Origin of the sequence: Pantoea sp. UYEF8, assembly GCF_040546285.1 — a bacterium.
Taxonomy (GTDB): Bacteria; Pseudomonadota; Gammaproteobacteria; order Enterobacterales; family Enterobacteriaceae; genus Pantoea; species Pantoea brenneri.
This window is the reverse complement of record NZ_JBEPNM010000003.1, coordinates 461,374-576,716: the sequence shown is the minus strand read 5'-3', so window position 1 is coordinate 576,716 and position 115,343 is coordinate 461,374. Positions and strand designations below refer to the sequence as shown.

Genomic DNA, 115,343 nt, shown 5'->3' with positions numbered 1-115,343 from the left:
GCGCCTAAATCGGCAAAGATTTTACGGGTCAGCTCAACGCTTTTTTCGCGCAGGCGCTGAACTTCTTCATCCAGATTAACGTGTTTATCATCCTGACGACCAATCGACGTCAGCGAATCAATCTTCGCTTCCAGTTCTGCGATCGGCTGTTCAAAATCCAGGTAATTAAGACTCATAATGTTCCTGTTTTAGTCAAACTCCAGTTCCACCTGCTCCGATCCAATCAACGAGCGCAGATCGTTAAGTAAACGATCGCTGGGCGAAATTCGCCACGCTGCACCAAAGCGCAGCTTCGCTCGCGCGTCGGCTCTCTGATAGTAGAGATGCACCGGAATAGTCCCTGAGCGATGGGGTTCCAGGGACTGACGGAGTCGGTTTAATAGCTGGTCATCAATTTGCCTGTCCGTCAGCGATATAGCAAGTCCGCGCGCGTATTTTTCGCGCGCTTCGTCGATGTCCATGACTTCCCGGGCGGTCATTTTAAGGCCGCCGCTGAAGTCATCAAAGCTGACCTGTCCGCTGACGATCAGGATACGGTCTTTCTCCAGCAACTGCTGGTATTTGTCTAACGCATCGGTAAATAACATCACCTCAAGACGGCCGGAACGGTCGTCCAGAGTACAGATACCAATTCGGTTGCCGCGTTTGGTCACCATTACGCGCGCAGCGATCACCAGACCAGCCGCGACGGTAATTTTACCGCGATCGGTAGGATGCATATCTTTCAGTCGCACCCCGCCGACGTAACGCTCAATTTCTTTCAGATACTGATTAATCGGGTGGCCGGTAAGATATAACCCCAGCGTTTCCCGCTCGCCATCCAGCTGAACCTGCTCTGGCCACGGCGTAACGCTGGCGTAGGATTTCTCTACCTGCTCCGGCTCATCGGCCAGCACGCCAAACATATCTGCCTGTCCAATCGCTTCCGCTTTGGCATGCTGATCGGCTGCTTTCAGCGCATCGCTGAGGGAACTCATCAGCGCGGCGCGGTGCGGTCCAAGGCGATCGAAGGCACCGGACATGATCAATTTTTCCATCACCCGGCGGTTAATCTTTTTGGTATCGGTGCGGGCACAGAGATCAAACAGTTCGCGGAAGTAGCCGCCTTCGTTACGGGCGTCGATGATCGCTTCGATGGGCCCTTCACCGACGCCTTTGATCGCGCCGATACCGTAGACGATTTCACCTGCCTCATTGACGTGGAACTGATACAGACCGGAGTTGATGTCCGGCGGCAGGACCTTCAGCCCCATGCGCCAGCATTCATCGACCAGACCCACCACCTTCTCGGTGTTGTCCATATCAGCCGTCATGACCGCAGCCATAAACTCGGCCGGATAGTGGGCTTTCAGCCACAGCGTCTGATAAGAGACCAGCGCATACGCGGCGGAGTGTGACTTGTTAAAGCCGTAGCCAGCAAATTTTTCTACCAGATCGAAGATCTTCATCGACAGTTCGCCGTCGATGCCCATTCTTTCCGCACCGTCACGGAATACCGACCGCTGCTTGGCCATCTCTTCCGGTTTCTTTTTACCCATTGCACGGCGCAGCATGTCCGCTCCGCCAAGGGTATAACCGGAGAGGACCTGGGCGATCTGCATCACCTGTTCCTGATAGAGAATGATGCCGTAGGTCGGTTCAAGCACCGGCTTCAGGCTCTCATGCTGCCACTGAATATCAGGATAAGAGATCGCTTCACGGCCATGTTTACGGTCGATGAAGTTATCCACCATGCCGGATTGCAACGGACCCGGACGGAACAGCGCCACCAGCGCGATCATATCTTCAAAGCAGTCAGGCTTCAGACGCTTAATCAGATCTTTCATGCCGCGCGATTCAAGCTGGAACACCGCAGTGGTTTCCGAGCGCTGCAGCATGTCGAAGCTTTTTTTATCGTCCAGCGGGATGGCGGCGATATCGATCGGCTCCAGTCCCTGCTTTTCCCGGCGCGGATTGATCATCTTCAGCGCCCAGTCGATGATGGTCAGAGTACGCAGGCCGAGGAAGTCAAACTTCACCAGCCCGGCATATTCCACATCATTCTTGTCGAACTGAGTCACCGGGAACTGGCCGTTTTCGTCGCAGTAAAGCGGGGCAAAATCGGTAATTTTGGTCGGCGCGATCACCACGCCACCAGCATGTTTACCGGCATTACGCGTGACGCCTTCCAGCTTACGCGCCATATCGATCAGCGCCTTAACCTCTTCGTCCGCGTCATACATGGCCGGCAGCTGCGGCTCAGCGATAAAGGCTTTTTCCAGCGTCATGCCGGGATCGGGCGGGATCAGTTTTGAAATACGGTCGACGAAACCGTAAGGGTGCCCCAGTACGCGGCCAACATCGCGGATTACCGCTTTCGCCGCCATGGTACCAAAGGTAATGATCTGCGAAACCGCCTCACGCCCGTACATATCCGCGACATGTTCAATCACCTGATCGCGCTTTTCCATACAGAAATCGACGTCGAAGTCGGGCATCGAAACACGTTCCGGGTTAAGGAAACGTTCGAACAGCAGGTCAAATTCCAGCGGGTCGATATCGGTAATTTTCAGCGCATAGGCCACCAGCGAGCCTGCACCGGAACCACGACCCGGTCCGACCGGCACGCCGTTATCCTTCGACCACTGGATAAACTCCATCACGATCAGGAAGTAGCCGGGGAAACCCATCTGGTTGATAACGTTGAGCTCAATCTCAAGACGTTCATCATATTCCGGGCGTTTCTCTGCACGTTCCGCTTCATCAGGGAACAGGAACGCCAGACGCTCTTCCAGCCCTTCACGCGATTTCACCACCAGATAATCTTCGGTGGTCATGTCACCAGTCGGGAATTGCGGCAGGAAGTACTCACCCAGCCGGACCGTGACGTTACAACGCTTAGCAATCTCTACGCTGTTTTCCAGCGCTTCCGGGATGTCCGAAAACAGCTCACACATCTCCGCTTCGCTGCGCATATATTGCTGAGGACTGTAGTTGCGCGGACGTTTTGGATCGTCCAGCGTGTAGCCATCATGAATCGCAACGCGAATTTCGTGAGCGTCGAAATCCTCTTCATTGATGAAGCAGACTTCGTTGGTGGCGACGACCGGCACACCTTCAGCGATCGCCAGTTCAACCGCCGCGTGCAGATAGCTCTCTTCATCCTGACGACCGGTGCGCACCAGTTCCAGGTAATACCGATCGGCAAAATGCTGCTGATAAAACGCCAGACACTGCGAAACCAATGCCGTATTGCCACGCAACAGGCTGCGACCGACATCGCCCCGACGTCCACCCGACAACAGGATTAATCCCTCATTTAGCTCCAGCAGCCAGTCACGATCGATGATCGGTCCGGCCACACCGTAGCCTCGCTGATAGGCGCGTGAAATCAATAGCGTCAGGTTCTGATAACCGGTGTTGTTGGCGGCCAGCACTGTCAGCTGGGTCAACTCATCCCCCATCAGCTCACTGGCGACGTTGAAGTCGGCACCAATGATCGGCTTGATCCCTGCGCTGTGCGCACCACCGTAAAACTTCACTAAACCACACAGGTTAGTGAAATCGGTAATCGCAATCGCGGGCATGCCAAGTGCAGCCGCCTTCTTGATCAGCGGCCCGGTTTTCGCCAGGCCATCAACCATCGAATAGTCGCTATGGACACGCAGATGTATAAAACGGGGTTCAGCCATATCAGTTTCCGGTTAAAACAGTGTCAGGCTATTAAAGCGTATGGGGCTGGCGGGCAGCCAGTACGTCAGCATCGATCAGCGCGTTGCGTACCGGAGCAAAACTGCGACGGTGGTGCGGCGTGGCACCATGCTGCGTCAATTTTTCCATGTGCAGCGCGGTAGGATAGCCTTTGTGTTGCGCAAAGCCATACTGCGGGAACAGCAGATCGAGTTCCGCCATTTCGCGATCACGCGTCACTTTGGCAATGATGGAGGCAGCGCTTATTTCCGCCACCAGACTATCCCCTTTGACCACCGCCTGCGACGGCATCGGCAGCGCCGGACAGCGGTTGCCATCAATCAGCACGTAGTCGGGTAGGATCGGCAAACCGGCGACCGCGCGCTGCATCGCCAGCATGGTGGCGTGCAGAATATTAAGCTGGTCAATCTCTTCCGGCTCTGCGCGGCCCAGGCTCCAGGCCAGCGCCTTCTCTTTGATTTCGTCATACAGCGCCAGACGGCGTTTTTCTGACAATTTTTTCGAATCCGCCAGGCCGATAATCGGTTTTGCCGGATCGAGGATCACCGCGGCAGTGACGACCGCGCCGACCAGTGGCCCGCGCCCTACTTCGTCTACGCCGGCAATCAGCCCGACGGCAGGATAGATAAAATCAGGCATTCACCAGCTCCAGTACCGCATCCGCCGCTTGTTCGTCGGCGTTCCAGCGGATCTGTTGATGTAATTCATGAAACGTCTGTAGCAGAGTGTCGCGCTCAGGTCCGGCGTGCAGCAGCGGATCTAACGCCGCCGCCAGCGCGTCCGGCTGGCATTCATCCTGCAGCAACTCGGTAACCAGTTCGCGCCCGGCCAGCAGGTTCGGCAGCGAAACGTACGGCGTTTTCACCAGCCGCTTCGCCAGCCAGAAAGTGGCGGGCTTCATCCGGTAACCCACTACCATTGGGCATTTTGCCAGCATGCATTCGAGTGCGGCAGTGCCTGACGCCAATAATGCGGCGTCGCTCGCAATCATCGCCTCACGCCCATGCCCATCTAACAGATGCATCGGCAGTTCCGGCGCCACCTCGGCTTTGATTTTCTCAAACTGCTCGCGGCGACGGGCGTTAACCAGTGGCACCACGATCTCCAGCGCCGGATAGTGGCGGCGCAACAATTGAGCGGTTTTCAGGAAATCAGCGCTGAGCATTTCCACTTCCGCACCACGGCTGCCGGGCAACAGCGCCAGACAGAGCGCATCATCGGCAATCGCCAGATGGCGGCGCGCAGCCAGCTTATCGGGATGCAGCGGCATCGCATCTGCCATGGTATGGCCGATAAAACGACAGGGAACGTTATAACGATCGTAAAAGGCTTTTTCAAACGGCAGAAACGCCAGCACCAGATCGGTGTTGCGGCCAATCTTAAACACGCGTTTTTGTCGCCATGCCCAGACTGACGGGCTGACGTAATGAATAGTGCGAATCCCCGCACGCTTGAGGTTGCCTTCCAGCGTGATATTAAAATCGGGCGCATCGATGCCGACAAACACATCGGGGCGCAGTTCGCTGAAGCGCTGAGTGAGATCGCGGCGAATCGTCAGCAGACGTCGCAGTCGGCCGAGCACTTCGACGATGCCCATCACCGCCAGTTCTTCCATCTCGTACCAGGCTTCACACCCTTCCGCCTGCATCAGCGGACCGGCTACGCCAACAAAGCGTGCCTCAGGATGGCGCGCTTTTAACGCACGGATCAGGCCTGCACCAAGAATATCGCCGGAGGTTTCTCCGGCGACCAGGGCAATCATTAAAGGACGCGCTGACATGGATTAACGAATTAATCCACGGGTTGAGCGGGCAAAGAAATCGTAGAAAGGCTGCACTTCGCTGTGCTGCTTCGCGATCGCTTCAATTTCAGGCTTCACTTCATCCAGCGTTCTGCCGCTGCGATAAAGCAATTTGTAGGCATTGCGGATCGCGTGCAGTGACTCTTTACTGAAGCCACGACGTTTCAGACCTTCAATATTGATCCCGAACGGCGTGGCGTGGTTGCCTTGGGCAATCACATAAGGTGGTACATCCTGCGCTACGCCAGAACAGCCGCCAACCATCACATGCGCGCCAATCGTGCACCATTGATGCACCGCCGTCATGCCGCCAATAATGGCGAAATCATCGACCGTGACGTGACCACCGAGGGTGGCGTTGTTGGCGAAGATACAGCGGTTGCCGATCACGCAGTCATGCGCAATGTGCGCATTCACCATCAGCAGATTATCGCTGCCAACCTGGGTGACATGGCCGCCCTGGATGGTGCCGCGATGAATCGTCACGCTTTCACGAATGCGGTTACGATCGCCGATTTCAACACGCGTCGGTTCACCGGCATATTTCAAATCCTGATTCACTTCACCAATTGAGGCGAACTGATAGATCTGGTTATCTTTGCCGATACGCGTATGGCCATTAATCACGACGTGTGATTTCAGGACCGTTCCTTCACCGATTTCAACGTTGGCCCCAACAAAGCAAAACGGACCAATGTGAACATTAGCGCCAATGATGGCACCTTCTTCGATGACAGAACTGGCATGGATAGTGGCGGTTGGATCAATCACGAATTATGCCTCCCGGCTACGGGCACACATCATGGTCGCTTCACAAACGATTTTGCCATCGACGGTCGCCACGCCTTTAAAGCGGGTCAGACCACGGCGGGTTTTCTCGAAAGTGACTTCCATGATCATTTGATCGCCCGGCACAACCGGACGCTTGAAGCGAGCATCGTCGATGCCGGCAAAGTAGTAGAGTTCGCCCGGCTCCAGTTTACCCACGCTTTTAAACGCCAGAATACCGGTGGCCTGCGCCATCGCTTCCAGGATCAGAACGCCAGGAAAAATCGGTTTACCAGGGAAGTGCCCCTGGAAAAACGGTTCATTAACAGAAACGTTCTTCACTGCGCGCAGGTATTTGTGCTCTTCAAATTCCAGCACGCGGTCTACCAGCAGAAACGGATAGCGGTGCGGCAGCAGCTCTAAAATCTCTTCAATTTTCAGAGTATGAGTTTCAGTAGTCAAAATACTCTTCCTGTCCTAAAAATCTGATGACATCAATAACACGGCCTGCACAGATCAACATGATCTTCCGCAGGCCGCAAATAGGTTCTGTGGCGCCTGGCTTCCCTGCTTAACACTTTTATTATGAAAGCCGGTCAGTTTTGGGATGGCGGTCAGTCGTCTTTACCGACCTTGCGCTCGATGGCTTTTAAGCGTTTGCTCATGTCATCGATGTTCATCACCAGCGCTGCAGTTTTGCGCCAGGTTTTGTTGGGTTGTAGCGGAATGCCTGACGAGTATACACCAGGCTCTGTGATCGGACGCATGACCATACCCATACCGGTCACGGTGACTTTGTCACAGATTTCCATATGTCCGTTAATGACGCTGGCACCGCCAATCATACAATAACGACCAATTTTTAAACTACCCGCCATGATCACACCGCCTGCAACCGCAGTATTGTCACCAATAACCACGTTGTGGGCGATCTGACATTGGTTGTCTATGATAACACCATTGCCGATCAGAGTGTTATCCAGCGCACCGCGATCAATGGTGGTACAGGCACCTATTTCCACGCGATCGCCGATAATCACTGCGCCTAACTGAGGGATTTTCACCCAGTTGCCGCGATCGTTGGCATAACCAAAGCCATCAGAACCAATAACGGTGCCGGACTGAATCAGACAATCCTGACCGATCTGAATCTCGTGATAAACAGAGACATTGGCCCACAGACGCGTGCCGCTGCCAATGCGGGTCTTTTTGCCGACAAAACATCCGGCGCCAATCACCACGTTATCGCCCAGTTCGACCTCTGCTTCAATCACCGCATTCGCACCGATGGCGACGTTTGCACCAAGTCGGGCGCTGGGATCAATCACGGCGCTGGGCGCAATATTTTGTGCCGGTTGGGGGGTGGTATCGAGTATTTGCGCCATACGCGCATACGTCAGGTAAGGGTTTTTCACCACCAACGCTGCGGTGTGGCACCACTCCAGATCCGCTTCCGTCAGCACCACGGCTGAGGCCTTAATCAGGGCGAGTTGCTCGCGGTAACGGCTGTTTGCAAGAAAAGTGATTTGGGCAGTTGTGGCGGATTGCATAGAAGCAATGCCGGAGATGACGATATCGCCATCTCCGTGCAATTCTGCATCCAACTGCTGGGCTAAATCAGCCAGTCGAATAGATGACATCAATTATTTAACCTGTTTCAGCACGTCAGCAGTGATGTCTTTTGCGTTTGACGCATAAGCCACCGCGTTCGCGTCGATCACGACGTCGTAACCATCGCTGTCAGCGACTTTCTTGACGGCATCCTGAATACGGCTCAGCAGCTTGTTACGCTCTTCCATCTGACGACGACGGTTATCCTGCTCGAAAGCCTGCGCTTTAGAGGAGAAAGCTTCGCGCTGTGACATGACGTCTTTTTCCATGCGGCTGCGTTCGCTGGCCTTCATGGTTGAACCGTCACGCTGCAGACGCTGCATTTTGGTTTGCAGATCGCGTTCCTGGCTCTGCAGTTCAGTCGCACGGCCTTTGAACTCATTTTCCAGCTGTTTAGCAACAGTCGCACGTTGCGGTAACTGTTGGAAAATGCTGGACACGTTTACCACTGCAATTTTGTCAGCAGCCTGAACACCAGCGGAAACCGCTAAAGCAAGACCCAGACCTGCGGCACACAACAACTTTTTCACTATAAACTCCTTACCATCAACGTTTGTGTCAGCGACACAGTGTTTGCCCCGGAACAGCCACATGAGCTGCCCGGTGGCAATACTTCAGCTATGCATCCATGCGCAGAACATTACCAGGTTTTACCGATGTTAAACTGGAACTGCTCTGACTTGTCTCCCTCGATTTTCTTGATCGGCTGGGCGTAAGAGAACACCAGTGGGCCGAGCGGCGACATCCACTGCAGCGCAACACCGCTTGATACACGGATGTTGTTTGGATCGCTGTAGTCAGGAATGCCGGCAGCACGCGTCTCCGCGGTATTTTCCCACTTGGTATCCCACACTGTACCGGCATCGACAAACACCGAGGTACGGACCGAGTTAGCATACTTCTCGCTCAGGAACGGCGTTGGCGTGATCAGCTCCAGGCTGGCGATCGCCATGGCGTTACCGCCCACCGCATCATCCGACTTACAGACACCGTTTGGATCGGCAATCCGGCAGTTGGACGAGTTGTTATTGTAGTACGCAGCCTTCGGACCAATGGTATTGGACTGGAAGCCACGCACGGTGCTGGAACCACCGGCATAGAAGTTCTCATAGAACGGCATCTCTTTGCCATCGAGACCATCGCCATAACCGACACGGCCACGGCCTAACAGCACCCAGGTACGATCCTGGTTAATCGGCACATATTGCTGTGTATCCAGCGTGGCCTTATAGAAGCTGTTATCCGAGCCCGGAATCGTCACCTTACCGTTCAGGTTGGTGCGGTTACCGGAGGTCGGGAAGAAGCCACGGTCGAGGGTGTTGTAAGTCCAGCCGTAGTTAAAGGTGAAGTCATCTGCTGAGAAATCGCCTTCGTCATTGAGCTGTTGCGGCTTGCCGACCGAATTAAGATAACGCCACATCGCAACCTGCGGCTGCATGTTTGACAGGTCATTGTGGACATAGCCCAGACCGACACGCAGAGTGTTGTTTTCGTTAATCGGGAAGCCAAGCGTACCGTCCAGACCATAACTTTTGTTGGTATAGTCAGAAAGGTCAGCGTTATCCGCTTTAAAGTCGTTATAGAACAGGCGACCACCCAGACTCACACCGTCAACGGTGAAGTACGGGTCAGTCAGCGAGAACTCGGCATAGGTCTGGTAATCGTTTTTGGTACCGCTGATGCCAACGGTATTACCGGTGCCCAGCCAGTTATCCTGCGTGACGCCGACCTGGAAGCTGACGCCACTTTCGGTGCCGTAGCCGACGCCGAAGTTAAAGGTCCCGGTGTTACGCTCTTTAACTTTGTAGACCACGTCCACCTGGTCAGGTGAGCCTGGTACACGCTGCGTATCGACATCAACCGTTTCGAAGTAGCCGGTACGGTTCAGACGTTCTTTGCCCTGCTCAACCAGATCGCTGCCCAGCCATGCCCCTTCCATCTGACGCATTTCGCGACGCAACACCGAATCTTTTGAGGTGTCGTTGCCTTCGAAACGGACATTACGGACGTAGTAGCGGTTGCCGGCATCGACGTTGATATGCAGTTTTACTGTCTTATCCGCATCGTTGATTTCCGGCTGGGTGACCACGCGCGGATAGGCGTAACCATAGCGCCCCAGCAGCTTCTTGATCTCATCTTCCATCTTCGTGACTTTCGCGCCATTATACAGCTCGCCCGCCGGAATCTTGGTCAGATGTTCAATTTCTGCTGAATGGCCTGCCATGCTGCCGTTGACGATCACGCCAGCGATTTTGTACTGATCGCCTTCGGTGATGTTAACGGTGATGTAGATGCCCTTCTTATCCGGCGTCAGGCTGACCTGCGTGGAATCGATGTTGAAGCGGGCATAACCGCGATCGAGATAGAAGCTGCGCAGGGTTTCAAGGTCGCCCGCCAGTTTCTGTTTCTGGTATTTACGATCGCCAACCACGTTCCACCACGGCACTTCATCGCGCAGCTGGAAACGGGAAATCAGTTCATCAGAACTGAAGGCTTTGTTGCCGACGATATTGATCTGCTGAATTTTGGCAGAGACACCTTCGGTGAACACCAGCTTCAGATCGACACGGTTACGCGGCAGCGGCGTAACGACCGCTTTCACGCTGGCAGTATATTTACCGACGCTGTAGTAGAAGTCCTCCAGTCCCTTCTCGATCGAAGAGATCATGGTACGGTCCAGCGCTTCGCCGACCCGTACGCCTGAGGCTTCCAGATTTTGTTTGAGCTGATCCTCTTTCACCGCTTTGTTACCGGTGAAGGTAATGCTGGCAATGGTAGGACGTTCTTTGACCTGGACAATCAGCGTTGTACCGTCTCGCAGGACCTGAACATCCTCAAAGTTGCCAGTAGCGAACAGCGAGCGAATGGTATTTCTGACATCATCGTCATTCACCGTATCGCCAACCCGTACTGGCATGCTCAGCAGAGCCGCGCCGACGGCGACTCGCTGCAGCCCTTCGAAATGAATATCCTTCACCACGAAATCGTCTGCACCGTAAACGGTGGCGCTGCTAAACAGCAGCGACGCTATGAGCAACTTTTTCATCGCCATCGTTATTATGCGTTTTCCTAACACATCCCTCGAATGTTCGCGTTCCCGCGATTACAGACGTGAGAAATCATTGAAAAGTGCAAGCCCCATTAACAGCACCAGTAAAATCGAACCGATGCGATAACTAAAGTCCTGAACTCGCTCGGACACCGGTCCACCCTTGATCTTTTCGATCGCCAGGAAGAGCAAGTGCCCACCATCTAAAACCGGCAGAGGGAACAGATTGATGATGCCCAGGTTGACGCTAATCAACGCCAGAAACATCAGGTAGTAAATCAATCCATACTCTGCTGACAATCCTGCACCCTGCGCAATCGAAATTGGCCCGCTCAGGTTGTTCAGCTTTACGTCACCGGTTATTAACTTGCCCAGCATAGAGACGGTGAGCTTCATCAGTTGCCAGGTTTTTACACTGGCCTCGCCGATAGCCGCAAACGCGCCATACTGTCTTACCGTTTTATACTCTTCTGGCAGAGGAACAATTCGTGGGATAACCCCCGCAAATCCTTCCGCTTTATTGCCAGGTTTCGCTTCCGGCGTCATCGTCAGCGCGATTGAGTCACCGCCACGATCCACCTCAAGCGCCATGCTTTTGCCCGGGTTATCCCGGACCTGGGCGACAAAAGCCTGCCACTGCGATAATGGCTGACCATCGACTTTAACGATCCTGTCGCCTGCTTGCAAACCGGCTTCACTGGCTGGCGAATTCGCCTGAACTTCGGCCAGCGTGGTTTCTATCTGCGGACCGCGCGGACGAATTCCCAATGCCACCACCGGATCCTGCTTATCAGGTTCAAACTGCCAGTGACGCAAATCCAGCTGCTTCTGTTGCGTGGCATCTTCGCCGAAACGCGCCACGGTTAAGGTGGCATTGCTGTCGCCGATTTTGCCGACCAGCGCCATACGCACAGCATCCCAGTCAGGCGTTTCGATACCATCGACAGCCTTAAGTTCCATGCCGGGCGTAATTTGCGCTTCTGCAGCCACCGAACCGTTTAAAATTTCGCCAATCACCGGACGTACGCCAGGTACGCCGTGAATAAACACAACCCAGTAAGCAAAGATGGCGAAGAGGAAGTTGGCGACAGGACCGGCCGCAATAATCGCGGCGCGCTGCCAGATAGCTTTGTTGTTGAACGCCTGATGACGCAACTCGGCCGGCACGCTCTCGACACGTTCGTCGAGCATTTTGACGTAGCCGCCGAGCGGGATCAGCGCGATAACAAATTCGGTACCGTGACGGTCGCGGCGTTGCCAGAGTGACTTACCGAAACCGATGGAGAAGCGCTCGACTTTGACGCCGCAGCGACGAGCGACCCAGAAGTGGCCGAACTCATGTACGGTAATCAACACGCCCAGCGCGACGATAAAGGCGACAAAACTCCAGAGAATACTCAACATCGTTGCCTGTCCTTAAAGGGTGCGGAACACCAGCAGCAATAAACAGGCAAACACCGGCACCGCCGCAGTCAGACTATCGATGCGATCCAGAATGCCGCCGTGACCGGGAATCAGATGACCGCTGTCTTTAATGCCCGCTTCACGTTTGAACATGCTCTCGGTCAGGTCGCCCAGCACCGAGGCCAGAGTGGCGATAATGGCGCAGATTACCAGCGTGCCTGCTGACACCGTCAGCGGGGCCAGCGAGGCGAACAGCAGCGCAATCAGCGCCGACGAGACCAGACCGCCGAGGAAACCTTCCCAGGTTTTGCCCGGTGAAACGCGCGGTGCCAGCTTGTGCTTGCCAAACATTTTGCCAAACATATACGCACCGGAATCCGCACCCCACACCAGCAACATCACGAACAGTAACCACCAGGCACCGGCGAAATGATCGGTGTCGTAATGATACTGACGCAGCGCCATCATGCCCCAGAAGAAGGGCACCAGCGTTAACACGCCAAACAGTAATCGTAGCGGACGCGAATGGCGCCAGAACGAGGCTGACGCCGGATAAGAGAGCACCAACAGCAGCGCAACGACCCACCACACCAGCGACGCCCAAAGCGATGTCGCGACCTGCGGCAGATGCACATCATGTTGATAGGGTGGCAGAGTGAACAACATCAGCGCCAGCAGCAGCCCACAGAGCACAGCCAGCCAGATGCGTTGTTGACGGGACGCCATGCCGGCCAGTTGCCCCCATTCCCAGGCAGCCAGCATGCAGATGACGATAGTTGTAATTGCAAAACCAACCGGCGGTAACCAGAACAGAGCAGCAATTACCAGCGGAATTAATATCAACGCGGTAATCAGACGAGACTTCAGCAAAGGTTACCCCCAGATTGCTCAGGCGCCGCCTGGTGCAGCGCCGCCAAAACGACGCTCCCGCAGAGAGAATGCATTCAGTGCACCTTCAAAAACGTGTTCATCGAAATCCGGCCAGAGCACATCGGTAAAATAGAATTCAGCATAGGCAATTTGCCACAGCAGGAAGTTGCTAATCCGATGCTCTCCCCCGGTCCTTATCACTAAATCCACTGGCGCCAGCTCCTGCATGCAGAGCTGCGACGTCAGGCTCTCTTCGGTAATCTGGTCAGGACGCAGTAAACCTTCCTGCACCTGTTCTGCCAGTTTTTTCACGCCTTCGATAATATCCCAACGGCCGCCATAATTAGCAGCGATGTTGAGCGTCAGGCCATCATTATTTTCAGTCAACGCCTCAGAACGGCGAATCCGCTCCTGAATACGCGGACTGAAGCGGCTGGTATCGCCAATGATGCGTAAACGGACATTGTGCTTGTGCAGGCTCTTCACTTCACTGTCGAGTGCCCAGACAAACAGCTCCATTAATGCGGTCACTTCCTGTGCCGGACGGCTCCAGTTTTCGCTACTGAAGGCGTACAGCGTCAGGGCCTCAAGTTTGTTACTGACGGCAAAGCTGACAGCGCGGCGTACCGATTTCACGCCCGCTTTATGACCGGAAATACGCAGTTTTCCCTGATTTTTGGCCCAGCGACCATTGCCGTCCATGATGATAGCGACGTGGCGCGGACCGGTTCCCTGCTGGTCATCAATGTTGTTGTGATTGTTAGACGACATAACGCGTACTCTATTCCTTTCATCAGAAATGCTGTGGTTTCTGAATACATTGCGCCCGTTCTAAATCCCGACACGTTGTGCCAGGCTACACCGAATCCGGTGACAGACCGTGAAACGCGAGCCAGCGACTATACCATTTTCACCTGAAGCGAACAAATGGCCTCATAATGATCGGCTTCACGACGTGAAGCGCGACAACATTTCTGTCGCCAGCGCGCGTGCAGTGCGATCGATTTCGAGGACAGCGTCCACCGAATCCGGTTCCGGACACGCCTGCGCCGCCAGCACAGCGCTGTTCAGCGCGGCGATGTCGGTAAAGCGAATCTGGTGATTCAGGAAAGCCGCAACGGCAACCTCGTTGGCAGCATTGAGCGTGGTGGTCGCCGCCTGCCCTGCTTCGCAAGCATCAATCGCCAGCTTCAGACAGGGATAGCGACCAAAATCGGGTTCTGCAAACGTCAGCGCCGACATGCGGGTGAAATCCAGCGGCGTTACGCCAGCGTGAATACGCGCCGGCCAGGCCATGCTGTGGGCAATCGGCGTACGCATATCAGGAGAACCCAATTGAGCCAGCACGCTGCCATCGCAGTATCGCACCATGGAGTGAATCACCGATTGTGGGTGCAGTATCACTTCCATCTGCGCTGCGCTGGCATTAAACAGCCAACGGGCTTCAATGTACTCAAGACCTTTATTCATCATGGTGGCCGAATCAACGGAGATTTTTCGTCCCATTGACCAGTTCGGATGTGCACAGGCCTGATCCGGCGACATGGCGCTGAGATCCGCTAAATCTGTGTCACGAAAAGGACCACCTGATCCCGTAAGGATAATCGACTCGATGCCGTTATCCCGCAGGTCAGCGTAACCTAACTGATGCTGGATGGTAGCCGGTAAACTCTGAAAAATGGCGTTATGCTCACTGTCGACCGGCAGTAAACGGGCATTATGATGACGCACCGCCTCCATAAACAAACGGCCGCAGGTGACAAGCGATTCTTTATTCGCCAGCAGCACGATTTTGCCAGCGCGGATCGCCGCCAGCGTCGGCAGCAAACCTGACGCGCCGACTATCGCCGCCATCACCTGATCAACCTCATCCAGCGCCGCCAGCTCGCAGGCTGCCTGAACGCCGGAGAGCACTTCAGTGTTTACCTTGAGTGCTCTCAGTCGCTCACGCAGGGCGGCGGCGGACGCATCATCGGCCATTGCGGCATAGCGCGGCTGGAAAGTGGCACACTGTTCGGCCATCAGCGCCACGTTGTGGCCGGCAACCAGCGCGGTGACCTGATAAAGCTCGGGGTTGGCGCGAACCACCGCCAGGGTACTGGTGCCGATTGACCCGGTTGAGCCCAGCAGAGTTAATCGCTTCATGATGCTATCCATGTGAAGTCAACAGACGTGCCCGCAGACACAATGTAAAACGCCGCCAGATGTCGCATTCATACGAATACCTCTCTGTACGGCGTTTTTTCCGGCAGTGATGGGATTAGAAATCCATCAGCTCCGTCTCTTTTTCTGACAGTGCAGCATCAACTTTCTTGATGTGTGCATCGGTCATTTTCTGAATTTCATCCTGCGCACGACGCTCGTCGTCTTCGCTGATCTCTTTATCTTTCAGCAGCGCTTTGATTTTATCGTTGGCATCGCGACGGACGTTACGTACCGACACGCGGCCCTGCTCGGCTTCGCCGCGCACGATTTTGATCAGATCTTTACGACGCTCTTCCGTCAGCGCAGGCAGCGGAACACGAATATCCGTACCGGCTGAACTTGGGTTCAGACCCAGATCGGACGTCATGATCGCCTTTTCGACTGCCGGACCGAGTGAGCGATCAAACACGTTGATTTTCAGCGTGCGTGAATCTTCCACGGTAACGGAAGCAAGCTGACGCAGTGGCGTTGGCGTGCCGTAATATTCGACGACGATGCCGTCGAGCAGCGAAGGTGAAGCACGACCGGTGCGCACTTTGCTGATGGTGGTTTTGAATGCTTCGACGCATTTATCCATGCGCGTATCAGCATCTTTTTTGATGTCGTTAATCACGTTGAAACCCTTGGATTCGGTTTGACCTGGCCAGTTCCGGCATAACCGGAAGCGGGATCGATAATCATCGATAATCCTGACTGGTGCGCGATGCGTTATCATCGCGCTGACAGAATATACCTTATTTTATCTCGCCTCGGGTATTAATGCGTAATCAGGGTGCCTTCTTTTTCACCCATGACTACACGACGCAGTGCGCCAGGCTTATTCATGTTGAACACGCGGATCGGCAGTTTGTGGTCACGCGCCAGGGTAAAGGCCGCGAGATCCATCACTTTCAGCTCCTGATCCAGCACTTCGGCGTAGGTCAGTTGTTCATACAGCGTCGCGTCCGGGGTTTTCACCGGATCGGCAGAATAGACGCCATCAACCTTGGTCGCTTTCAGTACCACGTCGGCTTCAATCTCAATGCCGCGCAGACAGGCAGCAGAGTCAGTGGTGAAGAACGGGTTACCGGTACCGGCGGAGAAAATCACCACGCGGTTATTGCGCAGCAGGCTAATCGCTTCCGCCCAGCTGTAGTTGTCACAGACGCCATTCAGTGGAATCGCCGACATCAGGCGCGCGTTCACATAGGCGCGGTGCAGTGCGTCACGCATTGCCAGACCGTTCATCACGGTTGCCAGCATCCCCATGTGGTCGCCCACTACGCGGTTCATTCCCGCCTGCGCCAGGCCTGCGCCACGGAACAGGTTCCCCCCGCCAATCACAACGCCAACCTGGATGCCCAATTCAACCAGTTCTTTTACCTCTTGTGCCATACGGTCAAGCACACTCGCGTCGATACCAAAACCTTCAGCGCCTTGCAGTGCTTCGCCGCTCAGTTTTAGCAGGATACGTTGATAAACAGGTTTTGCGTTGGTCGCCATGGTCAGTTCTTCCTGGAAGATAGGGTGATAAGGAGAAGTAAAATCTGATCGATCATCCGCTTACCGCAATGAAATTGCTATTGGGATGAAACTGAAAACGTGTCTGTTGCGGTTCACAGACAAAAAAGAACCGCCTTCTGGCGGTTCTTTCAGAGCATTAAGACTGTTTGGACATGGCTGCAACTTCTGCAGCAAAGTCAGACTCAACTTTCTCGATGCCTTCACCCACTTCGAAGCGGATGAAATTGATGACGTCAGCGCCCTGCTCTTTCAGCGCCTGGCCAACGGTTTTGCTTGGGTCGATAACGAAAGCCTGACCGGTCAGAGAGACTTCACCGGTGAATTTCTTCATACGGCCTTCAACCATCTTCTCGGCAATTTCTTTCGGCTTGCCAGACTGCATCGCGATGTCCAGCTGAACCTGGTACTCTTTCTCTACCACGTCTGCAGACACGTCTTCTGGCTTAACGAATTCAGGCTTGCTCGCCGCAACGTGCATCGCGATCTGTTTGATCAGATCTTCGCTTGCGCCGGTGGTTGAAACCAGAACGCCGATACGTGCGCCGTGCAGGTAGCTGCCCAGCTCTGCGCCTTCCAGGATAGCAACGCGACGGATGTTGATGTTCTCACCGATTTTAGCAACCAGCGCAACGCGCTCTTCTTCGAACTGCGCTTTCAGTACTTCAACGTCAGTGATGCGATCCGCTGCAGCTGCATCCAGAACTTTGTCTGCGAATGCCTGGAAACCACCATCTTTTGCGACGAAGTCAGTCTGGCAGTTCACTTCCAGAATCACACCGTAGTCACCAACGATTTTGGTTTTGATTACGCCATCAGCAGCAACGTTGCCTGCTTTTTTCGCTGCTTTGATTGCGCCAGACTTACGCATGTTCTCAATCGCCAGCTCAATGTCGCCGTTCGCTTCAGTCAGCGCTTTTTTGCAGTCCATCATGCCCGCGCCAGTACGTTCGCGCAGTTCTTTTACCAATGCAGCGGTAATGTCAGCCATTCCAGAATCCTCGGTTCGTGCCTGTGTACGTTTGCACCAGCAGACACTTATTTGCGGAAAATTTACTCTGTCCCGCCGTCCGGTTGGGGGCGTGACAGACTTAGATAAAATAAAGGGGCCAGTATAGGCCCCTTACAGATCACATCTGAATGCTAAGGGCTCTTATGCAGAGCAAACCTTATTAAGCGTTTTCTAAAGACGCTTCTTCAGCTTGCTCAGCCAGGTCCTGAGAGCGGCCTTCGCGAACGGTGGTCGCAACGGCAGTCAGGTACAGGTTTACAGCACGGATCGCATCGTCGTTACCTGGGATAACGAAATCAACGCCATCTGGATCTGAGTTGGTATCAACGATAGCAAATACCGGGATACCCAGGTTGTTTGCTTCTTTGATTGCGATGTGTTCGTGGTCAGCATCGACAACAAACAGTGCGTCTGGCAGACCGCCCATATCTTTGATACCGCCCAGGCTGTTTTCCAGCTTGGCCAGCTCACGCGCACGCATCAGCGCTTCTTTTTTGGTCAGTTTGTCGAAAGTACCATCCTGAGACTGAGTCTCCAGATCTTTCAGACGCTTGATTGACTGACGCACGGTTTTCCAGTTAGTCAGCATGCCACCCAACCAGCGGTGGTTTACGAAGAACTGGTCGCAGCTCAGTGCAGACTCTTTTACCGCTTCAGCAGCAGCGCGCTTAGTACCTACGATCAGGATCTTACCTTTACGGGAAGCGATCTTGTTCAGTTCAGCCAGAGCTTCGTTGAACATAGGGACAGTTTTTTCCAGGTTGATGATGTGAACCTTGTTACGGGCACCAAAGATGAATGGCTTCATTTTTGGGTTCCAGTAACGGGTCTGGTGACCGAAGTGAACACCAGCCTGGAGCATGTCGCGCATGGAAACAGTTGCCATGATAACCTCTAAAGTTTGATTGGGGTTGGGCCTCCATGTATCCCATACGACCGACCTTTTTCAAGGCACCCCGGCGTATGTGTCGATACATGTGTGTTTTATTACACATAATGAGAGTTATGCGTTTCCTGCTGACCGAAACGGCCATACAGAGAATCGTCGGCGCGCTTTATACCACAATCAGCCCAGTGACGCCAATAAATGATCGCTGACCACGGCCAGCGTGTTCTCTATTTGGCAGCCCATTTGCTGACTGCTAACATGACAGCACAGAGTTCATTATTGTCGAAAATTTCGACAAATGCGGATTAATTTAATGGCAATTTCAATTAAAACCCCTGAAGAAATCGAAAAAATGCGCGTCGCTGGCCGTCTGGCTGCCGAGGTGCTGGAGATGATCGAGCCACACGTTCAGCCGGGCGTGACTACCGGTGAATTGGATCGCATCTGCCATGACTACATCACGCAGCATCAGCAGGCGATTTCTGCCTGTCTGGGCTATCACGGCTTTCCGAAATCGGTCTGCATTTCGGTCAATGAAGTCGTTTGTCACGGTATTCCCAGCGATGACCGCCAGCTAAAAGACGGCGACATCATCAATATTGATGTCACCGTAATTAAAGATAGCTATCACGGCGATACCTCTAAGATGTTTATCGTCGGCAAGCCGACCATCCAGGGCGAACGTCTGTGCCGCGTCACTCAGGAGAGCCTCTATCTCTCATTGCGTCTGATCAAGCCCGGTATCCGCCTGCGTGAGCTGGGCCGGGCGATTCAGAAATATGTCGAAGCGAATGACTTCTCGGTGGTACGTGAGTATTGCGGCCACGGCATCGGCAAGGGCTTCCATGAAGAGCCACAGGTGCTGCATTATGATGCCGACGATGGCGGCGTGGTGCTGCAGGCGGGCATGACATTTACCGTGGAACCGATGGTGAATGCGGGCGATTACCGCATCCGCACCATGAAAGATGGCTGGACGGTAAAAACCAAAGATCGCAGCTTGTCCGCGCAGTATGAGCATACTATTGTGGTGACGGAAAACGGCTGTGAGATCTTAACCCTGCGCAAAGATGACACCCTGCCTGCGGTGCTGGTTGCTGAAGGGTAATTCCCCCACTACAGAATCAAGCCGGCGCTAAGCCGGTTTTTTTTTGGCTGAAGAAGAGAAGAGCTGCATGAGCGTGAGCCTGTCGGAAGAGGTACAAAACGGTCTGATCGATTCCCCGGCCGAATGGGATGACGATCAGCTCACCCGCGACATTCTGAAACAGCGGCTGGAGCAGTTTCAGCACCATCTGTCTGCCGCTTTCGACGCCGGTGAAGCCGTCGAGCCGCTGATTGATGCCCGCACGCTGTTTATCGATCGCCTGCTGCGTCGTCTGTGGCGCTTTTTCGGCTTTGATCAGATGAGCGCCATCGCGCTGGTGGCCGTTGGCGGCTATGGCCGTGCCGAGCTGCATCCGCTCTCAGACATAGACGTGCTGATCCTCAGCCGTCAGCCGCTGGATGAACAGGCTGCACAGCGCACCAGCGAACTGCTGACCCTGATGTGGGACCTGAAGCTGGAGGTTGGCCACAGCGTGCGCACGCTGGAGGAGTGTCTGCTGGAGGGCTTATCGGATCTGACGGTAGCCACCAATCTGATTGAATCGCGGATGCTGACCGGTGACGTGGCGCTGTTCCTTGAACTGCAGAAAAACGTCTTCAGCGACGGCTTCTGGCCTTCATCGTGCTTTTTCGCCGCCAAAATTGAAGAGCAGCAGGAGCGTCATAAGCGCTATCACGGTACCAGCTACAACCTTGAGCCAGACATCAAAAGCAGCCCCGGCGGCCTGCGCGATATTCATACCCTGCAATGGGTGGCGCGCCGCCACTTTGGCGCCACCACTCTGGATGAGATGGTCGGCTTCGGTTTCCTCACTGAAGTGGAGCGCAGCGAGCTGAATGAGTGTCAGGAATTTCTCTGGCGGATCCGTTTCGCATTGCATCTTTCGCTGCCCCGCTACGACAACCGTCTGCTGTTTGATCGCCAGCTCAGCGTGGCGCAACGTCTTAATTATCAGGGCGAAGGCAACGAGCCGGTCGAGCGGATGATGAAAGACTTTTACCGGGTGACGCGCCGGATTGGCGAGCTGAACCAGATGCTGCTGCAGCTGTTCGATGAAGCGATTCTGGCGTTGTCCACCAGCGAAAAACCCTGCCCGATCGACGATGACTTTCAGCTACGCGGCGACCTGATTGACCTGCGCGATGAAACGCTGTTTGAGCGTGAGCCGCAGGCAATTCTGCGCATGTTCTACGTCATGGTGCGTAACGACAGCATCAAAGGCATCTACTCCACCACCCTGCGCCATCTGCGTCATGCGCGCCGCCATCTGAAGCAGCCGCTGTGTCAGATTCCGGAAGCGCGCCGCACCTTTATGTCTATTCTGCGTCATCCTGGCGCCGTCAGCCGGGCGCTGGTGCCGATGCACCGTCACAGCGTGCTGTGGGCTTACACCCCGCTGTGGGGCCATATTGTCGGCCAGATGCAGTTTGATCTGTTCCACGCCTACACCGTTGATGAGCACACCATTCGCGTATTGCAGAAGCTGGAAAGCTTCGCCAGCGAAGCCACCCGCTCGCAGCATCCGCTGTGCGTTGAACTCTGGCCGCGCCTGCCGCAGCAGGAGCTGTTGCTGATGGCCGCGCTGCTGCACGATATCGCCAAAGGGCGCGGCGGCGATCACTCGATTCTCGGCGCACAGGACGCACTCGACTTCGCTGAAATGCACGGCCTGAACTCGCGTGAAACGCAGCTGGTTGCCTGGCTGGTGCGCCATCATCTGCTGATGTCGGTCACCGCGCAGCGCCGCGATATTCAGGACCCGACGGTGATCCAGCAGTTCGCCGAGGTGATGCAGAATGAAAATCGCCTGCGCTATCTGGTCTGCCTCACCGTAGCGGATATCTGCGCCACCAACGAAAGCCTGTGGAACAGCTGGAAGCAGAGCCTGTTGCGCGAACTGTTTTTCGCCACCGAGAAACAGCTGCGACGCGGCATGGAGAACAGCCCGGACCTGCGTGAGCGGGTGCGTCACCATCGTCTGCAGGCGCTGGCGCTATTGCGGATGGACAATATTGATGAAGAGCGGCTGCATCAGATCTGGAACCGCTGCCGCGCCGATTATTTCCTGCGGCATACGCCGAATCAGATCGCCTGGCATGCCCGCCATCTGATGGGCCACGATCTGAAAAAACCGCTGGTGCTGGTCAGCCCGCAGGCCACGCGCGGCGGCACTGAAATCTTTATCTGGAGTCCGGATCGGCCGCACCTGTTTGCCGCAGTGGCGGGCGAACTGGATCGCCGTAATCTCAGCGTGCACGATGCGCAAATCTTTACCAGCCGCGACGGCATGGCGATGGATACGTTTATCGTGCTGGAGCCCGACGGCAGCCCGCTGGCACCGGATCGCCATCCGATGATTATTCAGGCGCTGGAGCAGGCGATTACCCAGTCAGACTGGGTGCCGCCGCGAACCCGTCGTCCGTCGGCCAGGCTGAAGCACTTCAGCGTCGATACCGAAGTCAATTTTCTGCCAACCCATACCGATCGCCGCAGCTACCTCGAGCTGGTGGCCCTTGATCAGCCCGGCCTGCTGGCGCGAGTGGGCGAAGTGTTTGCCGATCTCGGCGTCTCGCTGCACGGCGCGCGCATCAGCACCATCGGTGAACGGGTCGAGGATTTGTTTATTCTCGCCAACAGTGAGCGTCAGGCGCTGGATGAAGAAATGCGTAAAGCGTTGCAACAACGGTTGACAGAAGCCCTTAATCCAAACGATAAAGTGTGACCAAAGTCGATTTGTGAACCTTAAACTTTTTACTCGTGTCGGGTGATTATCCGGCACTGCACATGACAGATCAGGAAAAAAATATGCAACAGTTACAGAGCGTTATTGAATCCGCCTTCGAACGTCGTGCTGATATCACCCCAGCCAGCGTTGACAGTGAAACCCGTGATGCCATCAACCAGGTTATCTCTCTGCTGGACAGCGGTGCACTGCGCGTTTCCGAAAAGATCGACGGTGAGTGGGTAACGCATCAGTGGCTGAAGAAAGCGGTACTGCTCTCTTTCCGCATCAACGACAACCAGGTGATGGAAGGTGCTGAAACCCGTTTTTATGACAAAGTGCCGATGAAATTTGCTGGCTGGGATGAAGCGCGTTTCAAAGAGGCCGGTTTCCGTGTGGTTCCGCCAGCGGCTGTGCGTCAGGGTGCCTATATCGCCCGCAACACGGTGCTGATGCCCTCTTACGTTAACATTGGCGCATTCGTGGATGAAGGCACCATGGTGGATACCTGGGCAACCGTTGGCTCCTGTGCGCAGATTGGTAAAAACGTTCACCTCTCCGGCGGCGTAGGCATCGGCGGCGTGCTGGAACCGCTGCAGGCCAACCCGACCATCATCGAAGATAACTGCTTCATTGGCGCACGCTCTGAAATCGTCGAAGGCGTGATTGTTGAAGAAGGCTCGGTGATCTCAATGGGCGTTTACATCGGTCAGAGCACCAAAATCTATGACCGTGAGACCGGCGAAGTGCATTACGGCCGCGTGCCAGCCGGTTCCGTAGTGGTCTCAGGTAACCTGCCGTCTAAAGATGGCAGCTACAGCCTCTACTGTGCGGTAATCGTGAAGAAAGTCGATGCGAAAACGCTCGGCAAAACAGGTATCAACGAACTGCTGCGCACCATCGACTGATTTAAGTGACGGGCTGGAAACCGGCCCGTCATCTTTTCTTTACACTTCCCCGCCAACATCCTGTTTTGCGCCGCGAATTAACTGGTGCGTTTATTTTTTATTCAGGTCATAATCCGCGCCAGTTAAATCCCGTCGCGCAATGTTCATCCTGCTTATTTATGTCTACAGTTGTCAGACGTCATGAACAAGACTGCGCGCTTCTCACCTTTTGATGGAAACAACGCTATGTATGACAATCTGAAAAGCTTAGGTATCAGTAATCCGGATGATATTGATCGTTACAGCCTGCGTCAGGAAGCCAATAACGATATTCTGAAGATCTACTTCCGCAAAGATAAAGGCGAGTTTTTCGCGAAAAGCGTGAAATTCAAATACCCGCGTCAGCGTAAAACAGTGGTGGCCGATCACGCTACCCAGGGCTACAAAGAAGTACAGGAAATCAGCCCGAATCTGCGTTACGTGATTGACGAGCTGGACCAGATTTGCCAGCGCGACCAGGTTGAAGTGGATCTGAAACGTAAAATTCTTGATGACCTGCGCCATCTGGAAAGCGTAGTGTCACACAAAATTACCGAAATCGAATCTGACCTCGAAAAACTGACCCGCAACGGTCGTTAATCGGCTGTCAGTGACGAAAAAGGCCAGCTCTGCTGGCCTTTTTTATGTCGGCGTTACCGCCCCGCTCATCCCTGCTCATCCAGCTGCAGCGCCACATAGAGCAGCAGCCGATCGTCAAAGTGCCCGAGATTCAGCCCGGTTAACTCCGAAATCCGGTTCAGCCGATACTCCAGCGTATTACGGTGAATAAACAGCGCACGCGCAGTCGCGATCGGCTGCACATTATGGGTGAACCAGGCGATCAGCGTTCGCCGCAGCAAACCGTTGTTATCCATACTCTTGAGTTTCGCCAGTGGCCGCGCCAGTTCATTGGCCTGCCAGCCGCCACGCAGACTGTCGAGCAGTACCGGCAGCACCAGATCCTGATAAAAATAGCTGCGCACCTCGGGCATACGCTGTTTGCCAACCATCATGGTGGTGCGGGCGGTACGATAGGAACGCGCAATACTGCCGGGGCCGGTGAAAAAGTTTCCCAGCGCAATCCGCATCCGCAGATGGCCGCTCTCTTTCATTCGCTGTAATAACTGCTCGACCCGCCGACGATGATCCTCCTGATCGTAACGGCCGTGCCCATTCAGGGCCGGCTTCAGCACCACCATTTCGGTCAGCGAAACAATGGCGATCAGGTTGTCGCGCTCCGGCGTGATCAGCAACGTTTGCAGCTGCTGCAACTCTGACATTGCGCTATCGACGCCCAGCTGGCCGCTATCGACCTCAACCACGGCCACCACGCGCGGCTGATTAAGATCGATGCCGAGCCGCTGCGCCCATTCGGTCAGCTGCGGCGACAGGGTATCGCTGCGAATCAGATTCAGCACCAGCTCTTCGCGCAGACGGCTGTCCTGCGCCAGCATATGCAGCAGTCGCGCCTGCTCCAGCATCATCTCCGCCGTCATACAGACCAGCTCACCATAATGCCGCAGCGCCAGCGGCTCACCGGTCAGGCCGATGACCCCGACAATATCGCCGTCTATCCGCAGCGGCAGATTAATGCCGGGCCGCACCCCGTGCAGATGTTTCGCCACCGCTTCATCAATGTCCACTACCCGCCCCTGAGAGAGCACCAGCAGCGCGCCTTCGTGCAATTCCCCAATGCGCTCGCGATCGCCGCTGCCAATAATCCGGCCGCGCGCATCCATCACGTTGACATTGCTGTCAATAATTTTCATGGTGCGCGCCACGATATCCTGCGCCAGCCGGGCATCAAGATGATAGGTAGCCATCCATTACTCCTGAAAAAGAGGGGGAGAGATAGAATACGCATGCAAGGCGGCCAGAACATTGTGCAACTGCACAGAGCCAGGTGGGCATTTAGTGAATTTGCGGTCAGCATCACACTCTGACCGGCACGAATTGAGGCAATAAAAAAGGCGGACCGAAGTCCGCCTGATAGCAATGCCTTGCCGCTTACTGCATCAGCAGGTAGATGCTGCTGTCGCCGCGCTTGACGTTCAGCGCCAGCACCGACGGTTTGGAATCAAGGATTTTACGCAGTTCGCCCAGGTTGGTCACCGGCTGCTGGTTCACGCCCTGAATCACGTCGCCTTTTTTCAGGCCGATACGAGCGGCAGCGCTGCCCGCTTTGACGTTATCCACGCGAACCCCTTTATCGCCAGCGTCGCTATTGCTGAGATCGGCCCCTTCAATGCCGGTGTAGATGGTGGCCGACTGGACTTTCGCCTGGCTGCTCTGCTGCAGCTGAACCGACACATCCAGCGGTTTGCCATCACGCAGCAGACCCAGTTTCAGGGTGGTGCCAATCGGCAATGAACCGACTTCAGCACGCAGCGCAGCAAAGCTGGTCAGCGGTTTGCCGTTCATCGACACCACCACATCGCCCGCTTTGATACCGGCTTTCGCCGCCGCCGAACCTGGCAGTACCTGGCTGACAAAGGCTCCGCGCTGTGCATCGACCTTCATCGCTTTCGCCAGCTCAGAGTTAAGCTCGGTGCCCATCACACCCAGTTCACCGCGTTTAACCTGACCAAACTCCACCATCTGCGCCGTCAGGTTTTTCACCATGTTGCTCGGGATAGCAAAGCCGATACCGATGTTGCCGCCATCCGGTGCCAGAATCGCGGTGTTGATGCCGATCAGTTCACCGTTAAGGTTAACCAGCGCGCCACCGGAGTTACCGCGGTTAATCGCCGCGTCCGTCTGGATAAAGTTCTCGTAGTTTTCCACATTCAGGCCGCTACGGCCCAGCGCGGAGACGATACCTGAAGTGACTGTTTCACCCAGGCCATACGGGTTACCGATCGCCACGGTGTAGTCACCGACCCGCAGATTGTCAGAGTCGGCCAGTTTCACCGCCGTGAGGTTTTTAGCGTCCTGCAGCTGGATCAACGCAATGTCGGAGCTGGGATCTTTACCGATCACTTTGGCGTCATAGCGGCGGCCATCGCTCAGCTGGACCTGAATTTTAGTGGCATTATTCACTACGTGGTTGTTGGTCACCACATAGCCTTTTTCAGCATTGATCACCACGCCCGATCCCAGCGCACGGAATTTTTCCTGCTGGGTATTTGGTGCCGGCGCGCCGCCAGCAGAGCCGTCGCCGCTCTGGCACATCGGTGAACTCTGGAACGGCGAGCCATCCTGACAGAAAGGCGAGTTATCACCAAAGAATTGCTGGAACTGCTGCGGCATACGCGGCGTTTTCACCGTGGTGGTGCCTTCAACGCTGATACTGACCACTGACGGCATCACCTTCTCCAGCATCGGTGCCAGGCTCGGCAGTTGCTGACTATCAGAAGAGGCGGTTTGCGCAGCGGAAACCGTGACGGGCGCCAGGGCCATACTCAGGCTCAGGGCCAGCGCACTTAACATTAAACTCTTTTTTTTCATTTTTGGTTTCTCTTGAGGATAACTGTTCAGACCATTGCTGTGGTCGGTGTTGAGATAAATGTTTTAGCGCGAAGTTCCTTTTAAAGTTTCAAGCAAAGGTAAAAATTTATTCGCGCTCTTTACAATTGGTGATTATTCGACAGCCATCAGCCGCCGGTACTCATCCCAGGCATAGAGATCGGTCATTCCGCTAATATAATCCTGAATCAGACGAAAACGATAATATCGCTCCCACAGCAGGCGCTCATATTTATGTTCCACCACCAGGGTGCGCATTTTATGCAGATAAGCTTTACGATGCTTGCCGGAAAGTTTATGAAAAAGCCGGGTCTCAATCGGATGGTGCCGCAGAAAGTCTTCATTTATCAGCGTGGTAAACGATTCATAATTGAGCAGCATCAGCGGCTGATAAATTTCCAGTAATCCCTTAATAACCCGATATCCCTGTAATTCCAGCTGCTCGACTTCGGAATGATTAAATACCTGCTGGCGCGCCACCGTTTTGAACAACTGCAACAAACGGCCCTCTTCGCCATCATCTTCCAGCAAGGCATGATTGAAATTACCGTCAAATATGGCGGGCAGATTATCAACAAAACGCTTCACTGCATAGGTCACCAGCACGCTCTGAACATTTACGCGTAATGACATAAAGAATTGATCGCTACGGCTGCGGCGCTTTTTACTGCAGGCCTCACGCCAGGCTTCGCCGATGGTACGGCTGAAAGCGTCATTATTTTTCACCGGCCCCCAGGCTTTATTGAGAAACTCATACAAACTCTCAACATTAAATATATCTTTTTCTACAGCGTCGTCCAAATCGGCAATGCAATAGGAGATATCATCGGCGGCTTCCATTATATAGGTCAGCGGAAAGCGATGGTGCTCTGCCATATTGGTCGCGGCGCGCAGGTCGCTAATATAGTCCTGCTCGGAGAGATAAAAGCCCGGCTTTTTCATTAACACGCTGAATTCGGCGGGCTTCTCGCCCTGCCACCAGGCGGGCGCGGTATATTTAAGAATGCAGGCAACCTGCGAGTAGCTGAGGTTAAGTTGCAGCAGCGTATGAACCATACGAATCGCCTGCGCATTGCCTTCAAAGTGGCACAAATCCTGTCGAATCATCGCGTTTAGCTGATCGAAGGCGCGGCGTTGCGTCTCGCCTTCTACCCCCGCCACCAGCGGATCAACCAGTTCAGCCGGCAGATTATCTTCAAACCAGTCGTTGATCGCCGCCTCACCAAAATGCCCGAACGGGGGATTCCCCACGTCGTGCATCAGACAGGCCATCTCAATAAGGCTCTCAAACGCGCCTTCCAGCTCGTCCAGTCCATATTGCGCCAGTCCGCCCTGCATTTTCAGGGTCTGCAGGATCTCCTTGGTGATATAGCGTCCGGTCTGCTGCACCTCCAGCGAATGCGTCAGCCTTGAACGCACCGCGGCATTGCGCTCCAGCGGAAACACCTGGGTTTTTTGCTGCAAACGGCGAATCGCTGCGGAGTTAATAATCCGTCCACGATCGCTCTCGAAGTGGCGGGTAATGTAATATTCCCCCTCCGGATCTTTTCGACTGGTATAAGGGCGCGAGAAGCTGATCTTCTTCCTGAAATTGATCGCTGACATTCATTACCCCTTATTTTTTGGTGAATTAATCCCCTGTTAGCCATGGTAGACTATGCCTTAAATTATGACTTTTTACATTAGCGGGACTCACTATGAAAGCAGGCATTATTGGTGCGATGGAGCAGGAAGTTACCCTGCTGCGCGACAAAATCGAAAACCGTCAAACTTTATCGCTGGCTGGCTGTGAAATTTATACCGGCACCCTGAATGGCGTTGAAGTTGCGCTGTTGAAATCGGGCATTGGCAAAACCTCCGCCGCGCTGGGTACCACCCTGCTGCTGCAACTGTGTAAGCCAGACGTGGTGATCAACACCGGTTCGGCTGGCGGCTTAGCGGCTTCGCTGAGCGTGGGCGATATCGTGGTATCAGAAGAAGTGCGCTATCACGATGCCGACGTCACGGCTTTTGGCTATGAGCCCGGTCAGATGGCAGGCTGCCCGGCAGCCTTTGTTGCCGACAGGGGTTTGATTGCAGCAGCCGAAGCCTGCATTAAGCAGCTCGATCTGAATGCGGTGCGTGGTCTGGTGGTGAGCGGAGACGCCTTTATCAACGGCGCCGAGCCGCTGGCGCGCATTCGTCAGCAGTTTCCACAGGCTATTGCCGTGGAAATGGAGGCCGCAGCTATCGGTCACGTCTGCCACCAGTTCCAGGTGCCTTTTGTGGTGGTTCGTGCCATTTCTGACGTCGCTGATCAGGCCTCGCATCTGAGCTTTGATGAGTTCCTCAGCGTCGCGGCTAAGCAGTCGTCGCTGATGGTGGAGAACCTGCTGGCGCGTCTGGCGCGTGGCTAAAACTCTGCTGTTCTGCTGGCTGCTGCTGATCAGCGGCAGCCTGCTGGCTTCCCCTCCGCGCGTTATCACCCTCGCGCCCCATCTGACTGAACTCGCCTTCGCCGCCGGCATTACGCCGATTGCGGTCAGCGCCTGGTCCGACTATCCGCCGCAGGCGAAACCGATTGAGCAGGTAGCCAACTGGCAGGGGATTAACCTCGAGCGTATTCTGCAACTGAAGCCGGATCTGGTATTAGCCTGGCGTGGCGGCAATCCGCAGCGACAGATCGACCAGCTGCAGCAGCTCGGGTTGAAAATCGAATGGATCGATCCGGTCACGCTGGATCAGATGATTGCCACACTGGAAAAACTGGCGCAGTGGAGTCCGCATCCTGAACAGGCAGTTAAGGCCGCGCAGCAGTTGCGTCAGCAGCAGGCCGCACTGCGCCAGCGCTACGCTCACCTGCCGGTGGTGCCGCTGTTTTTACAGTTTGGTCAGCAGCCGCTGTTTACCGCCGCAAAATCGACCTTACAGAATGAGATCATTGAACTGTGTGGCGGCAGGAATATCTTTGCCGACAGCCGGGTCAGCTGGCCGCAGGTCAGCCGTGAACAGGTACTGATGCGGCACCCGCAGGCGATTGTGATCGGCGGCAGTGACCACCAGGCTGACAACGTCCGGACCTACTGGCAACCGCAGCTCAGCGTGCCGGTGATTGCGATTAATGATGACTGGCTCAGCCGTCCCGGCCCGCGCCTGTTACTGGCGGCAAAACAGCTGTGCGCTGCGCTGCATCCCGCACAAAAATCCAACTAATCGATTAAAGAAACAGCCTTTTTTGCCGTTAATCAAGATATGAGACGCGCGCGCCACGTATGCTCGCCGTCCTTTTTAGCGCTTAGCGCTTTTTGAACAACACCAGGAACTTTACATGACCAGAGCACTGCTACTGGCGATGGGGCTGCTGATCCCGGCGTACACGCTGGCGGGATCGGTCACCGGCTCTATTGGCGTCAGGCTTGTCATCTTTTCACGCTGTGAAATTCACAGTCCTGATGCGCAGGCTGTGCCGCAGATCGATTGCGGCAGACAGGCAAGCGCGCAACCGCGGGTGACACGCAGTGTCATTCAATCAGAGGGGAATCAGAGACGGAACCATCAGCTGGTAACGATAGAGTGGTAAACGAGGCCGTCAGGAAGACGGCCTGCGTCATCAGATACTGAAAGAAGAACCACAGCCGCAGGTGGTTTTCGCGTTCGGGTTAGTGACGATAAAACGCGATCCTTCCAGCCCTTCGGTGTAGTCCACCGAGCCGCCCACCAGATACTGCAGGCTCATCGGATCGACAACCAGCGAGACGCCCTGCTTCTCAATGGTCATATCGCCGTCATTCATCTGGTCATCAAAAGTAAAACCGTACTGGAAGCCGCTGCAACCCCCGCCGGTGATATAAACGCGTAATTTCAGCGCCGGGTTCTCTTCGTCGGCAATCAGGTTCTTCACCTTGGTGGCTGCTGCGTCGGTAAACTGCAACGGCAGTGCTGCTACATCATCACTCATGTTTTACTCCGCTAAACGTCCAGGTCAGAAAACGACCTTAATACCGCTATTATCTGCCAGCACCTCAGCGCAATCAAGCTCTGCCCTTCGCACTCTGTGCCGCTTTCACTAAGGTTAAGTATAGCGGCTGGTGAAACCGGCTTTCGTCTGCTGCGCCTCTTCCGTAGAATGGCGCGATATTTTTATGAACCGCTGGAGCCGAAAATGAGTAAGTCCGAACAACTGTTTGCCGAGGCACAACGCCTGATTCCGGGTGGCGTAAACTCGCCGGTACGCGCATTTACCGGTGTGGGCGGCGTTCCGCTGTTTATCGAACACGCCAACGGTGCCTACCTGTATGACGCCGATGGCAAAGCCTACATTGATTATGTCGGATCATGGGGCCCGATGGTGCTGGGGCACAATAACGCCGGGATTCGCAACGCGGTGATTGAGGCCGCTGAGCGCGGTCTGAGCTTTGGCGCACCAACGGAGATGGAAGTCACCATGGCGCAACTGGTGTGCGAACTGGTGCCGAGCATGGAGATGGTGCGCATGGTCAACTCCGGTACCGAAGCCACCATGAGCGCCATTCGTCTGGCGCGTGGCTTTACCGGCCGCGATAAAATTATCAAATTTGAAGGCTGCTACCACGGTCACGCCGATCATCTGCTGGTCAAAGCGGGTTCGGGCGCATTAACCCTCGGCCAGCCCAATTCGCCAGGCGTCCCGGCCGATTTCGCTAAGCATACCCTGACCTGCACCTACAACGATCTCGATTCGGTCCGCGCCGCCTTTGAACAATACCCGGAGGCTATCGCCGCGATCATCGTTGAGCCGGTGGCCGGCAACATGAACTGCATTCCGCCGCAGCCAGACTTCCTGCCGGGCCTGCGGGCGCTGTGTGATGAGTTTGGCGCGCTGTTGATCATTGATGAAGTGATGACCGGCTTCCGCGTGGCGCTGGGCGGTGCGCAGGAGTATTACAACGTCCGTCCTGACCTGACCTGCCTCGGTAAGATCATCGGTGGCGGTATGCCGGTTGGCGCGTTTGGCGGTCGTCGTGAGGTGATGGCGGCGCTGGCTCCGACCGGTCCGGTCTATCAGGCTGGCACGCTGTCGGGCAACCCGATCGCCATGGCAGCCGGTTATGCCTGTCTGACCCAGATAGCGCAGCCCGGCACCCATCAGACGCTGGATGCCCTGACCCGCAAACTGGCGACTGGCCTGCGTGATGCGGCGCAGCAGCAAAATATTCCGCTGGTGGTCAACCACGTTGGCGGGATGTTTGGCCTGTTCTTCACCGATGCTGACAGCGTGACCTGTTACGCCGACGTGACCCGCTGTGATGTTGAGCGTTTCAAAACTTTCTTCCACCTGATGCTGGAAGAAGGCGTCTACTTTGCTCCGTCGGCCTTTGAGGCTGGCTTTATGTCGCTGGCCCACAGCGAGGAAGATATTCAGCGCACCATCGACGCCGCACGTCGTTGCTTCGCGAAGCTGTAAAATGGGTATAAGACCGGCTGAGGCCGGTCTTTTTTAGCCTGAACGTCGCAGCAGCCAGATGAAGTAAGGCGCGCCGAGAAAGGTCGCCATCAGCCCGGCCGGAATCTGATCCGGAAACGCCAGCATCCGCCCGCACCAGTCCGCCAGCACCATCAGTCCCGCCCCAAGCAAGCCTGACAGCAGCAACTGCGGTAATGCCCGACGGAAGCCCAGCATCCGTGCCATATGTGGTGCCATCAATCCGACAAAACTCAGCGGGCCGATGGTCAGCGTGGCGCTGGCCGTCAGCGCGGCTGCCAACAGCAGCAGGCTGAGGCGGGCCGGGGTTAACGCCATGCCAGCTGAGCGTGCCGTGGCACTGCCGAGCGGCAGCAGCGTCAGCCAGCGGCTGGCCAGCGGAGCCAGCGCCACCAGCAGCAGCGCGCAGCCAGCGCTCTGTATCGCCTGGCTGGCACTGATATTGTAGGTTGAGCCGGAGATCCAGCTCAGCAGGCCGCCCATGCGCGGATCGCCACTGGCCAGCAGCAGCATCAGCAGCGTGACAAACGCGCTGTTCAGCGCCATCCCCGCCAGCAGCATCCGCTCCGGTGAAAAACCGCCACGGCTGGCCACCAGCATAATCACCATCAGGGTCAGCGCCGCGCCGATTGCGCCGGCTGGCAGCAGCCACATCAGCGCATCGCCGGGCACCAGGAACATCATCACCACCACACCACAGGCGGCACCGGAACTGATGCCAAGCACTTCCGGGCTGGCCATCGGATTGCCGGTCAGCCGCTGGATCAAGCTGCCCGCTACGCCCAGCATCAGGCCGGTCACCAGCGCGGCCAGTACCCGCGGCGCGCGCCACGGCAGCAGCTGATGGAGCATATCGCCCGCAGACCAGATCCAGCCCTGGGCATTGCGGCCAAACGCCAGGCCGCCCCACGCCAGCAGCGCCAGCGCCAGCAGGCCAGTCAGCACCCAGCGCAGCAGATGCTGGCGCTCGGCCGGAACGTTATCCCCCTGATCCAGCGCCGGTGGCACCGAACCGGTACGCAGCCGCGGCAGCAGCCACAGCAGAATCGGCACCCCCAGCAGCGCGGTGGCGGTACCGGTCGGAATCTCGCGCCAGTGAACGCTTAGCCACTGCACGCACCCATCCGCCAGCCACAGCAGTAGCGCGCCGATCAACGGTGCCAGCAGCATGCGGCTGAGTAACCGCCGGCCACCCAGCAGCTTCGCCAGCAGCGGCGCAAACAGCCCGATAAAGCCGATAATACCGGCGGCATTAACCAGTTGTGCGCTGAGCAGGATCGCCAGGGTCAGGCCGCCAATTCGCGCCAGCGACAGCGCCAGTCCCAGATTTTTTGCCACGCCATCATCCAGCCCCATCAGCGTCAGCGGACGCAGCAGTGCCAGCGTCAGCAACAGCGCCAGCAGCAGACGCGGCCAGAGTTGCAGCACGTTTTCCCAGCTCATCTGATTCAGCGCACCGGTGCTCCACAGGAACATGTTCTGCAACTGGTCGTGATTGAAGATGGCGAAAATCTGGTTCACCGCGCCGCTGTAGAGACTCAGCACCAGGCCAGCCAGAATCAGGGTGACCGGCGACAGACGTTTGCGCCACGCCACGCCAAACACCAGCACGCCAACCACCACCGCCCCGATCAGGGCAGCAAACTGCTGGGTCACCGCGCCGCCGGGCAACTGCCACAAGGTCGCCACGGTGATGCCGAGCTGTGCGCCAGAGGAGACGCCCAGCGTGGTCGGTTCGGCCAGCGGATTACGCAGCACCTGCTGAAACAGCAAGCCGGCTAATCCCAGCCCGGCACCCACCTGCAGTGCCAGCACCAGCCTTGGCAGCAGGCTGTAGTGAAATACCATCTGCGATACGTTATCGGTGGCAGGCGACCACAGCGCCTGTGACCACTGCGCCAGCGGTAACGCCTGCTGCAGGTTAACCAGCGTCAGGCCAAGCGCCAGCAGAAACAGCAGGCTGAGCAGCGCCGCAGGGAACAGAGCATGGCGCATCAGTGCGTCTCCAGCGCGCGTTCCAGCACGCGAACAAAGTGCAGTGCCGACAGCGTCGCACCGTAATACCAGACCGCCGGTACGCGCTGAAAGCGTCCGGCACGCACAAACGGCAGCGACTGCCACAGCGGGCTGCGCATCAGCTGCTGCATATCTGCCTCGTTATCATGATCAAAGCAGATGACATCCACATCGCCCAGCGGGGCCAGTTGTTCGATCCCAACCACCGCACTGCCCCAGAAGTTAGTTTCGCCCTGCCAGCCATTCTTCAGGCCCAGCAGGGTCATGATTTCAAGAAACAGGCTGTTTTTACCGAAGGTGATAGCATGACGGCTGTCGAGCAGCGACATCAGCAGCAGCGTCCGCCCGGCGTAAGGTGCCAGACGCTGACGCGCTGCGGCCAGCTCGCTGTCGACCGCGCGCAGGTGCTGCTCTGCCCTGCGGCTCAGCCCCAGCTGCGCAGCCAGCTGACGTAACGAGGCGCGCGCGGTGCTGAACGGTTTACCATCACCGCTGTTGAGGTCGAACCCCATAATCGGCGCGATGCGCATCAGTTTCTCTTTTGAAGGGCCGTAGCCATTGGAGCAGAGGATCAGCGAAGGCTGCATCTGCGCCATCAGCTCAAGGTTCGGTTCGGTGCGCAGGCCGACGTCAACCACACCGGCGGGCAGTGACGGCTCACCGACCCAGATGTTGTAATTGTGGAGATCCGCGACCCCATAGGGCGTAACGCCAAGCGCCAGCAGCAGTTCGGTGGGTAACCACTCCAGGGCAATAATGCGCGACAGGTCGGGCGTGGCGGCCTGCAGCGGCAGGCTGCGGAGCAACGGGGCAGCCGCCAGTGCCAGCATCAGCCGACGGCGTAACAGATCGGGCATGAAGCCATCCTTAGTAGACAAAACTGACCGGGGCACCGCCCTGCGGGTGCGGTAAAATGCCCATCGGGATGCCATATATCGTCCCGAGCACCTCAGCCTGCATCATCGTCTCTGGCCCGCCTTCGGCGATCAGTGCACCCTGACGCAGCGCCACCAGATGATCGCAGTAGCGCGCCGCCATGTTGATATCGTGCAGCACCGCGATGACGGTCAGCCCACGCTCACGGCTTAGCGTCTGAATCAGCGCCAGCACCTCAACCTGATGGGCGATATCCAGCGCGGAAGTCGGCTCATCCAGCAACAGACAGCGGCTGTTCTGCGCCACCATCATCGCCAGCCAGGCGCGCTGACGCTCGCCGCCCGACAGGCTGTCGACCAGACGCCCGGCAAACGCGTTCAGTCCGACCCGTGCGATGGCGTCATCCACCCGATCGCGATCTTCCTGACCAAAGCGCCCCAGCGCACCGTGCCACGGGTAACGACCAATCGCCACCAGCTCGCGAACCGTCATCCCTTCCGCGGCGGGCAACTGTTGCGGCAGATAGGCGACCTGACGGGCAAAGGCCTTGCTGTTCCAGCGATCAACCGGCTGCTGGTTGAGCAGCACCTGTCCGGCGCTGGCGCGATGATGCCGACCCAGCATTTTCAGCAGCGTCGATTTGCCTGAGCCGTTATGGCCGATCAGCGCGGTGACCTTGCCTGGCGGAAAGGTCAGCGACAGCGGTTGAAGGAGGGTACGGCCCGGCACCTGGAAGCTGGCGTTATCCAGGGCAAAGGTCACGTCTTCTGCGTGCGGATACGACATGGTAATCCCTGTGAACGGGCGCCGCAGCGCCCGGCTAAATCAAAATCTGAAGGTGGCGGTGCCGACAATCTGGCGTTCCGCGCCCCAGTAACAGGCGTAGTCACGATAGCAGCTGGCAACATACTCGCGGTCAAACAGGTTGTTGACGTTGACGCCGACTGACGAACCGGGCAAACCGAAGCGAGCGAGATCATATTTCAGCGCGGCGTCGACCGTGGTGTAACCGGCAACCTTAAAGTTCTGGTTCGAGAGTCCAGCAGCGCTATTAGCTGGGGTCTCAGCATACAGCCCCTGGCTTTCCCCCACGTAACGAACTCCGGCGCCGATTGTCACCCCTGACAGGGCGGTTTCGTGGAAGGTGTAATCACTCCACAAGGAGGCCATATGCTTCGGTACCTGTACCGGCGTTTTGCCTTTCAGCAACGTGTCTTCGGTATATTCCGCATCAGTGTAGGTGTATGACGCGGTCAGGTTGACGTTAGCGTTGAGCGCCGCTTTGGCTTCCAGTTCGACACCGCGCGACCGGATTTCACCACCCTGTACGCTAAAGAGAACGTTGTCAGGATCGGCGGTCAGGTTTTTGGTTTTGGTCAGCTGATAAACCGCGGCGGTGAGCACGACCGGACGATCTTTCGGTACGTATTTCACGCCAGCTTCATACTGCTTAGCCCGCGACGGGTCAAAGGCTTCGCCGTTTAACGTTGAACCGGCATTAGGAATAAAGGCTTCGCTGTAGCTGAAGTAAGGCGCGATGCCGTTATCGAACACATAATTCAGGCCGCCGCGCCAGGTGAAGGCCTGATCGTTTTGCCGATCGACACTATTCGCCACCCGATCGTAGACGGAGTTCATGGCGTAATCATAGCGGCCGCCAAGGGTCAGTACCCAGCGATCCCACTCCATCTGATCCTGCAGATATAAACCGGTCTGACGCTGCTTATCCAGATGTTGATAAGGCTGGTCATAGGGCGTCACGCTGTCGTTGCCATATTGCGGATTGACCGCATTCAGACTGGAAGCCATACCAAACTGGGCATCAATATCGTTACGGGTCCGCTGGAAGTCCACCCCCAGCAACAGCGTATGATCGAGCTGGCCGGTGGCGAATTTCGCCTGCGCCTGGGTATCGACCGCAAACTGATTGAGCTTCTCTTCAGAGACCGCCGAACCGCGCGTGATTTGCTGGGTTTCCGGCAGGAAACCGTTGCCATAAATACTGCGGTAATCGGTACGCAGGTCGGCATAGCGCAGGTTCTGGCGCACCGTCCAGGTATCGTTAAAGCTGTGCTCAGCGTTATAGCCGACCATTTTGGTGTTACGCGAAATCTTATTGCTCTGTTCGCCTTCATCAAAATTGGTCGGCAGTTTGTACTCGCTGCCGTCGCCACGGGTAATCGGCACCACCGTGCCCTGACGCGGCAGCCAGCCGTAATAGCCGGTTTCAGGCTCGTTCTGGAAATAGGTCAGCAGATCAACGCGGGTGCGATCATCCGGACGCCAGCTGAATGCCGGGGCGAGGGTGTAACGCTTCTCTTTGTTCATCGCCTGCTGCGCATCCTGACTGCGCGCCTGGCCGGTCAGACGGTAGCTGTAGACGCCGTCATCATCCAGCGCGCCACCAAAGTCAAAGCCGGTCGAGAACAGGTTATCGTTACCCATCTGGAACTGAACTTCACGCAGCGTTTCCTGCACCGGCCGCTTGCTGACCAGCGCGACGACCCCGCCAGGGTTGCTCTTGCCGTATAGCACCGAGACCGGCCCGCGCAGCAGCTCCGCGCGCTCCAGGAAGTAAGGATCGATAGCGAACTCAGAGTAGTTATCGCCCTGCAGTTTCAGGCCATCCAGATACTGGTTGGTATTGGTTTCGCTAAAGCCGCGAATCGACAGCGCATCAATCACGTCTGAGCTGCCGCGGTTCCCGGTCAGCACGCCAGGCGTATAGTTAAACGCCCCTTTGACGCTGGTGACGTTGCGCATCTCCATCTCTTCACGCGTCACTACGGAAACCGACTGCGGATTTTTTTCAATCGGCGTATCGGTTTTGGTGCCGGTGGCACTCTGTTTCGCCGCAATGGTCGGCGCAGGTCCCCATGCGCTTTCGCCCGCCACGCCAGCACCGCCGTCTGCTGACACCACCAGGGTCTCTTCCGCGAACAGGTTGCTGCTCAGGCTGGTCAGCGCCAGCGCAATCATTATTGCCAAAGGCTGGCGGTAAAAGTGTTTCTTAGTACAACAAACTGAAGTCGTTCGCGCATTCATAAAGGTGTCTCTTAGCTATGAAGGATGTGCAGGCGAATCGAAACGATAATGATTATTATAACGGTCGAATAATATGCGAAACGATGTCGCGACTGCAAGGATAAATCCCAGGCGTGACGCCGTTTGCAGCGCGATTAACCGGTATTGATCAGGCACAAAAAAAGGGCGCCGAAGCGCCCTTTTTAACCAGTCTGTAAAATTATTTACCAAACATATCTTTTATCCATCCCGCTACGCCGTCGCTCTCTTTCTGCTCCTGCGGTTGCTGGGAAGGTTGCTGCTGCTGTTGCTGCTGTTGCTGCTGTTGCTGCTGTTGCTGTTGATCAAACAGCTGTTGCTGCTGCTGAACCTGTTGTTGCTGTTGCTGACACAGCGCATTCGGGTCCAGCGCCCACACTGGCAGCGAACGCCAGGTGCTGCTGCCGGTGCCGCAGACAAAGTTACCGGCCGAGTCGATATTCATCAGCGACACATCTTCCGGTGGCGTCAGCTGCAACGGCATAGGCGCCTGGTTGTCGAGGTAACGACGATAGAGCTGCATCGCCCCGCTGGCGCCGTACAGTTTGGTCGGCTGGTTGTTATCCCGTCCAACCCAGGTGATCGCCACTTCTTTGCCATCGATACCGGCAAACCAGCTGTCGACCAGATCGTTGGTGGTACCGGTTTTCCCCGCCAGATGTGCATTCGGGAATCGCGCGCCCAGCGCACGTGCGGTACCGTGATCGGCCACCTGCTGCATGGTGTAGAGCGTCAGGTAAGCGGCCTGAGCCGGCTCAACGCGCTGCGCCTGCGGATAGCTCTGATACAGCACGCTGCCATCTTCAGCAATCACCGAGCGCACCGCCGACAGCGAGGCGCGGTTGCCACCGCTGGCGATCGACTGGAACGCCTGCGCCACTTCAACCGGCGTCAAGTTTAACGCCCCCAGCAGCATCGCTGGCACCGGGTGCAGCTGCTCTTTCGGCACGCCCAGCTTGTTCCAGGTATCGACAACCGCATCCAGACCCAGCGTCATCCCCAGGTTAACCGTAGGCACGTTCATCGAGTTGGTCAGCGCATCCACCAGCATCACTTTCCCGCTGAAGCGACGATCGTCGTTCATCGGTTTCCAGACGCTGCCATTCGGCTGTTTCAGCGCAATGGGCTCATCGGCAATCCAGCTGTTAAGACGATAGCTGTTCGGCTGGCTCAGCGCGGTCAGATAGGTGGCCGGTTTTGCCAGCGAACCGATAGAACGACGCGCCTGCAGCGCACGGTTATAACCGGCATACTGCGGATCGGCACCGCCGACCATGGCGCGCACTTCGCCGCTGAAGCGGTCAACGACTACCATCGCGGTTTCCAGATCCTTCAGGCCACGCTGTTTTTTCAGCGTCGGAATGACGTCGATTACCGCTTTTTCTGCCGCATCCTGCGAGACCGGATCGAGGGTGGTGAAAATCTTCACGCCGGAGAGATCTTTCACCTTGTCACCGAGCTTCGCCTGCAGCTCATTACGCACCATCTGCATAAAGGCTGGCTGCGGCGTAATGACTCCGCCTTTAGGCTGTACGCCCAGCGGACGCGCCGACAGCATGTCATACAGCTCCTGGTCGATCACTTTCTGCTGCTGCAACAGGCGCAGCACCAGGTTGCGGCGTTCCAGCGCCAGTTTCGGGTTACGCCATGGGTTATAGAGCGAGGCTCCTTTCACCATGCCGACCAGCATCGCCTGCTGATCGAGGCTCAGCTCATCAACCGGGCGACCAAAGTAGTAGAGGCTGGCCAGCGGGAAACCGCGGATCTGATCGCTGCCGGCCTGACCGAGATAAACTTCGTTCAGATAGAGTTCCAGAATGCGATCTTTGCTGTAGCGCGCATCCATGATCACCGCCATATAGGCTTCACGCGCTTTACGCCACAGCGAACGCTCGTTGGTGAGGAACAGGTTTTTTACCAGCTGCTGGGTCAGGGTACTGCCGCCCTGCACCGCTTTACCGGCGGTGATGTTGGCGAGGAAAGCGCGACCAATCGAATAGGGGCTGATGCCGTCATGTTCGTAGAAGTGGCGATCCTCGGTGGCAATCAGCGTATCGACCAGCAGATCCGGGAAGCCGGCGCGCGGTACAAACAGACGCTGTTCGCCATTTGGCGACTGCAGCATGGTAATCAACCGCGGATCGAGGCGGAAAAAACCAAAATCACGGCCGGTTTCGAGGTTTTTAATCTCGCTCAGCTCATCCTTACTGAAACTCATGCGCGCGTGGATCTGCCCCTCTTTACTGTCGGGGAAATCGAACGGACGACGCAACAAATCAATGGTATTGCCTTTAACCGAAAACTCGCCAGGGCGGGTGATACGTGACACCTCGCGGTACTGGGTGCCCTCGAGCAGCGCCACCATTTCACTTTTGTTGTAGGCCATACCCGGTTCCAGGCTGACCATACGGCCATAGACGGTAGCGGGCAGTTGCCACACTTTTCCGTCAATCCGGCTGCGAATTTCCGAGTCGAGGTAGACGCCCCATGCGGCCATCACCACAACAAACACCAGGAACAGCTTGATTAACCATCCCAGCCAACGGCGTTTGCCGCGCGGCGGTTTTCCACCTTTACCTTTACGTGGCACCGGCGCTTCCTCCTCGTCATCATTAAAATCATCCTGATCGATATCCTGTTCGATATCCCTGCGGCGTCCCCGGCGCGCACTGCTGCGCGGCGGCAACGGTTTACCTTTGCGCCCAATAGGTTCGCGATCGTTCCCAGACATTGCTTTTATTCTCCAGGCATAGCTTACGGCTGCGCCGCTACTCTAACTGCTTTCTGGTGTTCCGCATGGCAGAACCCTCTGAATTCGATCCAGCGGCCTCAACCTTGCGGGGACATTTTTTTGGTGCGCCTTGTCGGCAAGGCGGTGGCCGGATCGTCTGGCCAGGGATGTTTAGGATAGCGCCCTTTCATCTCTTTGCGGACCTCCGGATATGCACCGCGCCAGAATGCCGCCAGGTCGCGGGTAATCTGTAACGGGCGCTGCGCCGGCGATAACAGCTCCAGCACCAGCGGCACCCGGCCTTCAGCGACGGCGGGATTAGTGGCTTCGCCAAACATCTCCTGAATCCGCACCGCCAGTGCCGGGGGCTTGTCCGCATGGTAGCGGATTGGCAGCCGGCTTCCGGTCGGCACAGTGTAATGAGTTGGCAGCGCACTATCCAGCCGCTGGTGTTGTGACCATGTGAGTAAATGTAATAGCGCGTTGACGAGGTCCACCGATTGCAGCGTTTTCAGATCGCGGACGGCGGACATCTGCGGCAGCAACCATTGTGGCAGGCTGTCGAGCAGCGCGGCGTCATCGACCGCTGGCCAAGGCTCTTCCGGCAACCATTGCGCGGCACACTGGATGCGCAGGCGCAGCTGCTCCGCCTGAGGCGTCCAGCCCAACACCGACAGCCCCTTTTCCGCCACCCAGCGCAGAATAGCCGCCTGCAGCACCGCCGGTTCCGGACGGGCCAGCGGCTGGGTTTTCAGCACCAGCGCGCCAATCTGCTCACGTCGCAGGGTGCGCAGGGTGCCCTTCTCCTCATCCCATTCGACTTCAGTCCGCCGCTCAATCAGCGCAGGCTGCTGCTGACACAGCGCCTCAATGTCGACCGGCAACGCCAGCAACATCCGCGCATCCGGCGTGGTGCTGCCCTGTAACAACGCCGGAGCGATCAGCCACGCATTGCGCGTCAGACCATCCTGCTGATCCAGCATGGCACCCAGGCCGTTGGCCAGCTGATAGCGGCCGCTCTCGTCACGCCGGCGCGCCAGCCGATCACCGAAGCCCACCGCCAGTAAGGCGGCAAAACGGTCGTCGTCCACCCGGCCGCCGCTGACCTTAAGCCGTCGCTGCCACTGCTGCGCCCGACGCAGCCACTGCGGTTGCGGCCGGTGCAGCGCATCGCGCAGATCGGCGCTGCCGCTGCGCGGGGGATCTTCCAGAATCGCCACCAGCAGCGCGGCAGTAGCGACCGCATCGGCATCCTGACCGGCGGCGCACAGCATGGCCGCCAGCCGGGGATCGCAGCCCAGCGCTGCCATCCGCCGTCCCAGCGTGTTGAGCAGTCCATGACTGTCCAGCGCGCCAAGGCGGGTTAACTGCTGCTGTGCCGCCGCCAGATGTCTGGCCGGAGGCAGATCAAGCCACTGTAGCTGTTGCGGCTGGGTACAGCCCCACTGCAGCAAATCGAGCCACAGCGATGACAAATCACTGTGCAGGATCTCCGCCTCGCTCTGTGCCGCCGCGCGAGACGCCTGCTCCTGTGGCAGCAGATGCAGACAGATGCCCGGCATTAAACGCCCGGCGCGTCCGGCGCGCTGGGTCATGGAGGCCTGGCTGATGCGCTGGGTCTGCAGACGGGTCACGCCGCTGCGGGCATCAAACAGCGCGCTGCGTTCCAGCGCACTGTCGACCACCAGCCGAATCCCTTCTATCGTCAGGCTGGTCTCGGCAATATTGGTGGCGAGCACCACTTTCCGGCGTCCTTGCGCCGCGGGAAGGATCGCCCGACGCTGCGCCGCCAGCAGCAGTGCGCCATACAGCGGCGTCAGATCGACGTCATCGCTAATGCGTGATTCCAGCTCGCGTCTGACCCGTTCGATCTCCGCCACGCCGGGCAAAAACAGCAGTAACGATCCGCACTCATCGCGCAGCAGCTGCGCCACTTCACGCGCCACGGCTTCCTCGAAACGCACGGTTGTGTTCAGTGACGCGTAGCGCCGTTCAACCGGATAGCTGCGCCCTTCCGACACGATCAGCGGCGCGTCTGGCAACAGCGCCGCCAGCCGCGCATTGTCCAGCGTGGCTGACATCAGCATGATCTTCAGATCGTCGCGCAGCCCCTGCTGGACATCCAGCAGCAACGCCAGCGCCAGATCGGCCTGCAGGCTGCGCTCGTGGAACTCATCAAGGATCACCAGCGAAACCCCGTCCAGCATCGGATCGTGCTGTAGCATCCGCGTCAGCATCCCTTCGGTGACCACTTCCAGCCGGGTCTGCGGCCCGACACAGCTTTCGCCGCGCATCCGGAAACCGACCGTGCCCCCCGGCTGCTCACCCAGTTGCTCCGCCAGCCGTTGCGCCACGTTGCGCGCCGCCAGCCGACGCGGCTCCAGCATGATGATCCGGCCTGGCAGATCCGCCTGCTGCAATAGCTGCAGCGGCAGCCAGGTTGATTTGCCCGCGCCGGTCGGCGCCGCCAGCAGGATTTGTGAGGCGCGGCTCAGTGCCGCCAGGATGTCAGGCAGCACCGCGCTGACCGGTAAATCGCTCACAGCAAACTCCGCTTCTGCCTGTGCTAAGATGGCGCGCATTGTAGCATCCATCCGTGATATTTGCCGGAGAGCGCCATGTCGACCCAACGCTTATTTTTTGCCATCAGCCTGCCTGACGCGATGCAGCAACAGCTGGTGCGCTGGCGGGCCGATACCTTTTCCGCCGAGGCGGGCCGCCCGGTAGCCGCCGCCAATCTGCACCTGACGCTGGCGTTTCTTGGCGAGGTGACGCCAGAGACCGCACAGCGGCTGCAAACCCTGGCGTCGCGCATTGTACAGCCGGCGTTTGATCTTGACCTGGATGACGCCGGTCACTGGCCACGTCCCGGCGTGGTGTGGCTCGGCTGCCAGCGCGCGCCGCGCGGTCTGTTGCAACTGGCCAGCCTGTTGCGAGCGCAGGCCGCCCGCCACGGCTGTCATCAGAGCCCGCAGCCGTTTCATCCGCACATCACGCTATTGCGACAGGCAACGCAGCCGGTCGCCCTGCCGCCACGCGGCTTTCACTGGCGCTTTCGCGTCGCGCAGTTTTCCCTGTTCGCCTCTGACTTCGCTCAGGGCCGGACCCGCTATCGTGCGCTGGCCAGCTGGCCGTTACAGCCTTAATCAGGACGCTTATGGATTTTTCTCCGCCCCTCAAACCCGCTCGCTTGATCGCCCGTTACAAGCGTTTTCTGGCCGATGTCGAAACCCCCTCCGGCGAGATCCTGACGATTCACTGCGCCAATACCGGTGCCATGACCGGCTGCGCCACGCCAGGCGATCGTGTCTGGTACTCCACCTCAGATAGCCTGACGCGAAAATACCCGCACAGCTGGGAGCTGACCGAGACGCAACAGGGCCACTGGATCTGCGTCAATACCCTGCGCGCCAATCAGCTGGTGGCTGAAGCGCTCGATCAGCAACGCCTGCCCGAACTGGCCGGTTATCAGCAGCGACAGGCAGAAGTGAGATATGGCAGTGAAAAAAGCAGAATTGATTTTCTGCTCAAGGCGCAGGACCGACGCAACTGCTATATTGAGGTGAAATCCGTAACCCTTTTACATGAAGGAAAAGGTTATTTTCCGGATGCGGTGACGGTTCGGGGACAGAAACATCTGCGCGAGCTGGCTATGGTCGCGGCAGAAGGTCATCGGGCCGTTTTGTTGTTTGCCGTTCTGCACTCGGGGATTGAGGACGTTTCCCCGGCGCGTCACATTGACGTGGCTTACGCAGAGCAACTGGTCCAGGCGCAGCGGGAAGGCGTGGAGGTTTTAGCGTATCAGGCGGACTTATCCGCAGCGGGCATGTTTCTTAAAACGCCGCTTAACGTAAGCTTGTAATATCTTTTGCAATTTTATGTGATAAGAATGTTCTATGCTAAGGCCCGATTACGCTGTTCCTCACAGGCTTGTCAAGGTGTGTTCACGAATAATTGCCAACCTTGACTGCTTCTGTTATTTATAGCGGCCTGTTTTTTTCCCCAATGGGGGATCGATGTACCCCGTAGATGTCAAACAGCAGGCTAGCGGCAACGCACCTGCAAGACGAAAGTCGAAGGGTATAGTGCGTGTTATCCAGGAGAAACAACATGCAAGAAGGGCAAAACCGTAAAACATCGTCCCTGAGTATTCTCGCCATCGCTGGGGTGGAGCCTTATCAGGAGAAGCCGGGCGAAGAGTATATGAACGACGCGCAGCTGACCCATTTTCGCAAGATTCTGGAAGCCTGGCGTAATCAATTGCGGGACGAAGTCGATCGTACCGTATCGCATATGCAGGATGAAGCTGCCAACTTCCCGGACCCGGTTGACCGTGCCGCGCAGGAAGAGGAGTTCAGCCTGGAGCTGCGTAACCGCGATCGCGAACGTAAACTGATCAAAAAGATCGAGAAGACGCTGAAGAAAGTCGAAGATGACGACTTTGGCTATTGCGATTCCTGTGGCGTTGAGATCGGTATCCGCCGTCTCGAAGCGCGTCCAACGGCCGATCTCTGCATCGACTGTAAGACGTTAGCAGAAATTCGTGAGAAACAAATGGCCGGCTAATGCCGCGTCCAGCACGTTGCCACGCAGTGGAACACCAACCGGTTTTTCCGCTGCGTGGTCACGTTTAACGCCTATGACCGCCTCCTGCATTGGTCGCTTCGCCCCCTCCCCGTCTGGTGAACTTCATTTCGGCTCGTTGATTGCTGCGTTAGGCAGCTACCTGAGCGCACGTGCTCAGCAGGGTATCTGGCGGGTACGGATTGAAGATATCGATCCGCCACGTGAAGTGCCGGGCGCAGCCTCGCGTATTCTGCATCAGCTGGAACATTACGGGTTAACCTGGGATGGCGAGGTATTGTGGCAGTCACAGCGCCATCAGGCTTACCGCGACGCGCTGGCCTGGCTTCAGCAGCATCGTCAGAGTTATTTCTGTACCTGTACCCGTCGTCGCATTCAGCAGATCGGCGGTTTCTATGATGGCTACTGCCGCGATCGGCAGCGCGGGCCGGAGAATGCCGCCCTGCGTTTGCGGCAGCATAACCCGGTCCTGGCGTTTGACGATCGGTTGCGCGGCCACGTGCAGGCGGACCCGCGACTGGCGCAGGAAGATTTTATCATTCACCGTCGCGATGGCCTGTTTGCCTACAACCTGGCGGTGGTGGTCGACGATCATTTTCAGGGCGTCACCGAAGTCGTTCGCGGGGCGGATTTGATTGAGCCGACAGTGCGGCAGATTGCGCTTTATCAGCAGTTTGGCTGGCCGGTCCCTGACTATCTGCATTTACCGCTGGCGCTGAATCACGATGGCAATAAGTTGTCGAAGCAGAATCATGCGCCGTCACTGCCGGATGGCGATGCCCGGCCGCTGTTAGTCGCGGCGTTACGCTTCCTCGGACAGCCGGTTTCCAGCGGCTGGCAGGACTTAACGCAGGACAAACTGCTGTCTGACGCGGTGTCGCAGTGGAATATCGCTTTGATGCCCCAGGACAACGCCCTGAAACCGGATGCAGAGACAACAGCATTCTCAAATGGTTCTCAACAGGCTATGATTAGCCGCTGATTTTACCTACACCCTTTTACGCCACTGTCGAGGTGTCCCATTTTTACCCGAGTAGCTAATTTTTGCCGGAAAGTCCTGAAGCGTGATGAAGAGGAAGCCCCTGCAGAGGTTGAACCAGAGAGTCATATGACCATCATTCCTCGTGAAAGCCACACCATCTCACGCAAAGACATCAGCGAAAATGCCCTCAAAGTGCTCTATCGCCTGAATAAAGCCGGTTATGAAGCCTATCTGGTAGGCGGTGGCGTGCGCGATTTGCTGCTGGGGCAAAAACCCAAGGATTTCGATGTCACCACCAACGCCACGCCAGAGCAGATGCGCAAGCTGTTCCGCAACTGTCGCCTGGTTGGCCGCCGTTTTCGTCTGGCGCACGTGATGTTTGGTCCGGAAGTGATTGAAGTTGCTACCTTCCGTGGTCACCACCAGGTGGAAGAGAGCGAAGACGATCGCAACAGCTCGCAGCGCGCCCAGAGCGGCATGCTGCTGCGCGACAACATTTTCGGCACCATCGAAGATGATGCCCAGCGCCGCGATCTCACCATCAACAGCCTCTACTACAGCGTCGCCGATTTCAGCGTCCGTGACTATGTTGGCGGTCTGCAGGATCTGCAACACGGCATCATTCGTCTGATTGGCGATCCGGAAACCCGCTATCGCGAAGATCCGGTGCGGATGCTGCGCGTTGCGCGCTTTGCCGCCAAACTCAACATGAGCATTGCGCCGGAAACGGCTGAGCCGATCCCGCGTCTGGCCTCGCTGCTGCGTGATATTCCGCCCGCGCGCCTGTTCGAAGAGTCGCTTAAGCTGCTGCAGGCTGGCTACGGTTACAGCACCTATCTCAAGCTGTGTGAATACCAGCTTTTCCAGCCGTTGTTCCCGACGCTGGCGCGCAACTTCACCGAGCAGAGCGACAGCCTGATGGAGAAGATGCTGGCTCAGGTGCTGAAAAACACCGATAACCGCATCCACAACGACATGCGCGTCAATCCGGCCTTCCTGTTTGCGGCGATGTTCTGGTATCCGCAGCTTGAAGCGGCCGAACGCATTGCGCAGGAAAGCGGCCTGACCTATTTTGAAGCCTTTGCGATGGCAATGAACGATACGCTGGATGAAGCCTGTCGTGCGCTGGCGATCCCGAAACGTATCACGTCGCTGATCCGGGATATCTGGCAGCTTCAGTTACGCATGTCGCGTCGCCACGGTAAACGTGCCTGGAAACTGATGGAGCATCCTAAGTTCCGCGCCGCGTATGACCTGCTGGCGTTGCGCGCTGAAGTGGAGAATAACCCGGAACTGCTGCGCCTGAGCCAGTGGTGGGGTGAATTCCAGGTGGCGGCACCGCCACACCAGAAAACCATGCTCAACAACCTTGGCGACGATCCGGCACCGCGGCATAAATCACGCCGTCCACGCCGTCGTCCTTCGGCACCGCGTCGCGATAATCAAAACGCCTCATGACCCGAGTTTACCTCGCGTTAGGCAGTAATCTGGCCGATCCGCTGCATCAGGTTGATGCAGCGCTGAGCGCACTGGATGCGTTGCCAGAGACGCAACGCATCGCCACCTCGCCGTTCTATCGTACGCCGCCCTACGGCCCACCCGATCAGCCTGACTTTCTTAACGCCGCCGTGGCGCTGGAGACCGGGCTGAGCGCGGAGGCGTTGCTGGATCATACCCAGCGGATTGAGCGGGAGCATGGCCGGGTGCGCAAGGCAGAGCGCTGGGGTCCACGCACGCTGGATATCGACGTGATGCTGTTTGGCGACGCGGTGATTAACAGCGATCGCCTGATTGTGCCGCACTATGACCTGCTGAACCGCGCCTTTATGCTGGTGCCGCTGCTGGCAATCGCACCCGACGCCACGCTGCCGGATGGCCGGGCGCTCAGCGCCGTGCTTGCCACGCTGGATAGCAGCGCTATCCGTCTCTGGCACGCCTGAGCACACAATCATACATCTTCGATTCCGCTCTTTAACGCTATCCAGTAAACTGCGCCCATCAGAATTTCTGAGTTGAGAGCGCCATGAAACCCACCACAATGTCCCATCTGCGTCAGTGGAAAGCCGACGGCAAAAAATTCGCCACGCTGACCGCCTATGATTTCAGTTTTGCCCGCCTGTTTGCCAACGAAGGCATTCAGGTGATGCTGGTTGGTGATTCCCTCGGCATGACGGTGCAGGGCCACGATTCCACCCTGCCGGTCACGGTCAGCGATATCGCCTACCATACTGCCGCCGTCCGGCGCGGCGCGCCACAGGCGCTGCTGCTGGCCGATCTGCCATTCATGAGTTATGCCACACCACAACAAACCTTCGACAATGCCGCACAGCTGATGCGTGCCGGTGCCAACATGGTGAAGCTGGAAGGCGGAAGCTGGCTGGCAGAGACGGTACGGATGCTGACCGAGCGTGCGGTACCGGTCTGCGGGCACCTTGGTCTGACGCCACAGTCGGTCAATATCTTTGGCGGCTACAAGGTTCAGGGCCGGGATGAGGCAGGCGCAGAGCAGCTGATGACCGATGCGCTGGCGCTGGAAGCGGCGGGTGCACAGCTGATGGTGCTGGAGTGTGTACCGGTTGCGCTGGCTCAGCGCGTAACCGCTGCCCTCTCCATTCCGGTGATCGGCATTGGGGCCGGCAACGTAACCGATGGGCAGATTCTGGTAATGCACGATGCGCTGGGCGTGACCGGCGGGCATATCCCCAAATTTGCTAAAAACTTCCTCGCCGCGACCGGCGATATCCGCGCCGCGATTCGCCACTATATCGCCGAAGTCGAAGCCGGAACCTACCCGGCGGCAGAGCACAGCTTCCAGTAATTCAGGAGAGTAACCGTGTTGATCATTGAAACGCTGCCGATGCTGCGCCGTGAAGTGCGTCGCTGGCGGCAACAAGGTAAGCGCATCGCGCTGGTGCCCACCATGGGCAATCTGCACGAAGGACATTTAACGCTGGTCGATGAAGCACGTTCTCGCGGCGACATCGTAATCGTCTCCGTCTTCGTCAACCCGATGCAGTTTGATCGCGCTGACGATCTGGCGCGCTATCCGCGTACCCTGCAGCAGGATTGCGAGAAACTGAACCGCCATCAGGTTGATGTGGTGTTCGCCCCGTCACCGGCTGAAGTCTATCCGCACGGCCTGAAGAATCAGACCTTTGTTGAAGTGCCGGTGCTCTCTTCGCTGCTGGAAGGGGAAACCCGCCCCGGTCATTTTCGCGGCGTGGCAACCATTGTCAGCAAGCTGTTTAACCTGGTTCAGCCGGACATTGCCTGTTTCGGTGAAAAGGATTTCCAGCAGTTGGCTATCATTCGCAAGATGGTGGCTGACATGGGCTTTGACATTGAGATTGTCGGCGTGCCTACGGTGCGCGCCAAAGATGGCCTGGCGCTGAGTTCGCGTAATGGCTACTTAACCGCTGACGAGCGTAAGCTGGCGCCTGCGCTGAGTCAGGTAATGAATCAGATGGCGGCGCGGCTGGCTAACGGCGAGCGCCACATTGAAGAGATCATCGAAGCGGCCAATCAGACGCTGCTGGAGCGGGGATTACGCCCGGATGGCCTGGCCATCTGCGATGCGGAAACCCTGCAACCGCTGACGGTTGACAGCCAGCGCGCCGTGGTACTGATGGCGGCCTGGCTGGGTAATGCCCGTTTAATCGATAATCAAACTGTCGACCTGACGCAGTAAGCTGCATCCGCTGAAGGTCATTTTATTTCTCGTCTGACAAGGTTTCTGGCTATGATTCGCACTGTATTACAAGGCAAGTTGCACCGCGTGAAAGTTACGCAGGCGGACCTCAACTATGAAGGCTCCTGTGCTATCGATCAGGACTTCCTTGATGCGTCCGGCATTCTGCAATATGAAGCGATTGATATTTACAACGTCACCAACGGCCAGCGCTTTTCGACCTACGCCATCGCCGCTGAACGTGGCTCCAAAATCATTTCGGTCAACGGGGCGGCGGCGCGCTGCGCCTGTGAAGGCGACATTCTGATCATCTGTTCCTACGTGCAGGTCGAGGATGCGGAAGCGCGCCAGTGGCAGCCTAAAGTGGCCTACTTTGAGGGCGACAACCAGATGAAGCGGCTGGCGAAAGTGGTGCCGGTGCAGGTTGCCTGATCGAAAAAAGGGCCGCCGATCAGCGATCGGCGGCCCTTTTTTTGCTGACCTGACGGTCGTTACACCGGTTTAGTGGCGAGCGATTTAGACGGCTTTTTCATGGTAAACAGGAAGTTGAACCAGCCACGTTTTCTCAGCAGACACAGCGTCCACGGCAGCGCCAGCGCCACCAGAAAAGCGGAGATAAACTTCAGGTCGTTTACCCAGGCTGACGGGCTTTCAAATTTCACAATCTTACTGAAGAACTGAATCGCCAGATAATGCGACAGGTAAAAGACGATTGAGTTGACCCCGATGTAGTAAACCAGATCCGACTTCAGCTTCAGCGCAATCCAGACAAAGAACGGCACCGACAACAGCGCCAGCGGCGACAGTAAAGCCGGCGAGTTGGTCTCCAGCACAAAGATATTCAAGCAGGAGAGCAGCACAAAGCTTAACAGTGAAATAAATAACGTCGGGCCATGCTGCACTTTATCCGCAATATCGACCTGTTTTCTTACCACGTAGTCACCGAGGTAGAAGAAAACGAACAGGTAGAACGACTTATTCACGTGGGTGTTATCGAAGCTGGCGAATACGCTGTCAGGATCGATCGCCGGAAGGCCCCAGCTCAGCCCCATACAAACCGCGAACACCAGCAGGAATGGCAGGTGACGGGCAAAGATAATCACCACAAAGAAAATAAACAGCGACTGCAGGAACCATGTCATATCGCCCCCGCCCGTCAGGTGGGACAGAATGATATTCAACGGTGACTGCGGCGTATTGGCCATTGAGCTAAAGACGATCTTTAACCCGCCATAAATAATCACCCATACCACGAAAGGATAGAGGATGCTGCGGATCTTATTATTAAAAAAGGGACCCAGGCCTTTTCTTAATCCCGCATCGACAAATAAACCTGAAACGAAAAACATCAGTCCTAATCGAACTGGTGCAAGCATTTCATTTAACAGGCTACTGAAGGCGGTAAAGTGTCCGGCATTATTATGCACGGCGATGGTGCTATGCAAAAAAATGATTGCGAGAATACTCAATCCCCGCAGATTATCGATCCACGTAATACGATTCATCTTTTCCTGCCTTTTAATTAAGACTGGCCCTGATTTACCGGCCATTTTTCTTATTGAACACTCAACATCCCCCCATTTCCATCCATGATCAAGGAAATAACGTTAATCTGGCGGTATTTTGCTAACTCGGCTTCAATTAAACAACAGCCAGCTATTCATCCAATTCCTAAAAATTTTTTAACTGAGTTAAATCAGCGCGATATAAAGGAAGCAGGGGTTATTATCAGATAATACTTAGGGTTATTTTATTGCCAGTACTGCGGAGACTGGCATTAATGCCAGCAGCAGAGGAAGAATAATCAGCCGGGGTGGGATTCAGATGTTATTAAAAGGTTAAATTTGATACCGGCCGCCAGCTTAAATCGGCCAGTCTTTATACGGTCAAAAAAAAGCCACGCCGTTTTCACCGCGTGGCTGATTTGTTGAGAGCGGCAATCAGGTACGTAATCCGCGACCGTGCTGAATCAGGGTATATACCAGACCATAGAACACCACGATAAAGGCGATCAGCACCGACAGAGTAAATACCAGTGGCACGTCGTTAATACCGAGGAAGCCGAAACGGAAACCGCTGATCATATAAACGATCGGATTAAGCTTCGAGACTGCCTGCCAGAAAGGCGGCAGCAGCGTCAGGGAATAGAATACCCCGCCGAGATAGGTTAACGGCGTCAGCACAAAGGTCGGGATCAGGCTGATGTCATCAAAAGTCCGGGCGAAGACCGCATTCAGCAGGCCGGCCAGCGAAAACAGCACCGCAGTCAGCAGCAGCGTCACCGCCACCATGGCCCAGGAGTGGACATGGAACGGCACAAAGAACAGCGAAATGGCGGTGACCAGAATGCCGACGCAGACGCCACGCGCTACCCCGCCGCCCACGTAACCGGCGATGATAATGTGGGTCGGCACCGGTGCGACCAGCAGCTCTTCAATATTGCGCTGGAACTTGGCGCTGAAGAACGACGAGGCTACGTTGGCATAGGCGTTGGTGATCACCGCCATCATGATCAGACCCGGCACGATGAACTGCATATAGCTGAAACCGTGCATCTCACCAATCCGCGAGCCGATCAGGTTACCGAAGATGATGAAGTAGAGCGTCATGGTGATCACCGGCGGCACCAGCGTCTGGATCCAGATGCGGGCGAAACGGTTGATCTCTTTGGCCCAGATGCTCTTCAGCGCCACCCAGTACAAATGTGTCATGCTTTTGCTCCTGTTTTTCCCTGCGTCAGGCCGACGAACAACTCTTCCAGACGGTTGGCTTTGTTACGCATGCTCAGCACCTGCACGCCCTGCGCGCTGAGCTGGCTGAACACGCTGTTCAGACCCTGCTCCCGTAACACTTCCACTTCCAGCGTCGAGGTATCCACCAGACGATACTGGAAGCCTTCCAGCGTCGGTAACGGACTGCGCGGCGCCAGATCGAGGATGAAGGTTTCCGATTTAAGCTTGGAGAGCAGTTCTTTCATTGAGGTGTTCTCGACCAGTTCCCCGCTCTGAATAATGCCGATATTGCGGCACAGCATTTCTGCCTCTTCCAGATAGTGGGTGGTGAGAATAATGGTGGTGCCCTTGGCGTTGAGATCTTTCAGGAACACCCACATTGAGCGTCGCAGTTCGATATCGACCCCGGCGGTTGGTTCATCGAGGATCAGCAGCTTAGGCTCATGCATTAACGCCCGGGCGATCATCAGACGGCGCTTCATGCCGCCGGAGAGCATCCGCGCCCGTTCGCTACGTTTTCCCCACAGATCGAGCTGCTTCAGGTACTTTTCCGCCCGCTCATTGGCTTCGCGACGTTCGACGCCATAGTAACCCGCCTGGTTAACTACGATTTGCATCACCGTCTCAAACGGGTTGAAGTTAAATTCCTGTGGCACCAGACCGAGCTGGCGTTTGGCGTTGACCACATCTTTTTCCAGATCGTAGCCAAATACCCGGACGCTGCCGTCAGATTTGTTGACCAGCGAACTGATAATACCGATGGTGGTTGATTTACCGGCGCCATTCGGTCCCAGCAGTGCATAAAAATCACCGGCTTCAACGTTAAGATCGATACCCTTCAGCGCCTGCACGCCGCCGGGATAGGTCTTGGTCAGCCGGGAAAGTTCCAGTGCATAAGTCATTCCGAATCCATACCCTGTTTTGATGGCAATTTAATGCCGTTTAAATTTGTGAAGCCTTCGCCTATAGTACGCGCACGCACTCTGCGCAGTAACCGGTCGCTCAACGCCATGACAGATATCGATACCCTGATCAGTAATAACCGTGAATGGTCCAAATTACTGGTCGAAGAAGATCCCGGCTTTTTTGAGCGGCTCGCCCAGGCCCAGAAACCGCGCTTCCTGTGGATTGGCTGTTCTGACAGCCGCGTCCCCGCCGAACGTCTGACCGGACTGGAACCGGGTGAACTGTTTGTCCACCGCAACGTCGCCAATCTGGTGATTCACACCGATCTCAACTGTCTTTCCGTGGTGCAATACGCCATCGAAGTGCTGGAAGTTGAACACGTCATTGTGTGTGGTCATTATGGCTGCGGCGGCGTGCAGGCGGCGATGGACAACCCGGAACTGGGGTTGATCGACAACTGGCTGCTGCACATCCGTGACCTCTGGTACAAGCATAGCGTGTTGCTGGGGGAACTCCCGCCGGATAAACGTCTGGATAAACTGTGCGAAATCAACGTCGTTGAACAAGTCTATAACCTGGGACACTCGACCGTGCTGCAATCTGCCTGGAAACGCGGGCAGAATGTCTCACTGCATGGCTGGGTTTACGGCATTCAGGACGGCTGCCTGCGTAACCTTGATGTTACGGCAAACAGCCGCGAAATCCTTGAACAATGCTACCGTCACGGCATCGCTAATCTGTTGAATAGCGATAAATAAGCGGAGTCAGGCGCGACACAGCCTACACGAAGCAGGCGGTGCTGGCCTTGGAAGAATGTGCGGTGCGCTGTACTCAGGATTCGATCGGCACCACTTTGCCGATATACGGCAGATGGCGATAGTGCTGCGCATAGTCGATACCAAACCCAACCACGAACTCATCCGGGATGGCAAAGCCGACGTACTCAACGTTGACCTCTACTTCACGGCGTTCCGGCTTATCCAGCAGGGTACAGATCGCCAGTGATTTTGGCTGACGCAGCTGCAGGATTTCGCGCACCTTACTCAGAGTGTTGCCGGAGTCGATGATATCTTCGACGATCAGCACATCTTTGCCACGGATATCTTCATCCAGATCTTTCAGGATTTTCACATCGCGGCTGCTGGACATGCCGCTGCCGTAACTCGACGCGGTCATAAAGTCGACTTCGTGCGGGACATCAATCGCGCGGCACAGGTCGGCCATAAACATAAAAGAGCCACGCAGCAGCCCCACCAGCACCATATCGCTGCCGCTGTCACGGTAATGGTCGTTAATCTCTTTGCCCAGTTCAGCGATGCGCGCGGCGATTGCCTGTTCAGGGATCATCACTTCAACAGTGTGTTTCATTGCTTTCAGCCCGGTTACGTCAGAAAAGCCACGAAGTCTATCATAGAGAGTAGCGCGGCGGCTGCGCCAGCCTTAAAGCAAACGATACCGTGGTGAAAATTATTGCGGCCCGGCGAGGGGCGGTGCAAATGCGCATTACCTTAGAACTTTCTGGCATTTACCAGCATGATTCGCTGCATGGTAGCCTTTATCCAACATATCGTTACTCCACTCGTGCCGCTGGCCGGAGATCTCAATGACTTCATCATCAAGTAAAAAAACCCACATCGGCGATCGCCCGCTGCATCCTGAAACCCAGATGCTGAATTACGGCTATGACCCTCGCCTCTCTGAAGGCGCGGTAAAGCCGCCGGTGTTTCTGACCTCAACCTTTGTGTTTGACAGCGCTGAAGAGGGACGGGATTTCTTTGACTATGTGTCAGGCCGGCGTGAACCGCCAGAAGGCAAATCGGGTGGACTGGTCTATTCGCGGTTTAACCATCCCAACAGTGAAATCGTTGAAGATCGGCTGGCGGTCTATGAGCAGGCGGAGAGCTGTTCGCTGTTCTCTTCCGGTATGTCAGCAATCGCCACTACCCTGCTGACCTTTGCCCGGCCGGGTGAGGTTATTCTGCATTCTCAGCCGCTGTATGGCGGTACCGAAACGCTGCTGAGCAAGACGCTGCACAATCTGGAGATTAAGGCGGTCGGCTTTAGCGACGGCAATGACGAGGCCAAAGTGCGGGAGGCGGCGCAGCAGGCGATGGCGCTGGGTCGGGTAGCGATTATCCTGATCGAGACGCCGGCCAACCCGACCAATAGCCTGGTGAACATCCGTCTGATGGCGCGGATCGCCGATGAGATCGACCAGCAGCAGGGTTCACGTCCGATTATCGCCTGCGACAACACCCTGCTCGGCCCGCTGTTTCAGCAGCCGCTGACGCTGGGCGCGGACCTGTCGCTCTACTCGCTGACCAAATACGTTGGCGGCCATTCCGACCTGATTGCCGGTGCGGCGATGGGCAGTAAAAAGCTGATGGGGCAGGTCCGGGCGCTGCGCAGTGCTATCGGCACTCAGCTCGATCCGCACTCCAGCTGGATGATCAGCCGATCGCTGGAAACGCTGTCGCTACGAATGGAGAAAGCGTTTCACAACGCCGAAGCGGTGGCCGCCTTCCTGCGCGATCATCCTAAAGTGGCGAAACTGCACTGGCTGCCTTATCTGGATGAAGCGAGTGCAGAAGGCAAAACCTACCGCGAGCAGTGCAGCGGAGCCGGTTCGACCTTCTCGTTTGATATTGCTGGCGGCCAGCAGGCAGCCTTCCGTTTTCTCAACGCCCTGTCGCTGTTCAAGCAGGCGGTCAGCCTTGGCGGCACCGAGTCGCTCGCCAGCCATCCCGGCAGCACCACGCACTCCGGTGTGCCGCAGGCGGTGCGTCAGCGTATCGGCATCACTGACGCCACGGTGCGGCTGTCGATTGGTATTGAGAACGCGGGTGACCTGATTGAAGATATCAGGCTGGCGCTGGATCAGGCCTGATTTAGCTGACGGTGAACCCGAGCATCATGCCGGTATCTTCATGCTCCAGCAGATGACAGTGGGCCATATAGGCATGTTCGGCGGCGGCGACGTAACTGAAGCGCACCAGCACTTCACTGCGCCAGCCGTCGACATTCACCATGTCTTTCCAGCCCTGACGATGCGGCGCCGGTGGTTTGCCGTTCTCTGACAGGATACGGAACTGCGTACCGTGAATATGGAACGGATGCAGCATCGCGTCACCCTCGCCGGAAATGGTCCATTTTTCCGTTTCATCCAGTTTTACCGCGAATGACGGCTGGGTCATATTGAATGCCTGGCCGTTGATCTTATTGCCGCTACGGAAATCGTAACCGGCCGGTTGCGCCATGCCGTGCATGCTGTGATCCATCGGCTGATCGTGACTGGCCGCCGGTTTATCGTGCGCCATCGGCATCGTAGGATGACCGCCTTTGCCCATCGCCTTATCACCATAGCGCTGCATCAGCGCCTGCATCCCCTGCTGATCCAGCTGAGGATCCATCATCAGTTGTAGCCAGCGACTGGTCAGCCCCTCGGTTTTCGGCAGCGGCGGCAGCGTTGCCAGCCGATCCGGCAGCGTGCCGCTGGCCATCACCCGCAGCGGTAAAATCTGCACCAGCGGCAGCGGTTGATCGAACGGTGCCAGCGTCATGCCCATCTGCCCGACCGGCAGAGTCACCAGATCAAAAGCCTTACCATCCCCGGTATCGATCATCACTTCAAAGCGCTCGCCCGGCAGCATCGGCAGTGATTCCAGCCTGACCGGCTCTGCCAGCAGTCCGCCATCACTGGCGATGACATAGAGTGGACGCCGATCGCTGGCGGCGATGTCCAGCGAACGGGCATTGCAGCCGTTGAGTAAGCGCAACCGCAGCCAGCCGCGCGGTACGGCTTGCTGCGGATATTGCACGCCATTGGTCAGCATCATGTCACCAAACCAGCCGACCGCAGCGCGCATCACGTCCAGCTGGTAATCGATGCGGCTGCCATCCTGGGTCAGCTGTTTGTCCTGAAAGATCAGCGGTACGTCATCAGCGCCCCACTGAGTAGGCAGCCGCAGTTTGCCGATCTCGTTATCTTCCAGCAGGATCAGCCCCGCCAGTCCCTGTGCCACCTGATGACCGGTTTTCCCGTGCAGATGCGGATGATACCAGCAGGTTGCTGCCGGTTGATCGGGCGTGAAAGAGACCTGCCGGGTGTCGCCAGCGGCGATGCTGGCCTGCGGCCCGCCGTCAACTGCGCCAGGGATCTCCAGCCCGTGCCAGTGCAGCGTCGTCGCTTCGTTCAGCCGGTTATGAATGTTCACCGTGGCGGGCTTGCCGCTTTGCAGCCGGATCGCCGGACCGAGCAAATTGCCGTTATAGCCCCAGGTCGGCACCGCTTTGCCATTCCACTGACTGGTACCCTGCATCGCGGTCAGCGTGTACTGGCCGTTAGCATCCGGCGTCAGCAGCGAGGGAACGGGCAGCAGCGGGCGGCTGGCGGCCATCAGCGAGCGGCTCCAGAGCGGCAGCGCCCCGGCGGCACTCAGGGCGGCGGTGAGTTTCAGGAAATGGCGACGTTGCATGGTGATCATCCTTGTGGCATGAGAGCAGACAGCCTAAACCCTGACCTTATGGGAAGGTCAAGTGTTACCCGCCAGAATGAGCCGAAAAAAGCCGGAGAGCCGCACGGTACGGCAAATTAATCGAAAACCTGATAGCAACTGTGCTAACGTCATTAACAATATCCATTGAAGAGAACGATTATGAAGCAAAGCATTAAGATCCTGCTGCTGACGGGACTCCTTGGCTTCTCCTCCACCAGTTTTGCCCTGAGCGAATCCGAAGCGGAAGATCTGGCCGATCTGACGGCGGTGTTCGTCTATCTGAAAAATGATTGCGGCTATCAGGATCTGCCGGATGCGCAGATTCGTAAAGCGCTGGTGTTTTTTGCTCAGCAGAACCGCTGGGATTTAAGCAACTACAGCAATTACAACATGAAGGCGCTGGGTGAAGAGAGCTATCGTGACCTGAGCGGCATCGCCATCACTAACGATAAAAAATGCAAGTCGCTGGCGCGTGATTCGCTGAGTCTGCTGGCCTACGTCAGATAACCCTCTCCCCTCTCTTCTGCTGGACATTTGACCGTGCAACCACGGTCAGAGTTAGCTATGATGTGCCGCCCATTTTCATGGCGATGTCATCAGAGGAGAGCCCCACCATGGCCCAAAATGAAATGTGGTATGAAACCCTTCATGCCGGTTTTGGCCAGTATTTCACGATTGATAAACAGCTCTATCGTGAGAAAACTGCGCATCAGGATTTAATCATTTTCGAAAATGCCGCGATGGGTCGCGTGATGGCGCTGGACGGTGTGGTACAGACCACCGAGCGCGACGAATTTATCTATCATGAAATGATGACCCACGTTCCTCTGCTGGCGCACGGTGCGGCGAAAAGCGTGCTGATTATCGGCGGCGGCGATGGCGCAATGCTGCGCGAAGTGTCACGTCATCCGCAGATCGAAAAGATCACCATGGTGGAGATTGATGCGGGCGTGGTGACGTTCTGCCGTCAGTATCTGCCGAACCACAGCGCCGGTGCCTATGACGATCCGCGCTTTACCCTGGTGATCGACGACGGGGTTAACTTTGTTAACCAGACCCGCGAAAAATTCGATGTCATCATCTCGGACTGCACCGATCCGATCGGTCCTGGCGAAAGTCTGTTTACCTCAGAATTTTATGCCGGCTGCAAAGCGGCCCTTAATGAAAATGGCATCTTTGTGGCGCAGAATGGCGTCTGCTTCCTGCAGCAGGACGAAGCGGTCAACAGCCATCGCAAACTGGGTCACTATTTTGCCGATGTCAGCTTCTATCAGGCGGCGATTCCGACCTATTATGGCGGCATCATGACCTTTGCCTGGGCCAGTGACAATCCGGCGCTGCGCCAGCTCGATAGCGCGACGTTACAGGCGCGTTTCGAGGCCGCTGGCCTGACCTGCCGTTACTACACACCGGCAATCCATACCGGCAGTTTTGCCCTGCCGCAATATCTGTTGAATGCGTTATCCGCCACGCGCTGATGGCACATTTCTAAGGGGGTGAGTGAAATTGCAAAAGCTAAAACTACATGGCTTCAACAACCTGACTAAGAGCCTGAGTTTTTGTATTTACGATATTTGCTATGCGAATACTGAAGCTGAACGTGATGGTTATATTGCCTATATTGATGAGCAATATAACGCCAACCGTCTGACCGAAATTCTGACCGAGACCTGCTCGATCATTGGTGCCAACGTGCTGAACATTGCGCGCCAGGATTATGAGCCGCAGGGCGCGAGCGTCACCATTCTGGTCAGCGAAGAACCGATCGATCCGAAAGATATCGATAACTCGGAACACCCTGGCCCGTTACCGAATTCGGTGGTGGCCCATCTGGATAAGAGTCATATCTGCGTACACACCTATCCGGAAAGTCATCCGGAAGGCGGACTGTGTACCTTCCGCGCCGATATTGAAGTCTCTACCTGCGGCGTGATTTCACCGCTCAAAGCGCTGAACTACCTGATTCACCAGTTGGAATCTGACATCGTCACGGTCGATTACCGGGTGCGCGGGTTTACCCGTGATGTGAAGGGGATGAAGCACTTTATCGATCACGAAATAAACTCGATCCAGAACTTCATGTCGGAAGATATGAAAGCGATGTATGACATGGTGGATGTGAACGTTTATCAGGAAAACATCTTTCATACCAAGATGTTGCTGAAAGAGTTCGATCTGAAGCACTACCTGTTTAATACCAAACCTGAAGATCTCAGCCCACAGGAGCATAAACGGATTACCGACCTGCTGTGGAAAGAGATGCGTGAAATTTATTACGGCAGAAATATCCCGTCTGTGGGTCTGAAGACGCTGTAATCCTTGCGGGCGGCGCGCTGTGTCTGGCAGCCGCCGCTTACCGTTGTTGCCGCTGGCGGTTATGCCGTCAGCAACAAGCCGATCCCACGCTCCCGCAGCCCATGCCGGGCAGCCTCTTCCAGCCGCTCATCGGTCACAATATCGGTCAGGCTCTCCAGCGGCGCGGCGCAAAACAGCGACCAGGAACCATATTTACTGCTGTCCGCCAGCAACACCCGACGCCCGGCATTGGCCAGCAGATCGTGCTTCAGCCCGGCTTTCTCCTCGGTTGGAGTAGTAATGCCGCGCTCAAGGCTCCATGAATTACAACTGACAAAGGCGATATCCGGATTGATGCTGCGCAACAGTCGACGGCCATGTTCGCCAATACAGGACTGGCTGGAGTCGTCGATGCGGCCACCGATAATCGTTACCTCAATCTGCCTGAATTCCGATAAAAACAGCGCAATGTGCAGATCGGCGGTAATCACCCGCAGCGGCAGATGGGTCAGCTGGCGCGCCAGTTCCAGCATAGTAGTACCGGCATCCAGCACCACCGCGTCGCCCGCCTGAACAAAGCTGGCAGCACAGGCGGCTATCGCCTGCTTTTCCGCCAGATTACGCTGCATTTTTTCCAGCGTGGTCGGCTGCGTAGGAATGAACCGGTTGAGGGTGACGCCGCCATGACTGCGGCTGATCACCCCTTCTTTATCCAGCTTAATCAAATCACGTCGAATCGTGGCCGGCGAGGCGGAAATCGCACTGACCAGTTGCTCAACAGTCACCAGATTATGGCTTTTCAGGTAATCCATAATCTGGTCAAGACGGCTCTGTCCCTTCATATTTCCCTATGCGAGCTGCATCGCGAGTTTGATAGAGATCGCCATGCTCTCAGACTTCGCTTTACCTGTCCAGGCGATATCAAACGCCGTGCCGTGGTCCGCCGAGGTGCGGATAAACGGCAGGCCCGCAGTGATGTTCACCCCATCGTAGAATCCCAGCAGCTTCAGCGGAATGTGTCCCTGATCGTGGTACATTGCCACCACCATATCGTACTGCCCTTCCTGACATTGCAGGAATACCGTATCCGGTGGACAGGGGCCCGACACCGCGATGCCCTGTGCTTTCATTGCCGCAATCGCCGGGGCGACCGTAGTCATTTCCTCATCACCAAACAGGCCATTTTCACCGGCGTGCGGATTGACGCCCGCCACGGCGATGCGCGGCTGGGTAAAGCCGACCCGACGCAGGAAGGTGTCCGCCATGCCGATCACCGTCTCAATGCGTGAACGGCTCAGGGTATCGAGGAATTTACGCAGCGCAATATGGGTGGTGACGTGAATGACCTTCAGCTTATCGGTATAGAGCACCATGGCGTAATCCTGAGTGCCGGTCAGGTGCGCCAGCAGTTCAGTGTGACCCGGATAGAGATGACCCGCCGCGTGCAGCGCCTCTTTGTTGAGTGGCGCGGTGGCAATAGCTTGTACCTCGCCCGCCAGCGCCAGTTCGGTGGCGCGCTTCACGCAGCGCCACGCCAGATCGCCCGCCTGCTTCTGCACCATACCTGGCTTTAGCGCTTCAGGATCGGCTAACGGTTCATCGATCACGTTAATGATGCCGGGCGCAAAGTGGGCCGATGCCACCCGATCCACAATCCGCAGTTCCGCCTGTGGCGTAATGTTCATCGCCATAATCCGCCGCAGCGTCGCAGCGCAGCCGACAACCACCGCTGGCACGCCATTCAACTCACCTTCCAACAGCGATTTGATAATGATTTCCGGGCTGATGCCCGCCGGATCGCCCATGGTGACCGCAATAATTTTACTCACTCGACTTCTCCTCAATAAAACCAATGGCTGCTACCAGGGTGTTTTCATCACCAAAGCCACCGGCTTTGGTCATCACCGGCAGGGTAAATTCACTGTTAAGCAGAACCCCGTGCGGCACACAGCCCGCCACCAGGCCCTGAATCTGAAATCCGCTGGCACCCAGAGCCTGAGCGACGGCAATCGCCACGTCGCCGCCAGACAGATAGAGCGCATGCGGGAGCTGGCTGTCACACAACGTGCGGGTCATCTCACCGAGCAACTGACAAATCGCTTCGCCCAGTTGCTGGCGCGTCAGCTGAAACTGCTGGCAGAGCATTTCAATCTCATGCCGCTGTGAAGCATGCTGACAGGTGCGGATCACCGTATGTCGTCCCTGACGTAGCGCCCCTGTGGCTTGTCCCAGCCAGTCCGCTGCATCGGGCCAGGCGGGCTGGCGGAACAGCTGACGGATATCAACATCCACCACCGTCACCTGCCGCTGGGTCGCCAGCGTGGCGATCTGCTGCTGTGCGCGGCTGCTCATCGAGCCGATAACCGCCAGTACCGGTCGTGCTGCGTGGACACCTGCGTCAACCGCCGTACCGCTAACTCTCCTTTCCGCCGATGACGACGGCGCAGGCCGGGCGGCGAGATGGCGGCCCAGTGCCTCGCTTAAGCCTGCCGCACCCACCAGCAGCGGTTTTTCACTCAGCCGTGCCGCGGCTGCCATCAGGCGAGCCAGGTCAGTGTCGTTTTCAGCATCGACCACCAGCACGCCGCGGGCGTCCGTTAAGCGCTGCTCAAGCCGATCGCTGCGCAGGGTGGCGAGATCGATCTGATCCCCGTCGATGTGCAGTTGCTGAAGCACGCTGGCGCTGACGATGGGGGTTTTGGGATCGCTGGCAAATTCGGTATCCGTCAGCAAACGATCGCCAAGCCAGACCTGACCGGCACGCGTTGTGCGGCCGAGGTACGGCACGGCCGGTGCTACCAGCGCCAGACGTTTACCGCTGGCTGCCAGCGCCGCCCGCAGTTCAGCAGCGACATTGCCCCGCAGCGTGGAGTCGATCTTTTTAAACAGCCAGCCCTGCGCAATCTGCGGAGCGTAGTGGCCCACCGCCTCAGTGATCCGCTCTGCCGCCACCACGGGCGTGACTGCCCGACTGTCGGTGCTGATTACCCAGACATCCGCTGCCTCGCTATCTGCAGGCGTCGTTGGGCTGAACAGCACCTGAACCCGGGCACCGGCCTGTGCCAGCCCACTGCCTGCATCATTGGCTCCGGTAAAGTCATCGGCGATGACCACTACCGGGGTTTTCCACCATGACGAACTCATCGTCTCTCCTGTCAGGCTATTGCCGCTGTAATTGATTATATTCAATCATGATTGATTATATGTGAGCAAGATCAAATTAATCGAAATCGATATGTCCTATAAAATTAGCCACAGCAAGGGGATTACGTCAGCGTTACTCTGAGCGATATCAATCATTGCTTCAGAAATTACCAACAAGGGTGTGAGATGAATATCAACAGCACGGTGATCAGCGGCTATCAGACGTTGAACGACATGCGCTATCTGCTCGACGGCATCACGACAGCGTTAGTGGTAACCGATAACAACATTGAAGCCATTCCCGCCGTGCAGGCACTGGTGGGACAACTCCGGCAGCAGATCCCCGGACTCAGTGTGGTGAACAGCGTTCCGCCAGAGCCAGGCCAGCATGATGTGGCGGCGATTGTCAGCGCCCTGCCAGCGCAGGAGGTTGAACTGGTGATTGGCATCGGCGGCGGCAGCGTGCTGGATGTCGCTAAGCTGCTGTCAGTGCTGTGCGCCGGGGATGCGCCGTCACTGGATGCGCTGCTGGCAGGCGAGAAACCGCAGCGCCGCGTTCGCTCGCTGTTGATTCCGACCACCGCCGGGACCGGCTCGGAGGCCACGCCGAATGCGATTCTGGCGATTCCGGAGAAACAGACCAAGGTTGGCATTATTTCACCGGTGATGTTGCCCGACTGGGTCGCGCTGGTGCCGGAACTCACCACCAGCATGCCGCCGCATATTGCTTCATCCACCGGGATTGATGCGCTGTGCCATCTGATTGAGTGCTTCACCGCCACGGTCGCCAATCCGGTGAGCGATAACTATGCGCTGATCGGCATGAAGAAGCTGTTCGCCAGCCTCGAAACCACGCTACGTGAACCACACAATTTAGCGGCGCGACTGGAGATGCTGTGGGCCTCATACTACGGCGGTGCATCGATTGCCCACGCCGGGACGCACCTGGTCCACGCCATGTCCTACCCGCTCGGCGGCAAATATCATCTGCCGCACGGCGTTGCCAATGCCATTCTGCTGGCCCCCTGCATGCGCTTTGTCCGGCCCGCGGCGGTGAGCAAATTTGCTCAGGCTTACGATCTGCTGCCCGAGGCTGATACCGGCTTAAGCGAGGAGCAGAAATCTCATGCGCTGGTCGATTACTTCAGCGCACTGGTTCAGCGCCTGCAGCTGCCGGCCAGCCTGGAAGCGCTGGGCATCAGCCCGGATCACCTGCCCTATTTAGTCGATGCGGCGCTCGACGTGCAGCGCCTGATGAAAAACGTGCCGCTGGCCGTGACGGCGGACGATGTGCGCGCAGTCTACCTGACGCTGTTTCCTTCTCACCCGGCGCAATGAGGATTGCCATGAACAAAAAAATAACCGGGGTACTGACCGCCATCGTTACCACTTTTGATCGCGACGGTGAGTTTAATCCGGCTGCCCAGCGTGAGCAGGTGCGACGCCAGCTCGATGCCGGTAACGGTATTTTCTGCGGCGGCACCAACGGAGAATTCTTTGTGCTGAATCAGCAGGAGAAGATCGCGGTCACCGAAACCTGCGTCGATGAAGTCAACGGCCGTGCGCCGGTGGTGGCGCACATCGGCGAGATATCAACCCGTGAAACCATCCGCCTCGGTAAGCAGATCGCCAGGCTGGGCGTTGATGCCGTCTCGGTGATTACGCCATGGTTCGTGCCGTTAAAGCAGCAGGAGCTGATCGCGCATTACCACGCCGTTGCAGACGCGCTTGAGGTGCCGCTGTTCCTTTACAACATCCCGGCGCGTACCGGCAATACTCTGCAGCCTGACACCGTCAGGACGCTGGCGGCACATCCGAACATCATCGGTATCAAAGATTCAGCCGGCAGCTACCAGAGTCTGAGTGGCTTCCTGCAGGCTGCCGACGGCATCGATCACTTCGATGTGCTGAACGGCCCCGACTCGCTGATTCATCAGGGGTTCGTCGATGGCTGCTCCGCCTGCATTTCCGGGCTGGCAAACGTGGCGCCCGAGGCGATCAACGCCATCTGGGCGCAGTTTAACGCCGGCGATATTGCCGGTTCGCATCAGGCACAGGAGCGCGTCACCGGTTTACGCACCGATCTCTATAACATCGGCTTCTCTCCTGCTGCGGTGAAAAAGGCGGTCAGCCTGCTGGGCTTTGACGTAGGTGACAGCCGCTATGCGGTGCAGTTCAGCGCCGATCAGCAGCAGCAGATCCGCCAGATCGTCAATCAGTACCTGCAGTAATCGCCAGCAGGGCGGATGCCCTGCGTCTTCGGCAGGACCGGGGTGAGGTCCTGAAACGACACCGCGAACCGCTCGCGGCTGGCACCAATGACTCATCACCTTTTGGCGTGTCGTCAGCCTGCCCTGCCGGGGAACGACCATCATCTTTGTATCCTACCGGTCAGATGAGAACGAACCTGATGGTCGCCATCTGCCAGAACAATCGAGGTCATGATGAAAGCATTTTCTACTGAGAGCACCCTGCTGATCGTTGGCATGGTGGTCGCCTATATCCTGTTTACCACCTGGCTGACCTGGCGGCTGCGCAGCAAAAGCAGCGGTGACTTTATGGAAGGCTCACGCGCGATGCCGGCATTTATCGTCGGCGTGATGCTGATGTCAGAATATATCGGCGCCAAGTCGACCATTGGCACCGCCCAGGCGGCTTTTGAAGATGGCTTTGCCGCCTCGTGGTCGGTGATTGGTGCGGCGATCGGCTTCCCGCTGTTTGGTCTGATCCTGGTGAAACGCATCTATAACACTGGCAAAATCACTATTTCGGGCGCGATTGCCGAGAAATATGGCACCTCAACCAAAAATATCATCTCTCTCATCATGATCTATGCGCTGCTGCTGGTGAACGTCGGCAACTACATCAGCGGCGCAGCGGCCATTTCAACCGTGTTGAAAATCGACCTGACGCAGGCGGCCTTTATCACAGCAGTGGTCAGCACCTTCTATTTTGCCTTCGGCGGGATGAAAGGGGTCGCGTGGGTCACGCTGCTGCACAGCGCGCTCAAATATGCCGGGATCCTGATAATCCTCTTCGTGGCGCTGAAGATGACCGGCGGCGTAGCACCAATGATCGAAAAAATGCCGGCGTTTTACTGGACGTGGGATGGTCACGTCGGGGCCAGTACCATTGTGGCGTGGTTGATCGGGACGGTCGGATCGATCTTCTGTACCCAGTTTGTGATCCAGGCGATCTCATCGACCAAAGATGTGAAGTCCGCGAAGCGTGCCACCTGGGTCGCCTTCTTTTTCTGCCTGCCGATTGGTCTGGCGATGGCACTGATTGGCGTGGCGGCGAAATTTGCCCATCCTGATATCAAAAGCCTGTATGCGCTGCCGGTGTTTCTGCAGGATATGTCACCGTGGCTGGCGGGCATTGTCACCACCTCGCTGGTAGCGTCGATCTTCGTCAGCGTCGGTACCGTGGCGCTGGCGATCGCCTCGCTGGTGGTGAAGGACTTTTACGTGCCCTACCGCAATCCGACCCCGGAGCGTGAATTTAAAATGACGCGCTGGATCTCAATCGCTATCGGCTTCTTCCCGCTGCTGTTCGTGCTGTTCTTCCCGGAAGTGCTGAAGCTGTCATTCTTTACCCGCGCCATTCGTCTGTCGATTACCGTGGTGGCGATCATGGCGTTCTACCTGCCGTGGTTTAAAAGCACCCGCGGTGCCAATGCTGGTTTGATCGGCGCCTGTCTGGCGACGTCGGTGTGGTTCATCCTCGGTAACCCATTCGGCATCGATAATATGTACGTGGCGCTGGCGACGCCGGCGATCATCATGGTGATTGACCGCTGCATCCCGTCACGCCAGTCTCAGCCCAATACGCAACGCAATGCACAAAACAGTGGAGCCTAATATGACTCAGGAAACCGTCACCGTCGAACGCACCGGCCAGCTGGCGCCGCACCCGCAGGATAGCGCGCAACAGGTGGCGATGCTGCCATCGTCCTGCCCGCAAAACCATGCCGCCAATCTGCTGCCGCTGCCCAATGGCGATCTGCTCTGCGTCTGGTTTGGCGGTACCCAGGAAGGCATCGCCGATATTTCGATCTGGTGTTCGCGGCTGGCAGAAGGCAGCTCTCGCTGGAGCGAGGCGCAACAACTGTCGGACGATCCGAGCCGTTCGGAACAAAATCCGGTGCTGTTCCTCGACCCGGATCAGGTGCTGTGGCTGCTGTGGACCGCGCAAAAATCGGGGAATCAGGACACCGCGATTGTACGCTATCGTCAGTCGCACGATCTGGGCCGCAGCTGGGGTGCCATCGCCATACTGCTGGATAAGCCGGGCACCTTTATCCGCCAGCCGGTGGTGGTGCTGCCCAACGGTAACTGGCTGCTGCCGGTGTTTTACTGCCTGACCCGGCCAGGTGAAAAGTGGGTCGGCAGTTATGATATCAGCGCGGTAAAAATCTCTGAGGACAAGGGGCAGAGCTGGCGTGATGTTGAAGTCCCGGACAGCACCGGCTGCGTCCACATGAACGTCACGCTGCTGGATGACGGCACGCTGCTGGCACTCTATCGCAGCCGCTGGGCCGATCATATTTACCAGAGCCGCTCCGTCGATCAGGGCGAAAGCTGGAGTGCCCCACAGCCGTTGTCGCTGCCTAACAATAACTCATCGATTCAGGTCACCACGCTGCGCAATGGTCATCTGGCGCTGGTGTTCAATGCGATGAGCGCGCAAGGCGCGAGTGAGCGGCGGCTGTCGCTGTATGACGAAATTGAAGATGAGGATGATGATGAGGTAGCTGTCGCCGCCCAGCCAGTGGCACACGGCGCGCGAACGGCCTTCTGGGGTGCACCGCGCGCGCCCATGACGCTGGCGATTTCGCATGACGGCGGCAAAAGCTGGCCGCTGCAGCGTAATCTGGATGAAGGCGATGGCTACTGCATGACCAATAATTCACAGCAGAAGCTGAACCGTGAATTCTCTTATCCAAGCATCAAACAGGGAGCCGGCGGTGAACTGCATATCGCCTACACCTTTTATCGTCAGGCAATCAAGTATGTTCGCGTTGAAGAGTCGTGGGTGGCGGGAGGTCGCGCGTGATTGACCAAATGGCGCTGGTCACTGGTGCCAGTTCAGGCATCGGCCAGGCGATTGTTGACCGCTTGCTGGTGGAGGGCTGGCAGGTGATCGGCCTGAGTCGCTCGGCGCTGACGCGGCAGCATCCGGCACTGCAGAGTTATCAGGTGGATGTCAGTGATGCCGCCGCCTTACAGAAGGTGTTAGCCCGACTGCCGGTGCCCCAGGCGCTGGTACACGCGGCAGGCATGATGCAGACTGCGCCGCTGGGTGAACTCGATCTCCACGCCAGCGCGCGCTTATGGCAGTTGCATGTGGCAGCGGCGGAGCAACTGGCTAATCACTGCGCGCCACGGATGACCAGTGGCGGCAGGATTGTGCTGCTGGGCAGCCGCACCTCAGGCGGAGCGGCAGGACGCAGTCAGTATGTGGCGACCAAATCCGCAATGATCGGGATGGTGCGCAGCTGGGCGGCAGAACTGGCACCGCGCGGCATTACCGCCAATATTGTGGCGCCTGGCGCAACCGACACGCCGATGCTGCAACAGCCGGGTCGGGGCAGCTCACCGCCGAGGCTGCCGCCAATTGGCCGCTTTATTCAGCCGGAGGAAGTGGCCGGGCTGGTGCATTTTCTGCTCACGCCTGCCGCAGCGGCGATGACCGGACAGCAGCTGGTGCTGTGTGGCGGGGCGTCTCTCAGTTAACCGGCCGGGCGGCTCAGGTCGCCCGGCTTTTATTACCGTACTGATTCACAAACTGGCGATAAGCAGCGATCACCAGCAGAAAATCTTCAATGCCGCAGAATGAGAGGCTCTCTTCGTCGTAGTAGTTCATCCCCTCCTCCATGCCGTCATCTTCCAGCGCCAGCAGATTGGCACGGATCATCACCTCTTCCTCGTCCAGCAGGATAGTGTATTCGCTGCCGACGCGCTGCCATTGCCGCACGCTGCCTTTCACATCTTCAATCGCCGCTTCGACTTCATCCAGCAGGCCGGGATCGTCCCTGACTTCTTCATTGAACCAGTGGCCGACCGCTTCGTGATCCATCGACATGCGCACCTTAATCTGGCCGGTCACATCGCGTAAAAATTCATATTCCATCGCCCGTTCCTCTCAACATCATCGCGTCACGTTATCAGTGTCAGCGCTGCCCCAACGGCAAAGTGTGACAAGTGGCGCATTATTGCAGGCTGTCCGGCGAAATCCAGCTTTTCATCGCACCGGTTGCCGTTGCACAGACGAAAAAAAGGGGCGAATCATCGCCCCTTTTTACTGCTGCTGGTCAGTGAATCAGACCGCAGTCTGGAAAATCACGCCGTCAGCTTTATCGGTGTACTGGGTCAGCTGGTCGAAGTTGAGATAGCGATAAGTGTCGCTGGCAGTTTTATCCACCTGCGCCATAAATTGCTGATACTCATCCGGCGTTGGCAGACGACCTAACAGTGAAGCCACCGCCGCCAGCTCGGCTGACGCCAGGTAGACGTTAGCGCCGGTACCCAGACGGTTCGGGAAGTTACGGGTTGAGGTGGAGACCACCGTCGCACCGTCCGCCACACGCGCCTGGTTACCCATGCAGAGTGAACAGCCTGGGATCTCGATACGCGCGCCGCTCTTACCGAATACGCTGTAGTAACCTTCCTCAGTCAGCTGCGCCGCATCCATCTTGGTTGGCGGAGCCACCCACAGACGGGTCGGTAACTGGCCTTTATGGCTATCCAGCAGCTTACCGGCTGCACGGAAGTGACCGATGTTGGTCATGCACGATCCGATAAAGACTTCATCGATCTTCTCGCCCTGCACATCAGACAGCAGACGGGCATCGTCTGGATCGTTTGGTGCGCAGAGGATCGGCTCTTTAATATCAGCCAGATCGATCTCAATCACTGCGGCATATTCCGCATCCGCATCCGCTTCCAGCAGCTGTGGATCCGCCAGCCATTTCTCCATGCCTTCAACACGACGCTCCAGGGTACGGCGATCGCCATAGCCTTCAGCAATCATCCACTTCAACAGAACGATGTTGGAGTTGAGGTATTCAATGATTGGGTCTTTATCCAGCTTGATGGTACAGCCGGCCGCTGAACGTTCAGCTGACGCATCTGACAGCTCAAACGCCTGCTCGACTTTCAGATCCGGCAGACCTTCAATCTCAAGGATGCGGCCAGAGAAGATGTTTTTCTTACCCTTCTTCTCAACGGTCAGCAGACCCTGTTTGATGGCATACAGCGGAATGGCATGAACCAGATCGCGCAGCGTAATGCCCGGCTCCATTTTACCTTTGAAGCGAACCAGCACGGATTCCGGCATGTCGAGCGGCATAACGCCGGTCGCTGCGGCAAACGCCACCAGGCCAGAACCCGCCGGGAAGGAGATGCCGATCGGGAAACGGGTATGTGAATCGCCGCCGGTGCCGACGGTATCCGGCAGCAGCATACGGTTCAGCCAGCTGTGGATAATGCCGTCACCCGGACGCAGCGACACACCGCCACGGTTCATGATGAAGTCAGGCAGCGTATGGTGTGTATTCACATCCACCGGCTTAGGATAAGCCGCGGTGTGACAGAATGACTGCATCACCAGATCGGTTGAGAAGCCGAGGCAGGCCAGATCTTTCAGTTCATCACGGGTCATCGGACCGGTAGTATCCTGCGATCCCACCGAGGTCATTTTCGGTTCGCAATAGGCGCCCGGACGGACACCGTCGACGCCACAGGCGCGACCGACCATTTTCTGTGCCAGCGAGAAACCGCGGGTGCTCTCCGCGACATCTTTCGCCTGACGGAATACGGTGCTGTGCGGCAGACCCAGCGACTCACGCGCTTTGGTGGTCAGGCCACGACCGATGATCAGCGGAATACGGCCACCGGCGCGCACTTCGTCAATCAGCACTTCGGTTTTCAGTTCGAAGCTGGCCAGCAGTTCGTTGGTCTGGTGGTTACGCACTTCGCCTTTGAATGGATAGATGTCGATGACATCGCCCATGTTCAGGTTGTTCACGTCGACTTCGATCGGCAGTGCACCGGCATCTTCCATGGTATTGAAGAAGATCGGAGCAATTTTGCTGCCCAGCACCACGCCGCCGCCTTTTTTATTCGGCACGTTCGGGATGTCGTCGCCCATAAACCACAGCACCGAGTTGGTGGCGGATTTACGTGAGGAACCGGTACCGACCACGTCACCGACGTAAGCCAGCGGGAAGCCTTTTTCCTGCAGCGCTTTAATCTGTTTGATCGGGCCGACGTTGCCTGGCTCATCCGGCTCAATGCCTTCACGGGCATTTTTCAGCATCGCTAACGCGTGCAGTGGGATGTCAGGACGTGACCAGGCATCCGGTGCCGGAGAGAGGTCGTCGGTATTGGTTTCGCCGGTGACTTTGAACACGGTGACGGTAATCTTTTCCGCCAGTTCTGGTCGTGACAGATACCATTCCGCATCTGCCCACGACTGCATCACCTGCTTCGCGTAGTCATTGCCCGCTTTGGCTTTCTCTTCTACATCGTAGAAGCTGTCGAACATCAGTAGCGTGTGTGACAGGGCTTTGGCCGCGATAGGAGCCAGTTTTTGGTCGTCCAGCGCCTCGATCAGCGGATGAATATTGTAACCGCCCTGCATGGTGCCGAGCAGTTCAACCGCTTTTTCAGGAGAGATCAGAGGAGAGGTGGCTTCGCCTTTGGCGACAGCGGCCAGGAAACCCGCTTTAACGTACGCCGCTTCATCGACGCCGGGTGGAACACGGTTGACCAACAGATCGGTCAGAAATTCTTCTTCACCCGCAGGTGGATTTTTTAGCAGTTCAACCAGCGCGGCCATTTGGGAAGCATCTAAAGGCTTAGGTACGATCCCTTCGGCGGCACGCTCGGCAACGTGCTTACGGTATTCTTCTAGCACGACGTTATCCTCGCTCTCATTATGTAGGGCTTTCCGACCACCTTGCTCACTTATAGAGAACAACCTTACCTTATGATGTCCAGGTTGAGGTGCCCGGTTTCGCGGAGGGCAGAATAGCAGGATTTCGGGTGTTTGTTAATCTGTTTACAAAAATACAACATTAAATGCATAACCAATTGCGACGGTTTTACGCCGCCAGCCATCGCCCTTCCGGACGGCAAACCGGCCCGCAAAGCACGCCATTACGCCGCCGGAAAACATCACCACGCGTTGACCTGCCGGTCAGGGTTTTACCAGCAATGATTTATCTGAAATGTATAACGGCGAGGAATAGAACGCCGGCCTGAAGATAATTTTTGGCGAGTTGCTGGCAGAATCAGATACTGTTTCGCAGCAGACAGCAGATGGTTTTGGCGGGTAAGAAAAGCAGAAGAGCCCGGCATGGGCTCTTCTGAACGAGGTTAGTTTTTCAGATTGGCAGGAAAATCGGCGGGCAGTTCACTGGCCGGGCAATCAATCACGCTGTCATTGTTTTCGCCGGCATCGCGGATAAAGGTCAGCGTAGCGAACTCATCAATCACTTCAGTCGGATAAGCCGGACCTGCCTCGCGATATTGTGCCATCTCTTCCAGATGTTCGTTCTGGAAGCAGACAGTTTTTTCCGGATTGTTCATCACCCAGCGAGGGAAGAAGATGGTGCCGTGGAAAATTTTATCGGTCAGGTTAACCGCCAGGCTGACATCGGTGCCGGTTGGTTCGGTCCAGGAGACTTTATAGACATCCTGTGCCAGACGGACGATATAAGCGTGCTGATTTTTCACCCAACGGTTACCCACCATTCCGCTGTGAATCCGGTAATCAACGGTGTTGGCATTTTTTATATAGAGCTCGTAGTTCCAGCCGTTGTCATAGGTATAAACCAGATGTTTGCCGACCAGACCAGACAGGTTGTTTTTATCAAAAGTGCTCATGATGATTTCCTCATTTATTTGCCTTGAGGAGATTATTGCGCGTTACAAAACCGATTAATAACGCTATTTTTAGCACTTATTCATTCAAATTTTAGATATATTATTATGCATAAAACGACGCTCGAACAGTGGTTTCTTCTCGACTCGGTAGTTAACGAAGGAAGCTTTGCACTGGCGGCAGAGAAAAATAACCGCAGCCAGTCTTCAGTCAGTTACCAGATTGGTTTGCTGCAGCAGCGGCTGGGCGTAGCGCTACTGCAACAGGCAGGACGCCGGGCGGTTCTGACGGCGGAGGGCCAGCAGTTACTGGCGCAGGCGCGGCCGCTGCTGACCGGTTTTAGTAGTCTGGAAGCGCAGGCGGCGGCGTTACAGCGCGGCGAGCCTTCCCGTGTCGACCTGATGGTCGATGCCATCGTACCCAAACCGCTGCTGTTTAAGGTGTTACACCAGTTTCAGCAGCGTTATCCGCACGTCCGCGTCTGGTTCAGTGAAATCGTCCGCAGCGAAACGCCGCTCAGGCTGGCGGAACAGCAGGCCGATCTCTGGCTGGTGGCACACAGCGACGACCAGCCATTGGCAGGTGAGAGCCTGATGAGCGTCGATTTTATTGCCGTCGCCCATCGCGATCATCCCCTGCACAGCGAACCGGCTCCGCTCAGTGCGACGACGCTGGCGCGCTGGCCCTGCATTACCATCCTCGATCGGCAGCAACAGCAGCAGTCAGAAGTCAGTGGCGAGCAGGCAGAGAACTGGTCATTCACTACCCTGTCGGCGGCTATTGAGGCGGTGCAGCATCAGCTGGGCTATGGCTGGTTGCCGGAGAAGAACATTGCCGCCTTGCTGGAGAGCGGCGAACTGCGCCCGCTTCCGCTGCTGCAGGGACGCCGACGTTCAACCTCGCTGATGTTGCGCATCAATGAGGAGAGATTACCGGGCAATGCGGCCATCGCGGTACTGGCGCAGATGTTTATCGACCAGGTGGCGGCGGACCGACGGGTGTGATGATACGTGTTTCGTTCGTGGGAGAGGATGAGTGCGGGTTGGGGTATTTTGTCCCCGCAGAAGCGGGGAACACCACCAGCAGGATCCGCATCATTTTTTCACGTCCGGTTTATCCCCGCTCACGCGGGGAACACGAAGGTAATGCTAAAACAGCCCAACCTGAGTTCGGTTTATCCCCGCTGGCGCGCGGAACACGATATCCATCATGAGAGCCACTATCTCTCGCCCGGTTTATCCCCGCTGGCGCGGGGAACACCGTTTTTCTGGCCTGATATCGACCTGCAGCTGCGGTTTATCCCTGCTGGCGCGGGGAACACTCCACCTTTTACACCGCCTCAACCTGATGCACCGGTTTATCCCCGCTCACGCGGGGAACACTACCAGTATGCGGATGCAGCGCTGGCGGAGGGTGGTTTATCCCCGCTCACGCAGGGAACACGGCACCGGGTGTGATTACGCTGGCGACCGTTACGGTTTATCCCCGCTCACGCGGGGAACACTGACCGAATACCTCAGAGAGAAGTGGCTCCGCCGGTTTATCCCCGCTGGCGCGGGGAACACGTTTTATGAAAACAGCAGACTATCCGGTGTGGCGGTTTATCCCCGCTGGCGCGGGGAACACAGTTGTTCGTTCCTGCGGGTTCTCGCTCGCTCCGGTTTATCCCCGCTGGCGCGGGGAACACTGATGAAAGTGCAGGCACTACAGGGCGATACGCGGTTTATCCCCGCTGGCGCGGGGAACACCTTAGTGATGCTGTAACCACAAGTGCTCTGGACGGTTTATCCCCGCTGGCGCGGGGAACACATATTGTATCTCACGAGCCCTGGCGGATATGCCGGTTTATCCCCGCTGGCGCGGGGAACACGCGAGTTAGATTTTCAGTCGCTGTTTTGCCATCCGGTTTATCCCCGCTGGCGCGGGGAACACGACTACTGCCATGTCAGACTCTCTGTTCAAATCGGTTTATCCCCGCTGGCGCGGGGAACACGAAAATATGGGTTCCAGATGATGAGCATTGATCCGGTTTATCCTCGCTGGCGCGGGGAACACCTATTGGAAAACACTGGCTCGATTTTATATTCCGGTTTATCCCCGCTGGCGCGGGGAACACCTGAAGAACACCTGTTCGGCTACCAGAAACACCGGTTTATCCCCGCTGGCGCGGGGAACACCCGGTTCCGTTGCTCCGGGGTTAGGTCGATAGCGGTTTATCCCCGCTGGCGCGGGGAACACACCCATGAACAGAAATCAGCGTCGTATGGCGGCGGTTTATCCCCGCTGGCGCGGGGAACACTAACACGTCGTCGAATGCGCCAGGCTTGATCACGGTTTATCCCCGCTGGCGCGGGGAACACGCGGGCAGGTCGTCGAAATGAACCGGGCCGCGCGGTTTATCCCCGCTGGCGCGGGGAACACGTATGATCTGGAAGTCCATCTATGTTTATAAACGGTTTATCCCCGCTGGCGCGGGGAACACACTGATAAGCCCTGAAGGCAGCAACGTTACGGCGGTTTATCCCCGCTGGCGCGGGGAACACACCATTCAACGCAAGGACGGCGACAGCCACCGCGGTTTATCCCCGCTGGCGCGGGGAACACCTCCGATAAATTCCGTGTCAGCAACAGGCCAGCGGTTTATCCCCGCTGGCGCGGGGAACACCTCATTGCGCTCGATGTGGCGCAGGACAATTGCGGTTTATCCCCGCTGGCGCGGGGAACACGATCATGTTCACCAGATCGACCTCATAGAGCACGGTTTATCCCCGCTGGCGCGGGGAACACTAGCCTGCGATGGTCTGCAGAATAGCGGTAGACGGTTTATCCCCGCTGGCGCGGGGAACACCCATGGACAAGGCTGTGTCGTTTCTTTCCTACCGGTTTATCCCCGCTGGCGCGGGGAACACAGGCCCGACAGTGGAATGCGATGTGCGGACGGCGGTTTATCCCCGCTGGCGCGGGGAACACGGCCGATCAGCTCTCGCACCTGATGCCTTTTCCGGTTTATCCCCGCTGGCGCGGGGAACACGCGTTTGCAGTCGCTGCGACAATCGCAGGGCATGGTTTATCCCCGCTGGCGCGGGGAACACAGAAGCGCGGGGCCGAGGTAAAGCTCTCGACCCGGTTTATCCCCGCTGGCGCGGGGAACACCCCCATACACACGCCCGGAGTTGTTCGGGCTGCGGTTTATCCCCGCTGGCGCGGGGAACACTTCACCCATAAAGCAGCAACATCTTGAGGATGCGGTTTATCCCCGCTGGCGCGGGGAACACAAGATCTGAATTGACATGATCACAAAATTGAACGGTTTATCCCCGCTGGCGCGGGGAACACTCTAAATGTAAATAATTGAAAAATAAAGTTATTTATACATCTTCAAAAGTTACCAAAATAATCAAGTTTTTAAGGAGCTGTATCTTATTGATTTATAAGAGGATGAAAAGAGACCAATCGCAATCCATCCAGATCCACCGGAATACGTCTGTTTTCACCGTAAGTCTGGAATTCAAAGCCGGATTCATTATTCATCGCCCAAGCCATCACCACATTACCGGTTTCAGATAATACGGTGATTTGTTCCCAGAGCATTTCACGTATGCGCTTTGATACGTCACCAATATAAACGCCCGCCCGCACCTCCAGAAGCCAGATAGCCAGTCGTCCCCGTAAGCGCGGAGGAACGTTTTCAGTAATAATCACAACCATACTCATGATAAACCGCTCCGGTGGCCCGAATCGCCAAAGGGTTCAGGCAATGGGATCGCAATTGGCTCCGCATCAGGAGGAGGCGGCGGAGGAGAAATTTCACCGGCGGCTAAAATTTCTTCAATAAGAGGGATCAGCTTGCCCAGCGTTTTATTGCTGCGAAAAATATCACGACAGGCAAGTCTGATTTCCTGATCGGGTTTCACTGGATTACGGCGTGCTATTTCAAATGCTTTAGGGACGACCGTCTCAAATTTTATGATATCGGCAATATCATAAACAAAAGACAGTGGTTTTCCGGTATGGACAAATCCAATTGCCGGTGCGTAGCCTGCAGCTAAAACGGCGGCTTCGGTAACGCCATATAAACACGCCGTGGCAGCACTGATGCACTGATTAATCACATCTCCTTTTTCCCAGTCTTTGGGATCATAACGACGTCCATTCCATTTAACGCCATACTGTTTAGCGAGCAGAGCATACGTTGCTCTTACCCTACTCCCTTCAATGCCACGTAATTGCTCTACCGAGCGCCTGGCTGGTGCATCTTCGCCAAATCGTAATGCAAACATTTTACGAACAACTTTAAGGCGAAGATCGTCATTCAGGGCAAGGCTCGCCTGATAAAGCAACTTGTCCGATCGGGCGCCACCGGGCTGACCTGAGGCATAAAGCCTGACCCCCGCTTCACCTACCCAGACCAATAGCGTCCCCACCGTCGCCGCCAGACGTATTGCCGCATGTGAAACCCGAGTGCCGGGCTCCAACATGATACAGGCTACAGATCCCACCGGAATATGTGTTCTGACGCCGGTTTTATCGATCAGGACAAAAGCACCGTCAATGACATCAATCTGACCATATTGAAGAAAAATCATCGAGATGCGGTCTTTCAATGGCAGCGGCTTAAGCGGTAACCAACTCATGAACCGGGCCTTTTTATCATCAATAACCCACAGCCCAGTGATTTACTTTTTCCTAATCCTTTATGCAGAGCCTGCAGGAACCTGACCGGGTCTGTTATTTTCAACACGCCTGTAAAATCCACGCTGCTATACATAACGGGACGTTGTCCAGCCTGGCGCTGGAAGCTGTGCTGCTGATAACTTTTCACGCAGACGCGCCCTGACATTGAATAATTTTCCGTTTCGTCACCCGCCCAACGGTCAAAGGATTCAAACACAGGGTTAATTAAAACAAAACCATGTTTGTCCCCCTGATTTTCCAGCCACTGACAGGCTGCTTGTGTTTGTATCGCCCACCACTTCTCCTTTAATTCACCTCTGACCCTCGCCTGATATTTAGCGTCCATTAATACGTCATAGCGTCTTTTCTGGCGGGTAATAACCGGATTGGCACGCAACTGAAAGTCAAACTTCTGGCCTTCTTCGATCAGAGGAGTAAAAGGCTTGGTTTCCACATAAAAAAGATCGTGCTGATCTAATGGCGGATTTTCAGACAAGAGAAAAAAGCGTTCCTGCGGCTCCTGACGAAAAAGAAAACTTCGTTCTTCCTGTTCAGGAAACAGTTGCCACAACCACTGATGGGCTGCATAAGGCGTGGCATGCTTCCATTTTGCTAACATGTCGGGTTTCAGACGTTCTGTCCGGAGATGAATACGTGATAAGTACATTATTTCATCTCCTGCAACAGTCCGCTGTAACGGATATAACTGTTGAATTGCCAGCGCCTACGGCTGACTGGCTGATGATTGCATCGCTGCTGTTCCTGACGAAGCAGGCTGTCTTCTTCGGGATCGTCCCAATAGCAATGCCGTTGATTCTGTACCAGTGTTATCAGCTCAGGCGCAATTATATCCTGCGCTGCCTGATGAAAAACGTCATTCAGCGTACCGTTCATCAGGCGTGGCGAAAGTGGAAGTGCCAGCGGACACGATTTACGCCCGAGATAAAGAGGATAATGAGGTGACAGCAGCGACGCCTGTAACGCTTCCAGCGTTACAGGCGCATCCCGGGTCACACTGATGGCGAGATGCCAGTAACCATCGCAACGGTATTCACGCTGAGTCACGATGGTGCCGACCTCTTCCGGTGCCAGACGAAGTTCATCACGGCGCGTAACATAGCGATATTTTTTGTTTTCGCGGGGCACGCTAACTGTGTGGTAGTCACGCAACCAGGACTCCTGGGTTGAAAGAGGTCGCACGGCCAGATGATAGTGCTGGTTAAACAGAGCCAGCTGCTGATCTTCATCTCGCTGGATGCCTGACGCGGCAGCAAGTAGGCCAAGAATGGCCGAGCGTGTTGGGATAGCCGCAGTATGCCTGACCTCGCCAACCGCTTCTTCACCCCATGAGGCCATTGGCGCATAGAGCTGGAAAACCAGATATTGCTTCATCGTCTATCCTCATCCTTGAACAAAATCCAGAAGTTCCGTCATCGAACCTTCACCCGTCACGGCATTAAGCTCATAGCGTCGTTCCGCGCACGGCCCATAAACCCGGTCAAAATTGTCACGTTGCTGCTGTAAATTTTGAATGGCGGTTTGTAACTGATCGCCGCCGCGTACTGGCTGGAAGAAAGCAACCGCCAGCGAACGTGGTTGCTTGCTGCCGGCCTCAGCCAGCACGTAAGAGGCATAGGCGCGGGAAGCGAAACTGTTTTGTTTACCGGTCGGTGAAACCGTCATTGCCGTTTCCGTCAGCGCAGCGATTGCCCGATTAGTCAGATCTTCGTTACCCTCAAGATTTTTCAGCAGCAGATCGCGGCTAATGCAGATATAGGTATAAAACAGCGCGGAGGCGAACCCCTGTTCTCCCATATGGGCCGATCCAGCATCTGCTTCTTTTTTATTGAGATCGTCAACAGCGGTAAAAAAATCATCTTCAACGGTAACCGCACTGACGCCCAATGCATGCGCCACCTGGCAGGCAGCTTCAACATTGAAGTCAGGCGTCGAGGCCAGCATGCGGCCAAACAGTGCCATATCCACACTCCGCTGATGCTTTCTGAGTAATTTCACCTCATCGTCTTTGGGACCACGCTTCTCCGAAATTAGCGTTGTGACCAGGGTGTTAATCAGATCGATTTCGTGGTTGCTGAGGTGAACCACCTGTTCAATTTCAAGTGGGTTCTCTTTTTTCAACTTACCGAACTCGTTGTTAATTTTTTCCGCCGCGCTTTGCGCTGTCTTTGTATCGATGCCCGCATCAATCATCGGATCATAAACATACACCTTACCGATACGCCGGGTCCGTACACCAATATGGCCTTGCATGGCGTCAGAAAAAAGGTCGGAGACCCGCCAGGCGCGCTTCAGGCTTTGCGAAGAAATACGCAGACGGTCATAGCCGCCCATTTTAGCGGTTTTAGGATTGCCCGAATCATCACGATTAAGATTTGATGGTGCATAAGCGGTTAACAGATGAAGCTGAATAAAGGTTGTCATTATTAATTCCTTGTAAAAATAACTAACGAGAGAGGGTCAGATATTCGCTGGCCCAGCGAATACGGTTACGTGCAAAAGGATTGCTATTTACTGGCTGATCTTCCTGACGTTGCTGCCATTCCCGCATCCATAAAAAAATACTGTCAGCGAGAGAGAGAATATTTACACCTTCGCTTCCGCGCAGTTTTACTGCGCGGATAAGCTGTAAGCAGAACTCTTCAGGTTCTGAAGCCTGCTGAAGCCGCTGGAAGCGCAGCGCAGACATAGCGCGTTTACCCTCTTTATCCGGGCCTAACTGCGAAGCAAAGCTGGCATTACCTTTATGGGATTTAATATGCACAGCAACAGAAACGAATATTGCCAGCGCCATCTCATCCACCGGCCGTAACGACATACAGGAAAGAAGCTTTCGACGCAGCGCATCATAGCCCGTACACATCATCACCCCATACGGAAGTGACATACGACGTAACTCTGCCCGCCATGCGCGGCCATTAATTTTTATCCCATCCGCTCTGGCATCCCGCTCAGATAAAATATCGAACCAGTCGGTTAATATTTTTTGAGCTTCGGGAAGCGTAATGATCACGGGTTTTGCCGTATCGCTATTTAGCATTTTCAGGTTCCTTCTGTTCGTTAGCCAGCTCAAGTACCAGCTTGCGCGATTTCAACTTGCTATATTCCTGTTCAAACTTATGCCGCGCTTTAATCTGGCGCAGCAAAATATCTTCGGGTGATTCAGGATCGGTCAATACCTGTTGATCGAAGAGATTTAATAGATAGATATGCAGACTGTTTTCCCATTTATTGATTGCCTGACGCGTGACGGCTTGCTGACGGCTGGGATCGGGTATGAGTGCATTAAGAAGAATACGGAACGCAGCTTCTGTTTCCTGCCAGAAAGCAATATCAACCATGCTGAAATCAACTTTCGCTTCTTTTGGCTCAGTAAACCAGACACTTTTTAACTGTGTTCTTAAAAGCTGCAACGCCGCACCAGCGAATAGCACGATACGCTGTATTACACCGCTCAATTTTTCATTGTCCGCACAATCGATTAATGGAACCCGATGCTGATACCAGCAACGCGCTTTGGCATTGTCCATATCCCAGGCAAAACACCATAATCCTGTCGCGGGCAGGCGCCGGTAATGACTCCGGTTGCGGACAACGCGTGCAGGAAGGGTTCGGTTGAAATTGTCCTCACACATCAGCGTCAGGCCCAGCCAGTCTTTATAACTCAGCCCGCCAGGCTGACCCTTCAGAGGCAGATAAGGTGCACTGGCATCCTTCAGCGCCTGGCGATAGGGAGTGAGTGGATGCAGCCAGTTGTCATACTGAACGCCATAGTTTTTATTGCGCATCGTAACCAGCAGCGATTCATGCTGCTCGCCACAAAGATCGCATTCGCCGGCGCGGGTCTGGCTGAAATCAAGCTCAATGCGCCGCGGCATTCCCCAGTAAGCCTGTAAAGGATGCGCGTTTTCGGGCGTGACTTTATTACCTGATTTCTCGCTGGTTATTGTTGGCGCGAGCCAGGGGAAAATATCAGGAAGTTGTGCAGGTTGTGGCTGGGTTTCCTGTGGCATTACATTTAGCCACAGCTTCTGCCACAGCGGAAACTGACTCTCTGCCAGCGGTATCACTAAGGTGGTTAACGGACCGCCGCCGCGTAAGCTGACACGATAACCTGCGCCACCCGCTGGCGAGTTGGTCTGTACGGTGAATAAGGCCATTACGGCGCAGTGCGGGCAGATTTGTTCGCCTGTATGACGCTTTACTAAGTGGTCTTTATTCAGTCTGAGCGTATTCCCGCCTGGCGCATCGATCAGTAGCCCGGAAATCGCACTGCTTTCTACATCGAGCGGCGCGTAACTCTGCAGGAAAGCCGGTTTTTGCGCGCCGAACTGCATCGCCGGTCTGATTGTTTGCAATCTTTGCTGCCAGACTTTCGTATCGATGCCGCTTTGCCAGATTTCAGCCCACTCCTCATCCTCTTCAGGTGCTACGCAGCATTGTAAAATACCAATCAGCAACTGCCAGGCCGCGCCCTGAAAGTCAGCGCGAGGATAAGCCACATCCAGAATGTCATTATCCAGAAGATCACATATGGCGATTTTCTTTTTTACACCGGAAAAGGTAGTTATGGGTAGCCATGGTTCTGTTATCAAATCCATCGATTTTTCTCCGTAAACTCGTCCGATAATGGCTGCTGCGCTTACGCAGCTAGCGTGATTTCTCTTTTAACCCATCAACCCTAGCCTTCTGTTGTAGTAACTCTCTTCTCCATTTCTGGATACTAAAATCACCTGCGCATCGGGCCGCCGCCGCTGACGAAAAGCCTCTAACTGAGCCGGTTCCGGCAGCCGAAAACGACCGGCATGTTTATTCCACCAGCCCACACGAACCTGAACCCGGCTTTGTTCCCATGGATAATCGTTGTCATCGGCAACTGGCTGAAGCTGCCCCTGCTCGTCCAGCCACGCGAGAAAGACATCAACACTCTTTTCACCGAGCCGGGTTGAAAACACCCTTCCCTCATCCCAGAAGAAATCGCTCGCTTCTCTGTCATAGCCTTTATCGCGTTGTAATAAATTCTGGGATGCCACCGCACGCTGACTCAGTTCGACAGCATAGACATCATCCGAAAGGGTCTGTAATCCGGCCGGCACAGGCATTTTTGCCTCGTAGACTCCCTCAACCAGGGCGCGGGCATCTTCCGGCATGCGTATCTGTCCATATTCCCTTAGCAAGGTCTGAGTCAGCCACAGACGGGCATGATCGGGATAAACGTAACCGGTTCCTGTTAACTCTTCGCCCAGCCAGCCTGGTTGAGGCTGCTCCTGCCAGTCGGGAGCCAGCAGATGAAGTACCGGTTCAGGACGCTCGTCCGGCAGACCAGACTTGCCGTTCCCTGCAATGTCACGAATATGGCGCTGCAATCTGCCAGCGCGCTGGATGAGTAAATCGATCGGCGCTAAATCAGAGATCATGCAGTCAAAATCGAGATCCAGACTCTGTTCAATGACCTGGGTGGCGATTAGCACTTTGCCTCTTCGCATTTCTGCCGTTGATTTATCACCGAACCATGCAAGCGTCTGCCCTTCAATCGCTGTTCGGTCTTTGAACACAAACCGGCTATGGAAAAGCAACAGATCCTCTGCAGGTATTCTGTGCTCTTCAAGCAAATGCTGAAAAGCACCGAGCGCATCATCGACTGTGTTACGCACCCAGCAAATGCAACGTCCTGCTTCCACCGCTTCGTAGATAACGTTGTACGCCTGTTCGCTGCTGCTGATGCAGTTAACGGCAACACAACGTCTCACTTCCGGGCGCGTTTCTACCGGTTGTTCCTGTAGTCCGGCAGAAGAGAGATGCGTCAGCCAGGGATAACCCGCATCCGGGTTTGAGGAAGAACGGGTAAAACCTGCACCCTCACTGAATGCCGTCTGTAACTTTTCCCGCAGGTTTGCTGGTAATGTCGCGCTAAGAATAATTGCGCTGCCGCCTGATGCCGCATGGAAGCGCAGTAATCCTTCAAGCAGCCTCACCATATAACTGTCGTAAGCATGAACCTCATCAAGTAGCAGAATTTTATTCCGCATGCCCACTAATCGTAATGACTGGTGACGGAATGGCATGACAGCCATCAGAAGCTGATCGAGTGTGCCAACGCCCACCTCCGCCAGCAGCGCTTTTTTCGCTGAATCGGCAAACCATTCATGGCATTCACCGCTAGCGCTGGCATCCCTGGGGCCATAATTCTGCAATCGGACTTTTTCACCGGATCGCCACACCGAATCGGTGAAAGCGTCTGACATATGACTGCCGCCATGCGCCAGCACCAGAGACGGTCGACTTTCAGCCGTGAACAACGCACGGTAGGCTTTACCCAACCGAAGATACATCGCATTGGCGGTCGCCATCGTTGGCAAGCCGACATACAGGCCATTTCCCTGTCGGGCTGATAACAAGCGATGAGCCAGGATAATAGCCGCCTCAGTTTTACCTGCGCCGGTAACATCCTCACATATCAGTAACTGGGGGCCTGCATGATCGATATTGATGGTGGTCGCCGCTTTCTGTAGCGGCGTGAGGGTTTTGATGAAGGGAAACAAGTTATCGGGACCAGTGTAACGACTGATCGATGCCGCCACAGGCAGTTGTGATAGGGCGTGACGCGCTTTTTCACAAGCCTGTGACCAGTAATCCTTTAATGGCAGCGGCTGACTTTCAAAAGGAAAATAGTGTTCATCTGATCCCAGCCAGTCAGCTAACGTAATGATTCCAGCCAGAATCCAGCTCTGTTTTTTTAACTTTTTCCGCCAGCTTTTTTCCAGCCATTTTTCCGGCAGCTGTTGTATGTCAAATAATGCATTCATCGCCGAAAAAAAGTGACTGGCTGCGATAAGATCTTCCTCTTTAAAAGCTAAGGAGCATCCATTGGCCTGCTTATCGGGTGGTTTGCCATGATGCCCGGTACTGATCTCCATCCAGATATCCAGCGCCCACTCAAACCGTTCCCGTTCATCAGGCAACACGTTGGGGAAGATGTTTATCTTTCCATCGCACCACGAGAGATAAATCTTACCCCACAGCCAGTAACCTAAGGAATCGTGCCGGGCCGAATATATCGTGTCGCTGGCAGGTGAAACCAGGGGAGAGCCAGGATGAGCAGCCAGTTGCTGAAAACCGCGTGCAAACTTTCCTATATCGTGGCAGGCAAAGAGATAGCCTATCCAGTTAGCCGCATCGTCACCTTCCAAATCAAGCTCTGAAAGAATATCGGCCAGACCGTAAAAATTCTCTTTAACCATAATGTAACCGCACGCCGCCACATCCAGCGAATGCCAGACGAGCAGATGATAGGGTTTACTACTGGAGTTTAAATCTTTATTACTTTTCCCCCAGTAGTGGTAAAAGCTACACCTTTCCTGGCACATAATTCTCCTGAGCAATATAAATTGGCACTGGAATTTCTTATATACAGATACTGCCATTTACTACTGTGATACTGATAATATTTTAAAGAATCATCTTTAATCTCATCTCTGACTCGCTTAAGCAAGACCATCTGATGGTTTTAGCCATTTATAATAAGGTAAGAATCAATAAATGAAAATGGCGACGGGAAGTATATACGCGCTCCGGGAAGCAATCTGTATGATCAAAGTCAAATTTTTGACTAAGAGAAGGCGACCTACTGCTAACTGTCGCATCGTATGCGACATGCTTACGGCAAAGCTCATGAGCTAAAACCCTGGCTCCAGCCTCGCGGATAATAGGGATGACCTACTTATCGGAATAAAAATTATTCATAGGTGCCCTCACTTTGTTTATAAAGACATTACTCACTTTGAGGTGTACTAATCAACCTGGTGAAGAACAGCAGATTAAGCTATATAGACGAGAGAAGGGATTTGGCGGTTCGATATGTAGATTGTCGCATCAATGTAATGACACTTGATGCGACATTTCTGAATACCCATAAAATGTTGATAAGGCATTTATAGCTTAAATGAATCATTTTTATCATTTTCGATATATAAATCCTTTCTAAGCTGGTTCATTAAACCTCTAAGACTATCCAGCAAAAATGAAGAAAAGCCTTCTTTCCCCAGACTGGTTTCATATACCGTTGATGGAATAAATCTTTTCATTTCGCTGTGAAATTTCCCTTCAGTAATAATATCAGAAAGCGAGTTAATTCTGGTTTGAAGGTTGTTTTCAAAATCATCAATTTTATAGTCCTGGAGTTTTTTCCTCACCAGATTTGCATTGATTTTTGCTCCCTGCTGGTTTAACCAGACAAGATCCCACATGTCACGATACCGGATACGATTGGTGGTTGCAGGAAATGAAACCAGTTTATCAGCCAGCACTTCCTCAAGCGTCTCAACCCTTATCAAGGTATCGCTATATCCATCAGGCAACACCGTATAATTACGTACTAACTGCCGCCAGGCATGAGTATAAGCAGGAATATTAGCAATCTCAATTTTGATGCGTTGCCTGGGGAGATCTTTACGCTCCGGGGCTGTCGTCACTGAAATTTGCCACTTATCCACTTTTACTTCTGCATATTGAGGTTCTGTGCGTAATTCGTTTGGTTCTTTAACGGTGACTTTAAGCCCGTAGCGTTTTCCAAGGTAATCTTCAATACAGTCTTTCATTTGTGCTAAATCGGCGGAGCAAAAATCAGGCCCACCAGCAAAATCAAGGTCTTCACTGAAGCGATTTGAGCCATAACAAAGACGTAAAGACGTGCCTCCCTGAAAGGTTAAAGCTCTAAGTAAACCAGCCTCAGAAAGGCAAAAAAGAATGTCATAATGCAGTAATTCTTTTTGTACAACGGGTCGTAAATTTGCCAGATCTCCCTGGCGAACAGCTTCTTCAACCAGTGCATCAAACTCCATTTGCTTAGACATTTTCCATTTCCCGAGTATCAATTAAATGTGTATTTCGGCCAACCCGACGAAGATCACGCAGTGCAGTCTCTTTTTTTGCGAATTTAATAGGTGATTTTGTTTCTACCGTACCGCTGAGGATATCGCTTACGGGTCGTTGTGTATGCGTTAATTCAATAACTCCCCAGGGCGTTTTGAACTCCCCACCTCTTCCGGTGGTCATCACCGTTAACCTGTCTATTGGGATCTGCGAGATCACGCCATACTCTGAGAGAGCTGATTCAAGGCTGACATAGTTATATTCACCCCGACGGACTGTTTTAACGATATGTTCAAGAATAAAACTGTCTTTTGGCGCGCGATTGTAGACGTAGACACCCTGAACTGCACGGGTCAGGATGTTCGCATCCACCAGCCGCTTGAGAGATCCCTTCAGGGCTCGCTCTGATTCACCGGAAAACATGTTTTTCAGATCGTTTAGATGAAATACATAGCGTCCCTGAAGACTGAACTGATCAAGGGTATTTATCGCGGCCAATTTATCCATGATACAACCTCTACAGAGAAAACACTTTTAAGCGTTTTTAGTGTGCACATAAGAAGTTTAGCATGTTTATATCAACAAAAAGGACGCTTAAATATGTCTTTTTTGTAGAGTTACAGGTTTCTGTTAGTACAATACTTAAATCAACACCTATTGTTAGCTCTCTATGTGATGCCAATGCCATCAGCCACTTTCCAGACCTTACACCTGAATATCTGCAACAAATTTATTGAAATCCTGTTTTTACAGCGTGCTCTTAGCAGTTAGCCGAATGAATTTGGTATACCGCCACAAGTGACGCGCCGGGCCGCATCATCAGATCCTTCATGGCACCTGAGGCACAGACTGAGCCAGTGTGTCGGATGCTGCATTAGCAATCCCCGGCTCAAGCACTGCGCGAGGGTTTTACATCGTGCAGACGGTAAGAGTGCTGCATCTGCAATTTGTTGCAGGAGGGAGCAATGCCTGATGCTGAAGAATCCCACGTATTGACTGATTTATCCCCGCTGACGCGGGGAACACGCTACATCAGGCGTGCGATCGCCCGTGAAGCCCGGTTTATCCCCGCTCGCGCAGAGAACACGCAGCATCAGGGGGAACAGGAGCAACAGCACACGGTTTATCCCCGCTCACGCGGGGAACACGGTGTTAAACAGCTGCGCGAGGAACCCCCTGACGGTTTATCCCCGCTCACGCGGGGAACACGCATTGTGAATGCGTAACGCTAAATCAGGATGCGGTTTATTCCCGCTCACGCGGGGAACACACGTCGTGATTTGCCATCGTCAGAGTTAATAGCGGTTTATCCCCGCTCACGCGGGGAACACATCATCAGCTCATAGCCATTGCGGCCAAACGCCGGTTTATCCCCGCTCACGCGGGGAACACCCAGAGCGACCGTTGCCGGCATCCGGGAATTACGGTTTATCCCCGCTCACGCGGGGAACACTCCATCGTTACCGCCACTGATAACCCGGCCTGCGGTTTATCCCCGCTCACGCGGGGAACACCCCACATTAAACCCAACAAAGAGGTTGCCGGTCGGTTTATCCCCGCTCACGCGGGGAACACTTATCAAGTGCTTCGCGGATCGTTCGGGGAACCGGTTTATCCCCGCTCACGCGGGGAACACCGAGGAGGCGGGCCAATACTTCGCCGACCTGCCGGTTTATCCCCGCTCACGCGGGGAACACTTTTGATGAGTTCGATGATCACAGTGACGTACCGGTTTATCCCCGCTGGCGCGGGGAACACTTTGGTAAGCTAGTTTGTCACGATTGAGCGAACGGTTTATCCCCGCTCACGCGGGGAACACTTACCATCTGGTCGGTAGTAATTGATTCGGAACGGTTTATCCCCGCTCACGCGGGGAACACTGATCGGCTTGCCACCATCATCTGGAGTTATCCGGTTTATCCCCGCTCACGCGGGGAACACCACGTTAAACAGATGCACATACTCATTCATAGCGGTTTATCCCCGCTCACGCGGGGAACACTTACACAATCTAAGCCGCCGACAACGCGGACACGGTTTATCCCCGCTCACGCGGGGAACACGGATGTACAATAGCCCAGTCATCAGGGACTATCGGTTTATCCCCGCTCACGCGGGGAACACATGTTCTGAAAGTCCGCCGTGGTGCCGGGCAGCGGTTTATCCCCGCTCACGCGGGGAACACTCTGTCCTGTCGCAATCATCGGGAAGATACGGCGGTTTATCCCCGCTCACGCGGGGAACACGTGCAATGGAGGTGCTTCGGTGCGCCGGTGCGCGGTTTATCCCCGCTCACGCGGGGAACACGCAACCCGCGCCCCGTCGGCAACATGGGACGACGGTTTATCCCCGCTCACGCGGGGAACACTCTAAAATTATCTGATTGATTACTAACTTCTTTTTCAAGCCTGATAATTCTACCGAATTCTACACCCAGACTTAAGCCAGATGCACAGTTAATCGCCAGTCCAAAATTCAGGCAAAAAAAAGCTCCCTTATCGGGAGCTTTTTCTATCAGGCAGAGTGACTTATTTCTTTTTCGCTTTCGCGTTAGGCAGATCGGTGATGCTGCCTTCAAAGATTTCAGCCGCCAGGCCCACTGACTCATGCAGGGTTGGGTGAGCATGGATGGTCAGCGCGATATCTTCCGCATCACAACCCATCTCGATCGCCAGACCGATTTCACCCAGCAGCTCGCCGCCGTTGGTGCCGACAATCGCGCCACCGATAACCCGGTGCGTTTCTTTGTCGAAAATCAGTTTGGTAATGCCGTCTGCACAGTCAGAAGCGATAGCACGGCCAGAGGCTGCCCACGGGAAGGTGGCGGTCTCGTAGCTGATGCCTTTCTCTTTCGCTTCTTTCTCGGTCAGGCCGACCCAGGCAACTTCTGGCTCGGTATAAGCGATGGATGGGATCACTTTAGGATCGAAGTAGTGCTTCAGACCCGAGATCACTTCCGCCGCAACGTGGCCTTCGTGCACGCCTTTGTGCGCCAGCATTGGCTGACCGACGATGTCGCCGATAGCGTAGATGTGCGGCACGTTAGTGCGCATCTGCTTATCGACACGAATGAAGCCGCGATCGTCCACTTCCACGCCCGCTTTGCCCGCATCCAGACCTTTACCATTCGGCACACGACCGATAGCAACCAGCACTGCATCGTAACGCTGTGCTTCGCCTGGCGCTTTTTTACCTTCCATCGAAACGTAAATGCCATCGTCTTTTGCTTCAACGGCGATCACTTTGGTTTCCAGCATCAGGTTAAATTTCTTGCTGATTTTCTTGGTGAAGACTTTCACCACGTCTTTATCCGCAGCCGGGATGACCTGATCGAACATCTCGACCACATCAATCTCTGAACCCAGCGCATGATAGACCGTCGCCATTTCCAGACCGATGATACCGCCACCCATAACCAGCAGGCGCTTCGGTACTTCTTTCAGTTCCAGTGCATCGGTTGAATCCCAGACGCGTGGATCTTCATGCGGAATGAACGGCAGTTCGATTGGGCGTGAACCCGCAGCGATGATAGCGTTATCGAAGTTGATGGTGGTCGCGCCGCCTTCTCCTTCAACCACCAGGGTGTTAGCACCGGTGAATTTGCCCAGGCCATTAACCACTTTGACTTTACGACCTTTTGCCATACCTGACAGGCCGCCAGTCAACTGGTTGATCACCTTCTCTTTCCAGCTGCGAATCTTGTTGATATCAGTCGATGGCTGACCAAACACAATGCCGTGCTCTTCAAGGGCTTTCGCCTCTTCAATCACTTTAGCAACGTGCAGCAGCGCTTTAGATGGGATACAACCGACGTTCAGACAAACACCACCGAGGGTGCTGTAACGCTCTACCAGTACGGTTTCCAGACCTAAATCCGCGCAACGGAAGGCTGCAGAGTATCCTGCAGGACCCGCCCCAAGTACTACGACCTGGGTTTTAATCTCTGTACTCATCATGACCTCTTATTTGATATCCGGCGGGTCAGACGTTCTTATGATGCCCTTGTTCCACCGGGACTTTCACCGCAAGAGTTTACAGAATTGTTAACAAACTGCCAACCGCGGTGCGACGAATCGTTACAGGAAGGCCGGCTTTCGCCGGCCTTCTTCACATTTACATAACTAAACGACGAATGTCGGAGAGCATATTGCCGATCAGAGTGATGAAACGCGCACCATCAGCACCGTCGATAACACGGTGATCGAAGGAAAGAGAAATTGGCATCATCAGACGCGGCGTAAACTCTTTACCATTCCATACCGGCTCCATCGCCGATTTGGAGACACCAAGGATCGCCACTTCCGGCGCGTTAACGATCGGCGCGAAGTGGGTGGTTCCCAGGCCGCCAAGGCTGGAGATGGTAAAGCATCCGCCCTGCATGTCCCCTGCCGTCAGCTTACCGTCACGCGCTTTCTTCGAAATCGCCATCAGTTCACGCGACAGCTCGGTGATGCCTTTTTTGTTCACGTCTTTGAAGACCGGAACCACCAGGCCATTTGGCGTATCAACCGCCACACCGATGTTGATGTATTTTTTCAGCGTCAGCTTCTGGGCATCTTCAGACAGCGAGCTATTGAAGCGTGGTATCTGCTCAAGCGCCGCAGCAACCGCTTTCATGATGAACACCACCGGGGTGTACTTCACGTCCATCTTACGCTTCTCGGCTTCCGCGTTCTGCTGCTTACGGAATGCTTCCAGGTCGGTGATGTCGGTTTTGTCGAAATGCGTAACGTGTGGGATCATCACCCAGTTACGGCTCAGGTTAGCACCGGAAATTTTCTGGATGCGTCCCAGTTCGACTTCTTCGATTTCACCAAACTTACTGAAGTCCACTTTCGGCCATGGCAGCATGCCTGGCAGACCACCGCCGCTGGCAGCAGCTGGTGCCGCTTCAGCGCGTTTGACCGCCTCTTTCACGTAGCTCTGCACGTCTTCTTTCAGGATGCGACCTTTGCGGCCGGTGCCTTTGACTTTCGCCAGGTTAACACCGAACTCACGCGCCAGACGACGGATCACCGGAGTAGCGTGAACGTACGCATCGTTCTCGGCAAACTCACCTTTGCTCTCCGCTTTCGCTGCTGGTGCTGCGGCCGGTTTGGCTTCGGCTTTTTCTGCCGGTGCGGCTGCGTCCTGCTTCGCGGCGGCCGGTGCTGCGGCTGGCGCGGCACCTTCCACTTCAAACACCATGATCAGCGAACCGGTGCTGACTTTGTCGCCGGTGGCCACTTTCAGCTCTTTCACGGTGCCGGCGAATGGCGCAGGAACTTCCATTGAGGCTTTGTCGCCTTCCACCACGATCAGTGACTGCTCAGCCTCAACTTTGTCGCCAACTTTAACCAGCACTTCAGTAACTTCTACTTCGTCACCGCCGATGTCCGGTACGTTAACCTCTTTTGCGCCCGCAGCCGCAGCCGGAGCCGTTGCTGCTTCTTCTTTCACTTCAGGTTTCACGTCAGCGGCTGGCGCTGCGCCTTCCGCTTCAAACACCATGATGTGCGAACCGGTGCTCACTTTGTCGCCGGTGGCAATCTTGATCTCTTTTACGGTGCCGGCGAACGGTGCCGGGACTTCCATCGAGGCTTTGTCGCCTTCCACCACGATCAGAGACTGTTCTGCTTCAACTTTGTCGCCAACCTTCACCAGAATCTCAGTGACTTCAACTTCGTCACCGCCGATATCCGGCACATTGACATCTTTGCTGGCGGTAGCAGAGGCAGCCGCTGGCGCCGGGGCCGCGTCGGCTTTTTTCTCTGCGGCCGGGGCCGGTGCAGCTTCTGCCGCACCTTCCGCTTCAAACATCATGATCAGCGAGCCGGTTTCCACTTTGTCACCGGTGGCGATTTTGATCTCTTTGACCACGCCAGCCTGCGGCGAAGGCACTTCCATTGAGGCTTTGTCGCCTTCCACGGTGATCAGCGACTGTTCGGCTTCCACCTTGTCGCCAACTTTCACCAGAATCTCGGTGACTTCAACTTCGTCAGACCCGATATCCGGTACCTTAATTTCGATAGCCATTACTCTATTACCTCTTAAGCCAGACGCGGGTTAACTTTATCGGCATCGATATTGAATTTGGTGATCGCGTCAGCCACCACTTTCTTCTCAATCTCGCCACGTTTAGCCAGCTCACCCAGCGCGGCAACCACGACATAAGATGCATCCACTTCGAAGTGATGACGCAGATTTTCGCGGCTGTCAGAGCGACCAAAGCCATCGGTACCCAGCACGCGATAGTCGCTGGCTGGCACATAGCTACGAACCTGCTCAGCGAACAGCTTCATGTAGTCGGTTGAGGCGACGGCCGGTGCATCGTTCATCACCTGAGCAATGTAAGGCACGCGCGGTGCTTCTGTCGGATGCAGCATGTTCCAGCGCTCACAATCCTGGCCATCACGTGCCAGTTCGGTGAACGAGGTCACGCTGTAGACGTCAGAGCCGATACCGTAGTCTTTCGCCAGGATCTGCGCGGCTTCACGTACGTGACGCAGGATAGAACCTGAACCCAGCAGCTGGACTTTACCTTTGCTGCCGTCGACCGTTTCCAGCTTGTAGATACCCTTACGGATACCCTCTTCCGCACCCTGCGGCATCGCCGGCATGTGGTAGTTTTCGTTCAGCGTGGTGATGTAGTAGTAGACGTTCTCTTGCGCTTCGCCATACATCCGCACCAGACCGTCATGCATGATCACCGCGACTTCATATGCGTATGAAGGATCGTAGGAGATACAGTTCGGGATAGTCAGCGACTGAATGTGGCTGTGACCATCTTCATGCTGCAAACCTTCGCCGTTCAGCGTGGTACGACCGGAGGTGCCGCCGACCAGGAAGCCGCGCGCCTGTTGGTCGCCCGCCAGCCACATCAGATCGCCGATACGCTGGAAGCCGAACATGGAATAGTAGATGTAGAACGGGATCATCGGCAGGTTGTTGGTGCTGTAAGAGGTCGCCGCCGCCAGCCAGGATGAACCTGCACCCAGCTCGTTGATCCCTTCCTGCAGAATCTGGCCTTTCTCGTCTTCTTTGTAGTAAGCAACCTGCTCACGGTCCTGCGGCGTGTACTGCTGGCCGTTCGGGCTGTAGATACCGATCTGACGGAACAGACCTTCCATACCAAAGGTACGCGCTTCGTCCGCCAGAATCGGAACCAGACGATCTTTGATCGACTTGTTCTTCAGCATCACGTTCAGGGCACGCACAAAGGCGATGGTGGTAGAGATCTCTTTGTTCTGCTCTTCCAGCAGCGCACCGAACTCTTCCAGCGCTGGCATTTCCAGCTTCTCGGTGAACTTCGGCTGACGCGTCGGCAGGTAGCCGCCCAACTTCTCACGCTGACCGTGCAGATAGGTGTACTCTTCAGAGCCTTTGTCGAAGGTCACGTACGGCAGTGATTCAATCTTGTCATCGGCTACCGGTACGTTGAAGCGATCACGGATATAGCGCACGCCATCCATGTTCATCTTCTTCACCTGGTGAGCAATGTTTTTGCCTTCCGCGGTGTCGCCCATACCATAACCTTTAATGGTATGCGCCAGGATCAGCACCGGCTTGCCTTTGGTGTCCTGCGCTTTTTTCAGTGCCGCGTAGATTTTCTTCGGATCGTGGCCGCCACGGTTCAGTGCCCAGATTTCATCATCGGACATATCTTTAACCAGCGCGGCGGTTTCCGGATATTTACCAAAGAAGTGCTCACGCACATACGCGCCATCACGCGATTTAAAGGTCTGGTAATCGCCGTCAACGGTTTCGTTCATCAGCTGAATCAGCTTGCCGCTGGTATCTTTGCGCAGCAGCTCATCCCAGCGACCGCCCCAGATGACTTTGATCACTTCCCAGCCAGCACCGGCAAAAATGCCTTCCAGCTCGTTGATGATCTTACCGTTACCGGTGACCGGGCCATCCAGACGCTGCAGGTTGCAGTTGATGATGAAGACCAGGTTATCCAGTTTTTCACGGGTAGCGATGGTGATTGCGCCTTTTGATTCCGGCTCATCCATCTCGCCATCGCCGAGGAAGGCGTACACGGTCTGCGCCGAGGTATCTTTCAGGCCACGGTGTTCCAGATATTTCAGGAACTTCGCCTGGTAGATAGCCGACAGCGGACCCAGACCCATAGAAACGGTCGGGAACTGCCAGAATTCCGGCATCAGTTTCGGGTGCGGATAAGAAGAGAGGCCTTTACCGGCCACTTCCTGACGGAAGTTGTTCATCTGCTCTTCGGTCAGTCGACCTTCAAGGAACGCACGGGCATAAATGCCTGGGGAAATGTGGCCCTGGAAGTAAACCAGGTCGCCGCCATCCTTCTCACTGCGCGCGCGGAAGAAGTGGTTAAAGCACACTTCATAAATGGTGGCAGAAGACTGGAAGGAGGACATATGGCCACCGAGTTCCAGATCTTTCTTCGATGCGCGCAGCACCGACATGATGGCGTTCCAGCGGATCGCGGAACGGATACGACGTTCAAGAGAGGTGTTGCCCGGATAATCCGGTTCATCTTCAACGGCAATAGAGTTGATATAGTTGCTGATTGCAGAAGATCCTGCAGCAACGTTCACGCCGCCTTTGCGGGCTGCACCCAGTACCTGATCAATCAGATACTGCGCACGTTCAACACCTTCTTCACGGATGACCGATTCGATCGCCTGTAGCCAGTCACGAGTTTCAATCGGATCCACGTCATTGTGTAAACGTTCTGACATGGGTGTGTTCCTTATCTGTGTCTAATACGTTGAATAATCGGGAGCCTGTTACAGCACATGCAGGCAGGCTCGTCGCACATGTCCGTACGATCTTTGTCGCACGTTATTCCTTACGTTGCTGTAAACGACGCAGGGAGCGTTCTCGACGGCTCTGCTCCCGACTTCTGTCCAGCAAGATTTCCTCAATGAACGCCAGGTGACGGTGTGAAGCCTCGCGCGCTTTTTCCGGCTCACGAGCCACAATCGCCTCAAAGATTCTGGCGCGGTGACCGCTCACTTTCGCCAGCATTTCCCGGCGCGAGTAGAGCAATTCAAAATTCTGACGGACGTTTCGTTCCAGCATAGGGCCCATAGAGCGTAGCAAATGCAAAAGCACGACATTATGGGCGGCTTCTGTGACAGCGATCTGATACTGCATCACTGCGTCCGCTTCGGCATCTAAGTCGCCGCTGTCCTGTGCCTGCTGGATCTGCAGATGGCAATCGCGAATCCGCAGCAGATCCTCTTCGGTGCCGCGCAGTGCCGCATAATAGGCAGCAATGCCTTCTAAGGCATGGCGCGTTTCCAGCAGATCAAATTGTGATTCCGGATGGTCGGCGAGAAGCTCTACGAGTGGATCGCTCATGCTTTGCCAGAGATGCTCCTGTACGAACGTTCCGCCACCCTGACGGCGTAGCAGTAATCCTTTGGCTTCTAAGCGCTGGATCGCTTCGCGGAGAGACGGACGTGAGACATCGAATTGTTTGGCGAGTTCGCGCTCGGGGAGCAGCTTCTCTCCCGGACGCAGCGTCCCTTCCATGATCAGGGATTCGAGCTGTTGCTCGATAGCGTCGGAGAGCTTGGGTTGGCGAATCTTACTGTAAGCCATCTTCCCTTCTTATTAAGCCAATCGTCCGGAGTAAATTGGTAATACCAATTGCCAAAAGGTGCCGGTAAAGTAACAAAGTATTCACCTTGTGTCTATACGGTCCGGATGACATTCCAGTGCGGCTAAAGCCAGTGCTGACGCTAACTTACGGTTAAAAAAATGAAAAATTACCGTGGAAGCAAATGTTAAATATTTTCACTTTTACCAAACCTTACACCCGCTTAGCTGCTAAACGCAGCGGCAACCATAAGTGAAACCTATTCGTCATCAGTAACATTTCATGGCAGAAATTTGGGCAACACCAACGTGAGCCGGACGCTGTTTTTTCAGTCAATGCTCAGCACGAAAAGCGAAAGCAGGTGCAAAGCGATTCGCTTATCACTATTCTTGTCGCCAGGGTAGCGCATGGCAGCAGACAGCACGCCAGATACCGTAAAATAATCAATACATTAATGTAACTCCTTCCTTACAGCGGTCTGCGCTGCGAACGAAGAATAAAAACATCACGAGGTTTGTATGGAACAACAGCAAGGCGAAGCGCTGAAACGTGGTCTGAAGAACCGCCATATTCAGCTCATCGCGCTGGGTGGTGCGGTGGGGACCGGCCTGTTTCTCGGCAGTGCATCGGTCATTGAATCCGCCGGACCGGCAGTCATTCTGGGGTATGCCATTGCCGGTTTTATCGCCTTTTTAATTATGCGCCAGTTAGGCGAGATGGTGGTGGAAGAGCCGGTTGCCGGCAGCTTTAGCCACTTCGCTTATAAGTACTGGGGCAACTTTGCTGGCTTCGCGTCGGGCTGGAACTACTGGGTACTCTATGTGCTGGTGGCGATGGCGGAACTGACCGCAGTAGGCAAATATATCCAGTTCTGGTGGCCTGACTTTCCCACCTGGGCCTCAGCCGCCATCTTCTTTGTGATGATCAACGCCATCAACCTGACCAACGTAAAAGTGTTTGGCGAGATGGAATTCTGGTTCGCCATCATCAAAGTAGTGGCAGTGATTGGCATGATCCTGTTCGGCGGCTGGTTGCTGTTCAGCGGCAGCGGCGGCCCGCAGGCAACGGTGCGCAATCTGTGGGAACAGGGCGGATTTTTCCCTCATGGCCTCGGTGGGCTGGTGATGGTAATGGCGATCATTATGTTCTCGTTTGGCGGCCTGGAACTGGTAGGGATTACCGCGGCAGAAGCCGATAATCCGGAAACCAGCATTCCCAAAGCCACCAACCAGGTGCTGTGGCGCATCCTGATTTTCTATATCGGTTCGCTGGCCGTGCTGCTGTCACTGATGCCGTGGACCCGGGTCACTGCCGAAGTCAGCCCGTTCGTCTTCATCTTCCACGAGCTGGGTGATGCGATGGTGGCCAATGCGTTGAACGTGGTGATCCTGACTGCCGCGCTGTCGGTCTATAACAGCTGCGTTTACTGCAACAGCCGCATGCTGTTTGGTCTGGCGCAGCAAGGCAACGCGCCAAAAGCGCTGCTGAAAGTGGATCGCCGCGGTGTGCCGGTGCTGACCATTCTGGTCTCCGCCGTCGCCACTGCGCTGTGCGTATTGATTAACTACCTGATGCCGGGCGAGGCTTTCGGCCTGCTGATGTCTCTGGTGGTTTCTGCGCTGGTGATCAACTGGGCGATGATTAGCCTGGCCCACCTGAAATTCCGTCGTAAGAAAGATCAGCAAGGGGTCACCACCCGCTTTAAAGCGCTGCTCTATCCGGTAGGTAACTGGATTTGCCTGATCTTCCTGGCCGCGATTCTGGTCCTGATGGCAAACACGCCGGGCATGGCGATTTCCGTCTGGCTGATCCCGGTCTGGCTGGTCATTCTGGGCATCGGTTACTTCATTAAAAATCAGACGCAGAAAGCCTGATAAGCACTTTCCTGCTGCGACACCGTTGGCGGTCGCAGCAGGCTACTCTCCCCCGCCGGCGTACGCTGCCAAAGACCGATCCAGCTCACACTTCTCCCCGCGCACCTGATTTGTCCATCTTCACGACGATTTATTCCCAGTCATCTCTCTGATTTAGCGACAATAATTCCTGTTCACACCGGATGCGCAGGAGAGAACCATGAAAGGTGCAGCCCTCTCGTTTCGAGAAAAACTGGGTTATGGCATGGGCGATGCCGGATGCAACATGATTGGCGGTGCCATCATGCTGTTCCTTAACTACTTCTATACCGATGTTTTCGGTTTAGCCCCGGCGCTGGTCGGCACGCTGCTGCTGTCAGTGCGGGTACTGGATGCGGTAACCGATCCGATTATGGGCGCGATTGCCGATCGCACCCAGAGTCGCTGGGGTCGTTTCCGCCCGTGGCTGCTGTGGGTTTCCGTCCCGTATGTGCTGTTCAGCGTGCTGATGTTTACCACGCCGGACTGGACCTACCATAACAAGGTGATCTGGGCCTTCGTCACCTACTTCCTGATGTCGCTGACCTACACTGCCATCAACATTCCCTACTGCTCGCTGGGCGGCGTAATTACCAACGATCCCGGTGAGCGCGTCTCCTGTCAGTCTTACCGTTTCGTGATGGTCGGCATCGCAACGCTGATCCTGTCGATGTCGCTGCTGCCAATGGCGGAATGGTTTGGCGGCGAAGACAAGGCGCGGGGTTATCAGATGGCGATGACCGTGCTGGCAACCATCGGCCTGGCGATGTTCCTGTTCTGCTTTGCCACGGTGCGTGAGCGTATTCATCCTGCCGTCCCCAGTAATGACGATCTGAAGAAAGATCTGCGCGACGTCTGGAAAAACGACCAGTGGGTGCGCATTCTGCTGCTGACCTTCTGCAACGTCTGTCCCGGCTTTATCCGCATGGCTGCCACCATGTATTACGTCACCTGGGTAATGGGACAATCGACCCACTTCGCCACGCTGTTTATCAGCCTTGGCGTGATCGGCATGATGTTCGGCAGTACGCTGGCAAAAGTGCTGACCGACCGCTGGTGTAAGCTCAAGGTCTTCTTCTGGACCAACATTGCACTGGCGCTGTTCTCCAGCGCATTTTACTGGATCGATCCGCACGCCACGCTGATGGTGGTGATCGCCTACTTTGTGCTGAACATCCTGCATCAGATTCCGTCGCCGCTGCACTGGTCGCTGATGGCCGATGTCGACGACTATGGCGAATGGAAAACCGGCAAGCGCATCACCGGTATCAGCTTCTCCGGTAACCTGTTCTTTCTCAAAGTGGGACTGGCGGTCGCCGGGGCGATGGTTGGCTTCCTGTTGTCGATCTACGGCTACAATGCCGGGGCTAAACAGCAGTCGCCGGAAGCGATCAACGGCATCATGCTGCTGTTTACCGTGATTCCGGGCGTTGGCTATCTGATTACGGCGGGTGTGGTACGCCTGATGAAGGTCGATCGTAAAATGATGATCACTATCCAGCAGGATCTCGCGCTGCGCCGCGAAAATTTCCGAGACTTACAGACTACTCGCCCACGCGACGGCGTTGTCCCGCAAACCGGAGAAGTAAAATGACCGCTACCTGGCCTAATCCCTTTATTGAACAGCGCGCCGACCCGTTTATCCTGCGTCATGATCAGCACTACTATTTTATCGCCTCGGTGCCGGAATATGACCGGCTGGAGATCCGGCGTGCCGATACGCTGGCAGGCCTGCGCAGCGCTGAACCGGTGGTGGTATGGCGCAAACCGGACAGCGGCCCCTGCAGCGAGCTGATCTGGGCGCCGGAACTGCACGTTATTGATGGCCAGTGGGTGATCTACTTCGCCGCTGCTCCGACACGCGACATCAAAGATGGCCTGTTTCAGCACCGGATGTATGCGCTGGTGTGTGATGCCGCCGATCCGCTGCAGGGTGAATGGCAGCCGTGTCGTCGGGTATTCAGCCAGTTCGACAGTTTCTCGCTTGATGCCACGCACTTTGTGCATCAGGGTAAGAACTGGTATCTGTGGGCGCAGAAAGATCCGGCCATCCCGGGTAACTCCAACCTCTACCTGGCCGAGCTGCTCAATCCCTGGACACTGAAAGGCACGCCGGTGATGCTGAGCCGACCTGAATATGAATGGGAATGTGCCGGATTTAGCGTTAACGAAGGCGCGGCGGTAATCAGCCATGGCGATCGGCTGTTCGTGACCTACTCTGCCAGCGCCACCGATGAGAATTACTGTCTGGGTTTACTGTCGATTGCGATTGATGCCGATCCGCTCGACGTCACCGCCTGGCAGAAATCTGCGCGGCCGGTGTTTGTATCGAGCTGGGATAATCATCAGTATGGACCGGGCCATAACAGCTTTACCCAGGATGAGGCGGGACGCGACGTGCTGGTTTACCACGCGCGTAACTACACAGAAATTGAAGGCGATCCGTTATGGGATCCGAATCGCCATACCCGGCTGAAGTACTTTGACTGGCGGGCAGATGGCACACCTGACTTTGGCGTGCCGCCCGCCGATCACACCAGCGTGCCGTAGATCGTCAGCAACGCAACGGCCACCACCAGCACCAGCGACGTTCGTTTCGCTAACGCCACGGCAACCCGTGGCGTTTCCACTTTATCAGTGTGCGGATCGCGCGACAGCGAGAACTGGGCCAGGCTGGTCAGCACCTGATACTGCGAACGATGACGGTCGGTCAGCGAGGCAAGCCATGCCGGCAACGCTTTCTCGCCGTGTCCCAGCAAGGCGTAGGCCACACCTGCCAGCCGCACCGGGATCCAGTCGAGCACATGCAGTATGCTATCCACGCCCGACTGCGCACGCGCCATCGGCGTGCCCTGTTTTGCCAGCCAGCCCTGCCAGGCGCGCAGGAATGCGTAACCCACCAGCAGCACCGGTCCCCATGCGCCACCCACCACCAGCCAGAACATCGGCGCGAGGTAGAAGCGGAAGTTAATCCAGATCAGCGCATTCTGCAGTTCGCGCAGGAATTCACGCTCGCTGCACTCAACCGGCACACCGTGGATCAAGGTCAGCTCTGCCGCCATCGCCTGATGGGCTGCGGCATCATCGTGGCTGGCCGCCTTCAGATAGGTGTGATAGTGCAGACGGACCGATCCCGCGCCGATACATAACAGCCCAATGACGATCCAGAACAGCAGTTGCAGCACACCAAACAGCAGGCCTTTCAGGCTCCAGACCACCAGCGCCGTCACGGCCATCGCCAGCACCGTCATCAGCAGGGTGCGCATCAGAGAGAAATGCTGACGACGACGAAAAAACGGCTCCAGCCGATGTTCGAGTTGCCAGTGCTCGCCCAGCTTAAACAGGCGCTCCCAGCCTAAAACCAATAACAAGGTAAACAACGTCATACTGACTCCGCAAAAATCACGATTTTTGCTGCGTTAACAGCTGCTTATAGTAGTCCCAGTCAAATGCAGGTCCGGGATCGGTTTTGCGCACCGGCGCGATATCACTGTGTCCGGTAATGCGCGCAGGCGTGATGGGATAGTGCTGCAACAACACCCGTGTAACCTGTTGCAGCGCCCGGTATTGCGCCTCGGTATAGGGTTGGTTATCCGTCCCTTCCAGTTCAATGCCAATCGAGAAGTCGTTGCAGTTTTCCCGGCCGTCGAACTGTGACACGCCCGCATGCCAGGCGCGTTTATCAAACGGCACATACTGTATAATCTCACCTTGCCGGCGAATCAGGCAGTGCGCTGCCACGCGCAGGCTGGCGATATCCGCAAAATAGGGATGAGCATCCGGCGGCAGCGTACCGGTGAACAGTTTGTCGATCCACGGACCGCCAAATTCGCCCGGCGGCAGACTAATATTGTGGATCACCAGCAGCGAAGGCGCCTCGTCGTCGGGTCGATCATTGCAATGCGGCGAGGGGACCTGACGCACCCCGGTCAGCCAGCCATGTTCAAGTTTCATGCTGCATTTCCTTGTCCAATCAGGCTGAGAATAGCATGAATAGTAAGGGTTTCTTGCGTCTTAATGCGTCATCAGGCCGCAGTCCGATCGGCTCTTGTTAAGGATACTAAACAAAATTCCGCTCATCACTGGTACGCTGCGGCGGTTCAGGCTATTGTGGACGCCTTACTCATCATCCCTTTTTGGAGTTGATCGCTTATGTCTTCGCGTGGTTATGATCCGGACAGTCGCCGCCAGGCGCTGATTAGACGCATTGAAGGTGACATCCCTGAGGCTGTCGCACGCGCTTTACAGGAAGATCTCGGCGGCGAAATTGACGCCGACCGTGATATCACCGCCCAGCTGTTACCTGCCGAAACGCAGGCTCATGCTCAGGTGATTACCCGTGAGGCGGGTGTTTTCTGTGGTAAACGCTGGGTTGAGGAAGTGTTTATTCAGCTTGGCTCGCACGCCACCCTGACCTGGCATGTAGAGGATGGCGATCGCATCGAGCCTGACCAGCCGCTGTTCGACATTGACGGTCCGGCGCGACTGTTGCTGACCGCTGAGCGTACCGCGCTCAATTTTGTCCAGACGCTTTCAGGCGTTGCCACCGAGGTCAGCCGCTATGTGGCGCTGCTGGCGAACAGTCAGACGCAGCTGCTGGACACGCGAAAAACCCTGCCCGGGCTGCGCACCGCCCTGAAATATGCCGTACTGTGCGGCGGCGGCAGTAACCATCGCCTCGGCCTGTCCGATGCCTATCTGATTAAAGAGAATCACATTATTGCCAGCGGATCGATCCGTCAGGCGGTAGAAAAGGCGCAGTGGCTGCAGCCGGATGTGCCGGTAGAAGTTGAAGTCGAATCGCTGGAGGAGCTGGACCAGGCGCTGGACGCAGCGGCGGATATCGTCATGCTGGATAACTTCAGCCTGGAGCAGATGCGGACGGCGGTGGAGCGTAATCAGGGTCGTGCGCTGCTGGAAGTCTCTGGCAACGTCACGGAAACCACTCTGCCTCAGATTGCGCAGACCGGCGTCGATTATGTCTCGGTAGGGGCGCTGACCAAGCATGTGCGCGCACTCGATTTGTCGATGCGTTTTCAGCAACAGTAAGACATTACGCCGTGTAACCGCACGGCGTTTTCTGCGATCCCGCTTCCATGACCCTTTCGGCTGTACTGCAAGCCACAAATATGTTCTCGCCCCCTTTTCCATTGTTTCATTCTGCGACTGTGATTCTTCTGCCCGCCTTTTTAGTCTGACGTTTTCTTAATCAGGAGGCGATGTGATGAATTATCAAGGCGGATTTACGCTGGTTGAACTGATGATTGTGGTGGGTATCGTGGCGATCCTAAGCGCTATTGGCCTGCCCGCTTATCAAAACTATCTGCAGCGCGCGGCGCTCACCGACATGCTGCAAACCATGGTGCCGTACAAAACGGCAGTGGAACTCTGCGCCATGGAGCGCGGCGATCCGGCGCAGTGTCAGGCTGGCGAGCACGGTATTCCTGCCGTCAGAAGCTCACGCTACGTTTCTGCCCTCAGCGTGACCAAAGGCATCATCACCCTGACCGGTCAGGAAAATCTGAAGGGCTTAAGCGTGGAGATGCTACCGGTGTGGGACAGCACGGAAGGTAGCATCAGCTGGCAACGGAGCTGCACCAGCAGCAATATCAGCCTGCGTGACAACTGCCTTGCTCAGTTCCGCTTTGCCGATAAAGGGGCGAATGATGAACAAGCCTGATGCAGCGATTGCGGCATTCTGCCAGCGCTATCGCGCTCTGGTGCTGCACCACGATGCCAGCCAGTTACGGGTTGCCGTGGCGGAAAGTGTGCCGCAGGGGCTGGCTGAAGCGCTTAACTTCGCCAGCCAGTGTCAGATTGAGATTGAGTGCTGGCCGCAGGCGCGCCTCGATCAGCTGCAGCATGCTGAAACGCCGCTGTCAGCCCGCGAAGATGCACCGGCAGAGTCAGCCGTTGAGGCAACGCAACAGATACTGCATCAGGCGCTGGAACGTCGCGCGTCTGACATTCACATTGAGCCCTGGCGGGAGGGTCTGCGGGTCAGGTTGCGGATTGACGGCGTCCTGCATTCGCTCTCCTCACTGCCCGCCACCCAGCCTGCGGCACTGCTGGCGCGCCTGAAAATTCTCGGCGGACTGGATATTGCCGAACGCCGGTTACCACAGGATGGTCAGTTCAGCCTGGAGATTGCGGGCAAACCGGCTTCTTTTCGCCTCGCCACGTTGCCGATCCATGGCGGTGAAAAAGCGGTGGTGCGACTGTTGCAGAGCGAAAGCGCGGCATTATCGCTGGATAAACTGGGGCTTCCTGCCGCCCAGTTACGTCTGTTGTGCTCAGCGCTGGCCCAGCCGCAGGGGCTGATCCTGGTGACCGGACCCACCGGCAGCGGCAAAACCTTTACGCTTTACAGCGGGCTGAGCGCGCTGAATACGTCAGACAAAAACCTGTGCAGCGTCGAAGACCCGATTGAAATCCCGCTGCCCGGCATCAATCAGACCCAGATTAACAGTAAAAGCGGGCTCGACTTCCATCGCGTACTGCGTGCGCTGTTGCGCCAGGATCCGGACGTGATCATGGTCGGCGAGATCCGCGATGCGGAAACCGCTGAAATAGCAGTTAAGGCCGCGCAGACCGGACACCTGGTACTCTCCACGCTGCATACCAATTCAACCGCCGAAACCCTGACCCGCTTACGCCAGATGGGTATTCCCGGCTATCTGCTGGGATCGGCGCTACGGCTGATCGTTGCGCAGCGTCTGGTACGGCGGCTCTGCCCGCACTGTCGTCAGCCGGCTCAGGCGGTGGCGCACTATCCTTCCGAACTCTGGCCCGGCACCCTGCAGACCTGGCGCGCGCCTGGCTGCGATCACTGCTTCTCAGGCTACTTTGGTCGGCTGGCGCTGTTTGAGCTGCTGCCGGTAAACGGCAGGCTGCAAAATGCCATTGCAGCAGAAATGCCGCTTGAAAATCTGCTCAGTCTGGCAAAACAGCAGGGGCTGCGTACCCTGCTTGCCTCCGGGCTGGAAGCGGTAAGCCGCGGTGACACCTCGCTGGAAGAGATGCAGCGGGTTATCGGGCTGGAAGATGGCTAATCCGGCGTTGTTTCGCTGGCAGGCGGTTGACAGCCAGGGCGCGCTACAAAGCGGTCAGCTACTGGCTCTCGACAGTGAGAATCTGCTGCTGATGCTGGCGCAGCGCGATCTGCTGCCGGTCAGCTGGAAATGCGAAAAGGTCTGGCGGCAGTCCGCCTGGACGTGGCAGCACAAAACCGATCTGATACGCCAGCTGGCAACTCTGCTTAAGGCGGGCTTACCGCTGGCGGAGAGTCTGATTCTGCTGGCTGAGGGACATCCGCACGCGGGCTGGCGGGCACTGATGATGGCGTTGCATCATCGGGTTTTGAGCGGTCAGCCTTTTTCACAGGCGCTGCGTGAGTGGCCGCAAATCTTTCCGCCGCTCTATCCGGCCCTGATGGAGGTCGGCGAGCTGACCGGGCAGCTGGATGTCTGCTGCAGCGAACTGGCACAACAGCAGACCCGGCAGCAACAGCTGTGGCAACAGGTAGTAAAGGCGCTACGCTATCCACTGTTCATTCTGTTAGTCGCGATCGCTGTCAGCTGCGGCATGCTGCTGTTCGTGCTGCCGGAATTTGTCACGGTGTATGCCTCGTTTGACGCACCGTTACCAGCGTTTACCGCTGCGGTGATGCAGCTTTCTGCCACGTTGCAGCAGTGGGGACTGTTGTTAGCCAGCGTGCTGCTGCTGTTACTGGTGGGCTGGCAACAGCTGCGGCGACGTTCAGCCAGCTGGCAGCGGCGGGAGCAGCGTTTTTTTCTCCGCATCCCGCTGCTTGCCGGACTGTGGCGCGGTTCGCAGCTAACGCAGATTTATACCATCCTGCAGCTGACACAGCACGCCGGACTCACCCTGTTGCAGGGTCTTGCCGCTGTTGAGGTTACCCTCTCCTCCCTGCTATGGCGGGAAGCGATTGCTGCGCTGCAACAGCATATCGCCGCAGGCAAACCGCTGCATCAGGCGCTGGCGCAGCATCCGCTATTTACTGCACTTTGTGGCCAGCTGATTCGCGTCGGTGAAGAAGCAGGGGCGTTAGATCTGATGCTGGCCCGACTGGCGGAATGGCATGAAGCAGAGACCCGTGAGCGTGCTGAAACGCTTGCTGCCTCACTGGAGCCGATGATGATGGTGGTGATAGGTGGCATTGTCGGTACGCTGGTGATTGCGATGTATCTGCCGGTGTTCGGGCTGGGTGATGCGATGCATTAAGGGGCGCGTTATGCGCCCCTTAACATGAAATCAGGTGAGTAATTGATGAAGTCTGATCAGTGACACCGGATAAGTAGCTGTCGAGGCTGAGCATCAATGGGCCACTGCCGGTGCGTCAGTATCGGAAATACCATCAAGTGCCTGATTGTCATTGAATCTCCATCAGTCACTGTCGGCCACTCCCTGACCCTGAATCGCTGACAACCGGCAGCTAACTATCGGTTAAACACCCGGTTTTCCTGCTCAGTCACCCGGATAAAAGTGGTGCGCTTGGTCAGTTCCTTTAGACGCTCTGCCCCTACGTAGGTACAGGCTGAACGCAGGCCACCCAGAATGTCGCGTGCCGTATCAGCTACCGGACCACGTAATGGCAGCTTCACGGTTTTGCCTTCTGCTGCACGGTACTCCGCAACGCCACCTACGTGACGCTTCATTGCCGACTCCGAACTCATGCCGTAAAACAGCATGAAGCTTTCGCCATTCTCTTCGATGACCTTGCCTTCACATTCATCGTGCGCTGCCAGCATACCGCCCAGCATTACAAAATCGGCACCGCCGCCAAAGGCTTTAGCAATATCACCCGGCACCGCACAGCCACCGTCACTGACAATCTGTCCACCCAGTCCGTGCGCCGCATCAGCGCACTCAATCACCGCCGAGAGCTGTGGGTAGCCCACGCCGGTCTTCACGCGCGTGGTGCAGACTGAGCCAGGGCCAATGCCCACTTTGACAATATCGGCACCAGACAGAATCAGCTCTTCCACCATTTCCCCGGTTACTACATTACCGGCACAGATCGTTTTGCCAGGAAACGCTTCGCGGGCACGCTGCAGAAAATCGACAAAATGCTGCGAGTAGCCGTTAGCCACATCAATGCAGATAAACTGTAATTTCTCTGACAAGGCCATAATGGCGTTCAGCTTGGTAAAGTCCGCTTCAGAGGTGCCGGTAGAGACCATCACCGCGTTCAGTACCGGCGCGGGCACACGCTGAATAAACGCTCGCCAGTCATCTACGCTGTAATGCTTATGCACCGCAGTCAGGATATTAAAGCTGGCCAGCGCTTCTGCCATCAGAAAGGTACCGACGGTATCCATATTGGCGGCAATGATTGGGACACCGCTCCAGCTCAGGCCGGAGTGCTTAAAGGTAAAACTGCGCTCCAGCTCAACCTGCGAGCGGCTTTTCAGCGTGGAACGTTTTGGGCGAATCAGAACGTCTTTAAAGCCCAGTTTCAAATCTTCTTCAATACGCATGTGTCATGTCCTGGTGAGTGGCAACGAACCGCAGTTCGCGAAGCCAGCACGGCTCCAGTGACCTTATGATACGCGCCTGCCGTCCGGCGACAAGACTGCGAATTTCACTTTATTTACGCTACAATCCGTAAAATTTAGCTGAGCATTATCGTTGTGATCTGGCCCGCATTTTTGCGTTACTGATCCAGACCATTAACATGAACCTGTGTCCAAAAGAGAAGTCAGATGGGAAATAGGCCCTACACCATAGCGCTGACAGGGGGAATCGGTAGCGGTAAAAGCTCGATTGCCAGACAGTTCGCTGCGCTCGGGGTCGACATTATCGATGCTGACCTGATTGCGCGCGAAGTGGTTGAGCCAGGGACGCCGGCTTTACAGGCGATTGAAGCACGTTACGGTGCCGCGATCCTGACCGAACAGGGCACCCTGGATCGCGCGCGGTTACGCGAGATTATTTTTCAGACGCCAGAAGAGAAAAGCTGGTTAAACGCGCTGCTGCATCCGCTGATTAACGCCCGCACCCAACAGTTGATCGCTGCCGCCTCTTCACCTTATGTGCTGTGGGTGGTGCCGTTACTGGTGGAAAATCAGTTACAGCACCAGGCTGACCGGGTACTGGTGATTGATGTCGACGAAGCGACACAGATAGCCCGGACTCAGCAACGCGACCAGCTTTCTCTCGCCCAGGTGCAACGTATTCTTGCGGCACAGGCCACGCGGCAGCAACGCCTCGCCTGTGCTGATGACATTATTGATAACAGTGGCGAGCCTGAAGATGCATTGCCACAGGTTGCCGAACTCCATCAGCGCTACCTCAGGCTGGCGGCAACGAAACAGGATTAACACCATGAGCACACCCGTTCTGTTTGAACATCCCCTGAATGAAAAAATGCGAACCTGGTTACGGGTTGAGTTTCTGATTAATCAGCTGGATGAGACCACCCCGCTGGATAAAACCGTTAACGCCCTGACCTTTTTTCGTCTGATCGGTGAACTGCTCGATATTTTCGAGCGGGGCGACATGCGTACCGAGTTGTTGAAAGAGCTGGAGCGCCAGCAGCAGAAATTGCGCGCCTGGGCTGATGTGCCTGGCGTAGATATGACGCTGGTAGATGCCCTGCGTGAAAAGTTAAAAATGCAGTCAACCCAGCTGATGAATGCGCCGCGGATGGGGCAGCAACTGCGGGAAGACCGTCTGATTGCGCTGGTGCGTCAGCGCCTGAGCATTCCTGGCGGCTGCTGCAGTTTTGATTTACCCGGCCTGCATATCTGGCTGCATTTACCCCAGGAAGCGCGTGATGCCCAGGTGGAAGCCTGGATGCAGACGCTGGTGCCGCTGCATCATGCGCTGGCGATGATCCTCGACCTGATCCGTCAGTCCGGGGCGTTTCGCAATCAGACCAGCCTGAATGGCTTTTATCAGGACAACGCTGAGGGTGCCGACCTGCTCCGCCTGCAGCTGTCGCTGGAGGATGCGCTTTACCCGCAGGTCTCCGGACATAAAAGCCGTTATGCCATTCGTTTTATGCCGCTTGATAGTGAGCGTGGTGAAGTACCAGCCCGACTCGACTTTCAACTGGCCTGTTGTTAGAGGTGAATATGCAGCAAGAAGTCATGACCGTCGCCTGTCCACAGTGCGGCAAAGATGTTATCTGGGATGAACTCAGCCCGTGGCGGCCGTTTTGCAGTAAGCGCTGCCAGCTGATTGATTTGGGTGAATGGGCCGCTGAAGAGAAACGTATTCCCAGCAGCGGTGATCTGAATGACAGCGATAACTGGAGCGAAGAAGACCATTAATTGCCGGATGGGGTGAGTCGCCCCATCCTGTCAAAACTCGCCCGCAATCAGGCGGGCAATCAGTTGATGATTCGCCGGAGGAAACTCTTCGGCGACCAGCGCCTGTTGATCAACCCAACGCTGCGGCTGCCCCTCCTTGCCCCACGGCTCTCCCTTCCAGCCTTCAACCAGGAAGAAATGCAGCGTTACCCGCAGATCTTCATAGCTATGATCAGCCTGACCAATCGGACGCGCTTCGGTGACCTCAATGCCGGTCTCTTCCTGCAACTCGCGAATCAGACCCTGTTCGGCGCTCTCACCCGCTTCAATCTTGCCGCCGGGAAACTCCCATTTATTGGCCATATAGGATGTCGCCGCGCGCTGGGCAAGGAAAATCTGTTTATCGGCATTGCGGATAATACCAACCGCGACCTGCAGGTGCTTCATGAAGAATATCCCGAGATTATTGGGTGAATGAGCAGTGAGTTTAAAACAGGGTGTGGCGGAAGTTAACCGCTTTAACCTGCTGAAACAACCAAACTCAGCGTCTGTCGCGGCCAGGCAGCAGCCAAAAAAAAGGAGCCAGTGGCTCCTTTTTCATCAGCGGTTAATCTCAGGCCAGGCGGCCGTGACACTGCTTATATTTTTTACCTGAACCACATGGGCAGGGATCGTTGCGTCCGACTTTGCGTTCACCACTCTGCTGCGCCAGCGCTTCGGCCGCCAGCGTCTCTTCTTCAACGTGGCTCAGTTGTTGCTGCTGAGCCAGACGTTCAGCCTCTTCGCGACGCTGCTGCTCCATCGCTTCAACTTCTTCCGGCATCCGCACCTGGACCTTGCTCAGGGTGCTGATCACTTCATATTTCAGTGACTCAAGCATGGCGGCAAACATAGCGAACGATTCACGTTTGTACTCCTGCTTCGGATCCTTCTGCGCATAGCCACGCAGATGGATGCCCTGACGCAGATAATCCATCGCCGCCAGATGCTCTTTCCACAGCGAATCCAGCGTCTGCAACATCACGCCTTTTTCGAAGTTACGCATCATCTCAGCACCAACCACCTCTTCTTTGGCGGCATAGTTCTCCATCGCATGGGTCATGATGCGCTCACGCAGCACTTCTTCATGCAGATCGGGCTCTTTATCCAGCCACTCCGCAATTGGCAGATTAAGATCGAAGTCAGTACGCAGGCGCTCTTCCAGCCCTGGTACATCCCACATCTCTTCCAGTGACTGCGGTGGAATATAGGTATCAATGGTCGCTTTGTAGACGTCATGACGGATGCTGTTGATGGTTTCGCTCACATCCGACACATCCAGCAGTTCGTTACGCTGGCTGTAGATGGCACGACGCTGATCGTTGGCCACATCATCATATTCCAGCAGCTGCTTACGAATATCGAAGTTACGGCTCTCAACTTTGCGCTGCGCATTGGCAATCGCTTTGGTCACCCACGGGTGCTCAATCGCTTCACCCGGCTTCATCCCCAGTTTGCGCATCATGTTAGAGACGCGATCCGAGGCGAAAATACGCATCAGCGCATCTTCCATCGACAGGTAGAAACGGGAAGAACCGGCGTCGCCCTGACGGCCAGCACGACCACGCAGCTGGTTATCGATACGGCGCGACTCGTGGCGCTCAGTACCCACGATGTGTAAACCGCCGGAGGCCAGTACCGCGTCATGGCGAATCTGCCATGCGGCTTTAATCTCTTCGATCTGTGCTTCGGTCGGGTTTTCCAGCTCGGCTACTTCGGCGTGCCAGCTGCCGCCCAGCATGATGTCAGTACCACGACCGGCCATGTTGGTGGCGATGGTGACCGCGCCCGGCTGACCTGCCTGTGCCACGATTTCTGCTTCGCGGGCGTGGAATTTGGCGTTCAGAACGTTGTGTTTAATACCGGCACGTGTCAGTTCGTTAGAGACCACTTCCGATTTCTCAATCGAGATGGTCCCGACCAGCACCGGCTGGCCGTTGGCGGTACGTTCACGGATATCTTCAATGATCGCGTCGATTTTCTCTTTCTCGGTCATATAGACCAGATCGGCCAGATCTTTACGCACCATTGGACGGTTAGTCGGTACCACAATGGTATCGAGCTTGTAGATAGAGCTGAATTCGAACGCTTCGGTATCCGCGGTCCCGGTCATACCGGCCAGCTTTTCGTAGATACGGAAGTAGTTCTGGAAAGTGATAGAGGCCAGCGTCTGGTTCTCGTTCTGGATCTCTACCCCTTCTTTGGCTTCAATCGCCTGATGCAGTCCGTCTGACCAGCGACGACCCTGCATGGTACGACCGGTGTGCTCATCAACAATCACCACTTCGCCATCTTTCACGATGTAATCCACATCGCGGGTAAACAGCGCATGGGCGCGCAGTGCCGCAGTAACGTGGTGCATCAGCATAATGTTGGTCGGTGAATAGAGTGATTCGCCGGCTTCCATAATGCCCTGGCTGACCAGCAGCTCTTCGACCTTAACCAGTCCACGTTCAGACATGTGCGCCTGACGGGCTTTTTCATCCACCCAGAAGTCGCCTTCACCCTGATGGGTTTCAGTGTCTTCTTTATCCTGACGAATCAGGTGCGGAATGATTTTGTTTACTTTGGTATAGAGCTCAGAACTGTCTTCCGCAGGTCCCGAAATGATCAGCGGGGTACGCGCTTCATCGATCAGGATGGAGTCAACTTCATCCACCAGTGCGTAGTGCAGTTTACGCTGTACGCGCTCTTCCGGGCTGAAGGCCATGTTGTCGCGCAGGTAATCGAAGCCATATTCGTTGTTGGTACCGTAAGTAATGTCAGCGGCGTAAGCTTCACGCTTCGCTACTGCAGGCAGACCCGACATGTTGATGCCGACGGTCAGACCGAGGAACTCAAACAACGGACGGTTATTCTCGGCATCACGCTGTGCCAGATAGTCGTTGACGGTAACGACGTGAACCCCTTTACCGGAGAGCGCATTCAGATAGGCTGGCAGCGTGGCGGTCAGGGTTTTACCTTCACCGGTACGCATCTCGGCGATGCAGCGATCGTTCAGTACCATGCCGCCGATCAGCTGGACGTCGAAGTGACGCATGCCGAACACGCGCTTACTCGCTTCACGCACGGTAGCAAAAGCTTCCGGGATCAGGCTTTCCAGCGTCTCGCCTTTTTTCAGGCGTTCACGGAACAGTTCGGTTTTGCCTTTCAGTTCATCATCAGAGAGCTTTTCAAAGTCCGGCTCCATCTTGTTGATGACATCCACCACTTTACGCATACGACGCAGAGTACGATCGTTACTGCTACCAAAAACCTTGGTTAACATTTTGATTAACATAGTAAATATATTCTCAATTCAGCCGGATCATTCCGGACTGCAAAATCTAAACAGAGTGAATAAAACCAAAAATATTAGCAGGACAATTGGGTGGGTCCGGCGCGGATGCCATGAACGCGGGCATGCCATTCAACCCATGAGCGGGTTACAGCCGTAAACAGCGGTGGAGTCGGGGTCGTCTGCGGCACAGCACGCAACGCAGAGTGTGACGTCAGTAAGTCATGCAGCGAATCGATCAGCGCCAGCTTTTGCGCCGCCAGCGGCAGAGTTTGTTGTTCCGCCTGCGCCTGGGGCGTTAGCGTGAAAGAGAGGTGTCGAATAACGGTGCGGATGGCGTGCTGGTGCCAGTAATCCACATTGAAGCTGGGGCGGCGTGCCGCTTCCTGCAGGCGAATCAGGTGATCAAACCGCGCGGCGTTGCCCATGAACAGGCTACTGGCCGGCGATTCAGATGAAGCATTGAGTTCAGAACTTTGCGCACAGGCAGGTAAGCCGAGACTGGCCGCGACCATCCCTAACAGGAGATGAGGCCAGAAATAGCGTCTACCTAATTGTCGCCAGCGCAGAAGAATTCCGATCACAACCTTTCCATCGCGCATGCTCTGTTGCGCTTCCGTTTTCGTTCGCCCGCCGCGAGCGGCAGCGGTATTCAGCCTGTAAAAGCGCCAGAGATAGTATCACTAATGTGGGGCATCCACACCTGGGATTAAAGTGGCGGTGCGAGAAATTGCGCGCGATTGTTCAGCAATTCAGCAAAACGGACGGCGCGATGCGAGCAGGCTCGACATCAGCAGAGGCGGGGACCGGAGCAATAAAAAAACGGCTGGCGCCGCTGACCGGAGAGGGTGTCAGCATAACCAGCCGTTTCACGTTCTGAGGTAATTAAGCCAGAACCAGATTCGGTGCTTTGAATGCCAGCGGCAGTTCAGCTTCGTCTTCGAAGGTTGCCCATTCCCAGGCTTCCTGCTTAGCCAGAACCGCTTGCAGCAGCTTATTGTTCAGCGCATGACCCGATTTGAACGCCGTGAAGGCGCCAATGATATTGTGGCCACACATAAACAGGTCGCCGATAGCGTCCAGCATTTTGTGACGGACAAATTCGTCCTCAAAACGCAGGCCTTCTTCATTCAGTACGCGGAAATCATCCAGACCTATCGCACAATCTAAGCTACCGCCCAGGCACAGGCCTTTAGACTGCAGATATTCGATTTCACGCATAAAGCCAAATGTACGCGCCCGGCTGATTTGACGAACAAAGGCGTCAGCAGAGAAGTTCATCGCATAACGCTGCGAGCTGGAATCGATCGCCGGGTGTTTGAAGTCAATGGTGAAGTCGAGCGAGAAACCGTTGTACGGTTTGATCTCGGCCCATTTGTCACCCTCTTCCACACGCACGGTCTGCTTAACGCGCACAAATTTCTTCGCGCTGTTGAGCTGCTCAATGCCTGCATCCATCAGCAGATAGATAAACGGTGCTGCGCTGCCATCCATAATCGGGATTTCCGGTGCATCGACTTCAACAATGATGTTATCGATACCCAGACCCGCCAGGGCGGCATTAAGGTGTTCAACCGTTGAAATACGCACGCCTTCATCATTCACCAGGCAGGTACTCAGCATGGTGTCGCGCACGTATTTTGCATCAGCCGGAAAATCTACCGGTGGATTCAAGTCGGTGCGACGATAGATGACCCCGGTATTAGCCGACGCAGGGCGTAATGTCAGTGTGACTTTCTTGCCGGTATGTAAACCGACACCAGTCGCCTGAACAATACGTTTTAGTGTCCTTTGTTTGATCATCGTATTATCTCGCAATATTACCTTTCCGACCGCTAGTATACTTTACCAGCGGGCAGACACTTTAGCACAA

General features: G+C 55.7%; 97 protein-coding genes and 2 CRISPR repeat arrays (1 of these 99 running past the window's edge). Of the genes, 38 read left to right on the top strand and 59 right to left on the bottom strand.

Annotation, left to right across the window (positions count from 1 at the left end):
- The 17 genes from accA to rpsB form a co-directional block, all read right to left on the bottom strand.
- Window positions 1-176, bottom strand: the 5' portion of a protein-coding gene (accA, locus tag ABIB18_RS08895; protein WP_031375289.1) for an acetyl-CoA carboxylase carboxyl transferase subunit alpha. The gene continues 781 nt to the left of window position 1, outside the view; only the first 176 of its 957 coding nucleotides appear in the window; it begins with the start codon at window positions 174-176; its stop codon lies off the left edge, out of view.
- A 12-nt stretch (window positions 177-188) separates the two neighbouring features.
- The gene (gene dnaE, locus ABIB18_RS08890) at window positions 189-3,671 is read right to left on the bottom strand and encodes a DNA polymerase III subunit alpha (RefSeq protein WP_046289208.1); all 3,483 of its coding nucleotides are present in this window, start codon (window positions 3,669-3,671) and stop codon (window positions 189-191) included.
- Between the two features lie 31 nt (window positions 3,672-3,702).
- Window positions 3,703-4,329: a ribonuclease HII gene (gene rnhB / locus ABIB18_RS08885; RefSeq protein WP_089561402.1), complete on the bottom strand. Its 627-nt coding sequence runs from the start codon at window positions 4,327-4,329 to the stop codon at window positions 3,703-3,705.
- Complete coding sequence (gene lpxB / locus ABIB18_RS08880) at window positions 4,322-5,470, bottom strand: lipid-A-disaccharide synthase (RefSeq protein WP_354473988.1); 1,149 nt, start codon at window positions 5,468-5,470, stop codon at window positions 4,322-4,324. Before lpxB ends, rnhB begins: the two co-directional genes overlap by 8 nt.
- A 3-nt stretch (window positions 5,471-5,473) precedes the next feature.
- Window positions 5,474-6,262, bottom strand: coding sequence for an acyl-ACP--UDP-N-acetylglucosamine O-acyltransferase (gene lpxA, locus ABIB18_RS08875; protein ID WP_031375287.1), 789 nt, complete (start codon window positions 6,260-6,262; stop codon window positions 5,474-5,476).
- A gap of 3 nt (window positions 6,263-6,265) precedes the next feature.
- On the bottom strand, window positions 6,266-6,721 hold the full coding sequence (fabZ, locus tag ABIB18_RS08870; protein ID WP_031375286.1) for a 3-hydroxyacyl-ACP dehydratase FabZ: 456 nt from the start codon (window positions 6,719-6,721) through the stop codon (window positions 6,266-6,268).
- Between the two features lie 152 nt (window positions 6,722-6,873).
- Window positions 6,874-7,899, bottom strand: a complete 1,026-nt coding sequence (gene lpxD, locus ABIB18_RS08865) for a UDP-3-O-(3-hydroxymyristoyl)glucosamine N-acyltransferase (RefSeq protein ID WP_354473987.1) — start codon at window positions 7,897-7,899, stop codon at window positions 6,874-6,876.
- Window positions 7,900-7,902: 3 nt separating this feature from the next.
- Window positions 7,903-8,400, bottom strand: coding sequence for a molecular chaperone Skp (gene skp / locus ABIB18_RS08860; protein WP_003852644.1), 498 nt, complete (start codon window positions 8,398-8,400; stop codon window positions 7,903-7,905).
- 110 nt (window positions 8,401-8,510) lie between these two features.
- On the bottom strand, window positions 8,511-10,922 hold the full coding sequence (gene bamA / locus ABIB18_RS08855; RefSeq protein ID WP_031375284.1) for an outer membrane protein assembly factor BamA: 2,412 nt from the start codon (window positions 10,920-10,922) through the stop codon (window positions 8,511-8,513).
- Window positions 10,923-10,973: 51 nt separating this feature from the next.
- The gene (gene rseP / locus ABIB18_RS08850) at window positions 10,974-12,323 is read right to left on the bottom strand and encodes a sigma E protease regulator RseP (RefSeq protein ID WP_031375283.1); all 1,350 of its coding nucleotides are present in this window, start codon (window positions 12,321-12,323) and stop codon (window positions 10,974-10,976) included.
- Window positions 12,324-12,335: 12 nt separating this feature from the next.
- Complete coding sequence (gene cdsA / locus ABIB18_RS08845) at window positions 12,336-13,193, bottom strand: phosphatidate cytidylyltransferase (protein WP_031375282.1); 858 nt, start codon at window positions 13,191-13,193, stop codon at window positions 12,336-12,338.
- Between the two features lie 18 nt (window positions 13,194-13,211).
- Complete coding sequence (gene ispU / locus ABIB18_RS08840) at window positions 13,212-13,964, bottom strand: (2E,6E)-farnesyl-diphosphate-specific ditrans,polycis-undecaprenyl-diphosphate synthase (RefSeq protein WP_354473986.1); 753 nt, start codon at window positions 13,962-13,964, stop codon at window positions 13,212-13,214.
- Window positions 13,965-14,141: 177 nt separating this feature from the next.
- The gene (ispC, locus tag ABIB18_RS08835) at window positions 14,142-15,338 is read right to left on the bottom strand and encodes a 1-deoxy-D-xylulose-5-phosphate reductoisomerase (RefSeq protein WP_089561399.1); all 1,197 of its coding nucleotides are present in this window, start codon (window positions 15,336-15,338) and stop codon (window positions 14,142-14,144) included.
- Window positions 15,339-15,453: 115 nt separating this feature from the next.
- The gene (gene frr, locus ABIB18_RS08830) at window positions 15,454-16,011 is read right to left on the bottom strand and encodes a ribosome recycling factor (RefSeq protein ID WP_031375279.1); all 558 of its coding nucleotides are present in this window, start codon (window positions 16,009-16,011) and stop codon (window positions 15,454-15,456) included.
- A gap of 143 nt (window positions 16,012-16,154) precedes the next feature.
- Window positions 16,155-16,880: a UMP kinase gene (gene pyrH, locus ABIB18_RS08825; protein ID WP_031375278.1), complete on the bottom strand. Its 726-nt coding sequence runs from the start codon at window positions 16,878-16,880 to the stop codon at window positions 16,155-16,157.
- Window positions 16,881-17,037: 157 nt separating this feature from the next.
- Entirely contained in the window at window positions 17,038-17,889 is an 852-nt protein-coding gene (gene tsf, locus ABIB18_RS08820; RefSeq protein WP_031375277.1) for a translation elongation factor Ts, read from the bottom strand.
- A gap of 181 nt (window positions 17,890-18,070) precedes the next feature.
- A complete protein-coding gene (rpsB, locus tag ABIB18_RS08815; protein WP_031375276.1) occupies window positions 18,071-18,796 on the bottom strand; it encodes a 30S ribosomal protein S2 in 726 nt (241 codons plus the stop codon).
- Window positions 18,797-19,112: 316 nt separating this feature from the next.
- On the opposite strand from rpsB, the gene map reads away from it, so the two are divergent.
- The 4 genes from map to ABIB18_RS08795 all read left to right on the top strand — a co-directional run bounded on the left by map (window position 19,113) and on the right by ABIB18_RS08795 (window position 24,155).
- Entirely contained in the window at window positions 19,113-19,907 is a 795-nt protein-coding gene (gene map / locus ABIB18_RS08810) for a type I methionyl aminopeptidase (RefSeq protein WP_031375275.1), read from the top strand.
- A gap of 67 nt (window positions 19,908-19,974) precedes the next feature.
- On the top strand, window positions 19,975-22,629 hold the full coding sequence (gene glnD, locus ABIB18_RS08805; RefSeq protein ID WP_089561398.1) for a bifunctional uridylyltransferase/uridylyl-removing protein GlnD: 2,655 nt from the start codon (window positions 19,975-19,977) through the stop codon (window positions 22,627-22,629).
- A gap of 83 nt (window positions 22,630-22,712) precedes the next feature.
- On the top strand, window positions 22,713-23,537 hold the full coding sequence (gene dapD / locus ABIB18_RS08800; RefSeq protein ID WP_031375273.1) for a 2,3,4,5-tetrahydropyridine-2,6-dicarboxylate N-succinyltransferase: 825 nt from the start codon (window positions 22,713-22,715) through the stop codon (window positions 23,535-23,537).
- 225 nt (window positions 23,538-23,762) lie between these two features.
- On the top strand, window positions 23,763-24,155 hold the full coding sequence (locus ABIB18_RS08795) for a DUF3461 family protein (protein WP_010254085.1): 393 nt from the start codon (window positions 23,763-23,765) through the stop codon (window positions 24,153-24,155).
- 65 nt (window positions 24,156-24,220) lie between these two features.
- Here the strand turns inward: ABIB18_RS08795 and ABIB18_RS08790 are convergent, their stop codons facing one another.
- The 3 genes from ABIB18_RS08790 to dgt form a co-directional block, all read right to left on the bottom strand.
- Window positions 24,221-25,378: a CdaR family transcriptional regulator gene (locus ABIB18_RS08790; protein WP_354473985.1), complete on the bottom strand. Its 1,158-nt coding sequence runs from the start codon at window positions 25,376-25,378 to the stop codon at window positions 24,221-24,223.
- Window positions 25,379-25,562: 184 nt separating this feature from the next.
- Window positions 25,563-27,002 carry a serine endoprotease DegP gene (gene degP / locus ABIB18_RS08785; protein ID WP_031375271.1) on the bottom strand — a complete coding sequence of 480 codons (1,440 nt, stop codon included), beginning with the start codon at window positions 27,000-27,002 and terminating at the stop codon, window positions 25,563-25,565.
- A 132-nt stretch (window positions 27,003-27,134) separates the two neighbouring features.
- Window positions 27,135-28,625 carry a dGTPase gene (dgt, locus tag ABIB18_RS08780; protein WP_069728407.1) on the bottom strand — a complete coding sequence of 497 codons (1,491 nt, stop codon included), beginning with the start codon at window positions 28,623-28,625 and terminating at the stop codon, window positions 27,135-27,137.
- 92 nt (window positions 28,626-28,717) lie between these two features.
- On the opposite strand from dgt, the gene mtnN reads away from it, so the two are divergent.
- From mtnN to ABIB18_RS08765, 3 genes are all read left to right on the top strand, one after another.
- A complete protein-coding gene (gene mtnN, locus ABIB18_RS08775) occupies window positions 28,718-29,416 on the top strand; it encodes a 5'-methylthioadenosine/S-adenosylhomocysteine nucleosidase (protein WP_031375269.1) in 699 nt (232 codons plus the stop codon).
- Window positions 29,409-30,212: a vitamin B12 ABC transporter substrate-binding protein BtuF gene (gene btuF / locus ABIB18_RS08770; protein ID WP_316553879.1), complete on the top strand. Its 804-nt coding sequence runs from the start codon at window positions 29,409-29,411 to the stop codon at window positions 30,210-30,212. The genes mtnN and btuF overlap by 8 nt, the downstream gene beginning before the upstream one ends.
- Before the next feature lie 115 nt (window positions 30,213-30,327).
- The gene (locus tag ABIB18_RS08765; RefSeq protein ID WP_031375267.1) at window positions 30,328-30,579 is read left to right on the top strand and encodes a hypothetical protein; all 252 of its coding nucleotides are present in this window, start codon (window positions 30,328-30,330) and stop codon (window positions 30,577-30,579) included.
- A gap of 30 nt (window positions 30,580-30,609) precedes the next feature.
- Here the strand turns inward: ABIB18_RS08765 and erpA are convergent, their stop codons facing one another.
- Entirely contained in the window at window positions 30,610-30,957 is a 348-nt protein-coding gene (gene erpA / locus ABIB18_RS08760) for an iron-sulfur cluster insertion protein ErpA (RefSeq protein WP_031375266.1), read from the bottom strand.
- 204 nt (window positions 30,958-31,161) lie between these two features.
- On the opposite strand from erpA, the gene hemL reads away from it, so the two are divergent.
- On the top strand, window positions 31,162-32,442 hold the full coding sequence (gene hemL / locus ABIB18_RS08755) for a glutamate-1-semialdehyde 2,1-aminomutase (protein WP_046289220.1): 1,281 nt from the start codon (window positions 31,162-31,164) through the stop codon (window positions 32,440-32,442).
- A gap of 33 nt (window positions 32,443-32,475) precedes the next feature.
- On the opposite strand, the gene fhuB is transcribed toward hemL, so the two are convergent.
- The 6 genes from fhuB to hrpB all read right to left on the bottom strand — a co-directional run bounded on the left by fhuB (window position 32,476) and on the right by hrpB (window position 43,728).
- The gene (gene fhuB, locus ABIB18_RS08750) at window positions 32,476-34,455 is read right to left on the bottom strand and encodes a Fe(3+)-hydroxamate ABC transporter permease FhuB (RefSeq protein WP_094106274.1); all 1,980 of its coding nucleotides are present in this window, start codon (window positions 34,453-34,455) and stop codon (window positions 32,476-32,478) included.
- Complete coding sequence (fhuD, locus tag ABIB18_RS08745; RefSeq protein ID WP_046289204.1) at window positions 34,455-35,333, bottom strand: Fe(3+)-hydroxamate ABC transporter substrate-binding protein FhuD; 879 nt, start codon at window positions 35,331-35,333, stop codon at window positions 34,455-34,457. The genes fhuB and fhuD overlap by 1 nt, the downstream gene beginning before the upstream one ends.
- A 10-nt stretch (window positions 35,334-35,343) precedes the next feature.
- On the bottom strand, window positions 35,344-36,138 hold the full coding sequence (gene fhuC, locus ABIB18_RS08740; RefSeq protein WP_031374708.1) for a Fe3+-hydroxamate ABC transporter ATP-binding protein FhuC: 795 nt from the start codon (window positions 36,136-36,138) through the stop codon (window positions 35,344-35,346).
- A 39-nt stretch (window positions 36,139-36,177) separates the two neighbouring features.
- Window positions 36,178-38,397, bottom strand: coding sequence for a ferrichrome porin FhuA (gene fhuA / locus ABIB18_RS08735; protein ID WP_354473984.1), 2,220 nt, complete (start codon window positions 38,395-38,397; stop codon window positions 36,178-36,180).
- A gap of 199 nt (window positions 38,398-38,596) precedes the next feature.
- Window positions 38,597-41,146: a bifunctional glycosyl transferase/transpeptidase gene (gene mrcB, locus ABIB18_RS08730; protein ID WP_354473983.1), complete on the bottom strand. Its 2,550-nt coding sequence runs from the start codon at window positions 41,144-41,146 to the stop codon at window positions 38,597-38,599.
- Between the two features lie 98 nt (window positions 41,147-41,244).
- Window positions 41,245-43,728 (bottom strand): ATP-dependent helicase HrpB, encoded by a 2,484-nt coding sequence (hrpB, locus tag ABIB18_RS08725; protein WP_354473982.1) that lies wholly within the window; start codon window positions 43,726-43,728, stop codon window positions 41,245-41,247.
- Between the two features lie 36 nt (window positions 43,729-43,764).
- On the opposite strand from hrpB, the gene thpR reads away from it, so the two are divergent.
- From thpR to panD, 9 genes are all read left to right on the top strand, one after another.
- Window positions 43,765-44,292: an RNA 2',3'-cyclic phosphodiesterase gene (thpR, locus tag ABIB18_RS08720; protein ID WP_046289201.1), complete on the top strand. Its 528-nt coding sequence runs from the start codon at window positions 43,765-43,767 to the stop codon at window positions 44,290-44,292.
- A gap of 11 nt (window positions 44,293-44,303) precedes the next feature.
- Entirely contained in the window at window positions 44,304-45,008 is a 705-nt protein-coding gene (gene sfsA, locus ABIB18_RS08715) for a DNA/RNA nuclease SfsA (protein ID WP_354473981.1), read from the top strand.
- A gap of 248 nt (window positions 45,009-45,256) precedes the next feature.
- On the top strand, window positions 45,257-45,712 hold the full coding sequence (gene dksA / locus ABIB18_RS08710) for an RNA polymerase-binding protein DksA (protein WP_031375735.1): 456 nt from the start codon (window positions 45,257-45,259) through the stop codon (window positions 45,710-45,712).
- Window positions 45,713-45,785: 73 nt separating this feature from the next.
- Window positions 45,786-46,712 carry a tRNA glutamyl-Q(34) synthetase GluQRS gene (gene gluQRS, locus ABIB18_RS08705; protein WP_069728415.1) on the top strand — a complete coding sequence of 309 codons (927 nt, stop codon included), beginning with the start codon at window positions 45,786-45,788 and terminating at the stop codon, window positions 46,710-46,712.
- Between the two features lie 39 nt (window positions 46,713-46,751).
- Entirely contained in the window at window positions 46,752-48,170 is a 1,419-nt protein-coding gene (gene pcnB / locus ABIB18_RS08700; RefSeq protein WP_354473997.1) for a polynucleotide adenylyltransferase PcnB, read from the top strand.
- On the top strand, window positions 48,167-48,652 hold the full coding sequence (gene folK, locus ABIB18_RS08695) for a 2-amino-4-hydroxy-6-hydroxymethyldihydropteridine diphosphokinase (RefSeq protein WP_031375737.1): 486 nt from the start codon (window positions 48,167-48,169) through the stop codon (window positions 48,650-48,652). Before pcnB ends, folK begins: the two co-directional genes overlap by 4 nt.
- Window positions 48,653-48,735: 83 nt before the next feature.
- Window positions 48,736-49,530, top strand: coding sequence for a 3-methyl-2-oxobutanoate hydroxymethyltransferase (gene panB, locus ABIB18_RS08690; RefSeq protein ID WP_069728416.1), 795 nt, complete (start codon window positions 48,736-48,738; stop codon window positions 49,528-49,530).
- Window positions 49,531-49,545: 15 nt separating this feature from the next.
- Window positions 49,546-50,400 carry a pantoate--beta-alanine ligase gene (gene panC / locus ABIB18_RS08685; protein ID WP_031375739.1) on the top strand — a complete coding sequence of 285 codons (855 nt, stop codon included), beginning with the start codon at window positions 49,546-49,548 and terminating at the stop codon, window positions 50,398-50,400.
- A 51-nt stretch (window positions 50,401-50,451) separates the two neighbouring features.
- Complete coding sequence (gene panD / locus ABIB18_RS08680; RefSeq protein ID WP_354473980.1) at window positions 50,452-50,832, top strand: aspartate 1-decarboxylase; 381 nt, start codon at window positions 50,452-50,454, stop codon at window positions 50,830-50,832.
- Window positions 50,833-50,891: 59 nt separating this feature from the next.
- Here the strand turns inward: panD and ABIB18_RS08675 are convergent, their stop codons facing one another.
- The 3 genes from ABIB18_RS08675 to ABIB18_RS08665 all read right to left on the bottom strand — a co-directional run bounded on the left by ABIB18_RS08675 (window position 50,892) and on the right by ABIB18_RS08665 (window position 54,034).
- Window positions 50,892-51,905 carry an acyltransferase family protein gene (locus tag ABIB18_RS08675; RefSeq protein WP_046289199.1) on the bottom strand — a complete coding sequence of 338 codons (1,014 nt, stop codon included), beginning with the start codon at window positions 51,903-51,905 and terminating at the stop codon, window positions 50,892-50,894.
- A gap of 435 nt (window positions 51,906-52,340) precedes the next feature.
- On the bottom strand, window positions 52,341-53,111 hold the full coding sequence (locus tag ABIB18_RS08670) for an ABC transporter permease (protein WP_354473979.1): 771 nt from the start codon (window positions 53,109-53,111) through the stop codon (window positions 52,341-52,343).
- A complete protein-coding gene (locus tag ABIB18_RS08665; RefSeq protein WP_031375742.1) occupies window positions 53,108-54,034 on the bottom strand; it encodes an ABC transporter ATP-binding protein in 927 nt (308 codons plus the stop codon). Before ABIB18_RS08665 ends, ABIB18_RS08670 begins: the two co-directional genes overlap by 4 nt.
- 108 nt (window positions 54,035-54,142) lie before the next feature.
- Between ABIB18_RS08665 and can the strand changes: the two genes are divergently transcribed.
- On the top strand, window positions 54,143-54,796 hold the full coding sequence (gene can / locus ABIB18_RS08660; protein WP_354473996.1) for a carbonate dehydratase: 654 nt from the start codon (window positions 54,143-54,145) through the stop codon (window positions 54,794-54,796).
- A 73-nt stretch (window positions 54,797-54,869) separates the two neighbouring features.
- On the opposite strand, the gene hpt is transcribed toward can, so the two are convergent.
- Window positions 54,870-55,406 (bottom strand): hypoxanthine phosphoribosyltransferase, encoded by a 537-nt coding sequence (gene hpt / locus ABIB18_RS08655; protein ID WP_046289198.1) that lies wholly within the window; start codon window positions 55,404-55,406, stop codon window positions 54,870-54,872.
- 235 nt (window positions 55,407-55,641) lie between these two features.
- Here hpt and ABIB18_RS08650 point away from each other — a divergent pair, with 235 nt between their 5' ends.
- On the top strand, window positions 55,642-56,925 hold the full coding sequence (locus ABIB18_RS08650; protein ID WP_159222699.1) for a cystathionine gamma-synthase family protein: 1,284 nt from the start codon (window positions 55,642-55,644) through the stop codon (window positions 56,923-56,925).
- A gap of 1 nt (window position 56,926) precedes the next feature.
- Here ABIB18_RS08650 and cueO read toward each other — a convergent pair whose 3' ends face one another.
- Complete coding sequence (cueO, locus tag ABIB18_RS08645; protein ID WP_089561391.1) at window positions 56,927-58,513, bottom strand: multicopper oxidase CueO; 1,587 nt, start codon at window positions 58,511-58,513, stop codon at window positions 56,927-56,929.
- Between the two features lie 180 nt (window positions 58,514-58,693).
- Between cueO and ABIB18_RS08640 the strand changes: the two genes are divergently transcribed.
- The 3 genes from ABIB18_RS08640 (at window position 58,694) to speD (ending at window position 60,850) form a co-directional block, all read left to right on the top strand.
- Entirely contained in the window at window positions 58,694-59,041 is a 348-nt protein-coding gene (locus tag ABIB18_RS08640; protein WP_009092068.1) for a YacC family pilotin-like protein, read from the top strand.
- A 107-nt stretch (window positions 59,042-59,148) separates the two neighbouring features.
- A complete protein-coding gene (gene speE / locus ABIB18_RS08635; protein WP_046289196.1) occupies window positions 59,149-60,012 on the top strand; it encodes a polyamine aminopropyltransferase in 864 nt (287 codons plus the stop codon).
- A gap of 28 nt (window positions 60,013-60,040) precedes the next feature.
- The gene (gene speD, locus ABIB18_RS08630; protein WP_046289219.1) at window positions 60,041-60,850 is read left to right on the top strand and encodes an adenosylmethionine decarboxylase; all 810 of its coding nucleotides are present in this window, start codon (window positions 60,041-60,043) and stop codon (window positions 60,848-60,850) included.
- 59 nt (window positions 60,851-60,909) lie between these two features.
- Here the strand turns inward: speD and ABIB18_RS08625 are convergent, their stop codons facing one another.
- From ABIB18_RS08625 to dtnK, 3 genes are read right to left on the bottom strand one after another with little or no spacing between them, the layout of a single operon-like run.
- On the bottom strand, window positions 60,910-61,671 hold the full coding sequence (locus ABIB18_RS08625) for a DeoR/GlpR family DNA-binding transcription regulator (protein WP_046289195.1): 762 nt from the start codon (window positions 61,669-61,671) through the stop codon (window positions 60,910-60,912).
- A 6-nt stretch (window positions 61,672-61,677) separates the two neighbouring features.
- Complete coding sequence (locus ABIB18_RS08620; protein ID WP_031376678.1) at window positions 61,678-62,658, bottom strand: D-threonate 4-phosphate dehydrogenase; 981 nt, start codon at window positions 62,656-62,658, stop codon at window positions 61,678-61,680.
- On the bottom strand, window positions 62,651-63,973 hold the full coding sequence (gene dtnK, locus ABIB18_RS08615) for a D-threonate kinase (RefSeq protein WP_354473978.1): 1,323 nt from the start codon (window positions 63,971-63,973) through the stop codon (window positions 62,651-62,653). Before dtnK ends, ABIB18_RS08620 begins: the two co-directional genes overlap by 8 nt.
- 186 nt (window positions 63,974-64,159) lie before the next feature.
- On the opposite strand from dtnK, the gene ABIB18_RS08610 reads away from it, so the two are divergent.
- The 5 genes from ABIB18_RS08610 to ABIB18_RS08590 all read left to right on the top strand — a co-directional run bounded on the left by ABIB18_RS08610 (window position 64,160) and on the right by ABIB18_RS08590 (window position 69,708).
- Window positions 64,160-65,311, top strand: coding sequence for an iron-containing alcohol dehydrogenase (locus ABIB18_RS08610; RefSeq protein ID WP_046289194.1), 1,152 nt, complete (start codon window positions 64,160-64,162; stop codon window positions 65,309-65,311).
- Window positions 65,312-65,319: 8 nt separating this feature from the next.
- Window positions 65,320-66,204, top strand: coding sequence for a dihydrodipicolinate synthase family protein (locus tag ABIB18_RS08605; RefSeq protein WP_031376680.1), 885 nt, complete (start codon window positions 65,320-65,322; stop codon window positions 66,202-66,204).
- 213 nt (window positions 66,205-66,417) lie between these two features.
- The gene (locus tag ABIB18_RS08600; protein WP_031376681.1) at window positions 66,418-67,833 is read left to right on the top strand and encodes a sodium:solute symporter family protein; all 1,416 of its coding nucleotides are present in this window, start codon (window positions 66,418-66,420) and stop codon (window positions 67,831-67,833) included.
- Between the two features lies 1 nt (window position 67,834).
- Window positions 67,835-69,028 carry a sialidase family protein gene (locus tag ABIB18_RS08595; protein ID WP_354473977.1) on the top strand — a complete coding sequence of 398 codons (1,194 nt, stop codon included), beginning with the start codon at window positions 67,835-67,837 and terminating at the stop codon, window positions 69,026-69,028.
- An 8-nt stretch (window positions 69,029-69,036) separates the two neighbouring features.
- The gene (locus ABIB18_RS08590; RefSeq protein WP_354473995.1) at window positions 69,037-69,708 is read left to right on the top strand and encodes an SDR family NAD(P)-dependent oxidoreductase; all 672 of its coding nucleotides are present in this window, start codon (window positions 69,037-69,039) and stop codon (window positions 69,706-69,708) included.
- A 13-nt stretch (window positions 69,709-69,721) separates the two neighbouring features.
- On the opposite strand, the gene yacL is transcribed toward ABIB18_RS08590, so the two are convergent.
- From yacL to ABIB18_RS08575, 3 genes are all read right to left on the bottom strand, one after another.
- Window positions 69,722-70,105 carry a protein YacL gene (gene yacL / locus ABIB18_RS08585; protein WP_031376684.1) on the bottom strand — a complete coding sequence of 128 codons (384 nt, stop codon included), beginning with the start codon at window positions 70,103-70,105 and terminating at the stop codon, window positions 69,722-69,724.
- 189 nt (window positions 70,106-70,294) lie between these two features.
- Window positions 70,295-72,892: a bifunctional aconitate hydratase 2/2-methylisocitrate dehydratase gene (gene acnB, locus ABIB18_RS08580; protein ID WP_279810062.1), complete on the bottom strand. Its 2,598-nt coding sequence runs from the start codon at window positions 72,890-72,892 to the stop codon at window positions 70,295-70,297.
- Between the two features lie 461 nt (window positions 72,893-73,353).
- A complete protein-coding gene (locus ABIB18_RS08575) occupies window positions 73,354-73,866 on the bottom strand; it encodes a phenolic acid decarboxylase (RefSeq protein WP_031376685.1) in 513 nt (170 codons plus the stop codon).
- Window positions 73,867-73,968: 102 nt separating this feature from the next.
- Between ABIB18_RS08575 and ABIB18_RS08570 the strand changes: the two genes are divergently transcribed.
- On the top strand, window positions 73,969-74,865 hold the full coding sequence (locus ABIB18_RS08570; protein ID WP_354473976.1) for a LysR family transcriptional regulator: 897 nt from the start codon (window positions 73,969-73,971) through the stop codon (window positions 74,863-74,865).
- Between the two features lie 166 nt (window positions 74,866-75,031).
- A CRISPR array of direct repeats spans window positions 75,032-77,197; the repeat unit is 29 nt; unit sequence CGGTTTATCCCCGCTGGCGCGGGGAACAC.
- An 84-nt stretch (window positions 77,198-77,281) separates the two neighbouring features.
- On the opposite strand, the gene cas2e is transcribed toward ABIB18_RS08570, so the two are convergent.
- The 14 genes from cas2e to pdhR form a co-directional block, all read right to left on the bottom strand.
- Entirely contained in the window at window positions 77,282-77,575 is a 294-nt protein-coding gene (gene cas2e / locus ABIB18_RS08565; protein ID WP_354473975.1) for a type I-E CRISPR-associated endoribonuclease Cas2e, read from the bottom strand.
- Window positions 77,572-78,495 (bottom strand): type I-E CRISPR-associated endonuclease Cas1e, encoded by a 924-nt coding sequence (gene cas1e, locus ABIB18_RS08560; protein WP_354473974.1) that lies wholly within the window; start codon window positions 78,493-78,495, stop codon window positions 77,572-77,574. Before cas1e ends, cas2e begins: the two co-directional genes overlap by 4 nt.
- Window positions 78,492-79,202: a type I-E CRISPR-associated protein Cas6/Cse3/CasE gene (gene cas6e, locus ABIB18_RS08555; protein WP_354473973.1), complete on the bottom strand. Its 711-nt coding sequence runs from the start codon at window positions 79,200-79,202 to the stop codon at window positions 78,492-78,494. The genes cas1e and cas6e overlap by 4 nt, the downstream gene beginning before the upstream one ends.
- Complete coding sequence (gene cas5e, locus ABIB18_RS08550) at window positions 79,202-79,927, bottom strand: type I-E CRISPR-associated protein Cas5/CasD (RefSeq protein ID WP_354473972.1); 726 nt, start codon at window positions 79,925-79,927, stop codon at window positions 79,202-79,204. The genes cas6e and cas5e overlap by 1 nt, the downstream gene beginning before the upstream one ends.
- Before the next feature lie 9 nt (window positions 79,928-79,936).
- The gene (gene cas7e / locus ABIB18_RS08545) at window positions 79,937-80,977 is read right to left on the bottom strand and encodes a type I-E CRISPR-associated protein Cas7/Cse4/CasC (protein ID WP_354473971.1); all 1,041 of its coding nucleotides are present in this window, start codon (window positions 80,975-80,977) and stop codon (window positions 79,937-79,939) included.
- 22 nt (window positions 80,978-80,999) lie between these two features.
- A complete protein-coding gene (casB, locus tag ABIB18_RS08540) occupies window positions 81,000-81,593 on the bottom strand; it encodes a type I-E CRISPR-associated protein Cse2/CasB (protein ID WP_354473970.1) in 594 nt (197 codons plus the stop codon).
- A complete protein-coding gene (gene casA / locus ABIB18_RS08535) occupies window positions 81,583-83,154 on the bottom strand; it encodes a type I-E CRISPR-associated protein Cse1/CasA (protein ID WP_354473969.1) in 1,572 nt (523 codons plus the stop codon). Before casA ends, casB begins: the two co-directional genes overlap by 11 nt.
- 66 nt (window positions 83,155-83,220) lie before the next feature.
- Window positions 83,221-85,920, bottom strand: a complete 2,700-nt coding sequence (gene cas3 / locus ABIB18_RS08530) for a CRISPR-associated helicase Cas3' (protein WP_354473994.1) — start codon at window positions 85,918-85,920, stop codon at window positions 83,221-83,223.
- Between the two features lie 564 nt (window positions 85,921-86,484).
- On the bottom strand, window positions 86,485-87,405 hold the full coding sequence (locus tag ABIB18_RS08525) for a nucleotidyl transferase AbiEii/AbiGii toxin family protein (protein ID WP_354473968.1): 921 nt from the start codon (window positions 87,403-87,405) through the stop codon (window positions 86,485-86,487).
- Window positions 87,398-87,931: a type IV toxin-antitoxin system AbiEi family antitoxin gene (gene abiEi, locus ABIB18_RS08520; protein WP_354473967.1), complete on the bottom strand. Its 534-nt coding sequence runs from the start codon at window positions 87,929-87,931 to the stop codon at window positions 87,398-87,400. The genes ABIB18_RS08525 and abiEi overlap by 8 nt, the downstream gene beginning before the upstream one ends.
- 490 nt (window positions 87,932-88,421) lie before the next feature.
- A CRISPR array of direct repeats spans window positions 88,422-89,792; the repeat unit is 29 nt; unit sequence CGGTTTATCCCCGCTCACGCGGGGAACAC.
- A 160-nt stretch (window positions 89,793-89,952) separates the two neighbouring features.
- Complete coding sequence (gene lpdA, locus ABIB18_RS08515; protein ID WP_354473993.1) at window positions 89,953-91,377, bottom strand: dihydrolipoyl dehydrogenase; 1,425 nt, start codon at window positions 91,375-91,377, stop codon at window positions 89,953-89,955.
- A gap of 160 nt (window positions 91,378-91,537) precedes the next feature.
- Complete coding sequence (gene aceF / locus ABIB18_RS08510) at window positions 91,538-93,439, bottom strand: pyruvate dehydrogenase complex dihydrolipoyllysine-residue acetyltransferase (RefSeq protein WP_354473966.1); 1,902 nt, start codon at window positions 93,437-93,439, stop codon at window positions 91,538-91,540.
- A gap of 14 nt (window positions 93,440-93,453) precedes the next feature.
- Window positions 93,454-96,120 carry a pyruvate dehydrogenase (acetyl-transferring), homodimeric type gene (gene aceE, locus ABIB18_RS08505; protein WP_354473965.1) on the bottom strand — a complete coding sequence of 889 codons (2,667 nt, stop codon included), beginning with the start codon at window positions 96,118-96,120 and terminating at the stop codon, window positions 93,454-93,456.
- Between the two features lie 103 nt (window positions 96,121-96,223).
- Window positions 96,224-96,988 carry a pyruvate dehydrogenase complex transcriptional repressor PdhR gene (gene pdhR, locus ABIB18_RS08500; protein WP_031376689.1) on the bottom strand — a complete coding sequence of 255 codons (765 nt, stop codon included), beginning with the start codon at window positions 96,986-96,988 and terminating at the stop codon, window positions 96,224-96,226.
- Window positions 96,989-97,504: 516 nt separating this feature from the next.
- Between pdhR and aroP the strand changes: the two genes are divergently transcribed.
- The 3 genes from aroP (at window position 97,505) to ABIB18_RS08485 (ending at window position 101,428) form a co-directional block, all read left to right on the top strand.
- Window positions 97,505-98,860 carry an aromatic amino acid transporter AroP gene (gene aroP / locus ABIB18_RS08495; protein WP_031376690.1) on the top strand — a complete coding sequence of 452 codons (1,356 nt, stop codon included), beginning with the start codon at window positions 97,505-97,507 and terminating at the stop codon, window positions 98,858-98,860.
- A 199-nt stretch (window positions 98,861-99,059) separates the two neighbouring features.
- Window positions 99,060-100,472: a glycoside-pentoside-hexuronide (GPH):cation symporter gene (locus tag ABIB18_RS08490; RefSeq protein ID WP_031376691.1), complete on the top strand. Its 1,413-nt coding sequence runs from the start codon at window positions 99,060-99,062 to the stop codon at window positions 100,470-100,472.
- On the top strand, window positions 100,469-101,428 hold the full coding sequence (locus ABIB18_RS08485; protein ID WP_159222708.1) for a glycoside hydrolase family 43 protein: 960 nt from the start codon (window positions 100,469-100,471) through the stop codon (window positions 101,426-101,428). The genes ABIB18_RS08490 and ABIB18_RS08485 overlap by 4 nt, the downstream gene beginning before the upstream one ends.
- Here ABIB18_RS08485 and ampE read toward each other — a convergent pair.
- Together ampE and ampD are read right to left on the bottom strand one after the other, a co-directional pair.
- The gene (gene ampE, locus ABIB18_RS08480; protein WP_354473964.1) at window positions 101,410-102,264 is read right to left on the bottom strand and encodes a beta-lactamase regulator AmpE; all 855 of its coding nucleotides are present in this window, start codon (window positions 102,262-102,264) and stop codon (window positions 101,410-101,412) included. The genes ABIB18_RS08485 and ampE overlap by 19 nt on opposite strands.
- 16 nt (window positions 102,265-102,280) lie before the next feature.
- Entirely contained in the window at window positions 102,281-102,832 is a 552-nt protein-coding gene (gene ampD, locus ABIB18_RS08475) for a 1,6-anhydro-N-acetylmuramyl-L-alanine amidase AmpD (RefSeq protein WP_354473963.1), read from the bottom strand.
- 198 nt (window positions 102,833-103,030) lie between these two features.
- Between ampD and nadC the strand changes: the two genes are divergently transcribed.
- The 4 genes from nadC to hofC all read left to right on the top strand — a co-directional run bounded on the left by nadC (window position 103,031) and on the right by hofC (window position 107,122).
- Window positions 103,031-103,927 (top strand): carboxylating nicotinate-nucleotide diphosphorylase, encoded by an 897-nt coding sequence (nadC, locus tag ABIB18_RS08470; RefSeq protein WP_031376694.1) that lies wholly within the window; start codon window positions 103,031-103,033, stop codon window positions 103,925-103,927.
- A gap of 175 nt (window positions 103,928-104,102) precedes the next feature.
- Entirely contained in the window at window positions 104,103-104,558 is a 456-nt protein-coding gene (ppdD, locus tag ABIB18_RS08465; RefSeq protein ID WP_031376695.1) for a prepilin peptidase-dependent pilin, read from the top strand.
- On the top strand, window positions 104,545-105,930 hold the full coding sequence (gene gspE, locus ABIB18_RS08460) for a type II secretion system protein GspE (protein WP_354473992.1): 1,386 nt from the start codon (window positions 104,545-104,547) through the stop codon (window positions 105,928-105,930). Before ppdD ends, gspE begins: the two co-directional genes overlap by 14 nt.
- Entirely contained in the window at window positions 105,923-107,122 is a 1,200-nt protein-coding gene (gene hofC, locus ABIB18_RS08455; protein ID WP_354473962.1) for a protein transport protein HofC, read from the top strand. The genes gspE and hofC overlap by 8 nt, the downstream gene beginning before the upstream one ends.
- A gap of 215 nt (window positions 107,123-107,337) precedes the next feature.
- Here the strand turns inward: hofC and ABIB18_RS08450 are convergent, their stop codons facing one another.
- Window positions 107,338-108,378, bottom strand: a complete 1,041-nt coding sequence (locus tag ABIB18_RS08450) for a GMP reductase (RefSeq protein WP_159222710.1) — start codon at window positions 108,376-108,378, stop codon at window positions 107,338-107,340.
- Window positions 108,379-108,603: 225 nt separating this feature from the next.
- Between ABIB18_RS08450 and coaE the strand changes: the two genes are divergently transcribed.
- Genes coaE through yacG form a run of 3 tightly spaced genes read left to right on the top strand, consistent with a single transcriptional unit; the run spans window position 108,604 to window position 110,175 of the window.
- Window positions 108,604-109,221, top strand: a complete 618-nt coding sequence (gene coaE / locus ABIB18_RS08445) for a dephospho-CoA kinase (protein WP_069728428.1) — start codon at window positions 108,604-108,606, stop codon at window positions 109,219-109,221.
- Between the two features lie 4 nt (window positions 109,222-109,225).
- Window positions 109,226-109,969, top strand: coding sequence for a cell division protein ZapD (gene zapD, locus ABIB18_RS08440; protein ID WP_046289189.1), 744 nt, complete (start codon window positions 109,226-109,228; stop codon window positions 109,967-109,969).
- An 8-nt stretch (window positions 109,970-109,977) separates the two neighbouring features.
- Window positions 109,978-110,175 carry a DNA gyrase inhibitor YacG gene (gene yacG / locus ABIB18_RS08435; RefSeq protein ID WP_031376700.1) on the top strand — a complete coding sequence of 66 codons (198 nt, stop codon included), beginning with the start codon at window positions 109,978-109,980 and terminating at the stop codon, window positions 110,173-110,175.
- A 30-nt stretch (window positions 110,176-110,205) separates the two neighbouring features.
- On the opposite strand, the gene mutT is transcribed toward yacG, so the two are convergent.
- From mutT to lpxC, 4 genes are all read right to left on the bottom strand, one after another.
- Window positions 110,206-110,601 carry an 8-oxo-dGTP diphosphatase MutT gene (gene mutT, locus ABIB18_RS08430; protein WP_069728429.1) on the bottom strand — a complete coding sequence of 132 codons (396 nt, stop codon included), beginning with the start codon at window positions 110,599-110,601 and terminating at the stop codon, window positions 110,206-110,208.
- Between the two features lie 166 nt (window positions 110,602-110,767).
- On the bottom strand, window positions 110,768-113,473 hold the full coding sequence (gene secA, locus ABIB18_RS08425) for a preprotein translocase subunit SecA (RefSeq protein WP_031376702.1): 2,706 nt from the start codon (window positions 113,471-113,473) through the stop codon (window positions 110,768-110,770).
- A gap of 74 nt (window positions 113,474-113,547) precedes the next feature.
- Window positions 113,548-114,054 (bottom strand): secA translation cis-regulator SecM, encoded by a 507-nt coding sequence (gene secM / locus ABIB18_RS08420; RefSeq protein ID WP_341802483.1) that lies wholly within the window; start codon window positions 114,052-114,054, stop codon window positions 113,548-113,550.
- A 301-nt stretch (window positions 114,055-114,355) separates the two neighbouring features.
- Entirely contained in the window at window positions 114,356-115,273 is a 918-nt protein-coding gene (lpxC, locus tag ABIB18_RS08415) for a UDP-3-O-acyl-N-acetylglucosamine deacetylase (protein WP_031376704.1), read from the bottom strand.
- Between the last annotated feature and the right edge of the window lie 70 nt (window positions 115,274-115,343).

Bases quoted from the DNA above. Each gene is read 5' to 3' on its own strand.
- dnaE (WP_046289208.1), bottom strand. From the start codon at position 3,671: ATGGCTGAACCCCGTTTTATACATCTGCGTGTCCATAGCGACTATTCG.
- rnhB (WP_089561402.1), bottom strand. From the start codon at position 4,329: ATGCCTGATTTTATCTATCCTGCCGTCGGGCTGATTGCCGGCGTAGAC.
- lpxB (WP_354473988.1), bottom strand. From the start codon at position 5,470: ATGTCAGCGCGTCCTTTAATGATTGCCCTGGTCGCCGGAGAAACCTCC.
- lpxD (WP_354473987.1), bottom strand. From the start codon at position 7,899: ATGTCATCTATTCGACTGGCTGATTTAGCCCAGCAGTTGGATGCAGAA.
- bamA (WP_031375284.1), bottom strand. From the start codon at position 10,922: ATGGCGATGAAAAAGTTGCTCATAGCGTCGCTGCTGTTTAGCAGCGCC.
- rseP (WP_031375283.1), bottom strand. From the start codon at position 12,323: ATGTTGAGTATTCTCTGGAGTTTTGTCGCCTTTATCGTCGCGCTGGGC.
- ispU (WP_354473986.1), bottom strand. From the start codon at position 13,964: ATGTCGTCTAACAATCACAACAACATTGATGACCAGCAGGGAACCGGT.
- ispC (WP_089561399.1), bottom strand. From the start codon at position 15,338: ATGAAGCGATTAACTCTGCTGGGCTCAACCGGGTCAATCGGCACCAGT.
- pyrH (WP_031375278.1), bottom strand. From the start codon at position 16,880: ATGGCGACCAACGCAAAACCTGTTTATCAACGTATCCTGCTAAAACTG.
- tsf (WP_031375277.1), bottom strand. From the start codon at position 17,889: ATGGCTGACATTACCGCTGCATTGGTAAAAGAACTGCGCGAACGTACT.
- rpsB (WP_031375276.1), bottom strand. From the start codon at position 18,796: ATGGCAACTGTTTCCATGCGCGACATGCTCCAGGCTGGTGTTCACTTC.
- map (WP_031375275.1), top strand. From the start codon at position 19,113: ATGGCAATTTCAATTAAAACCCCTGAAGAAATCGAAAAAATGCGCGTC.
- glnD (WP_089561398.1), top strand. From the start codon at position 19,975: ATGAGCGTGAGCCTGTCGGAAGAGGTACAAAACGGTCTGATCGATTCC.
- dapD (WP_031375273.1), top strand. From the start codon at position 22,713: ATGCAACAGTTACAGAGCGTTATTGAATCCGCCTTCGAACGTCGTGCT.
- ABIB18_RS08795 (WP_010254085.1), top strand. From the start codon at position 23,763: ATGTATGACAATCTGAAAAGCTTAGGTATCAGTAATCCGGATGATATT.
- ABIB18_RS08790 (WP_354473985.1), bottom strand. From the start codon at position 25,378: ATGGCTACCTATCATCTTGATGCCCGGCTGGCGCAGGATATCGTGGCG.
- degP (WP_031375271.1), bottom strand. From the start codon at position 27,002: ATGAAAAAAAAGAGTTTAATGTTAAGTGCGCTGGCCCTGAGCCTGAGT.
- dgt (WP_069728407.1), bottom strand. From the start codon at position 28,625: ATGTCAGCGATCAATTTCAGGAAGAAGATCAGCTTCTCGCGCCCTTAT.
- mtnN (WP_031375269.1), top strand. From the start codon at position 28,718: ATGAAAGCAGGCATTATTGGTGCGATGGAGCAGGAAGTTACCCTGCTG.
- ABIB18_RS08765 (WP_031375267.1), top strand. From the start codon at position 30,328: ATGACCAGAGCACTGCTACTGGCGATGGGGCTGCTGATCCCGGCGTAC.
- erpA (WP_031375266.1), bottom strand. From the start codon at position 30,957: ATGAGTGATGATGTAGCAGCACTGCCGTTGCAGTTTACCGACGCAGCA.
- hemL (WP_046289220.1), top strand. From the start codon at position 31,162: ATGAGTAAGTCCGAACAACTGTTTGCCGAGGCACAACGCCTGATTCCG.
- fhuB (WP_094106274.1), bottom strand. From the start codon at position 34,455: ATGCGCCATGCTCTGTTCCCTGCGGCGCTGCTCAGCCTGCTGTTTCTG.
- fhuD (WP_046289204.1), bottom strand. From the start codon at position 35,333: ATGCCCGATCTGTTACGCCGTCGGCTGATGCTGGCACTGGCGGCTGCC.
- fhuC (WP_031374708.1), bottom strand. From the start codon at position 36,138: ATGTCGTATCCGCACGCAGAAGACGTGACCTTTGCCCTGGATAACGCC.
- fhuA (WP_354473984.1), bottom strand. From the start codon at position 38,397: ATGAATGCGCGAACGACTTCAGTTTGTTGTACTAAGAAACACTTTTAC.
- mrcB (WP_354473983.1), bottom strand. From the start codon at position 41,146: ATGTCTGGGAACGATCGCGAACCTATTGGGCGCAAAGGTAAACCGTTG.
- hrpB (WP_354473982.1), bottom strand. From the start codon at position 43,728: ATGCGCGCCATCTTAGCACAGGCAGAAGCGGAGTTTGCTGTGAGCGAT.
- thpR (WP_046289201.1), top strand. From the start codon at position 43,765: ATGTCGACCCAACGCTTATTTTTTGCCATCAGCCTGCCTGACGCGATG.
- sfsA (WP_354473981.1), top strand. From the start codon at position 44,304: ATGGATTTTTCTCCGCCCCTCAAACCCGCTCGCTTGATCGCCCGTTAC.
- dksA (WP_031375735.1), top strand. From the start codon at position 45,257: ATGCAAGAAGGGCAAAACCGTAAAACATCGTCCCTGAGTATTCTCGCC.
- gluQRS (WP_069728415.1), top strand. From the start codon at position 45,786: ATGACCGCCTCCTGCATTGGTCGCTTCGCCCCCTCCCCGTCTGGTGAA.
- folK (WP_031375737.1), top strand. From the start codon at position 48,167: ATGACCCGAGTTTACCTCGCGTTAGGCAGTAATCTGGCCGATCCGCTG.
- panB (WP_069728416.1), top strand. From the start codon at position 48,736: ATGAAACCCACCACAATGTCCCATCTGCGTCAGTGGAAAGCCGACGGC.
- panD (WP_354473980.1), top strand. From the start codon at position 50,452: ATGATTCGCACTGTATTACAAGGCAAGTTGCACCGCGTGAAAGTTACG.
- ABIB18_RS08675 (WP_046289199.1), bottom strand. From the start codon at position 51,905: ATGAATCGTATTACGTGGATCGATAATCTGCGGGGATTGAGTATTCTC.
- ABIB18_RS08670 (WP_354473979.1), bottom strand. From the start codon at position 53,111: ATGACACATTTGTACTGGGTGGCGCTGAAGAGCATCTGGGCCAAAGAG.
- ABIB18_RS08665 (WP_031375742.1), bottom strand. From the start codon at position 54,034: ATGACTTATGCACTGGAACTTTCCCGGCTGACCAAGACCTATCCCGGC.
- can (WP_354473996.1), top strand. From the start codon at position 54,143: ATGACAGATATCGATACCCTGATCAGTAATAACCGTGAATGGTCCAAA.
- hpt (WP_046289198.1), bottom strand. From the start codon at position 55,406: ATGAAACACACTGTTGAAGTGATGATCCCTGAACAGGCAATCGCCGCG.
- ABIB18_RS08650 (WP_159222699.1), top strand. From the start codon at position 55,642: ATGACTTCATCATCAAGTAAAAAAACCCACATCGGCGATCGCCCGCTG.
- cueO (WP_089561391.1), bottom strand. From the start codon at position 58,513: ATGCAACGTCGCCATTTCCTGAAACTCACCGCCGCCCTGAGTGCCGCC.
- ABIB18_RS08640 (WP_009092068.1), top strand. From the start codon at position 58,694: ATGAAGCAAAGCATTAAGATCCTGCTGCTGACGGGACTCCTTGGCTTC.
- speE (WP_046289196.1), top strand. From the start codon at position 59,149: ATGGCCCAAAATGAAATGTGGTATGAAACCCTTCATGCCGGTTTTGGC.
- ABIB18_RS08625 (WP_046289195.1), bottom strand. From the start codon at position 61,671: ATGAAGGGACAGAGCCGTCTTGACCAGATTATGGATTACCTGAAAAGC.
- dtnK (WP_354473978.1), bottom strand. From the start codon at position 63,973: ATGAGTTCGTCATGGTGGAAAACCCCGGTAGTGGTCATCGCCGATGAC.
- ABIB18_RS08610 (WP_046289194.1), top strand. From the start codon at position 64,160: ATGAATATCAACAGCACGGTGATCAGCGGCTATCAGACGTTGAACGAC.
- ABIB18_RS08605 (WP_031376680.1), top strand. From the start codon at position 65,320: ATGAACAAAAAAATAACCGGGGTACTGACCGCCATCGTTACCACTTTT.
- ABIB18_RS08600 (WP_031376681.1), top strand. From the start codon at position 66,418: ATGAAAGCATTTTCTACTGAGAGCACCCTGCTGATCGTTGGCATGGTG.
- ABIB18_RS08595 (WP_354473977.1), top strand. From the start codon at position 67,835: ATGACTCAGGAAACCGTCACCGTCGAACGCACCGGCCAGCTGGCGCCG.
- ABIB18_RS08590 (WP_354473995.1), top strand. From the start codon at position 69,037: ATGGCGCTGGTCACTGGTGCCAGTTCAGGCATCGGCCAGGCGATTGTT.
- yacL (WP_031376684.1), bottom strand. From the start codon at position 70,105: ATGGAATATGAATTTTTACGCGATGTGACCGGCCAGATTAAGGTGCGC.
- ABIB18_RS08570 (WP_354473976.1), top strand. From the start codon at position 73,969: ATGCATAAAACGACGCTCGAACAGTGGTTTCTTCTCGACTCGGTAGTT.
- cas2e (WP_354473975.1), bottom strand. From the start codon at position 77,575: ATGAGTATGGTTGTGATTATTACTGAAAACGTTCCTCCGCGCTTACGG.
- cas1e (WP_354473974.1), bottom strand. From the start codon at position 78,495: ATGAGTTGGTTACCGCTTAAGCCGCTGCCATTGAAAGACCGCATCTCG.
- cas6e (WP_354473973.1), bottom strand. From the start codon at position 79,202: ATGTACTTATCACGTATTCATCTCCGGACAGAACGTCTGAAACCCGAC.
- cas5e (WP_354473972.1), bottom strand. From the start codon at position 79,927: ATGAAGCAATATCTGGTTTTCCAGCTCTATGCGCCAATGGCCTCATGG.
- cas7e (WP_354473971.1), bottom strand. From the start codon at position 80,977: ATGACAACCTTTATTCAGCTTCATCTGTTAACCGCTTATGCACCATCA.
- casB (WP_354473970.1), bottom strand. From the start codon at position 81,593: ATGCTAAATAGCGATACGGCAAAACCCGTGATCATTACGCTTCCCGAA.
- casA (WP_354473969.1), bottom strand. From the start codon at position 83,154: ATGGATTTGATAACAGAACCATGGCTACCCATAACTACCTTTTCCGGT.
- cas3 (WP_354473994.1), bottom strand. From the start codon at position 85,920: ATGTGCCAGGAAAGGTGTAGCTTTTACCACTACTGGGGGAAAAGTAAT.
- ABIB18_RS08525 (WP_354473968.1), bottom strand. From the start codon at position 87,405: ATGTCTAAGCAAATGGAGTTTGATGCACTGGTTGAAGAAGCTGTTCGC.
- abiEi (WP_354473967.1), bottom strand. From the start codon at position 87,931: ATGGATAAATTGGCCGCGATAAATACCCTTGATCAGTTCAGTCTTCAG.
- lpdA (WP_354473993.1), bottom strand. From the start codon at position 91,377: ATGAGTACAGAGATTAAAACCCAGGTCGTAGTACTTGGGGCGGGTCCT.
- aceF (WP_354473966.1), bottom strand. From the start codon at position 93,439: ATGGCTATCGAAATTAAGGTACCGGATATCGGGTCTGACGAAGTTGAA.
- aceE (WP_354473965.1), bottom strand. From the start codon at position 96,120: ATGTCAGAACGTTTACACAATGACGTGGATCCGATTGAAACTCGTGAC.
- pdhR (WP_031376689.1), bottom strand. From the start codon at position 96,988: ATGGCTTACAGTAAGATTCGCCAACCCAAGCTCTCCGACGCTATCGAG.
- aroP (WP_031376690.1), top strand. From the start codon at position 97,505: ATGGAACAACAGCAAGGCGAAGCGCTGAAACGTGGTCTGAAGAACCGC.
- ABIB18_RS08490 (WP_031376691.1), top strand. From the start codon at position 99,060: ATGAAAGGTGCAGCCCTCTCGTTTCGAGAAAAACTGGGTTATGGCATG.
- ABIB18_RS08485 (WP_159222708.1), top strand. From the start codon at position 100,469: ATGACCGCTACCTGGCCTAATCCCTTTATTGAACAGCGCGCCGACCCG.
- ampE (WP_354473964.1), bottom strand. From the start codon at position 102,264: ATGACGTTGTTTACCTTGTTATTGGTTTTAGGCTGGGAGCGCCTGTTT.
- ampD (WP_354473963.1), bottom strand. From the start codon at position 102,832: ATGAAACTTGAACATGGCTGGCTGACCGGGGTGCGTCAGGTCCCCTCG.
- nadC (WP_031376694.1), top strand. From the start codon at position 103,031: ATGTCTTCGCGTGGTTATGATCCGGACAGTCGCCGCCAGGCGCTGATT.
- ppdD (WP_031376695.1), top strand. From the start codon at position 104,103: ATGAATTATCAAGGCGGATTTACGCTGGTTGAACTGATGATTGTGGTG.
- gspE (WP_354473992.1), top strand. From the start codon at position 104,545: ATGAACAAGCCTGATGCAGCGATTGCGGCATTCTGCCAGCGCTATCGC.
- hofC (WP_354473962.1), top strand. From the start codon at position 105,923: ATGGCTAATCCGGCGTTGTTTCGCTGGCAGGCGGTTGACAGCCAGGGC.
- ABIB18_RS08450 (WP_159222710.1), bottom strand. From the start codon at position 108,378: ATGCGTATTGAAGAAGATTTGAAACTGGGCTTTAAAGACGTTCTGATT.
- coaE (WP_069728428.1), top strand. From the start codon at position 108,604: ATGGGAAATAGGCCCTACACCATAGCGCTGACAGGGGGAATCGGTAGC.
- zapD (WP_046289189.1), top strand. From the start codon at position 109,226: ATGAGCACACCCGTTCTGTTTGAACATCCCCTGAATGAAAAAATGCGA.
- yacG (WP_031376700.1), top strand. From the start codon at position 109,978: ATGCAGCAAGAAGTCATGACCGTCGCCTGTCCACAGTGCGGCAAAGAT.
- mutT (WP_069728429.1), bottom strand. From the start codon at position 110,601: ATGAAGCACCTGCAGGTCGCGGTTGGTATTATCCGCAATGCCGATAAA.
- secA (WP_031376702.1), bottom strand. From the start codon at position 113,473: ATGTTAATCAAAATGTTAACCAAGGTTTTTGGTAGCAGTAACGATCGT.
- lpxC (WP_031376704.1), bottom strand. From the start codon at position 115,273: ATGATCAAACAAAGGACACTAAAACGTATTGTTCAGGCGACTGGTGTC.